This window comes from Micromonospora sp. NPDC050695, assembly GCF_040654415.1.
Taxonomy (GTDB): domain Bacteria; phylum Actinomycetota; class Actinomycetes; order Mycobacteriales; family Micromonosporaceae; genus Micromonospora.
Window position 1 is genome coordinate 181,968 of the sequence record NZ_JBFAHZ010000001.1, and the last position, 111,987, is coordinate 293,954.

General features: G+C 71.9%; 107 protein-coding genes, 4 tRNA genes and 3 pseudogenes (1 of these 114 cut by a window edge). 64 read left to right on the forward strand and 50 right to left on the reverse strand.

What is annotated here, in order from left to right; all coding sequences use genetic code 11:
• Positions 1-277 precede the first annotated feature (277 nt).
• From AB0H52_RS00920 to AB0H52_RS00935, 4 genes are read right to left on the reverse strand one after another with little or no spacing between them, the layout of a single operon-like run.
• Entirely contained in the window at positions 278-1,522 is a 1,245-nt protein-coding gene (locus AB0H52_RS00920) for an MFS transporter (protein ID WP_357944339.1), read from the reverse strand.
• A gap of 40 nt (positions 1,523-1,562) precedes the next feature.
• Positions 1,563-2,144: an isochorismatase family protein gene (locus AB0H52_RS00925; protein ID WP_357944342.1), complete on the reverse strand. Its 582-nt coding sequence runs from the start codon at positions 2,142-2,144 to the stop codon at positions 1,563-1,565.
• A 34-nt stretch (positions 2,145-2,178) separates the two neighbouring features.
• Positions 2,179-3,465, reverse strand: a complete 1,287-nt coding sequence (locus AB0H52_RS00930) for a nicotinate phosphoribosyltransferase (protein ID WP_278123958.1) — start codon at positions 3,463-3,465, stop codon at positions 2,179-2,181.
• Between the two features lie 16 nt (positions 3,466-3,481).
• Positions 3,482-6,160 carry a LuxR family transcriptional regulator gene (locus tag AB0H52_RS00935; protein ID WP_151487549.1) on the reverse strand — a complete coding sequence of 893 codons (2,679 nt, stop codon included), beginning with the start codon at positions 6,158-6,160 and terminating at the stop codon, positions 3,482-3,484.
• A gap of 198 nt (positions 6,161-6,358) precedes the next feature.
• On the opposite strand from AB0H52_RS00935, the gene AB0H52_RS00940 reads away from it, so the two are divergent.
• The 11 genes from AB0H52_RS00940 (at position 6,359) to rdgB (ending at position 15,564) form a co-directional block, all read left to right on the forward strand.
• Positions 6,359-7,909: a hypothetical protein gene (locus tag AB0H52_RS00940; protein WP_151487548.1), complete on the forward strand. Its 1,551-nt coding sequence runs from the start codon at positions 6,359-6,361 to the stop codon at positions 7,907-7,909.
• Between the two features lie 148 nt (positions 7,910-8,057).
• Positions 8,058-8,348, forward strand: a complete 291-nt coding sequence (clpS, locus tag AB0H52_RS00945) for an ATP-dependent Clp protease adapter ClpS (protein ID WP_151487547.1) — start codon at positions 8,058-8,060, stop codon at positions 8,346-8,348.
• Between the two features lie 2 nt (positions 8,349-8,350).
• Entirely contained in the window at positions 8,351-8,845 is a 495-nt protein-coding gene (locus AB0H52_RS00950) for a DUF2017 domain-containing protein (RefSeq protein ID WP_192580082.1), read from the forward strand.
• A 52-nt stretch (positions 8,846-8,897) separates the two neighbouring features.
• Positions 8,898-9,386, forward strand: coding sequence for a M67 family metallopeptidase (locus AB0H52_RS00955; RefSeq protein ID WP_151487545.1), 489 nt, complete (start codon positions 8,898-8,900; stop codon positions 9,384-9,386).
• A gap of 66 nt (positions 9,387-9,452) precedes the next feature.
• Positions 9,453-9,848, forward strand: a complete 396-nt coding sequence (locus AB0H52_RS00960) for a MoaD/ThiS family protein (protein ID WP_357944347.1) — start codon at positions 9,453-9,455, stop codon at positions 9,846-9,848.
• A gap of 11 nt (positions 9,849-9,859) precedes the next feature.
• Positions 9,860-10,825: a cysteine synthase gene (locus AB0H52_RS00965; RefSeq protein ID WP_278123953.1), complete on the forward strand. Its 966-nt coding sequence runs from the start codon at positions 9,860-9,862 to the stop codon at positions 10,823-10,825.
• A gap of 224 nt (positions 10,826-11,049) precedes the next feature.
• Entirely contained in the window at positions 11,050-11,793 is a 744-nt protein-coding gene (locus tag AB0H52_RS00970) for an MBL fold metallo-hydrolase (RefSeq protein WP_151487543.1), read from the forward strand.
• Between the two features lie 110 nt (positions 11,794-11,903).
• On the forward strand, positions 11,904-13,049 hold the full coding sequence (locus AB0H52_RS00975; RefSeq protein WP_151487542.1) for a glycosyltransferase family 1 protein: 1,146 nt from the start codon (positions 11,904-11,906) through the stop codon (positions 13,047-13,049).
• On the forward strand, positions 13,046-14,215 hold the full coding sequence (locus AB0H52_RS00980; protein WP_357944352.1) for a glycosyltransferase: 1,170 nt from the start codon (positions 13,046-13,048) through the stop codon (positions 14,213-14,215). The genes AB0H52_RS00975 and AB0H52_RS00980 overlap by 4 nt, the downstream gene beginning before the upstream one ends.
• Positions 14,216-14,224: 9 nt before the next feature.
• On the forward strand, positions 14,225-14,950 hold the full coding sequence (gene rph / locus AB0H52_RS00985; RefSeq protein WP_151487540.1) for a ribonuclease PH: 726 nt from the start codon (positions 14,225-14,227) through the stop codon (positions 14,948-14,950).
• The gene (gene rdgB, locus AB0H52_RS00990; protein WP_357944356.1) at positions 14,947-15,564 is read left to right on the forward strand and encodes an RdgB/HAM1 family non-canonical purine NTP pyrophosphatase; all 618 of its coding nucleotides are present in this window, start codon (positions 14,947-14,949) and stop codon (positions 15,562-15,564) included. The genes rph and rdgB overlap by 4 nt, the downstream gene beginning before the upstream one ends.
• A 62-nt stretch (positions 15,565-15,626) precedes the next feature.
• Here rdgB and hutH read toward each other — a convergent pair whose 3' ends face one another.
• From hutH to AB0H52_RS01020, 6 genes are read right to left on the reverse strand one after another with little or no spacing between them, the layout of a single operon-like run.
• Positions 15,627-17,165 (reverse strand): histidine ammonia-lyase, encoded by a 1,539-nt coding sequence (hutH, locus tag AB0H52_RS00995; protein WP_151487538.1) that lies wholly within the window; start codon positions 17,163-17,165, stop codon positions 15,627-15,629.
• On the reverse strand, positions 17,162-18,331 hold the full coding sequence (hutI, locus tag AB0H52_RS01000; RefSeq protein WP_151487537.1) for an imidazolonepropionase: 1,170 nt from the start codon (positions 18,329-18,331) through the stop codon (positions 17,162-17,164). Before hutI ends, hutH begins: the two co-directional genes overlap by 4 nt.
• Positions 18,328-19,695, reverse strand: coding sequence for a formimidoylglutamate deiminase (locus AB0H52_RS01005; RefSeq protein WP_357944360.1), 1,368 nt, complete (start codon positions 19,693-19,695; stop codon positions 18,328-18,330). The genes hutI and AB0H52_RS01005 overlap by 4 nt, the downstream gene beginning before the upstream one ends.
• Positions 19,686-20,888, reverse strand: coding sequence for an allantoate amidohydrolase (locus AB0H52_RS01010; protein WP_357944363.1), 1,203 nt, complete (start codon positions 20,886-20,888; stop codon positions 19,686-19,688). Before AB0H52_RS01010 ends, AB0H52_RS01005 begins: the two co-directional genes overlap by 10 nt.
• 55 nt (positions 20,889-20,943) lie before the next feature.
• Positions 20,944-22,599, reverse strand: a complete 1,656-nt coding sequence (gene hutU / locus AB0H52_RS01015) for a urocanate hydratase (RefSeq protein ID WP_357944366.1) — start codon at positions 22,597-22,599, stop codon at positions 20,944-20,946.
• 16 nt (positions 22,600-22,615) lie between these two features.
• Positions 22,616-23,464, reverse strand: coding sequence for a MurR/RpiR family transcriptional regulator (locus AB0H52_RS01020; protein WP_151487533.1), 849 nt, complete (start codon positions 23,462-23,464; stop codon positions 22,616-22,618).
• A gap of 186 nt (positions 23,465-23,650) precedes the next feature.
• On the opposite strand from AB0H52_RS01020, the gene AB0H52_RS01025 reads away from it, so the two are divergent.
• The 7 genes from AB0H52_RS01025 to AB0H52_RS01055 all read left to right on the forward strand — a co-directional run bounded on the left by AB0H52_RS01025 (position 23,651) and on the right by AB0H52_RS01055 (position 32,167).
• The gene (locus AB0H52_RS01025) at positions 23,651-24,976 is read left to right on the forward strand and encodes a hypothetical protein (protein WP_357944369.1); all 1,326 of its coding nucleotides are present in this window, start codon (positions 23,651-23,653) and stop codon (positions 24,974-24,976) included.
• 32 nt (positions 24,977-25,008) lie between these two features.
• Positions 25,009-26,127: a glycosyltransferase gene (locus AB0H52_RS01030; protein WP_357944372.1), complete on the forward strand. Its 1,119-nt coding sequence runs from the start codon at positions 25,009-25,011 to the stop codon at positions 26,125-26,127.
• Entirely contained in the window at positions 26,124-27,332 is a 1,209-nt protein-coding gene (locus AB0H52_RS01035) for a glycosyltransferase (protein WP_357944375.1), read from the forward strand. The genes AB0H52_RS01030 and AB0H52_RS01035 overlap by 4 nt, the downstream gene beginning before the upstream one ends.
• Positions 27,333-27,397: 65 nt before the next feature.
• The gene (locus tag AB0H52_RS01040; protein WP_357944378.1) at positions 27,398-28,552 is read left to right on the forward strand and encodes a glycosyltransferase; all 1,155 of its coding nucleotides are present in this window, start codon (positions 27,398-27,400) and stop codon (positions 28,550-28,552) included.
• The gene (locus AB0H52_RS01045; protein ID WP_357944381.1) at positions 28,549-29,613 is read left to right on the forward strand and encodes a glycosyltransferase; all 1,065 of its coding nucleotides are present in this window, start codon (positions 28,549-28,551) and stop codon (positions 29,611-29,613) included. Before AB0H52_RS01040 ends, AB0H52_RS01045 begins: the two co-directional genes overlap by 4 nt.
• Entirely contained in the window at positions 29,610-30,674 is a 1,065-nt protein-coding gene (locus AB0H52_RS01050) for a glycosyltransferase family 4 protein (protein ID WP_357944384.1), read from the forward strand. Before AB0H52_RS01045 ends, AB0H52_RS01050 begins: the two co-directional genes overlap by 4 nt.
• Positions 30,671-32,167 (forward strand): flippase, encoded by a 1,497-nt coding sequence (locus tag AB0H52_RS01055; protein ID WP_151487526.1) that lies wholly within the window; start codon positions 30,671-30,673, stop codon positions 32,165-32,167. Before AB0H52_RS01050 ends, AB0H52_RS01055 begins: the two co-directional genes overlap by 4 nt.
• A gap of 17 nt (positions 32,168-32,184) precedes the next feature.
• On the opposite strand, the gene AB0H52_RS01060 is transcribed toward AB0H52_RS01055, so the two are convergent.
• Positions 32,185-33,891, reverse strand: coding sequence for a hypothetical protein (locus tag AB0H52_RS01060; RefSeq protein WP_151487525.1), 1,707 nt, complete (start codon positions 33,889-33,891; stop codon positions 32,185-32,187).
• A gap of 506 nt (positions 33,892-34,397) precedes the next feature.
• Here AB0H52_RS01060 and AB0H52_RS01065 point away from each other — a divergent pair.
• Together AB0H52_RS01065 and AB0H52_RS01070 are read left to right on the forward strand one after the other, a co-directional pair.
• Positions 34,398-36,092, forward strand: coding sequence for a hypothetical protein (locus AB0H52_RS01065; RefSeq protein WP_357944387.1), 1,695 nt, complete (start codon positions 34,398-34,400; stop codon positions 36,090-36,092).
• Positions 36,085-37,557, forward strand: a complete 1,473-nt coding sequence (locus AB0H52_RS01070) for a glycosyltransferase (protein WP_151487523.1) — start codon at positions 36,085-36,087, stop codon at positions 37,555-37,557. Before AB0H52_RS01065 ends, AB0H52_RS01070 begins: the two co-directional genes overlap by 8 nt.
• A 71-nt stretch (positions 37,558-37,628) precedes the next feature.
• Here the strand turns inward: AB0H52_RS01070 and AB0H52_RS01075 are convergent, their stop codons facing one another.
• Both AB0H52_RS01075 and AB0H52_RS01080 read right to left on the reverse strand, forming a co-directional pair.
• A complete protein-coding gene (locus AB0H52_RS01075; protein ID WP_357944390.1) occupies positions 37,629-39,005 on the reverse strand; it encodes a sugar transferase in 1,377 nt (458 codons plus the stop codon).
• Positions 39,006-39,284: 279 nt separating this feature from the next.
• On the reverse strand, positions 39,285-40,373 hold the full coding sequence (locus tag AB0H52_RS01080; RefSeq protein ID WP_357944512.1) for an LCP family protein: 1,089 nt from the start codon (positions 40,371-40,373) through the stop codon (positions 39,285-39,287).
• Between the two features lie 93 nt (positions 40,374-40,466).
• Here AB0H52_RS01080 and AB0H52_RS01085 point away from each other — a divergent pair, with 93 nt between their 5' ends.
• From AB0H52_RS01085 to AB0H52_RS01095, 3 genes are all read left to right on the forward strand, one after another.
• Positions 40,467-40,748, forward strand: a complete 282-nt coding sequence (locus AB0H52_RS01085; RefSeq protein WP_357944519.1) for a hypothetical protein — start codon at positions 40,467-40,469, stop codon at positions 40,746-40,748.
• 4 nt (positions 40,749-40,752) lie between these two features.
• On the forward strand, positions 40,753-41,571 hold the full coding sequence (locus AB0H52_RS01090) for an MOSC N-terminal beta barrel domain-containing protein (protein WP_151487522.1): 819 nt from the start codon (positions 40,753-40,755) through the stop codon (positions 41,569-41,571).
• Positions 41,572-41,729: 158 nt separating this feature from the next.
• Positions 41,730-42,716 (forward strand): expansin EXLX1 family cellulose-binding protein, encoded by a 987-nt coding sequence (locus AB0H52_RS01095; RefSeq protein WP_151487521.1) that lies wholly within the window; start codon positions 41,730-41,732, stop codon positions 42,714-42,716.
• A 4-nt stretch (positions 42,717-42,720) separates the two neighbouring features.
• On the opposite strand, the gene AB0H52_RS01100 is transcribed toward AB0H52_RS01095, so the two are convergent.
• The 3 genes from AB0H52_RS01100 to bcp form a co-directional block, all read right to left on the reverse strand.
• A complete protein-coding gene (locus tag AB0H52_RS01100; RefSeq protein ID WP_192580064.1) occupies positions 42,721-43,269 on the reverse strand; it encodes a GNAT family N-acetyltransferase in 549 nt (182 codons plus the stop codon).
• Between the two features lie 92 nt (positions 43,270-43,361).
• Positions 43,362-43,444 (reverse strand) — tRNA-Leu (locus AB0H52_RS01105).
• Positions 43,445-43,509: 65 nt separating this feature from the next.
• Positions 43,510-43,986 (reverse strand): thioredoxin-dependent thiol peroxidase, encoded by a 477-nt coding sequence (bcp, locus tag AB0H52_RS01110; RefSeq protein WP_357944395.1) that lies wholly within the window; start codon positions 43,984-43,986, stop codon positions 43,510-43,512.
• A 190-nt stretch (positions 43,987-44,176) separates the two neighbouring features.
• On the opposite strand from bcp, the gene AB0H52_RS01115 reads away from it, so the two are divergent.
• Genes AB0H52_RS01115 through AB0H52_RS01130 form a run of 4 tightly spaced genes read left to right on the forward strand, consistent with a single transcriptional unit; the run spans position 44,177 to position 46,927 of the window.
• Positions 44,177-44,893 (forward strand): energy-coupling factor ABC transporter permease, encoded by a 717-nt coding sequence (locus AB0H52_RS01115; protein WP_151493294.1) that lies wholly within the window; start codon positions 44,177-44,179, stop codon positions 44,891-44,893.
• Positions 44,890-45,387 carry a PDGLE domain-containing protein gene (locus AB0H52_RS01120; RefSeq protein ID WP_357944398.1) on the forward strand — a complete coding sequence of 166 codons (498 nt, stop codon included), beginning with the start codon at positions 44,890-44,892 and terminating at the stop codon, positions 45,385-45,387. Before AB0H52_RS01115 ends, AB0H52_RS01120 begins: the two co-directional genes overlap by 4 nt.
• A gap of 14 nt (positions 45,388-45,401) precedes the next feature.
• The gene (cbiQ, locus tag AB0H52_RS01125) at positions 45,402-46,172 is read left to right on the forward strand and encodes a cobalt ECF transporter T component CbiQ (RefSeq protein WP_151493292.1); all 771 of its coding nucleotides are present in this window, start codon (positions 45,402-45,404) and stop codon (positions 46,170-46,172) included.
• A complete protein-coding gene (locus AB0H52_RS01130) occupies positions 46,169-46,927 on the forward strand; it encodes an ABC transporter ATP-binding protein (RefSeq protein WP_357944401.1) in 759 nt (252 codons plus the stop codon). The genes cbiQ and AB0H52_RS01130 overlap by 4 nt, the downstream gene beginning before the upstream one ends.
• Before the next feature lie 67 nt (positions 46,928-46,994).
• Here the strand turns inward: AB0H52_RS01130 and AB0H52_RS01135 are convergent, their stop codons facing one another.
• From AB0H52_RS01135 to AB0H52_RS01150, 4 genes are read right to left on the reverse strand one after another with little or no spacing between them, the layout of a single operon-like run.
• Complete coding sequence (locus AB0H52_RS01135) at positions 46,995-48,080, reverse strand: hypothetical protein (RefSeq protein ID WP_357944404.1); 1,086 nt, start codon at positions 48,078-48,080, stop codon at positions 46,995-46,997.
• Positions 48,077-48,793: a thioredoxin domain-containing protein gene (locus AB0H52_RS01140; protein ID WP_151489011.1), complete on the reverse strand. Its 717-nt coding sequence runs from the start codon at positions 48,791-48,793 to the stop codon at positions 48,077-48,079. Before AB0H52_RS01140 ends, AB0H52_RS01135 begins: the two co-directional genes overlap by 4 nt.
• Positions 48,786-49,310 carry a MauE/DoxX family redox-associated membrane protein gene (locus AB0H52_RS01145; protein WP_357944407.1) on the reverse strand — a complete coding sequence of 175 codons (525 nt, stop codon included), beginning with the start codon at positions 49,308-49,310 and terminating at the stop codon, positions 48,786-48,788. Before AB0H52_RS01145 ends, AB0H52_RS01140 begins: the two co-directional genes overlap by 8 nt.
• 32 nt (positions 49,311-49,342) lie before the next feature.
• Positions 49,343-49,933 carry a sigma-70 family RNA polymerase sigma factor gene (locus AB0H52_RS01150; protein WP_151489013.1) on the reverse strand — a complete coding sequence of 197 codons (591 nt, stop codon included), beginning with the start codon at positions 49,931-49,933 and terminating at the stop codon, positions 49,343-49,345.
• Between the two features lie 202 nt (positions 49,934-50,135).
• Between AB0H52_RS01150 and AB0H52_RS01155 the strand changes: the two genes are divergently transcribed.
• The 3 genes and pseudogenes from AB0H52_RS01155 to AB0H52_RS01165 form a co-directional block, all read left to right on the forward strand.
• Positions 50,136-51,806 (forward strand): copper resistance protein CopC, encoded by a 1,671-nt coding sequence (locus AB0H52_RS01155; protein ID WP_151489014.1) that lies wholly within the window; start codon positions 50,136-50,138, stop codon positions 51,804-51,806.
• Between the two features lie 17 nt (positions 51,807-51,823).
• Positions 51,824-52,549 (forward strand): YcnI family protein, encoded by a 726-nt coding sequence (locus AB0H52_RS01160; protein WP_151489015.1) that lies wholly within the window; start codon positions 51,824-51,826, stop codon positions 52,547-52,549.
• A 667-nt stretch (positions 52,550-53,216) separates the two neighbouring features.
• Positions 53,217-53,513 (forward strand): annotated as a pseudogene (locus AB0H52_RS01165) (hypothetical protein); the annotation flags it as partial.
• Positions 53,514-53,775: 262 nt separating this feature from the next.
• On the opposite strand, the gene AB0H52_RS01170 reads toward AB0H52_RS01165, so the two are convergent.
• Positions 53,776-55,044: a glycosyltransferase 87 family protein gene (locus AB0H52_RS01170; RefSeq protein WP_151489016.1), complete on the reverse strand. Its 1,269-nt coding sequence runs from the start codon at positions 55,042-55,044 to the stop codon at positions 53,776-53,778.
• 66 nt (positions 55,045-55,110) lie between these two features.
• On the opposite strand from AB0H52_RS01170, the gene orn reads away from it, so the two are divergent.
• Together orn and AB0H52_RS01180 are read left to right on the forward strand one after the other, a co-directional pair.
• Positions 55,111-55,707, forward strand: coding sequence for an oligoribonuclease (gene orn, locus AB0H52_RS01175; protein ID WP_151489017.1), 597 nt, complete (start codon positions 55,111-55,113; stop codon positions 55,705-55,707).
• Between the two features lie 105 nt (positions 55,708-55,812).
• A tRNA-His gene (locus tag AB0H52_RS01180) sits at positions 55,813-55,888 on the forward strand.
• A gap of 97 nt (positions 55,889-55,985) precedes the next feature.
• On the opposite strand, the gene AB0H52_RS01185 is transcribed toward AB0H52_RS01180, so the two are convergent.
• Positions 55,986-57,275, reverse strand: coding sequence for an Ig-like domain-containing protein (locus AB0H52_RS01185; protein ID WP_357944411.1), 1,290 nt, complete (start codon positions 57,273-57,275; stop codon positions 55,986-55,988).
• 252 nt (positions 57,276-57,527) lie between these two features.
• Entirely contained in the window at positions 57,528-58,796 is a 1,269-nt protein-coding gene (locus tag AB0H52_RS01190; RefSeq protein WP_357944414.1) for an Ig-like domain-containing protein, read from the reverse strand.
• A 187-nt stretch (positions 58,797-58,983) separates the two neighbouring features.
• Here AB0H52_RS01190 and AB0H52_RS01195 point away from each other — a divergent pair.
• A tRNA-Lys gene (locus AB0H52_RS01195) sits at positions 58,984-59,059 on the forward strand.
• A gap of 115 nt (positions 59,060-59,174) precedes the next feature.
• Here the strand turns inward: AB0H52_RS01195 and AB0H52_RS01200 are convergent.
• From AB0H52_RS01200 to AB0H52_RS01210, 3 genes are all read right to left on the reverse strand, one after another.
• Positions 59,175-62,297, reverse strand: a complete 3,123-nt coding sequence (locus AB0H52_RS01200) for a hypothetical protein (protein WP_357944417.1) — start codon at positions 62,295-62,297, stop codon at positions 59,175-59,177.
• Between the two features lie 119 nt (positions 62,298-62,416).
• Positions 62,417-64,081: a monocarboxylate uptake permease MctP gene (gene mctP, locus AB0H52_RS01205; RefSeq protein ID WP_151489049.1), complete on the reverse strand. Its 1,665-nt coding sequence runs from the start codon at positions 64,079-64,081 to the stop codon at positions 62,417-62,419.
• Entirely contained in the window at positions 64,081-64,338 is a 258-nt protein-coding gene (locus AB0H52_RS01210) for a DUF3311 domain-containing protein (RefSeq protein WP_151489021.1), read from the reverse strand. Before AB0H52_RS01210 ends, mctP begins: the two co-directional genes overlap by 1 nt.
• Positions 64,339-65,040: 702 nt before the next feature.
• Between AB0H52_RS01210 and AB0H52_RS01215 the strand changes: the two genes are divergently transcribed.
• Complete coding sequence (locus AB0H52_RS01215; protein WP_357944420.1) at positions 65,041-67,731, forward strand: ricin-type beta-trefoil lectin domain protein; 2,691 nt, start codon at positions 65,041-65,043, stop codon at positions 67,729-67,731.
• 45 nt (positions 67,732-67,776) lie between these two features.
• On the opposite strand, the gene AB0H52_RS01220 is transcribed toward AB0H52_RS01215, so the two are convergent.
• Entirely contained in the window at positions 67,777-68,964 is a 1,188-nt protein-coding gene (locus AB0H52_RS01220) for a DUF1996 domain-containing protein (RefSeq protein ID WP_357944423.1), read from the reverse strand.
• A 167-nt stretch (positions 68,965-69,131) separates the two neighbouring features.
• Between AB0H52_RS01220 and AB0H52_RS01225 the strand changes: the two genes are divergently transcribed.
• From AB0H52_RS01225 to AB0H52_RS01235, 3 genes are all read left to right on the forward strand, one after another.
• Positions 69,132-69,428 (forward strand): DUF6582 domain-containing protein, encoded by a 297-nt coding sequence (locus tag AB0H52_RS01225; RefSeq protein WP_151489024.1) that lies wholly within the window; start codon positions 69,132-69,134, stop codon positions 69,426-69,428.
• Positions 69,429-69,468: 40 nt separating this feature from the next.
• Positions 69,469-69,544 (forward strand) — tRNA-Lys (locus tag AB0H52_RS01230).
• Positions 69,545-69,711: 167 nt separating this feature from the next.
• Complete coding sequence (locus tag AB0H52_RS01235; RefSeq protein ID WP_192580191.1) at positions 69,712-70,008, forward strand: DUF4326 domain-containing protein; 297 nt, start codon at positions 69,712-69,714, stop codon at positions 70,006-70,008.
• Here AB0H52_RS01235 and AB0H52_RS01240 read toward each other — a convergent pair.
• A complete protein-coding gene (locus AB0H52_RS01240; RefSeq protein ID WP_151489026.1) occupies positions 69,998-70,882 on the reverse strand; it encodes a hypothetical protein in 885 nt (294 codons plus the stop codon). The two genes, AB0H52_RS01235 and AB0H52_RS01240, sit on opposite strands and share 11 nt — an antisense overlap.
• Positions 70,883-71,044: 162 nt before the next feature.
• On the opposite strand from AB0H52_RS01240, the gene AB0H52_RS01245 reads away from it, so the two are divergent.
• Positions 71,045-71,725 (forward strand): YdcF family protein, encoded by a 681-nt coding sequence (locus AB0H52_RS01245; RefSeq protein WP_192580192.1) that lies wholly within the window; start codon positions 71,045-71,047, stop codon positions 71,723-71,725.
• 6 nt (positions 71,726-71,731) lie between these two features.
• Here the strand turns inward: AB0H52_RS01245 and AB0H52_RS01250 are convergent, their stop codons facing one another.
• Positions 71,732-72,958: a helix-turn-helix transcriptional regulator gene (locus AB0H52_RS01250; protein WP_192580193.1), complete on the reverse strand. Its 1,227-nt coding sequence runs from the start codon at positions 72,956-72,958 to the stop codon at positions 71,732-71,734.
• Positions 72,959-73,328: 370 nt separating this feature from the next.
• On the opposite strand from AB0H52_RS01250, the gene amcA reads away from it, so the two are divergent.
• The 4 genes and pseudogenes from amcA to AB0H52_RS01270 all read left to right on the forward strand — a co-directional run.
• A complete protein-coding gene (gene amcA, locus AB0H52_RS01255) occupies positions 73,329-73,493 on the forward strand; it encodes a multiple cyclophane-containing RiPP AmcA (RefSeq protein WP_192580194.1) in 165 nt (54 codons plus the stop codon).
• Positions 73,490-73,837, forward strand: coding sequence for a hypothetical protein (locus AB0H52_RS01260; protein WP_357944429.1), 348 nt, complete (start codon positions 73,490-73,492; stop codon positions 73,835-73,837). Before amcA ends, AB0H52_RS01260 begins: the two co-directional genes overlap by 4 nt.
• A gap of 120 nt (positions 73,838-73,957) precedes the next feature.
• Positions 73,958-74,056 (forward strand): annotated as a pseudogene (locus AB0H52_RS01265) (pentapeptide repeat-containing protein); the annotation flags it as partial.
• 15 nt (positions 74,057-74,071) lie between these two features.
• Positions 74,072-74,230: pseudogene (locus AB0H52_RS01270) on the forward strand (kinase); the annotation flags it as partial.
• Between the two features lie 250 nt (positions 74,231-74,480).
• Here AB0H52_RS01270 and AB0H52_RS01275 read toward each other — a convergent pair.
• Positions 74,481-75,233 carry a hypothetical protein gene (locus AB0H52_RS01275; RefSeq protein ID WP_225854252.1) on the reverse strand — a complete coding sequence of 251 codons (753 nt, stop codon included), beginning with the start codon at positions 75,231-75,233 and terminating at the stop codon, positions 74,481-74,483.
• Positions 75,234-75,339: 106 nt separating this feature from the next.
• Between AB0H52_RS01275 and AB0H52_RS01280 the strand changes: the two genes are divergently transcribed.
• Together AB0H52_RS01280 and AB0H52_RS01285 are read left to right on the forward strand one after the other, a co-directional pair.
• On the forward strand, positions 75,340-75,726 hold the full coding sequence (locus AB0H52_RS01280) for a hypothetical protein (RefSeq protein WP_151489029.1): 387 nt from the start codon (positions 75,340-75,342) through the stop codon (positions 75,724-75,726).
• Positions 75,716-76,285, forward strand: coding sequence for a kinase (locus tag AB0H52_RS01285; RefSeq protein ID WP_357944432.1), 570 nt, complete (start codon positions 75,716-75,718; stop codon positions 76,283-76,285). Before AB0H52_RS01280 ends, AB0H52_RS01285 begins: the two co-directional genes overlap by 11 nt.
• A gap of 14 nt (positions 76,286-76,299) precedes the next feature.
• Here the strand turns inward: AB0H52_RS01285 and AB0H52_RS01290 are convergent, their stop codons facing one another.
• A complete protein-coding gene (locus AB0H52_RS01290) occupies positions 76,300-77,319 on the reverse strand; it encodes an aldo/keto reductase (protein WP_357944435.1) in 1,020 nt (339 codons plus the stop codon).
• 115 nt (positions 77,320-77,434) lie between these two features.
• On the opposite strand from AB0H52_RS01290, the gene AB0H52_RS01295 reads away from it, so the two are divergent.
• From AB0H52_RS01295 to AB0H52_RS01305, 3 genes are read left to right on the forward strand one after another with little or no spacing between them, the layout of a single operon-like run.
• On the forward strand, positions 77,435-77,884 hold the full coding sequence (locus AB0H52_RS01295) for a helix-turn-helix transcriptional regulator (protein WP_151489032.1): 450 nt from the start codon (positions 77,435-77,437) through the stop codon (positions 77,882-77,884).
• Positions 77,885-77,889: 5 nt separating this feature from the next.
• The gene (locus tag AB0H52_RS01300) at positions 77,890-78,300 is read left to right on the forward strand and encodes a VOC family protein (RefSeq protein WP_151489033.1); all 411 of its coding nucleotides are present in this window, start codon (positions 77,890-77,892) and stop codon (positions 78,298-78,300) included.
• A 35-nt stretch (positions 78,301-78,335) separates the two neighbouring features.
• A complete protein-coding gene (locus AB0H52_RS01305) occupies positions 78,336-80,693 on the forward strand; it encodes an excinuclease ABC subunit UvrA (protein ID WP_151489034.1) in 2,358 nt (785 codons plus the stop codon).
• A gap of 23 nt (positions 80,694-80,716) precedes the next feature.
• Here the strand turns inward: AB0H52_RS01305 and AB0H52_RS01310 are convergent, their stop codons facing one another.
• Entirely contained in the window at positions 80,717-81,142 is a 426-nt protein-coding gene (locus AB0H52_RS01310) for a VOC family protein (protein WP_151489035.1), read from the reverse strand.
• Between the two features lie 203 nt (positions 81,143-81,345).
• On the opposite strand from AB0H52_RS01310, the gene AB0H52_RS01315 reads away from it, so the two are divergent.
• Positions 81,346-83,178: a glycoside hydrolase family 15 protein gene (locus tag AB0H52_RS01315; protein ID WP_357944440.1), complete on the forward strand. Its 1,833-nt coding sequence runs from the start codon at positions 81,346-81,348 to the stop codon at positions 83,176-83,178.
• Here the strand turns inward: AB0H52_RS01315 and AB0H52_RS01320 are convergent.
• Complete coding sequence (locus AB0H52_RS01320) at positions 83,175-84,002, reverse strand: DUF72 domain-containing protein (RefSeq protein WP_225854257.1); 828 nt, start codon at positions 84,000-84,002, stop codon at positions 83,175-83,177. The genes AB0H52_RS01315 and AB0H52_RS01320 overlap by 4 nt on opposite strands.
• Positions 84,003-84,126: 124 nt before the next feature.
• Between AB0H52_RS01320 and AB0H52_RS01325 the strand changes: the two genes are divergently transcribed.
• Both AB0H52_RS01325 and AB0H52_RS01330 read left to right on the forward strand, forming a co-directional pair.
• Positions 84,127-85,137, forward strand: coding sequence for a glycosyltransferase (locus AB0H52_RS01325; protein ID WP_151489038.1), 1,011 nt, complete (start codon positions 84,127-84,129; stop codon positions 85,135-85,137).
• Positions 85,138-85,271: 134 nt separating this feature from the next.
• Positions 85,272-86,000, forward strand: a complete 729-nt coding sequence (locus AB0H52_RS01330; protein WP_278123861.1) for a Clp protease N-terminal domain-containing protein — start codon at positions 85,272-85,274, stop codon at positions 85,998-86,000.
• A gap of 9 nt (positions 86,001-86,009) precedes the next feature.
• Here AB0H52_RS01330 and AB0H52_RS01335 read toward each other — a convergent pair whose 3' ends face one another.
• Complete coding sequence (locus AB0H52_RS01335) at positions 86,010-86,528, reverse strand: hypothetical protein (RefSeq protein WP_357944444.1); 519 nt, start codon at positions 86,526-86,528, stop codon at positions 86,010-86,012.
• 699 nt (positions 86,529-87,227) lie between these two features.
• Here AB0H52_RS01335 and AB0H52_RS01340 point away from each other — a divergent pair.
• Complete coding sequence (locus tag AB0H52_RS01340; protein ID WP_357944447.1) at positions 87,228-87,890, forward strand: GNAT family N-acetyltransferase; 663 nt, start codon at positions 87,228-87,230, stop codon at positions 87,888-87,890.
• 224 nt (positions 87,891-88,114) lie between these two features.
• Here the strand turns inward: AB0H52_RS01340 and AB0H52_RS01345 are convergent, their stop codons facing one another.
• The 4 genes from AB0H52_RS01345 to AB0H52_RS01360 all read right to left on the reverse strand — a co-directional run bounded on the left by AB0H52_RS01345 (position 88,115) and on the right by AB0H52_RS01360 (position 91,299).
• On the reverse strand, positions 88,115-88,813 hold the full coding sequence (locus tag AB0H52_RS01345; RefSeq protein ID WP_151489041.1) for a TetR family transcriptional regulator: 699 nt from the start codon (positions 88,811-88,813) through the stop codon (positions 88,115-88,117).
• Positions 88,776-89,270 carry a DCC1-like thiol-disulfide oxidoreductase family protein gene (locus AB0H52_RS01350; RefSeq protein WP_151489043.1) on the reverse strand — a complete coding sequence of 165 codons (495 nt, stop codon included), beginning with the start codon at positions 89,268-89,270 and terminating at the stop codon, positions 88,776-88,778. The genes AB0H52_RS01345 and AB0H52_RS01350 overlap by 38 nt, the downstream gene beginning before the upstream one ends.
• Entirely contained in the window at positions 89,267-89,749 is a 483-nt protein-coding gene (locus tag AB0H52_RS01355) for a hypothetical protein (protein ID WP_357944451.1), read from the reverse strand. Before AB0H52_RS01355 ends, AB0H52_RS01350 begins: the two co-directional genes overlap by 4 nt.
• 95 nt (positions 89,750-89,844) lie before the next feature.
• Positions 89,845-91,299 (reverse strand): glycoside hydrolase family 3 N-terminal domain-containing protein, encoded by a 1,455-nt coding sequence (locus AB0H52_RS01360; protein WP_151490787.1) that lies wholly within the window; start codon positions 91,297-91,299, stop codon positions 89,845-89,847.
• Between the two features lie 168 nt (positions 91,300-91,467).
• On the opposite strand from AB0H52_RS01360, the gene AB0H52_RS01365 reads away from it, so the two are divergent.
• On the forward strand, positions 91,468-92,643 hold the full coding sequence (locus AB0H52_RS01365) for an ROK family transcriptional regulator (RefSeq protein ID WP_151490788.1): 1,176 nt from the start codon (positions 91,468-91,470) through the stop codon (positions 92,641-92,643).
• A 124-nt stretch (positions 92,644-92,767) separates the two neighbouring features.
• On the opposite strand, the gene AB0H52_RS01370 is transcribed toward AB0H52_RS01365, so the two are convergent.
• Together AB0H52_RS01370 and AB0H52_RS01375 are read right to left on the reverse strand one after the other, a co-directional pair.
• A complete protein-coding gene (locus AB0H52_RS01370; RefSeq protein ID WP_151490789.1) occupies positions 92,768-93,784 on the reverse strand; it encodes an ABC transporter permease subunit in 1,017 nt (338 codons plus the stop codon).
• Positions 93,781-94,788 (reverse strand): ATP-binding cassette domain-containing protein, encoded by a 1,008-nt coding sequence (locus AB0H52_RS01375; protein ID WP_357944455.1) that lies wholly within the window; start codon positions 94,786-94,788, stop codon positions 93,781-93,783. Before AB0H52_RS01375 ends, AB0H52_RS01370 begins: the two co-directional genes overlap by 4 nt.
• 131 nt (positions 94,789-94,919) lie before the next feature.
• Between AB0H52_RS01375 and AB0H52_RS01380 the strand changes: the two genes are divergently transcribed.
• Both AB0H52_RS01380 and AB0H52_RS01385 read left to right on the forward strand, forming a co-directional pair.
• Positions 94,920-95,762: an ABC transporter ATP-binding protein gene (locus AB0H52_RS01380; RefSeq protein WP_151490791.1), complete on the forward strand. Its 843-nt coding sequence runs from the start codon at positions 94,920-94,922 to the stop codon at positions 95,760-95,762.
• 19 nt (positions 95,763-95,781) lie between these two features.
• Positions 95,782-96,678, forward strand: a complete 897-nt coding sequence (locus AB0H52_RS01385; RefSeq protein ID WP_151490792.1) for a ribokinase — start codon at positions 95,782-95,784, stop codon at positions 96,676-96,678.
• 10 nt (positions 96,679-96,688) lie between these two features.
• Here the strand turns inward: AB0H52_RS01385 and ftrA are convergent, their stop codons facing one another.
• Positions 96,689-97,723 carry a transcriptional regulator FtrA gene (gene ftrA / locus AB0H52_RS01390; protein ID WP_151490793.1) on the reverse strand — a complete coding sequence of 345 codons (1,035 nt, stop codon included), beginning with the start codon at positions 97,721-97,723 and terminating at the stop codon, positions 96,689-96,691.
• A gap of 70 nt (positions 97,724-97,793) precedes the next feature.
• Here ftrA and AB0H52_RS01395 point away from each other — a divergent pair, with 70 nt between their 5' ends.
• The gene (locus AB0H52_RS01395) at positions 97,794-98,252 is read left to right on the forward strand and encodes a rhodanese-like domain-containing protein (protein WP_151490794.1); all 459 of its coding nucleotides are present in this window, start codon (positions 97,794-97,796) and stop codon (positions 98,250-98,252) included.
• Positions 98,253-98,289: 37 nt separating this feature from the next.
• Here AB0H52_RS01395 and AB0H52_RS01400 read toward each other — a convergent pair whose 3' ends face one another.
• A complete protein-coding gene (locus AB0H52_RS01400) occupies positions 98,290-98,871 on the reverse strand; it encodes a hypothetical protein (RefSeq protein WP_151490795.1) in 582 nt (193 codons plus the stop codon).
• A gap of 90 nt (positions 98,872-98,961) precedes the next feature.
• On the opposite strand from AB0H52_RS01400, the gene AB0H52_RS01405 reads away from it, so the two are divergent.
• Positions 98,962-100,479, forward strand: coding sequence for an alpha/beta fold hydrolase (locus AB0H52_RS01405; protein ID WP_151490796.1), 1,518 nt, complete (start codon positions 98,962-98,964; stop codon positions 100,477-100,479).
• A 3-nt stretch (positions 100,480-100,482) separates the two neighbouring features.
• Here AB0H52_RS01405 and AB0H52_RS01410 read toward each other — a convergent pair whose 3' ends face one another.
• The 3 genes from AB0H52_RS01410 to AB0H52_RS01420 form a co-directional block, all read right to left on the reverse strand.
• Entirely contained in the window at positions 100,483-100,854 is a 372-nt protein-coding gene (locus AB0H52_RS01410) for a hypothetical protein (protein WP_357944462.1), read from the reverse strand.
• Positions 100,851-101,333, reverse strand: a complete 483-nt coding sequence (locus tag AB0H52_RS01415; RefSeq protein WP_151490798.1) for a DUF6232 family protein — start codon at positions 101,331-101,333, stop codon at positions 100,851-100,853. Before AB0H52_RS01415 ends, AB0H52_RS01410 begins: the two co-directional genes overlap by 4 nt.
• Positions 101,334-101,611: 278 nt before the next feature.
• On the reverse strand, positions 101,612-102,091 hold the full coding sequence (locus AB0H52_RS01420) for a DUF6232 family protein (RefSeq protein ID WP_151490799.1): 480 nt from the start codon (positions 102,089-102,091) through the stop codon (positions 101,612-101,614).
• A 98-nt stretch (positions 102,092-102,189) separates the two neighbouring features.
• Here AB0H52_RS01420 and AB0H52_RS01425 point away from each other — a divergent pair, with 98 nt between their 5' ends.
• Positions 102,190-102,963 (forward strand): enoyl-CoA hydratase-related protein, encoded by a 774-nt coding sequence (locus AB0H52_RS01425; protein ID WP_151490800.1) that lies wholly within the window; start codon positions 102,190-102,192, stop codon positions 102,961-102,963.
• An 82-nt stretch (positions 102,964-103,045) separates the two neighbouring features.
• Positions 103,046-104,668: an acetolactate synthase gene (locus AB0H52_RS01430; protein ID WP_151490801.1), complete on the forward strand. Its 1,623-nt coding sequence runs from the start codon at positions 103,046-103,048 to the stop codon at positions 104,666-104,668.
• Between the two features lie 46 nt (positions 104,669-104,714).
• Here AB0H52_RS01430 and AB0H52_RS01435 read toward each other — a convergent pair whose 3' ends face one another.
• Genes AB0H52_RS01435 through AB0H52_RS01445 form a run of 3 tightly spaced genes read right to left on the reverse strand, consistent with a single transcriptional unit; the run spans position 104,715 to position 105,847 of the window.
• Positions 104,715-105,125, reverse strand: coding sequence for a PLD nuclease N-terminal domain-containing protein (locus AB0H52_RS01435; RefSeq protein WP_151490802.1), 411 nt, complete (start codon positions 105,123-105,125; stop codon positions 104,715-104,717).
• Between the two features lie 27 nt (positions 105,126-105,152).
• A complete protein-coding gene (locus AB0H52_RS01440) occupies positions 105,153-105,458 on the reverse strand; it encodes a DUF202 domain-containing protein (RefSeq protein ID WP_151490803.1) in 306 nt (101 codons plus the stop codon).
• Positions 105,455-105,847 (reverse strand): DUF202 domain-containing protein, encoded by a 393-nt coding sequence (locus AB0H52_RS01445; protein ID WP_151490804.1) that lies wholly within the window; start codon positions 105,845-105,847, stop codon positions 105,455-105,457. Before AB0H52_RS01445 ends, AB0H52_RS01440 begins: the two co-directional genes overlap by 4 nt.
• Positions 105,848-105,888: 41 nt before the next feature.
• Between AB0H52_RS01445 and AB0H52_RS01450 the strand changes: the two genes are divergently transcribed.
• The 4 genes from AB0H52_RS01450 to AB0H52_RS01465 all read left to right on the forward strand — a co-directional run bounded on the left by AB0H52_RS01450 (position 105,889) and on the right by AB0H52_RS01465 (position 109,037).
• Positions 105,889-106,686 carry a GNAT family N-acetyltransferase gene (locus AB0H52_RS01450; protein ID WP_151490805.1) on the forward strand — a complete coding sequence of 266 codons (798 nt, stop codon included), beginning with the start codon at positions 105,889-105,891 and terminating at the stop codon, positions 106,684-106,686.
• The gene (locus AB0H52_RS01455) at positions 106,683-107,096 is read left to right on the forward strand and encodes a hypothetical protein (protein ID WP_357944469.1); all 414 of its coding nucleotides are present in this window, start codon (positions 106,683-106,685) and stop codon (positions 107,094-107,096) included. Before AB0H52_RS01450 ends, AB0H52_RS01455 begins: the two co-directional genes overlap by 4 nt.
• 187 nt (positions 107,097-107,283) lie before the next feature.
• Complete coding sequence (locus AB0H52_RS01460; protein ID WP_151490807.1) at positions 107,284-108,063, forward strand: electron transfer flavoprotein subunit beta/FixA family protein; 780 nt, start codon at positions 107,284-107,286, stop codon at positions 108,061-108,063.
• A 14-nt stretch (positions 108,064-108,077) separates the two neighbouring features.
• Positions 108,078-109,037, forward strand: coding sequence for an electron transfer flavoprotein subunit alpha/FixB family protein (locus AB0H52_RS01465; RefSeq protein WP_151490808.1), 960 nt, complete (start codon positions 108,078-108,080; stop codon positions 109,035-109,037).
• Between the two features lie 96 nt (positions 109,038-109,133).
• Here the strand turns inward: AB0H52_RS01465 and AB0H52_RS01470 are convergent, their stop codons facing one another.
• Positions 109,134-109,952: an anti-sigma factor gene (locus tag AB0H52_RS01470; protein ID WP_357944473.1), complete on the reverse strand. Its 819-nt coding sequence runs from the start codon at positions 109,950-109,952 to the stop codon at positions 109,134-109,136.
• The gene (locus tag AB0H52_RS01475) at positions 109,906-110,508 is read right to left on the reverse strand and encodes a sigma-70 family RNA polymerase sigma factor (protein ID WP_278123833.1); all 603 of its coding nucleotides are present in this window, start codon (positions 110,506-110,508) and stop codon (positions 109,906-109,908) included. The genes AB0H52_RS01470 and AB0H52_RS01475 overlap by 47 nt, the downstream gene beginning before the upstream one ends.
• A gap of 230 nt (positions 110,509-110,738) precedes the next feature.
• On the opposite strand from AB0H52_RS01475, the gene AB0H52_RS01480 reads away from it, so the two are divergent.
• Positions 110,739-111,569, forward strand: coding sequence for a DUF4397 domain-containing protein (locus AB0H52_RS01480; protein ID WP_357944476.1), 831 nt, complete (start codon positions 110,739-110,741; stop codon positions 111,567-111,569).
• Positions 111,566-111,987, forward strand: the 5' portion of a protein-coding gene (locus AB0H52_RS01485) for a class F sortase (RefSeq protein ID WP_151490812.1). 232 nt of this gene lie beyond the right edge of the window; 422 of the gene's 654 nt are visible here — the first part of the coding sequence; its start codon is at positions 111,566-111,568; its stop codon lies beyond the right edge, outside the window. The genes AB0H52_RS01480 and AB0H52_RS01485 overlap by 4 nt, the downstream gene beginning before the upstream one ends.

Below are 111,987 nucleotides of genomic sequence, written 5' to 3' on the forward strand. Positions count from 1 at the left end.
TGCCGCTGCCGCTGCCGCTGCCGCTGCCGCTGCCGCTGCCGCTGCCGCTGCCGCTGCCGCTGCCGCTGCCGCTGCCGCTGCCGCTGCCGCTGCCGCCGCCGTCGCCGTCGCCGCCGCTGCCGCCGCCGTCGACGCCGACGCCGAGGTCGACGACGGTGCCGGTGCCGATCCGCACCTGGGCCGGCACTCCACCGCTGGGGCGGCGCCGCGTCGGTCGGTTCCCTGCGGTCGGGGCGCCAACGGCGTGCCGCATTCCGGTGTGCGGCTTACCGCACCCTCAGCGGGTTGCCGTGGCCAGGTCCGCCTCGACGGGCGCGGGCAGATCGGCGTCGTTGCGGCGGCGACGGAGCTCGATGGGCAGCACCACGAGGGTGACCAGCGCGCCGAGCGCACCGGTCACCACGAAACCCCACAGCGGCGCGCTGGCGTCGATCACCGCGCCGGCGAGTGGAGCGCCGACCGCGATGCCGACGGTGACCGCGGAGCCGTGTAGGCCCATCGCCTCACCGCGTACCTCGGCCGGGACGAGCCGGCTGACGGCGTCGGAGGAGGCCGCGATGGTCGGCGCGCAGAGCGCCCCGGCCGGGAGCAGAGCCAGGCAGAGCAGCCACCAGTGCGCGCCGCCCAGCCCGACCGGGATGGTGCACAGGGCGAGCGCCGCGGTCAGCGCCAGCGGGGAGAACGAGCGGTGCACAGCCCCGTAGGCGAAGCCGCCGACCAGCGACGCGACCGCCCAGATGGCCAGCACCGCGCCGGTCCAGCTGACCTCACCACTGGCCCGCAGTACGGCGACCACCGCGACGTCGGTGCCGCCGAGCACCAGGGTGGCGGCGGTGCTGAGCGCCAGCACGGCGAGCAGCCGGGGCGTCAGCCACTCGCGGCGGGGCACCCGACGCTGCGGCCCGGGGGTCTCGGCAGCCTCCCGGATCGGGGGATTGACCAGCCACAGCGCGATTCCGGCGGCGACGATGCCGCCGCCGACCAGATACATGGTGGTCTGAGCGGAGATCGCGGTGACCAGGGCCACGGCCAGCGCCGGGCCGATCATGAAGGACAGCTCGACCGACATCGAGTCCAACGCGTACGCCGGCCGTCGCTGGTCCTCCGGGACCAGCGCGGCGATCGATTGGCGGACCACCGAGAAGATCGGCAGGGCCAACGAGCCGGCCACGAAGGCGGCCGGCAGCAGCAGGGCGTACGGCAGTGCGGGCGCAGTGGACCAGAACACCGCCTCGGCGATCCCGGTGAGCACCAGGACCGGCCGCAGACCACGCCGGTCCACCAGGCGACCGAGCAGCGGACCACCGATCGCCGCGCCCACCGTGATGGCCGCGCCGACCAGACCCGCCGCGCCGTAGCCGCGGTCGAGGTCGAGCACCACGTGGAAGGTCAGCGTCACCCCGGTCGCGGTGAGCGGGATGCGGGCGAGGACGGCGACCAGCAGCAGCGACCGCAGGCCGGGCAGGGCGAGCGCTGTCCGGTAAGGCTTCATGTTCACGTCGGTCCGTACCTCCGGCGACATCTTCGACCGGCGACGGCCCGATGACCAACGAATTACCGCCTCATGCGGCCCTGATCACAGGATCCCCGTGCATCGTCACCCCCGCGCCCTCCATCGCCGGCAGGGCCACATCGGTGGTCTCCGGGGCGACGGCGGCGGTCAGCTCGAGCAGCACGGTGGTCGCGAAGCCCTCCCGGGCGGCGTCCAGCGCGGTCGCCCGGACGCAGTGGTCGGTCGCGATGCCGACCAGGTCGACCCGGTCCACGTCGTGGCGGCGCAGCCAGTCGGCCAGGCACTCGCCGTCGTCGGCGTGCCCCTCGAACCCGGAGTACGCCGCCGCGTGCTCGCCCTTGTGAAAGATCGCCTCGACCCGGCCCGTGTCCAGGTCGGGGTGGAACTCCGACCCGGTGGTGCCGACCACGCAGTGCCGGGGCCAGGACTCCACGAAGTCCGGCGGATCGCCGAAGTGCGCGCCCGGGTCGACGTGATAGTCCTTGGTGGCGACCACGTGCGCCCACCGGTCCGGCTCGGCGGCGAGCAGACGGGAGATGCCGGCGGCCACCCCGGCGCCGCCCGCGACGGCCAGTGAGCCGCCCTCGCAGAAGTCGTTCTGCACGTCCACGATGATCAGCGCGTTGGCCATCGGGTCTCCCTCTCAGGTCGGGCCGGCGGTCGGCTCAGCTGGCAGGTACGACGGTGACCGGCACGGCCGGGTCGCCGGCGGAGAGCTTCAACCCCTCCCACGGGATGGAGATCAGGCACTCCCGCAGGTGCTCCCGCGACTGGTCGAGGGTCGGCAGGGCCATCGGCTCGCCGTCGACCACGTACGAGCGCTGGAGCATCCGGTCGTTGGGCTGCCGGTCCGGCACGCCCTGCGGAACGATGATCTCGTCGGTGGCGGTGCCGGTCGGCTTGTGCCGGCGGACGGCCACCTTCCGGCCGCCGATGGTCGCCTTGTGTTCGGACCGCTTCACCACGGGCCGGCCGTCGACCTCGACGAGCTTGTAGACCAGCCCGGCTGTCGGTGCCCCGGAGCCGGTGACGACGGCCGTACCGGCGCCGTACATGTCGACCGGTTCGGCGGCCAGCGCGGCGATCGAGTACTCGTCGAGGTCACCCGAGACGATGATCTTGGTCTCGGTGGCTCCCAGCGAGTCCAGCAACTCCCGGGACTGCTGGGCGATGACCGCCAGGTCACCCGAGTCGATGCGGACCGCCCGCAGCTCCGGCCCGGCCACCGCGATCGCGTTGCGGATGCCCTGGCTGATGTCGTACGTGTCGACCAGCAGCGTGGTGTCCTTGCCCAGCGTGGCCACCTGCGACGCGAAGGCGGCCCGCTCGTCGTCGTGCAGCAGCGTGAACGCGTGCGCCGCCGTACCCGCCGTGGGGATGCCGTAGCGCGCGCCCGCGGCGAGGTTGGAGGTGAACCGGAACCCGGCCAGGTACGCGGCCCGCGCCGCGGCCACCGCGGACTCCTCGTGCGCCCGACGCGACCCCATCTCGATCAGCGCCCGACCACGCGCCGCGGTCACCATCCGGGCTGCCGCGGCCGCCACCGCGCTGTCGTGGTTGAGCACCGACAGCGCCAGCGTCTCCAGCACCACGCACTCGGCGAAGCCGCCGGAGACGGTGAGGATCGGCGAGCCGGGGAAGAACAGCTCACCCTCGGCGTACCCGTCGATGTCGCCGGTGAAGCGGTAGTCGGCGAGCCAGGCCGCCGCCGTCTCGTCGACCACCCCGGTCCGGCGCAGGAAGTCGATCTCCGCCTCGTCGAACCGGAAGTCACGGATCAGCTCGATCAGCCGGGCCGTGCCGGCGACCACGCCGTAGCGGCGGCCGGACGGCAGTCGACGGGTGAAGACCTCGAAGACGCAGCGGCGGTCGGCGGTGCCGTCCTTCAGTGCCGCGCTGACCATGGTCAGCTCGTAGTGGTCGGTCAGCAGCGCGGGGCGGAGGGTGCTCACCGGCCCAGCCTAAGGTTCAGCCCGCCGCGCCGCCCTCGTGGCCCGGGATCGACCGCAGCGCCGCCCACAGCTCGGCCCGGCCGGTCACGCCCAACTTGGTGTAGATCCGCTGGAGGTGGTTTTCCACCGTGCGTGCCGAGAGGTAGAGCCGCTCGGCGATGGCCCGGCTGGGTGCGCCGTGCGCGGCGAGGCGGGCCACCTCCCACTCCCGGTCGGTGAGCACCGGCACCCCGGCGTACAGCGCCGGCGTACGGACCAGGTCGCAGCGGCCGAGCAGACCCGCCAGGCGCTCCCGGGCGTCGTTCGCCGCGGTCGAGTGCTGCCGGCGCAGCCGCTGCACGGCCTGGGCGGTGGCCTCGGCGGCGTACACGGTCAACTCGAGTGCGGCGTAGTCGTCGGCGACCGCCAGCAGATCCGTGGCGGAGTCGGTCGCCGCGGCCCGGGCGTGCCGGGCCAGCAGTGGCGGCAGCACCCCGTCGACCCGTTCGGACAACTCGGCGAGCCGCTGCGCGACCGTACGCCGGCCGCCGTCGGAGCAGGTGGGTCCGACCGGCATGCTCGCCTGGTCGAGCCGCACCAGATCGTGCAGGACGTGCACCTCGTGCCCGGAGAAGTCGTCCGCGCGCAGCCGGTCCACCAGGTCGCCGAGGTGCTTGACCGCACCCGGCAGGTCGCCGGACGCGGCGAGCGTCGCGCCGCGGGCCTGCTCCAGCCACGGGTAGAGCACCGCCATGCCCGGCGCGTGGGTGCGGTCCGCCTCGGCCATCGCGGCGGCGGCCTGCGCCGCGTCGCCGCGCAGCGCCGCCGACTGGGCCCGCTCGGCCTGCGCCAGTCCGGCGTAGACCCGGCTGGTGGCCAGCACCGCGCAGGCGCCCAACGACGTCCGCATCGCCGCGTCGCTCTGCCCGCGCAGGCGGGCCGCGTACGCCTGGAGGATGGCCAGGTAGCCGGTGCCGAGCCGGAAGTCGCCGGCGCCCGCGAGGTCGGCGAACTCGTCGGCCACGATCGCGTCGATCCCGGCCAGGTCGCCGGTGAGCATGAGCCGGGTGCCCCGGGCCAGCTCCAGGGCCAGTTGCAGGTACGGCATGTCGGTGCGCCAACTGGCCGCGGCGGAGTGCACCTGGGCGATGGCGGCGCCGCTGCGGGTCAGTTGGCCCTGCGCGGCCTGGACGTACGCGATGGTGGAGCGGGCCAGCTCGCGGGCGGCCACGCCGGCCGCCGGCCGGTCCAGTACCCGCTGGCTGAGGCGTACGGCGGCAGTCGTGTCGAGCCGGTGCAGACGCATGATCGCTTCGAAGGCGTGCACCCGGGCCCGGTCGGCGGAGTCGTTGAGCTGCTTGGCGCGACTCGCGATGTCTTCCACCGTGGATTCCTGGCTCAGCCCCCAGTAGCTGACCATCCCCCGGACCGTCAGCCAGCGGCAGAGCCGCCGGTCGTCGCCCGGCTCCGGCGTCACCGCGTCGAGGACGTCGATGGCCTCCTCCGGACGGTCGGCGAACATCAGGATGGTGGCCAGCAGTTCGGCCGCGTCGGAGCCGCCGTCGGCGTTCAGCGCGGCGCGGGCCAGCCGGGTCGCCAGCGGCACGTCGTAGCGGGTGAACGCCTGCACCGCGGCGTCCACCAGCAGGGCCGGGTTCTGTGCGGTGCCCGAGTCCAGGCGCCAGACGGCCACCCGCAGGAGGTCGTCGCGGCGGCGCTTGCCGACCTGCTCCAGCAGCTCCGCGAGGCGGGCCTGGAGTCGGCGGGTGCGGCTGACCGGGCAGCGCCGCCGCAGCACCTCGCCGTAGAGCGGGTGGGCCAGCCGGACGTTGGTGCGCCGGTCGTGCTGCACCACGGTGATCAGGCCGCGTTCCTCGGCCATCTCCACGTCCGCCTGCTCGGCGGCCTGGTTGAGCAGGTGCAGGCCGAGCGGCTCGCCGAAGGCGACCAGTTCACCGACGGCGCGGACGCCGTCGGTGAGCTGCCCGACCCGGGTGTCGATCAGGTCGGTCAGGTTGGGTGCCAGCTCCAGCCGCCCGGTCCACTTCCAGATCCCGTACGTGCGCTTGAGCTCCTCGCTGCCGTTGGCGGCGTGCACCAGCTCGCGCAGCAGCAGCGGGTTGCCGGCCGAGAGGCGGCCGAGCCGGTCGGCGGAGCCGGCGTCGACCGGACCGCCCAGGATCTCCGCCAGCAGGCCGGCGGTCTCCGCCGGCGGCATCGGGGTCAGCTCGACGTGCTCGACCAGGTCGTCGGTCCACAGTGCACGGATTGGCAGGGGGATCTGCTCGCCGTCGCGCAGGGTGCCGACCACGGTGGCGTTCTCCGCGCGGGCGACCAGGTGCACCAGTGCCGCGGACGGCGGGTCGAGCAGGTGCGCGTCGTCGATGGCGAGGACGATCCGTCGGCCGGCGGCCTGCTGTTGCAGCACGTCCAGGGCCCACCGCAGGATGCCGGCGGGGGAGAGGCCCTGCGGCTGCTCGGCGGGGAGGACCTGCACCAGCCCGCCGAACGGCAGCGCGGCGGTGGTGGCACTCGCCGCGATGGACCAGATCGCGTACCGGTCGGTGGGCAGCGTGGCCACGCCCTCGCGCAGCAGCCGGCTCTTGCCGATGCCGGCGCTGCCGCTGAAGAAGAGCCCGCGCCCACCCTCGCCGGTCACCGCCGCCAACAGCCGGTTGAGTTCGTCGTTACGGCCAACGAACCGCCAGGGACTCATTCGCGCAGCATATCCATCGAGCCCTGTCCGCGCCCGCACCGTCACGCACAGAAGTTGAGTAATCTCGCAACTACCGGTGAGTATCCGAAGTGTTCCGCCCGGTGACCAGGGCACACGTACTCTTCCGGCATCCGGGTACCGTCACCGGAATTTCCACGCGACCGGGTTCCCCGGTCACCTGCCATGGGAGGCCACCCGATGAAGCAGGGCCCTCTCCCCTCGGTCGACTCGTCCGACGACATGACCGGCCACACCGACCTACCCAGCTGCGGCCCCCTGCCCACCCGCATCGGCGTGACCGGCCCCGCTCCCAGTGAGCCGCTCGGTGTGATCGCCGTCGGCCCGGCCGGCGCCGAGCGGCGTACCGTGCTCGCCTCCCTGCTCGGGCTCGACCCGCTGATGCTCACCGTCCCGGCGGGCAGTTGGTTGGTGGTCCGGCACGCCAAGGTGCCGACCCGGGCCGCGTTCGTGCCCGGCTACCGGCAGCCCTACTCGTACGGAGCGGACCGGGACGCCGCCGGCCCGGCGCTGGCCCGCCCGCCCCGACGGGTCGAGTTGAGCGTGTCGGAGCCCCTGTTGCGGCACTTCACGCTGATCGACACACCCGACACGGGTGCGCTCGGTGTCGCCGGCGCCCGGGTGCTGCTGGACGCGGTCGGCCGGGCCGGCGCGCTGCTCTTCGTGATCGCGGCGGACCAGGCGTTCACCGCCGCCGAGCTGAACCTGCTCGCCGAGGTCGCCCCGGCAGCGGTCGAGGTCACCTTCGCGGTCACTCCGGGCTCGGCGGGTTGGGGTCCCGCGGCCGACGGCGCGGCGACGACGGAGGACGCGGGGGCGTCCGTCCCGCCCGCCGGTGGACGGCCGGGCGAGGTGACCCCGGTCGAGGTGACCGTGGCGGCGCACCGGGCGGCGCTGCTGGCCGCCGTGCCGGCGTTGGCCGGCGCGCGCTGGTTCCCGGTCGAGGACGCCAACTCCGCGGCCGACCTGCGCCGGGCGCTGGTGGGCTGGTCGGCGGACGAAGGGTTGCACCGCGCGAGCGCCGATCCGCCGGTGCTGCCCGGCCAGCACGACCGGGTGGCTGTCGTGGCCGACCCGGGAGACTGGTCCGAGCGGCTCGACCGGCAGACCCGCTCCTGCTCGCAGCGGATCCGTCAGCACCTCGCACTGGAGTTGGCCAACATCCACCTGCGGGCGGTTCAGGAGATCGTCTTCGGGGTCGGCTGCGCCGGCCTGCCCGATCTCCTGGACCGGGAGATGGCCGCGCTGTCGCTGTTGGCCACCGCGCAGTGCGACCACGCGGTGCGGGGCATCGTGGCGGACGCGACGGCCCGGGTGCTCGGCGCGCCACCGGCCGAGGGCGTACGCCGCCGGATCGCCACCGCCATCCAGTACGGCCTCGCCGATCACCGCAACGGCCGCGATCTGGACCGGGTGCTCCTGATCACCAGCACGGCCGGGGTTGCCAACCTGACCGGCACGGACGCGATCGACGCGCTCGCCAGCTATCCGACGGCGTCCCGCGACGAGGTGCTCCCGCCGGTCGCGGTGGCGCTCTCCGGTGGCTGCTGGCAGCAGTGGCGTACGCCCGGCAACGACGACCACAACGCCGCGCGGGCCTGGTCGCAGCGGGCGTTGCGGGAGGTCGAGCTGGGGTTGTCCCGGGAGGTGTCCCGGCGGTTCGAGGTGATCCGCCTCTCGCTGGGCGCGGTGCTCTCCGATGCAGTCGACCACGGCATCCTGCTCGCCTGACGGCGTGGTCGCCTCCCTCTCCGGGCCCGCATCGCCCCTCGCGTCGGACGACGTCCGGGGCGGCTCGGGCGCGGCCGGAGTGGGCGATCCTCGCTCGCCCGGCGTTCCGGTTCCTCGGTTCCGGGAAACCGGTGGCACGATGGGGGGCATGGCGGCTCCACAGGTTGCACCGGTCGAGACGCCGGACACTGACGACGTGCCGGCGGCCGACCGGCAATGGGTGACGATCGTGTGGGACGACCCGGTCAACCTGATGACGTACGTGACCTGGGTCTTCCAGAAGCTCTTCGGCTACAGCCGGGAGAGGGCCGAGCAGCTCATGCTGGACGTGCACCACAAGGGCCGGGCCGTGGTCTCCACGGGTGCCCGGGAGCGGATGGAGCACGACGCGTCGCAGCTGCACGCGTACGGCCTGTGGGCGACGGTGGATCGCTCGTGAGCATGTTCCGTCGCCAGGCCGGCCGTTACGTCGCCACCTTCGCCGTCGACGAGGTGCGGGTGCTGCGCAAGGTGGCCAACGAGGTGGTCGGCCTGTTGACCGATGGCTTCGACCACACCGATCCGGTGGTCGGTCGGCTCTTTCCCGCCGTCTACCCGAAGGACGCGGCCGACTCCGCCGAGTTCCGCCGCTACACCGAGGGTGACCTGAAGACTGCCAAGATCGATCAGGCGGGTGCGATCCTGGCCGCGCTGCCCGACGACGCCGGTGGCGAGGTGCGGCTGGACGCGGAGGCGGCCGAGGCGTGGCTGCGGGCGTTGAACGACGCCCGGCTCGCGATGGGTGTCCGGCTGGAGATCAAGGACGGCACGGACCTCGGCGAGGAGTTGGACGACGCGGTCACCGAGGATCCGGGTTCCAGTCGGGTGTTCCAGCTGTCGGTCTACGCGTACCTCGGTTATCTGCAGGAGTCGCTGCTCAACGCCTTGATCGACTAGGCGTGACCGGCACCACTTCAGGCGCTGTCCGGCAGGCGTTAGGCTGGTGTACGTGCTGAGCATCGACCGGTCGATCATCGACGCGATCGTCGCCCACGCGCGCCGGGACCACCCCGACGAGGCGTGCGGCGTCGTCGCCGGTGCCGTCGGCAGCGACACCCCGACCCGGCACATCCCGATGGACAATGCCGCGCGGTCGATGACCTTCTACGAGTTCGACTCGATGGAGCAGTTGCGCGTCTGGCGGGACATGGACGACCGCGACGAGGAACCCGTGGTCATCTACCACTCGCACACCGCCACTGAGGCGTACCCGTCGCGGACCGACGTCTCCTTCGCCGGCGAGCCGGGCGCGCACTACCTGCTCGTCTCGACCCGCGAGCCGGACTCGGAGGAGATCCGGTCGTTCCGGATCGTCGACGGGGTGGTGACCGAGGAGCCGGTCCGGATCGTGGAGGCCGGCGTCGACCCGCACGCCGTCCAGTCGTACATGTTCGGGCAGAGCCCGGCGACGGTCGACTACGAGTGTTCCGGTCGCTGACCCGTCAGCGTCCGCACCCGTTTCGTCCCGTCACCGTAGGCACATCCGAGCGAGGAGCACGACATCATGGCCATTGAGGTTCGCATCCCCACCATCCTGCGCAGCTACACCGGCGGCGCCAAGGTCGTCGACGGCGCCGGCGACACCCTGGGCGACCTGCTCGTCGACCTGGACTCCCGGCACGCCGGGCTGCGTGGCCGGCTGGTCACCGAGGCCGGCGCGCTGCACCGCTTCGTCAACGTGTACGTCAACGACGAGGACGTCCGCTTCCTCGGCGCCCTGGACGCCAAGCTCTCCGACGGTGACAGTGTCACCATCCTGCCGGCGGTGGCCGGCGGCGCGTTCGGCTTCGCGGCGGCAGCCGCGATCAGCCAGCACAGCGCGGCGGCAGCCGCGACCAGCTCGCACGGCGCGGCGGCAGCCGCGGTCAGCCAGCGCAGCGCCGCAGCTGCGGCCCGCTGAGGGCGGCCGCCATGGCGCGGTACGACAGCCTGCTCGACGCGTGCGGCGGCACGCCGCTGGTCGGTCTGCCCCGGCTCTCGCCGACGGTGCCCGACGGCGCTCCACCGGTGCGGCTGTGGGCCAAGTTGGAGGATCGGAACCCGACCGGCAGCATCAAGGACCGGGCCGCGCTGTTCATGGTCCGCGCCGCCGAGGAGGCCGGTCGGCTCCGCACGGGTGACACCATCCTCGAGCCGACCAGCGGCAACACCGGCATCTCGCTGGCCATGGTGGCGAAGCTGCGCGGCTACCGGCTGGTCTGTGTGATGCCGGAGAACGTCTCGACCGAGCGGGTTCAGCTGCTCCGGATGTACGGTGCCGAGATCATTTTCTCGCCGGCGGCCGGGGGTTCCAACCAGGCTGTCGCCACCGCCAAGCAGATCTCCGCCGAGCATCCGGACTGGGTGATGCTCTACCAGTACGGCAACGAGGCCAACGCCCGGGCGCACTACGAGACGACCGGGCCGGAGCTGCTGCACGACCTGCCCACCATCACGCACTTCGTGGCCGGGCTGGGCACCACGGGCACCCTGATGGGCACCGGCCGTTACCTGCGGGAGAAGGTCGACGGCATCCAGGTCGTGGCCGCCGAGCCGCGCTACGGCGAGGTGGTCTACGGGCTGCGCAACATCGACGAGGGGTACGTGCCGGAGCTGTACGACGCGTCGGTGCTCTCCCGGCGTTTCTCGGTGGGCACCCGGGACGCGGTGCTGCGCACCCGGCAGCTCGTCGAGGTGGAGGGCATCTTCGCCGGGTTCTCCACCGGCGCGATCCTGCATGCCGCGCTCGCGGTGGCGCACGAGGCGGTCCGCGACGGCCGTCGCGCCGACGTGGCGTTCGTGGTCTGCGACGGCGGCTGGAAGTACCTGTCCACCGGCGCGTACGGCGGCACCCTCGCGGACGCCGAGGACGCCCTGGAGGGGCAGCTCTGGGCGTGACCGGAATGGTCGTTGGGTACGGGCCGTCGATGCGCGCGTCGACGGCCCGTAGGCTGCCCGGCGCGCCGTGAGCGGGTGTCACGTTCGTGACAACTTCCAGTGGATGATTCTTGCCGCCAGGCACCCGGGCGTAGGCTGCGCAGCGTGGCGTACGCGTCGGTAGAGATCACGGCTGGAACGATGGCCGACTCGGATGCTACTGACAGTGATGGCGAGACAACCCGATGCGACTGACCGTCCTGGGTTGCGCCGGCAGTTTTCCCGGCCCGGAGTCCCCGTGCTCGGCCTACCTCGTCGAGGCCGACGGCTTCCGGCTCCTGGTCGACTTCGGTTCGGGGTCGATGTCCAGCCTCCAGCGGTACGCGGGGCTGCACGCCCCGGACGCGATCCTGCTGACCCACCTGCACTGTGATCACATCCTCGACGCCGTGACGTACGTGGTGGTCCGCCGGTACGCCCCGCAAGGCCCCTATCCGGCGCTGCCGGTGTACGCGCCCTCCGGCGCACCGGACCGGCTCAGTGCCGCGTACCACGACGACGGCACCATCGACGACGTGTACCAGTTCTACGCGCTCGAGCCGGGCACCTTTCCGATCGGCCCGTTCACGGTCACCGTCGACCGGGTCAACCATCCCGTCGAGACGTACGGGGTGCGCCTGGAGCACAACGGCCGGTCGCTGTGCTACTCGTCGGACACCGCGCCCTGCGACGCGTTGCTGCGGCTGGCCCAGAACGCCGACGTCTTCCTGTGCGAGGCGAGCTTCCTCGACGGGGTGGACAATCCGCCGGATCTGCACCTGACGGGCCGGGAGGCCGGCGAGACGGCGACGAAGGCGATGGTGGGCCGGCTCCTGCTCACCCACCTGGTGGCCGCGTGGGGCAGTGAGGCGCACACGCTGGAGTCGGCCGCCGCCGCGTACACCGGCCCGCTCGAGGTGGTCCGGGCCGGCGCGAGCTACGACATCTGACCCGGGCGCGTCCCGGTCCGTCGTGCGGCCGGCGGTGTTGTGCCGAACTGTTCGCCGGCCGGTCAGCGGACCGTCGTCTGCCGCACCCATGGCACCCGCACGGTGTGGGCATGCGGATCGCCATCGTGACCGAGTCGTTCCCGCCGGATGTGAACGGCGTCGCGCACTCCGTGGTGCGTACGGCGGAGCATCTGCTCGCCCGGGGCCACGAGCCGGTCGTCATCGCACCCTCCCCGCCTGGGGCCGGACGGCAGGACATCGAGCGGATGCCGTACCCGGTGGTGCGCATCCCCAGCGTGCCGTTGCCGCGTTACCAGGGCTTCCGGCTGGGCGTGCCGACCACCACCCGGTTGTCCGGGGCGCTGCTGTCGGCCGCACCGGACGTCGTCCACCTGGCCAGCCCGTTCATCCTCGGTGCGCGGGCGGCCACGCTGGCCAGCCGGCACGGGCTGCCCACCGTGGCGGTGTACCAGACCGACGTCGCCGCGTACGCCCGGGCGTACCGGGTGAGCTGGGGTGAGGCGGCGGCGTGGCGACGGATCCGGGAGATCCACAATTCGGCGCACCGGACCCTCGCCCCGTCCACCCGGGCCGCCGCCGACCTGATCGCCAACGGGGTGCAGCGGATCTGGTTGTGGGGTCGGGGTGTGGACGCCGTCCGGTTCGATCCGGCGAAACGCTGCGCGGCGCTGCGGCAACGGCTGGCGCCCGGCGGTGAGCTGCTGGTCGGCTACGTCGGCCGGCTCGCTCCGGAGAAGCGGGTGGACCTGCTGGCGGCGACATCCCGGCTGCCGGGCGTGCGGGTGGTGGTGGCCGGTGACGGCCCGGCCCGCCGCCAGTTGGCCCGGACGCTGCCCGGGGTGAGCTTTCTGGGCGTGCAGCACGGCGAGGACCTGGCCCGGCTCTACGCCAGCCTGGACGTGTTCGTGCACACCGGGCCGCACGAGACGTTCGGCCAGACCCTCCAGGAGGCGCTGGCCTCCGGGGTGCCGGTGGTGGCGCCGGCCAGCGGCGGTCCGCTCGACCTGGTCGACGAGGGCGTCACCGGGCTGCTGGTGCCGCCGAACGACGGCGACGCGCTGGCCGCGGCGGTGGCCGACCTGGCCGGCGACGCCGGCCGGCGGCGGGCGTACGGCCTGGCCGCCCGGGCCGCGGTCAGCCGGCGCAGCTGGGCCGCCGTCGGCGACGAGCTGATCGGGCACTACCACGCGGTACGGGCCTCGACCGCCACCGTCGGCCTGCCGGCCGCCTCATGACCGGCACGGCCCGCGGACTGCGGATCGTGCGGCTCGCCAACTTCGTGACCGCCCGCTCCGGTGGTCTGCGCACGGCGTTGCGCCACCTCGGCGAGGGGTACCGGGCCGCCGGGCACGATCCGGTGCTGGTGGTGCCCGGCGAACGGGCCGCCGACGAGTCGTACCCGTGGGGGCGGGTGGTCACCTTGCCCGGTCCGGAACTGCCGGGCAGCGGCGGTTACCGGCTGTTGGCCGGCCGCCGCCGGTTGACCCGCCTGCTCGCCGAGCTGGCCCCGGACCGGCTGGAGGTCTCGGACCGGTCGTCGCTGCGCTGGACGGGACGGTGGGCGCGGGAGCACGGGGTGCCGTCGGTGATGGTGTCGCACGAGTCGCTGACCGGGCTGCTCGGCCAGTGGGGCGTTCCGGACGCGCTGCGCCGGGCGACCGCCGACCGGCTCAACCGGGCGACCAGCCATGCGTACGACCGGATCGTCTGCACGACCCGGTGGGCGGCCGAGGAGTTCGACCGGATCGGCGCCGGCAACGTGGACCTGGTGCCGCTCGGGGTGGACCTGGACACGTTCCACCCGGACCGGGCCGAGCCACGGCTGCGTGAACGCTACGCCGACACCACGGAGCTGCTGCTGGTGCACTGTGCCCGGCTGTCCCCGGAGAAGCGGCCGGAGCTGGCCGTGCAGGCCCTCGCCGAGCTGCGGCGCGCGGGCGTACCGGCGGTCCTGGTGATGGCCGGGGACGGCCCACTGCGCGCCGCGCTGGCCCGGCAGGCCGCCGGGCTGCCGGTCACGTTCACCGGCTTCCTGCCCGACCGCGCGGCGGTGGCCGCGCTGCTGGCGAGCGCCGACGTCGTGCTCGCCCCCGGCCCGGTGGAGACCTTCGGCCTGGCCGGGCTGGAGGCGTTGGCCTGCGGCACCCCGGTCGTGGTCAACGCGGCCAGCGCCCTGCCCGAGGTGGTCGGCGCCGCCGGGGTCGCCGCGTACGGCTCGGGGGCGGCGATGGCCGAGGCGGTGAGCCGCCTGGCGGCCCGGCCGCAGGCGCAGCGGCGGCGGGCCGCCCGGGCGCGGGCCGAGGAGTTCGGCTGGCCGGCGGCGGTCGCCGGGTTCCTCCGCGTGCACGACGCGGACGCTGGTCGGGACACCCGGGCGGAGGTGGATCACCGCACCGCATAGGGTGCAGGCATGGCGCGACCTGACGGGCGAGGGCCCTCTCAACTTCGACCGGTGACCCTGACGCGGGGCTGGAGCACCCACCCGGAGGGCTCGGTGCTCGTCGAGTTCGGCGGCACCCGGGTGCTCTGCACGGCGAGCGTCACCGAGGGGGTGCCCCGCTGGCGCAAGGGCTCCGGGCTCGGCTGGGTGACCGCCGAGTACGCGATGCTGCCCCGGGCCACCAACACCCGCTCCGATCGGGAGAGCGTCAAGGGCCGGGTCGGTGGCCGTACCCACGAGATCTCCCGCCTGATCGGCCGCAGCCTGCGGGCCGGCATCGACCTCAAGGCGCTCGGCGAGAACTCGGTGGTGCTCGACTGCGACGTGCTCCAGGCCGACGGCGGCACCCGCACGGCAGCGATCACCGGCGGGTACGTCGCGCTGCACGACGCGGTGGGCTGGCTGGCCGCCCGCAAGGCCCTCGCCGGCAAGCCGGAGAAGGTCATGCACCGGTCGGTGGCGGCGGTCAGCGTCGGCATCATCGCCGGCGAGGCCCGCCTCGACCTCTGCTACGAGGAGGACGTCGCCGCCGAGGTCGACATGAACGTGGTGTGCACCGGCGCGGGTGACTTCGTCGAGGTGCAGGGCACCGGTGAGGCGGGCGTGTTCGCCCGCGACCAGCTCGACAGCCTGCTCGACCTGGCCGTGGCCGGGTGCGCCGAGTTGGCCGAAGCCCAGCGGAAGGCTCTCTCGTGAACAAGGTCCTGCTGGCCACTCGCAACCGCAAGAAGTTGGTCGAACTCCAGCGGATCCTGGACGCCGCGCCCGGCGCGCACCGGATCGCCCTGCTCGGGCTGGACGACGTCGAGCAGTACGCGGAACTGCCGGAGACCGGCCTGACCTTCGGCGAGAACGCGCTGATCAAAGCGCGGGAGGGCTGCCGGCAGAGCGGGCTGCCCACCATCGCCGACGACTCCGGTCTCGCGGTGGACGCGCTCAACGGCATGCCCGGCGTGTTCAGCGCCCGCTGGTCCGGCAAGCACGGCGACGACCAGGCCAACCTCCAACTGGTGCTGGACCAGATCGCCGACGTGCCGGACGAGCAGCGGGCGGCCTCGTTCGTCTGCACGGTCGCTCTCGTGCTGCCCGGCGGCAAGGAACACCTCGTCGACGGCCGGCAGTCCGGGCGGGTGCTGCGCGCCCCGCGCGGTGACGGTGGGTTCGGCTACGACCCGATCTTCCTGGGCGACGGGCAGGACCGGACCAACGCCGAGCTGACCCCGGCCGAGAAGGACGCGATCAGCCACCGGGGCAAGGCGCTGCGCGAGCTGGCGAAGCTGGTCGCCAATGTGCTGCCGCCGGCCGCCTGACGGGCGTGCGGTGCTGCCGCCCGCCGCCTGACCCGCGGCGGGCGACAGCGATCGAGCGGAGGTCAGCCCAGCGGGCCGACCTCCCGTTCGATGGCGGCGCGCAGCTCCGGGCCGGCGAGCACCGCGCGGGCCGCCTCCATGACGGGCGCGAGGAACACGTCCGGGCCGGGCTCGCCGGCCGCGCCACCCAACGCGGCGACCGCGGCCCGACCGGCCGGCGACGGCACCAGCGGGGCACGCAGCTGGAGCCCGCGTACGCCGGCCAGCAGCTCCACCGCGAGCAGGCTGGTCAGATTGTCCAGTACGGTCCGCAGCTTCTTCGCCGCGGCCCAGCCCATCGAGACGTGGTCCTCCTGCATGCCGCTGGTGGGCAGCGAGTCCACCGACGCGGGGGCGGCCAGCCGCCGGTTCTCCGCGACGATCCCGGCGGCCGTGTACTGGGCGATCATCAGCCCGGAGTTCACCCCGGCGTCGGGGGAGAGGAACGCGGGCAGTTCCCGGGAACGGGTCACGTCGAGCAGCCGGTCCACCCGCCGCTCGGCGATCGCGCCGACCTCGGCGGCGGCGATGGCGAGGAAGTCAGCGGCGAAGCCGAGCGGCGCGCCGTGGAAGTTGCCGGTCGACTCGACCCGGCCGTCGGGCAGCACCACCGGGTTGTCCACCACCGAGACCAGCTCCCGGGCCGCGACCGTGCGGACGAAGTCGAGGGTGTCCCGGGCCGCGCCGGCCACCTGCGGGGCACAGCGCATCGAGTACGCGTCCTGCACGGCGTGCGCCAGGTCGTCGCGGTGCGAGTCCATCACGCGGGAGTCCTGCAACAGCCGGTGGATGTTCGCCGCCGAGGCCGCCTGCCCGGGGTGCGGCCGGATCGCGTGCAGCTCGGGCAGGAACGGCCGCTCCGAGCCGAGCATCGCCTCGATGGCGAGCGCGGCGGTCACGTCGGCCATCGCGAACAGGTGCTCCGCGTCGTGGATGGCCAGCAGCAGCATCCCGAGCATGCCGTCGGTGCCGTTGATCAGCGCCAGCCCCTCCTTGGCCGCCAGCTCGATCGGCTTGAGCCCGGCGGCGGCCAGCACGTCAGCCGCGTCGCGTCGCTCACCGGCCGGGCCGAGCCCCCAGCCCTCGCCGAGCAGCACCAGCGCGCAGTGCGCCAGCGGCGCCAGGTCACCGGAGGCACCCAGCGAGCCGTGCTCCGGCACCCACGGGGTGATGTCGTGGTTGAGCAGGTCGACCAGCGCCTCGGCGACGAGCGGGCGGACCCCGGAGCGGCCCAGCGCGAGGGACCGGACGCGCAGCAGCATCATGGCCCGGACGACCTCGCGGGGCATGGGCGCGCCGACCCCGGCGGCGTGCGAGCGGATCAGCGCGTGTTGCAGCTCGGCCCGCCGCTCCGGGGCGACGAAGGTGTTGGCCAGCGCCCCGAATCCGGTCGACACGCCGTACACGGGCCGCCCGGCGGCCTCGATGCCGTCCACGATGGCGCGGCTGGTCGCCATCGCCTCCCGGGTGGCCGGAGCGAGGAGCACCGTGGCGGTGCCGCGCGCCACCGCGAGCACGTCGTCGGCGGAGATTCCGGTGGGCTGGATGGTCACGGTCGTCATTGCGGAGCTCCGTTGCGTATTACCTGGCGGATCAGGGGGACACCGGGCCGGTAGGCCAGGTGCAGGTACGACGGCGCGTCCAGGACGACCAGGTCGGCCCGCGCGCCGGGGGTGAGGACACCGATGTCGTCGCGGCGCAGCGCCCGCGCGCCGCCGGCGGTCGCGGCCCAGACCGCCTCCGCCGGGGTCATCCGCATCTCGCGGACCGCGAGGGCCACGCAGAACGGCATCGACGAGGTGTACGACGAGCCGGGGTTGCAGTCGGTGGCAAGGGCCACGGTGACGCCGGCGTCGAGCAGCCGACGCGCGTCCGGGTAGGGCGAGCGGGTGGAGAACTCGGCGCCGGGCAGCAGGGTCGCGACGGTGGTGGTGTGCGCGCCCGCGAGCGCGTCCACGTCCGCGTCGGACAGGTGGGTGCAGTGGTCGACGCTCGCCGCGCCCAGTTCCACACCGAGCTGGACGCCCGCGCCGGGACCGAGCTGGTTGGCGTGCAGTCGGACGCCCAGCCCGGCAGCCTGCCCGCAGGCCAGGATCGCGCGGGCGTGGTCGACGTCGAAGGCGCCCCGCTCGCAGAACACGTCGATCCACGTCGCGTACGGCGCGGCGGCGGCCAGCATCGGGCCGCAGACCAGCCCGACGTAGTCGTCGGGGCGGTCGGCGTACTCGCTCGGCACCACGTGCGCGCCCAGGAACGTGGTCTCGGTGCTGGTCTCGGCGGCGATCCGCAGTGAGCGGGCCTCGTCGGCGACGGTCAGGCCGTACCCACTCTTGATCTCCATGGTCGTGGTGCCCTGGCGCAGCGCCTCCCCGCGCAGCCGGCGCACGGTGGCCCGCAGCTCGTCGTCGGTGGCGGCCCGGGTCGCGCCGACCGTGGTGCGGATGCCGCCGCCGGTGTAGGGCTGCCCGGCCATTCGCGCGGCGAACTCGGCGGCCCGGTCACCGGCGAAGACCAGGTGAGCGTGGCTGTCCACGAAGCCGGGCAGCACGGCGGCCCCGCCGGCGTCGATCCGCCGGTCCGCGGCCGGCGCGTACGCGGCCGCACCGACCCAGGCCACCCGGCCGTCCTCGACCAGTACGGCCGCGTCCCGGCGGATGCCCAGCGGATCCTCGCCGGGGCCGTTGGTGACCAGCTCCCCGATGTTGTCCACCAGCAGGCTGCCGCTCACGAGGGCGTCACCGCCTCGATGGCCGCCGCCAGCTCGGCCGGCACGTCGACGCTCAGGTGCCGGCCCTCGGCCACCACCATCCGGCCGTCCACCACGACCTGCTCGACGTCCGCGGCGGAGGCCGCGAAGAACGCGCCGACCGGTGGCACCCCGGCGGTACGGGCGCTGTCCAGCCGTACCGTCACCAGGTCGGCGCGGGCACCGACGGCGATCCGCCCGGCGTCGGCCCACCCCAGCGCGGCGTGCCCGGTGGCGGTTGCCGCGGTCAGCAGGTCGACCGGGGTGAAGTGGCCGCGGCGGCGGGTGCGCAGCCGCTCGTCCAACTCCACCGCCCGGGCCTCCTCGAACAGGTCGATCACCGCGTGACTGTCGCTGCCCAGGCTCAGCCGGATCCCCGCGTCGGCCATCCGGCGGGCCGGCCCGATTCCGTCGGCGAGGTCCCGTTCGGTGGTCGGGCAGAGGCACACCCCGGTCCGGCTGTCGGCGAGCAGCGTCACGTCGCCGCTGGTCGGGTGCGTGGCGTGTACGGCTGTGGTGTCCGGACCGAGCACGCCGTGCTCGGCCAGCAGCGCGGTGGGCGTGCGGCCGTGCACGGCCCGGCACTCGTCGTTCTCGGCGGGCTGTTCGGAGAGGTGCACGTGCAGGGGCGCCTGCCGGTCGCGGGCCCAGTCGGCGACCGTGCCGAGCTGGTCGGCGGGCACCGCGCGTACCGAGTGCACGGCCGCGCCGACCCGCACGTGGGCGTCGGTCGGCTGCAACGCCGACACCCGTTGCGCCCACCGGGCCGCGTCGCCGTCGCCGAAGCGCCGCTGCGGTCCGGCGAGGGGCCGGCCGTCCACTCCGGCGCTCAGGTAGCAGGCGTCGAGCAGGGTGAGCCGGATCCCGGCGTGCGCAGCGGCCTCCACCAGCGCGGCGCCCATCGCGTTCGGGTCGTCGTACGCGCCGCCGTCGGGTCGACGGTGCAGGTAGTGGAACTCGCCGACGCAGGTGATGCCCACGAGCGCCATCTCGGCGTAGACGGCGCGCGCCAGGGCCAGGTAGGTGTCCGGGTCCAGCCGGTCCGCGACGGCGTACATCCGGTCCCGCCAGCTGAAGAAGTCACCCCGACCGCCGTGGGTACGCCCGCGCAGCGCCCGGTGGAAGGCGTGCGAGTGCACATTGGACAGGCCGGGCAGGGTGAGGCCGGGCAGCGGCACGGCGTCGGCGTACACGTCCACGCCGGCGCTCGGCCGCCCGGGGGCCGCCAACGCGGTCACACCGGTGATCCGTCCCCCGTCGGTCTCGATCAGTACGTCCGGGGTCGGTTGGGCGAGATCGGGCAACCAGGCGTACTCGGCCAGCCAGCGGGTCGGCGTCACCGGCATGTCAGCTCCTCCAGCACCCGGGCCAACGCGCGTACCCCGGCCGCGCAGTCGGCGTCGCGCGCCGCCTCGGCGGGGGAGTGCGACACCCCGGTCGGGTTGCGCACGAAGAGCATGGCCGTGGGCAGGTGCGCGGCGAGCACCCCGGCGTCGTGTCCCGCACCGGTGGGCAGCACCGGCGCGTCGAGCAACGTGGCCAACCGCTTGGCCAGCCCGCCGTCGAAGGCGACCAGCGGGGTCACCGACTCCTCGGTGACCGTCACCTCCGTACCGTCGCGGCGGGCCCGCTCGGCCAGCTTGCCGCGCACGGCGTCGACCAGCCCGCTCAGCGTCTCCGGGTCGGCCGCGCGGGCGTCCAGCCAGCCGGTCACCTTCGACGGAATGGCGTTGGTGGCGTTGGGTTCGACGGAGACCCGGCCCACCGTGGCGTGCGCGCCGCGCAGCCGGGCCTCCTTGTTGGCCGCCAGCACCGTGAACGCGTAGGTGAGCATCGGGTCGCGGCGATCGGCCATCCGGGTGGTGCCCGCGTGGTTGCCCTCGCCCACGACGTCGAAGCGCCAGCGGCCGTGCGGCCAGATCGCGCTGGCCACCCCGACCGGCGCGTCCGCGTCGACCAGTGCGCGGCCCTGCTCGACGTGCAGCTCCACGAACGCGCCGAACCGGCCCAGCAGGTCCGGACGGGCACCCGCCGGCGGCCCGCCCAACGCCTCGGCGAAGCTCACCCCGGCCGCGTCGCGCAGCCCGGCCGCGCGGTCGGCCGCCAGCGCGCCGGTGAGCAGCCGCGACCCCAGGCAGGGTACGCCGAAGCGCGCCCCCTCCTCCTCCACGAACGCGGCCAGCACCAGCGGCCGGTCCGGGGCCACACCGGCGGCACGCAACTCGTCCACGGCCAGGAACGCGCTCACGATGCCGAGCGGCCCGTCGTACGCCCCGCCGTGCGGCACCGAGTCGAAGTGACTGCCGGTCAGCACCGCGTCGGAGCCCTCGGGCTCACCCCAGTGGGCGAAGAGGTTGCCGTTGCCGTCCTCGGTGACCGGCAGGCCCCGCCGCTGCGCCTGCGACCGGAACCAGGCCCGCAGCTCCCGCTCGGGCTCGGTCAGCGCGTAGCGCAGATAACCACCGCTGCCGGCGTCCCGCCCGACCGGCGCGATCTCGTCCCACAGCGCCCGGAAACGGCTCGCCAGGTCGCCGCTCACGCGGCACCTCCTATGTTCGCGACTGCGGGGCTCCGCTGCGCTGCACTCCTCGCGCTCACGCGGCCCCCTCGGCCATCGGGATGCGGACGCCGGTGCGCTCGGCGACCTCGCGGGCGCTGTCGTAGCCGGCGTCGACGTGCCGGATGACGCCCATCGCCGGGTCGTTGGTGAGCACCCGCTCGATCTTCTGCCCGGCCAGGACGGTGCCGTCGGCCACGCAGACCTGCCCGGCGTGGATCGACCGTCCGATGCCGACACCTCCGCCGTGGTGAATGGACACCCAGGAGGCGCCGCTGGCCGTGTTGACCAGCGCGTTGAGCAGCGGCCAGTCGGCGATGGCGTCGGAGCCGTCGGCCATCCCCTCGGTCTCCCGGTACGGGCTGGCCACGCTGCCGGTGTCCAGGTGGTCCCGACCGATGACGACCGGGGCGGAGAGCTCGCCGGAGGCGACCATGTCGTTGAACCGCACGCCCGCCCGGTCCCGCTCGCCCTGGCCGAGCCAGCAGATCCGGGCCGGCAGGCCCTGGAAGGCGACCCGCTCGCCGGCCAGCTTGATCCATCGGGCCAGCGACTCGTTCTCCGGAAACAACTCCAGGATGGCCCGGTCGGTGGCGGCGATGTCCGCCGGGTCGCCGGAGAGCGCGGCCCACCGGAACGGCCCCCTGCCCTCGCAGAACAACGGCCGGATGTACGCCGGCACGAAGCCGGGGAAGTCGAAGGCGCGCTGGTAGCCGCCGAGCTGCGCCTCGCCGCGGATCGAGTTGCCGTAGTCGAAGACCTCGGCGCCGGCATCGAGGAAACCGACCATCGCCTCGACGTGCCGCGCCATCGACGCCCGCGCCCGGTCGGTGAACTCGGCCGGCTTGGCCTTCGCGTAGTCGCGGGCGTCGGCCAGCTCCACCCCCACCGGCAGGTACGCCAGCGGGTCGTGGGCACTGGTCTGGTCGGTCACGATGTCGATCTCGACGCCACGGCTGAGCAGCTCGGGGAAGACCTCGGCGGCGTTGCCGACCACGCCGACGGAGAGCGCGAGCCGGTCCCGCTTGGCGGCGCGGACCCGCTCCACCGCGTCGTCCAACGAGTCGGCGACCTCGTCCAGGTAGCGGTCGTGCACCCGGCGGTCCAGCCGGGTGCGGTCCACGTCGACGATCAGGCAGACGCCACCGTTCATGGTCACCGCGAGTGGCTGCGCGCCGCCCATCCCGCCACAGCCGGCGGTCAGCGTGAGCGTGCCGGCCAGCGTTGCCTGGAACCGCTTCGCGGCGACCGCCGCGAACGTCTCGTAGGTGCCCTGGAGGATGCCCTGCGTGCCGATGTAGATCCAGGAGCCGGCGGTCATCTGCCCGTACATGGTCAGGCCGAGCTGTTCGAGGCGCCGGAACTCCGGCCAGGTCGCCCAGTCACCGACCAGGTTGGAGTTGGCCAGCAGCACCCGGGGCGCCCACTCGTGCGTCCGCAGCACGCCGACCGGCCGGCCCGACTGGACCAGCATCGTCTCGTCCTCGCGCAGATCGGTCAGCGTGCGGACCAACGCGTGGTACGACGGCCAGTCCCGGGCGGCCTTGCCGGTGCCCCCGTAGACGACCAGGTCGTCGGGGCGTTCGGCCACCTCGGGGTCGAGGTTGTTCATGAGCATTCGCAGGGCGGCCTCCTGCGGCCACCCCCGGGCGGTGAGCTGGCTGCCCCGTGCGGCACGGACGGGCTGGGTCATCTCTGGTCTCCTCCGGTCAACCGAGGAACAACTGTCGGCGGGCCGCGGAGGCTTCGAACGCCTCCAGTCGGCGCTGGGTGTCGGCCGGCGCGGCGTCGCAGATCGCCTGCAACAGCACCATGGCCAGGGTCATCGGTGCGGTGTGCAGGTCGAAGACGAGCTGGGCGCCGACCGCGGCGGGCAGCACCACATCGGCGTGCTCGGTGGCCGGGCTCACCGGCGAATCGGTGATCGCCACCACGGTCAGCCCGGCGGCGCGTGCCTCGCGCAGCGCGTCCAGGGTCTCCCGGGGGTAGCGGGGCAGCACGAAGGCGAGCACGGCGGACGCGCCGGCCTCGGCGGCCTGCTCCAGGCGGTCGGTCAGCATGGTGCCGCCGTCGTCGAGGACCCGCACGTCCGGGTGCACCTTGGCGGCGAAGTAGGCGAAGTACGCGGCCAGCGGCGCGGCGGCGCGCAGGCCGAGCACCGGTAGCGGGCGGCTGGCGGCGAGCAGCCGGCCGGTGCTGGCGATCCGGTCCCGGTCGGCGAGCTGGCCGGCCAGTCGGTCCAGGTTGCCCATCTCGGCGCGTACCGCCTGCTGAAGTTCGTTGCCGGCGTCCGTCGGCCGGCCGGCGGCGGCGGTCAGGTCGCGCAGTCGACGGCGCAGCGCCGGGTAGCCGTTGTGGCCGAGCGCGACGGCGAACCGGGTGACCGACGGCTGGCTGACCCCGGCCAGTTCGGCGACCTCGGCCGCCGACAGGTACGCCACGGCCGGGGCGTGCTGCACGAGGCAGTGCGCGATCCGCCGCTGGGTGGGGGTGAGCCGCACTCCGTCGAACAGGTCGAGCACCTGATCGACCGGCGCTCCGGCAGCTCCTTCATTCACACCGCGACTCTATGCATGAAAACTTTCAGAGGCAATGGTCGGACGATCGGACACATCACCGACGATCGGCGATGTGAGATCTACCGATTCGATGATTGTTGCCCTGATTGGTGGCCCCAGCGGTGACGCACCGCGCTGGAGCGGTGATTGTAGGATCCGCACGGCGGTTGGACAGAGGAGTCGCGCATGCAGCCGGAAGGCCCCTACCGGTTCACCCACCCGCTGGGTGGATCTCCGGTCGGCACGGCGTGGGCTGCCATCGACGAACACGGCCGGCTCGTGACCGTCGCGGTGCTGGACGCCACCGTCGCCGGCACCGCCGGTTGGCGCGAAGCCTTCGCCGGCACCGCGAACACCCTCGCCCAGGGCTCCGACGCGATGTCGTTCGCGTACGCCGACTTCTCGGCCACCGCGCCCTGGGTCGCGTATCCCGCCGAAGCGGGTCCCGGCGCCGAGAAACTGTTCCGGGCCCTCGGCGTGGAATACACAGCCGCACCGGCCCTGCCGGTCTCCGCGCCGCCGGTCTCCGCCTCCCCGGTGTCGAGTACGCCGGTCTCCAGCCCGCCGCCGGTGTCCGGCGCGCCCCGATCGGCGGCCGACATGCCGCACGCCCCCTGGGCCGTGCACGCGAACCCGGTGTCCAGTCAGCCGGTGTCCGCGTCCCCGCAGCCGGTCTCGGGCGCGCCCACATCACCGTCCGCCGCGGACACGATGGCGGGCACACCCGTCGACGTTCCCGGGCCACCGATCGCGCAGACCCGTCCGGTGGTGCCGCTGGCCGATCCGTTCGCCGCTCCCGTCCGTCGCATCAAGCTCTCCGAACCCCGCCCGCGGCGTACCGGGCTCTGGGCGGGAGCGGCGGCGCTGGTCCTGGTGGTGCTCGCCGGAGTCGGCGGCGTGGTGATCTGGGGCGGCGGGTCGGACGACCCGGGCAAGCCGCAGACCGCGCCCACCACGAGCATCCTGTCGCCGGCGATCCCGACGACACCACCGCAGTCGCCCGGCATCGAACCGCCCAAGCCGGGCGCGTGGCCGACGCAGTGGCCGCGGTTCAACGAGCGGGACACCGTCCGTACCCTGACTGATCTCGATGGCCTGGGCTTCCCGGTGAAGGTCCCGACGACCTGGCAGTGCACGCTCGCCGCCCGTGCCGAGGGGATCGTCAAGTACCAGTGCGGCACCGCCGCGACGGGCAACCAGGCGATCGGCGGCGAAGTGATCGTGCGTGAGTGCCCGCAGCCGTGCACCGACCAGTGGCAGAATGCCATGCGCTCGGTCGAGGAGGCGTGGGGTGCGCAGTGGATCCGCAGCGGCCTGTACGCGAGCTACGCCGAGCAGATCATCGAGGTCGACGGCACGCAGCGACACGGCCTCGTCGTGGTCGCCTACTTCCGCAGCGGGGAAGAAGGAGCCATCAACCGTCAGCTCGTGATCCGGATGACCTCGCCGGTGCCCGAGGCGTACCAGTTGCGACGCTTCGCCAGCTACATCCGCGACGTGGTCGTCTTTTGACCGGGTCGAGCGGAGTGGCGCCGACGAGCCTCGTGCCGTCCACACCGTACGCCGGTCTTCGACCCCTCGCCGACCAGTCGGTTGCGCTGATCCATGAGTGGTTCGGCGCCACCGGCGGGTCCGAGCAGGTGTTCCTCCAGATGGCCGAGCTTGTGCCGCACGCCGATCGCTTCGTTCTCTGGAAGGACCACGACGCCACGGTGGACCGGGAGATTCGCGAATCCTGGCTGGCGAAGACCCCGTTGCGGCACAGCAAGGCGCTCGCGCTCCCGCTCATGCCGCTCACCTGGCGGACGCTGACCCGCAGGAAGTACGACGTGGTCCTCTCGTCGAGCCACGCGTTCGCGCACACCGTGAAGATCGGCGACCCGGAGCGCACCCGCCACCTGAGCTACGTCCACTCGCCCGCACGCTACGTCTGGAGCCCGGCCCTCGACCAGCGCGGAGCCAACCCGGCGCTCGCGCCGGTGCGCGCCGCCCTGCAGGCCGGTGAAAAGCGGCTGAGCCGGCACGTGCACGGCTACGCGGCGAACTCGTTGGAGGTGCGGGAGCGCATCCGCCGCTACTGGGGGCGGGACGCCACGGTGATCAACCCGCCGGTGGAGGTGGACTACTTCGCGGCGGCCCCGCCGGCCGTACGCGACCAGGAACGCTCCTACCTGCTCGGCGTCGGCCGCTGGATCCCGTACAAGAACTTCGACCTGATGATCGAGATCGCGGCGGCGGCCCGGTTGCCGTTGGTGATCGCCGGCGGAGGCCCCGAGGAGGAGAATCTGCGCCGACTCGCCGCCCGCGTCGACGTGTCTGTCGAGTTCGAGGTCAAACCGACCACGGAGCGGCTCCGCGAGCTGTACTGGGGCGCGGCCGTGCTGCTCTACCCCGCTCTGGAGGACTTCGGCATGATCCCGGTCGAAGCGCAGGCCTGCGGGACGCCCGTGGTGGGTTGGGCGCGTGGCGGGCTGCTCGAAACCGTGGTGACCGGCGAGACCGGCTTCCTCCTCGACTCGGGCGACCCGGGCGCGTACGTGGACCCGATCCGTCGGGCGTCGCACCTGCCCGCGCAGGCGGCAATGACCAACGCCCAACGGTTCACACGACAGGCATTTCAGGCGAACTTGGCCCGGTGGCTGTCCGAGCAGGCGTCATCGTGACCGCCTCCGTGCCGGATCGTCCCCGAGCGGGCGACGCACCCGTGGCGAACGTGCTGATGCTGGGCACCGCCGAATGGGACTCTCCGATCGCGACGAACCAGCACTACGTCGCGCGAGAGTTAGCCCGGACCGCGAACGTCACGTTCGTCGAGTCACTGGGCCTGCGCCGGCCCACGCTCCGCCGTGACGACGTGGTCCGGATGGCGTCGCGGCTCCGCCGCGCGCTGGGCGGCCGGGAGGTCCCGGCGCAGCGGCCCCGCCCGGCGGGCACACAGATCGTGTCGCCGCTCGTGCTGCCGGTGCACCGCAGGCCCACCTACCCGGTCAACCGTGCCCTGCTCCGCCGTGCCACCGCCGACTGGCTCCGGAGCGCACGCCCCCGCGTGCTCTGGACGTTCACGCCGGTCACCTACGGCCTGGAAGAGGCCGCCGACCTCGTCATCTACCACTGCGTCGACCTGCTGGCGACGTTTCCCGGCGTGGACGCCGTCGCGGTCGCCCGCGGCGAGCGCTCGCTGTCGCCGCGCACCGCCGTCGCCGTCGCCACCAGCACGGCCGTCCAGGAGCATCTCGCCGCCGTCGGCTTCCCCCGCATCGAGCTCCTGCCCAACGTCGCGGACGTGTCGGTGTTCACGGCGGCGAGTAAGCCAGCCGCGCACCGCCGACCCGACGTCCTCTTCTCCGGCAACCTCACCGTCCACAAACTCGACCTGCGGCTCCTCGAGGCGATCGCCACCGCCGTACGCGGCCGGGGCGAGCTGCTGCTGGCCGGGCCGCTTGCCGCCGGTGGGGGCAGCTTCGATGCGGAGCTGCGGCAGTTGGAGGCCCTCGGTGCCCGCCACCTTGGCGTCCTCACCCCGGACCAGCTCGCCGAGGCGGCCGGCACGTGTGCCGTGGGCGTCATCCCGTACGCGATCAACGACTACACCCGGGGTGTCAGCCCGCTCAAGTGCTTCGAGTATCTGTCCTCCGGGCTTGCGGTGCTGAGCAGCCCGCTGCCCGCGGTGGCCGAACTCGCGCGGACCAATCCCCACGTGACGGTGGCCGAGGCGGACGACCTGCCCGCTCACCTGCCCGGCCTGCTGCGACCGGTCACCGACGCCGTCGTCGGCGCCCGGATGGCGAGCGCCGCCGAACACGGGTGGGAGGGGCGCGGGGTACTGCTGCGCGACCTGTTGCTTACCGAATTGACCCACGGGCGGTAGCCGGCCATGCGAATCATCGAGCGTGGGCCGCAGCGCGGTCGCACCCCGCGTCGGGCGGTTGCGGCATGACCCGCGTGCTTGTCGTCACCGTCGAGCCGCCCTGGCCGGCACAGCACGGTGGCCGGATCCGCACCGCCCGGGTCGCCGAGGCGCTGAGCCGCGACGCCGAGGTGCTTGTCACCTTTCCCGACCACGGCGATCGGCAGCCGGACGCCCCGGTCACGACCCGTCCGCTGCCCTGGTCGCCACCACCGGCCGTCCGCACCCGGGCGTCGGGCCGGCCCCACCTGGGTGGGCACTACCTGGCGCCGGTCGCCGACTCCCTCACGGCGCTGTGCGACGAGTTCCGGCCCGACGCCGTGTACTGGTCGCACTCCTACCTGGCCGCGTGGGCGCCACCGGCGGCACGGCAAGTGCCGCAGGTCGTCGAATTCGCCAACATCGAGAGCCGCCGGCTCGCGACGATGGTGGGGGCGGCCCACGGGTGGCAGCGCGTCGCTCGCCGCGCCGAGGCCGCCAAGGCCGCCTTCTGGGAGCCCCGGGTGGCCGCGCGTGCTGCCCTCTGCGTGGCGCTGTCCCCGCCGGACCGGAACGTGCTGCGCGGGTGGACCAGCGACGTCGTCCTTGCCCCGAACGGTGTGGACGTGTGGCCGTACCAGCCCTCGCCACCCGACGGGTACGTCCTCGCGTTGGCGTCCTACGACTATGAACCCAACGTGCGGGCCCTGCGGACCTTCGTGCGGGACGGGTGGCCACTCGTCCGCGCCGCACTCCCCGTCGCCCGGCTCGTGGTGGCGGGCCGGCGCAGCGAGGCGTTGGCGCGGGAGTTCGCCGACGTACCCGGGGTTTCGGTCCTCGGCACGCTCGACGATGTGGCCGACGCGTACGCCGGGGCTGCCCTGACCGTCGCTCCCGCCACAACCGGCGGCGGCGCCCAGCTCAAGCTGACCGAGTCGATGTCGCGGGGCCGGTGTGTCGTCATGAGCTCGTTCGCGGCGCAGGGCCTCCCGGCCGCGATACGCGGCGTGGACTCGCACCGGGTGGCCGACAATCCGCACTCCTTCGCCGGCTCGGTGGTCGACGCACTGCGGGACTCGTCCACGCGCCACGTCCGGGAGCTGGCGGGCTGGCGACGGTGCGCGACGCTCGGCTGGCCCGAGACCGTTCGCGAGCTGGTCGACGCCATCTCCATGCTCGTCAGCCGGACGGCCACACCGTGATCCGCCGCGTCCACCTCGTCGAGTCCGGCGGCCGGGGCGGGGTCTTCAACCACTCCGTCGAGGTCGCCGCCGGCCTGGGCGGACTCGGCGTCGACGTGGTCGTGCACACCGCCGACGACTGCGACGCAGCACCGGCTCCGGTGACCCTCTGCCGATGCGTCACCTGGCACCGCACCTCACCCAACCGTCGGGTCCGGCAGGCCCGGACGTCGACGCGCTACCTGCTTCGCACATTGCCGCACCTGCACCAGGTGATCGGCCCGCAGGACGTCGTGCACATCCAGGGCCTGTTCGCGCTAACCCCAGAACTGATCTCCATCGCCCGGCTGCGTCACGCGACGGTCGTCGCGAGCCCGCACAACACCTTCGTCCGTTCGAACGCCCCCGGTGGCGGGCGGGCGCTGCGCAGTGCGCTGCGGGACGCCGACCGGGTCCTCGTCTACTCGGACGCCGACCGGCGACGCCTTCTCGACCGGGGGGTGGCGAACGTCGACCAGGTGCCCCTGACGCAGTGGACGCCGCCCCCGAAACCGGCGCTCGTCGACAGGTGGCGCACCGAGCTGAACCCGAACGGTGGCAAACTCGCCCTGCTGCCCGGCCAGGTCCGGGCCGACAAGAACCCCGAGCTGTTCGTCCGGGCCGTCGCGCAGTTGCCCGACTGGCGGGGCGCGGTGGTCGGGGAGGATCTCGGGCCGGGCCTGCGAGTCGACGCGCTAATCGACCAGACCGGGTCGGCGGTGACGACCGCGTACCGCTACCTGGGCGTCGACGAGTTCACCGCGCTGGTCGCGGCGGCCGACGTCGTCGTCGCGCCGTACGAGGTGGCCAGCCAGTCCGGTGTCCTCGCCGTGGCGGCCCGACTGGGTGTGCCGACCGCGGTTGCACCCTGCGGCGGTCTGAGCGAGCTGGCCACCGCCGTCGCCCGGGACACCAGCGTCGCGGCGATCTCGGAGGCCATCGCCCTCGCCGACGAACGCGGCGCGAAGCCTGTCGACACGACGGACGCCGCGGGCCGGGTCCTCGCCGCGTACGCCGCAGCCCGGCGGAGCCAGACGCCATGATCGTCACGGTGGTCTCGGTGTCGGACACCGCCGGTGGTGCCGAGGCGCACACCGTCGCGCTCGGTCGAGGGCTGCGCGACCGTGGCCACGACGTCGCCCTGTACGGCCGGTGCCCAGGGTGGGCGGAGCACGGTCTCGACCGCAGCGACATCGACCTCGGGCCGAAGTGGTCCCGCCGGACGATGACCGCCGGGCTGCTGCGGGTGCCCGTCGAGCGGCACCGGACCCAGGCCATCGCCGAATCCTCCATCTACTACATGCAGTTCAAGCGGGAACAGATCGCGCTGACCGCGCCGCTGGCGCGTCGAGCGCCCGTCGTGTGGACGGAACACGGACGGTGGATGGGCGGCCTGGTCGGTCGTCTGCTCCTCGCCGGTTACGCGCGCGCCGCCGAGCACGTCTCCCGGGTGGTCTGCGTCAGCGAAGCCGTCGCCGCCGACCTCGAACCAGTGGTCGGCCGGGACAAGCTGGTCGTGGTGCCGAACGCGATCGACACCCGCCGGTACGCGGCGCCGCCGGCCCGGGCGCGGGCGGCCCTGCGCCAACGGTTGCTCCCGAGCCGTTTCCACGATCGCCGGGTCGCCGTCCTCGCGGCGCGACTGCACGGCGCGAAACGACACGACCGCGCCGTCGCGGCGGCACTGGCCAGCGGAAGCGCCCTGGTCGTCGTCGGTGACGGTCCGGACCGTGAGCGGCTGAAACGGATCGCCGCCGGAAACCCCGACGTGCACTTCACGGGCCACCGCGACGATGTGCCCCACCTCCTAGCGGCCAGCGACTTCTACATCTACTGCGGCGCGGAGACCGACGGCACGCCGACCTGCGTCCTCGAGGCCGCCGCCGGCGGTCTGCCGATCGTGGCGTTCCGCGGCGATCCGGGTACGGAGCTGATTCCGCACTGCGGGGGCATGGTCATCGGGGAGCCGGCCGACCTGACGGCCGACGCGGTGTCGGCGCTGCTGGAGCAGCGGGGAGCCGGTGTCGCCTACGTCGAGCAGCGGCACGGGCGCGACAGGTGGCTCGACGCGTACGAACGGACCTTCGGGGAGTGCCTCCGATGACCTCATCGGGACAGACGACGACCGAGCCGGCCGACCGGGGCTCCGATGCGACGGCTCCCGCACCGGCCGGCTCGGCGGACGCCACCCGGTCGGCGCGCGGGCTCAGCACCGCCACCGCCGTGTCCCTCGGGCTCCGCCTGCTCGGCATGGTCGTGGGCATGGCGACCACCTCCGTGCTCGCTCGGCACCTGAACCCCAGCGGCTACGGCGTCTTCGCCCTCGCGCTCACCCTCGGTACGGCGGCGGCACAGGTCGCCGACATGGGCACCACGATCACGGTGAGTTCCCGGATCGCGCGGGAGAAGGCGGCGGCCGGCGGCATCCTGACGACCGGCCTGCTCATCCGTACGTCGGTGGCGCTGCTCGCGACCGTCGCCCTGCTCGCCGCCGCCGCCGGCGGGCTGTTCGGGGAGTCGAGCGCTGTCGTGAGCGTCATCGCCATCGCGACGCCGTTGTCCGCGGCGTCCGTTCTCACCGCGGGGGCCACCGCCCGGTTCCGTCCCGAGGTGTCGGCGGTCCTCGCCCTCGTCCAGGGCGTCCTATGGCTGGTGGCGGTCGCCTTCGTCGCCCGGACCGGCGGTGACGTCGTTCTGCTCGCGTGGTTCTTCGTCGCCGTCGTGGCGATCCAGACCGGCATCGGGGTCGCGATCAACCGGAGGTTGGTGCCGCTGGGTCGACCGTCCTGGGCGGAGGCGGGCCGGATCTTCGCGCTGAGCTGGCCACTCGCGATCAGCTCGTTGGCGGTCATGGCCTACTACCGACTGGGCTCGGTGATCCTCTTTCACCTGAAGGGGGCGGCGGAGGTGGGCTACTACTCGGCGGCCTACAAGTTCCTCGACGTCGCCCAGCTCGGGCCGGCGATGCTGGTGGCCCCGCTGCTGCCGGTTGTGGCGACGAGTCTGAACATGGACGCACACCGCCGGAACCTGATCTTCAGCTTGGCGACCCGCACCGGCGTCGTGATCGGTGCGGGTACGGCGGTGCTGCTGATCGCGTTGGCACCCGCCCTCGTCACCTACCTCTACGGTGACGACTTCGGCCCGGCGGTCACGCCCCTGCTCCTGCTGGCGGTGGCCTTCGTCGGCGTTACCCTCGGCTACGTCGGCACGACGATCTGCTCCGCGCTGGGCCTGGTACGACCGATCGCGGTGTTGACCGTCTCGGTGGCGGTGGTCAACCTCGCGGCGCAGTTCTGGGCCTGTGCCCGATGGGGCGCCACCGGCGCGGCGGCCGTCGCCGCGGCGACCGAGTTCGTCATCGGCGCCACCACGTGCCTGCTGGCCGCACGCGCGATGACGTCACGGCTGCCCGTCCGGGAGATGGCGAGCGTCCTCGCCGTGGGCGCCGCCACGGTTCTCGTGCTGTGGCTGGTCCGGCTGCCGTGGCAGGTCGAGGGAGCGCTGGCCGCCGGCATGTTCGGTGTGTCGGTGCTGGGCACCCGGGCGATCACCCTGGCGGACCTCAGGCGGGTCCTGTCCCGCAAAGCCCTCTGAGGCCCTGCTCGCGCCCGTCACCAGGTCTTCCCGGTCCGGAGGTGCTGCCAGGTCAGCCCGGTGCACTCGACCGGCCCGGTGCCGCAGGACAGCGCGGCGTTCGTGTTGGTCGCCCGGCTGCCGTCCACCCGCACCAGTTCGCTGACGTCGACGGCCAGCTCCAGCGCGTACGAGACAAGCGATCCTCCGGCGGCGACCGCCGCTCCCCGTGCGCCCTGCGCGGATCGCAGCCCGTCGCCGCGGAGCACTGCCGCACCCGAGTTGCGCACCCGTGCCACCCCACCCGTCGTGTCGTCGATTGTCACGTTCGACACCGTCAGCTCCGTGGTGGTGTTGAGGTCGACCAGCCAGGGCGTCCCCTCCGTCCGCGTCTGGGTGACGGCCAGCCGCGGCAGGACGTGAGTGGCCGCCGGGGCGGTGAGCAGGGCCCCGCCCCGGCCGGCGATCTGCACGCCAGACACGCTTGCCCGTCGTACCGCCGCGTGGGTCGCCCATCCGGGCATCTCCACCAGGTAACTGTCGCCGCTCGCGGTCAGGCTGACCGCGCGTACGGTCAGCTCGTCCACCACTCCTGCGATCTGGGCGACGGCGGTGCCGGCGGACGTGCCCGCGACGGTCACCCCGCTCACCAGCAGCTGACCGATCGTCGCCGTCTGGGCCACCAGCAGCAGAGGCGCGGCGTCGAGCTGTTCGGCGACCACGTCCTCGACGGTGAGACCGCCGAAGGTGGCCGGCCGGAAGGGTGCGACCCGCACCAGCGGCTCATTCCCGCGGCGCCCCTGGACCCGCAACCCACGTAGCTGTACGCGGCCCACCGCCGAGCCGTTGATGTGCACCATGCCGCCCCGACCGGGCAGCGTGCCGGCCGCGACCTGCTCGACGATCAGATCGTCGACGCGGCCGCCGGTGGTACGCCAGTCGGCGGTGTCGTCACCGATCCAGATGACGTTGTTGCCGGCGAGGCCCGTGACGCCCCGGATGGTCGTGCGCAACGCGGCGGTCTCCGGCGACCCCCCGAGCACCTTGACCAGGGCCGCGAGCGAGGCCACGCTGACGTCCTCGATGACCGTGTCGGTCACCGGTCCGGACACGTCGTCGTACGCCTGCCAGTCGCGGGGGGTGATGGCGACGGTGTCGTCACCCGTCGAGCCGCGGATACCCGAGATCCTGGTCCGCGCGGCGGGCCCCTGGATGTGTACGCCGTCGGAGTGCACCGCGAAACTGATCTCCGTGACGGTGGCGTCGATGACGTCGCCCAGGGAGATTGCGTACTTGTCGCTGGCGGTCCGTACCGTCAGCCTCTTGAGCGTCAGGCCGTCAACCCGGCGCCACCGCAGGGTGTGCAGATCGGGGCCCGTGCCCCCGACCCCGCTCGCGCGGGCCCAGGTTCCGCCGATGACGGTGATGTCCCGGTCCCGGCCGCCCTCAATCACCGCCGCGTTGATGAGCAGGTTGCAGGCGCTGCCGGCCGCCAGGGTGACCGTGCAACCGGACATGATCAGCGTCGTGCCGGTGGGCACCACGAGGGGCGCGCTGACCCGGTAGTGCGCGTTGTCGGCACCGCGTACCAGGCCGCCCGCCCCGCTGCGGAGGGCGGCGTTGAGCACGTCGGTGTCATCGCTCCCGGACGGGGGCGGCAGCAGCACGATGCCCTTCGAGGGCGGGGCGTCACCGGCGAGGACCATGCCGCTGGCGGCGGCGAGGAAGATGCGGCGGGTGATCATCTGCGGCTCCGGGGGTGATCCCGGATGACCATACCGGGTGGCGACCGCCGACTACGCGTACGCCATGTCAACCGTGCGACCGAAACGATAAGCATCGTACTGATGGCCCGGCAATCGGCCGACCGGCGATCCCCGTTCACCCCGCTGGCCGGGGTTGTCGGGGCGAGCTTCCGGCGACGCTCGTGCGCGCCCCTGCTGATACTGTGAGCCGCGTCGGCCGATGTGCCGTGCTGCTCGACCCGCCACATTGTACGGTCGCTCTGGTCACCGGGCTGGCCCTGGCTTTGGTCGCCGGCAGCCGGTTCGGCGTTGTTGTCAGCAGGGTTCGATGTCAGCGAAGGCCGGCCGGACCCGATCTCGGGGCAAAGGCAGCGATGGGTTCCAGAGGAACTGTGACTGATTCCGACACGGACGACGCGGGCATCCGTCCTCCCGAACAGTCCCCCGAACGGGGCACGACCGACAATCCCGATTCCGGGATCCACCTGACGCGTGTCCTGAACTGGGTGCTCGATCCCCGCCCGCCCGTCACCGCCGGCGCCCGCCTGATCTGGTGGGCGTCCTGGGCGTTCGCTGCGTTGTCGGCCTTCTACATCGCCTGGACCGTGCCGTCGTTCCTCGGCGTCGTCTTCGCGGTCGCGCTTCCGCTGCTCGTGCACCGGCTCCCCGTGACCGGGATCGTGCTCGTCGCGGTGCTCGCTCAGGAGATCAAGCCGAACGGGCGCTTCGGCGAGCTGACCACGCTGGGCTACCCGGCGTTCATCAGCCCTGGCAAGGCCCCGATCATCCTGCCACTCGCGGTGACGGCGGTTCTCGCGGCCGCCGCGCGGTGGTGGCCGCAGGCCCGCCCACCGCTCCGGTCGGTCGGCGTCGCGCTGCTCGGGCCGGCCGTTGGCCTCGTCGTGCTGGCTGTCGGCAGCGGCCTGTTCCACGGGCAGTCGGTCTTCTCCGCCGTCAATCAGAACGCCCGCCCGTTCGTTCTGCTGGTGTTGGGCCTCCTCATCGGCATGAGCCTGCGGTGGCTGCGGGCCGACCAGCGATTTGGCAGAGCGACGGTCTGGGCCGCGCTGATCGGCCTGCTGGTCGCGGCGGCCGTCGCCATTCCGCTCGGTGAGGCCGCCGACGACCGGCTCAGCGCCTACTTCATCTACTACGACTCGGCGCTGCCGGCGATCGCGGCGGCGGTGTTCATCGGCGTACTCGGGGACAACGGATGGCGCTGGGACTGGCGGCACATGCTCCTGGCGGCCGGCATGCCACTGCTGATCCTGATCAGCTTCCGCCGGAGTGTCTGGGTCGCGGCGCTGGTCGCACTCGTCGTCGTTCTTGTCCTCACCTGGCAGCGGTGGCAGCGGGTGTTCCGTCAGTTCGGGTTCGCTGCCCTGGTCGTGGCGGTTGTCGTGCTGGCCGCGCCAGGTTTCGCCGCGGATCTCGGCCTGCGCAGCGCGGGCAGCTTCGACCTCGCCAGCGGTGGGCCGAGCGCCAGTGCCAGGCCGAGCCCGAGCGGCCAGCCGAGCCCGAGTGCCAGACCGACCGTGACCGGGACCTCGGGCGCGAGCGTCGTGCAGGGCGGCGTGCCAACCGCGACCGGCAAGCCAACCGCGACCGGCAAGCCAACCGCGACCGGCAAGCCGCGTCCGGCCGGCGGTGCGGGTGACAGCCCACGCCCGAACGGTGGTGCGAGCGCGAGTGGCAGTCCGAGCCGGTCCGCCTCCGTGGCACCGGGCCGGCCGGTGCGGACCCCGCCGGCTCAGGAGAGCGCGAAGCACCAGGCCGAGTCCACGAGTGGGCACCTCAACGACCTCCGCCTCGGGTGGGACTACGTCCGGGCGAACGTCTGGACCGGCGTCGGCCCTCTCGCACCCCAGCTTCCGGGTCTGGCCGCCAACAACTCCGAGCGGGTGTACGTCCACAACGAGCTGCTGCAGGACTGGCTCCGGTACGGTCCGCTGGCGCCGCTGCTCGTCATCCTTTTCCTCGCGGCCGCGGCGCTGGCGGCGTTGAAGGCCGTCCGCGATCCCGAGAGCGACGTGGTCGTCCGGTCGGCGGCAGCGCTCTGCCTGATCGCGCCGCTGTGCCTGATGACCGCGCCGTTCCTGTCGGAGACGAGTCGGTGGCCGCTGGTGCTGGGCATCGCGGCGGGCATCGTCGTCCCGGTCTTCCTCGGCCGGGGGCGGCGCGAGGGGCAACCGGGTGAGTGACACCTCGCCCCGCGCGCTGCGGTTCGCCCTGTGGGCCCAGCGTCAGGCCCACGTCGTGCCAGCGCCGCTGCGCCGATTGGGTGGACGCACCCTGCGCCGGTTCGCCAACCCGGGCGAGCAGACGTCGCGCCCCGGCGAGGACTGGTCGGTGCCGCTCGTGCCGGGCAGAGGCGCGGGCGACCTGGAGGCAATCCTGCCGATGGCCGCCCAACCGCCTCCGTCGGTCCCGCCGCGCGCCGTCGAGATCGGCGGTGCCCGGCGGGTACGATGCGCCATCGCCACCGGGGTGCTCGACGTCGGCGGCGCGGAGGAGGTGGCCGCGTTCCTGGCCCGGCGGCTCCCGGCGCACAGTGTCGACACCGCGGTTATCTACACCGGCACGCGGCTGCCCGGGCAGGACGGTGCGGGCGGCCGGCTGGCCCGTGCCCTCGCCGACGAGGGTGTCGCGACCCACCTGGTGACGCCCGGCGACGCCGCCGGTTGGATACGCTCCTGGCGCCCCGACGTGATCAGCGGGCACAACGCGGACGACTGGCTGCTCGACGTGGCCACCGAGGTCGGCGTCCCGTGGGTGGAGACGCTGCACGACATGCACCGCTTCTACCACCCCGATTCGTGGGCGCCGGAGGGCCGGCGGGCGCAGCGGATCGCCGTGCAGGTCGCGGTGAGCGACCTTGTCCGTCAGCAGTACCTCGTGCGCAACCCGGGCTACCCCGGAGACCGCCTGATCACCGTGCCGAACGGCGTCGACGGCTCCCGCGTCCTGCGGGTGGACCGGGCGCGAGCCCGCGCCGCGCTGGGGCTGACCGACGAGTTCCTCTTCGTCTCGCTGGCCCGATACTGCTTGCAGAAGAACACGTTCGGCCTGGTGACGGCCTTCGCCGACGTGGCCGCCAAGCATCCGAAAGCCCACCTGCTGGTGGCCGGCCGGGCCAACGACGACCTGCTGTACTACGAGCAGACCCGGCAGGCCGCCGCGTCGGTGCCGAGCGCCGACCGTATCCACCTGCGGGGGCACTGCGCGAACCCGTTGGCGCTGCTGGCGGCGGCGGACGCCTTCGTCCTCGACTCCTTCTTCGAGGGCTGGTCACTGGCGTCGATGGAGGCGCTGGCGGCCGGGGTGCCCGTGGTGCTGACCGACGTCGGTGGTGCCCGGGAGCAGTTGGCGAACGGCCGACGCGGGCACCTGGTCGCCAACCCGGCCGGGAACGCCGAACTCGTCGACTGGCAGGTGATCAACGATCTGCGGTACCGGCCGCAGGGCAATCGCGCCGACCTGGTCGCCGCGATGTCGTCGATGATTCGCGAACGCGCGGCGTGGGCCGCCGGCCGTGAGCGACTGCGGGAGGAGGCGATCGGCCTGTTCTCCCCGGACGAGTCGTTGGCCGGGCACGCGCGGGTGCTGCGTGCCGTGGCGCTCGGCGGGCAGTTGCCCACCGAGGGCCGGCGGGCCGACGACTCCTGAGACCACCTGGCGGCCGACGTGTGACGGCACGGACGGCCGGCCCAGGTGGGGCTACCCTCGGTGGTCGCTGGTCATCGGCCACCGCCGCGAAGGACCTCGGCGACGGTACGCAGCACGACCTTGATGTCGAGCCAAAGCGACCAGTTCTCGATGTAGTAGTTGTCGAACCTCGCCCGGTCCGAGATAGGGGTGTCGCCGCGCAGGCCACTGACCTGTGCGAGCCCGGTGAGGCCGACGGGCACCCGGTGGCGCATCGCGTAGGTGGGGTACTCGATCGAAAACTTCTCCACGAAGTGTGGCCGTTCCGGCCGGGGGCCGACCACGCTCATCTCGCCGCGCAGAATGTTCCAGAGCTGGGGCAGTTCGTCGAGCGACGTGCGGCGCATGAACCGGCCGACCGGACCGACCCGCTGGTCGTGCGCGATTGACCAGGTCGTCTGCGACTCGCTCTCGTCGGCCGGCCGCATCGAACGGAACTTGATGACCTTGAATGGCGTGCCGTATCGGCCGATCCGCTCCTGGTGGAAGAAGATGCCCCGCCCGCCGTCGAGGAACGTCGCAATCGCGCAGAGCAGCAGCACCGGGCTGAGGACAAGTAACGCCACCGCCGCGAAGACCACATCGGATGCTCGTTTGACGGCCCATCGTGGACCGGAGAGTCTGGTGTCGCCGATCTTCACGATCGGTATCGCGCCGATGTGATCGGGATATCCGCCCAGGGACCGGGAGCCCCACAGACGCGGCACCGCCCAGAGGTCGGAGCGGGAATTGACCGCCCGCAACAGGATGTCCATCAGTGCCGACTCGGAACAGTCCGGGTCGGCGATGACCAGGACGTCGCATTCCAGCATCTCGGTGAGCTTTTCGAGATCGTCGAGAGTGCCGATCAACGGAACCGACCCGACGCCCTCGTCCGTGGAGACGTCGACACAACCGACGAACCGCAGACCGTACTGCGGGTAGCGCCGCAGCAGCCGGGCGAGCTCCAGCCCCACCGGGCCGCTGCCGATGATGATGGTGTTGTGCTCCACCCACCGGCGCTTGCGGGCGACGATGGTGGACGCCCTGCTGAAGGCCCGGCCGACAATGACCAGGCCGGCGGAGAGCGCGACGCCGCGCATGAACCCGCCCACGTAGTGCACCGAATCGTGGCGCTCGGCCGCGATGATGGCGACCACCGCGGCGGAGGCCAACAACCGTCCGCAGATGCTCGGCAGCTCGTCCAGGATGCCGACGTGCCGCCGGGCCCGGTAGAGCCCGCCCGAGGCGAAGATGGCCACGGTGAGCGCCGCGTTGGCCAGCGTCCCCCGCCAGTAGTTCTGGCTCAGCAGCAGGGGAACGAGCAGCGCGACGACGTCGATGGGCGCCGTCAACATCCAGGCCCGCAGCCAGCGCGTCCGCTTCGAGGCGCGGGACCCGGCGTACGGCAGGACCGCTGTCGTGTCCATACCGGGGCGGACGGTCGCTGTCGCCGACACCCTCTTGGGGGCGACGACAGGGCTCGCCGTAGCTGCCCTCTCGTCGCCGTCCGCGGCCTGCTGCGCACCCGCCTGCGGTGGCGGCTCGCCGAACTCCGTCCGTATCGCACCCGGATAACTCATGACCGGTTGGCTCGACATGGTGATCCTCCCCCGTGAGCCCCTCCGGCGTAATTCATAGCCAGGGGGCGATCGCAGGTTACGACCGCGTCAGTTGCACCACCAGAGCCGGCACGGCATTCCTGTCTCCTACTTTGCGGCGGATGCGATGTCGGCCACCGAATCGCGGCGAACCGCGTCGAAGACGCGCTGCGCCTTGCCCTTGTCCGCGATCACGACGCTTTCACTGCCGATTTGGCCCGTCCCCTTGGTGGGGCAGGTGTAGAACGCGAGGTTGCCGCCCCGGAGATGACGAAGCTCCATCGAAAGGTCGACAAGGGACAGTGAACGGTCGACGGCCACCGAGTCAGCCGTGGCCTTGACGAACGAGTTCAGCTTGGCGGGATTCGCGAGCACGCCACCGGAGGCGGCCTTGTCCAGAATGGCCTTGATGACCTGCTGCTGATGCTTGATCCGGGTGAAGTCGCCGTTGGCGAAGGCGTAGCGCTCACGGGCAAAGTCCAAGGCGGCCGCCCCGTCCATCGTCTGCCGGCCCTTGGTGAACTCGCGGCGGCCGTTGGGGTTGAGCGAGTGGGTCGAGGTAAAGCTTTGCTCCACGTCGATGTCCACACCACCCAGCGCGTCGACGATCTCCTTGAAGCCGGAGAAGTCGACCATCGCCACGTGGTCGACGCGGACGTTTGTGAACTCCTCCACCGTCTGGACCATCAGCGGGACGCCACCCCACGCGTACGCCGCATTGATCTTGGCGTCGGTGCCGCCGCGCCCCTCCTTCGACCTGGGCACGTGCACCCAGGTGTCGCGGGGGATCGAGATCAGCTGAGCGCTCGACCGGTCCTTCGGAAGGTGGGCCAGGATAATGGTGTCCGATCGGGAGCCCGAGGCGTTCTGCGTGTCGCGGGAGTCGCTGCCGAGGATCATGATGTTCATGGCGCCGGTCACCACGGGCTGGGGGCGCGACTCCTCGGGAACGCCGCCGAACGCGTCCACCCGCTCGATGTCGGAGTTGATGGAGCGGAAGTAGAGGCCGCTCGCGACCACGCCGCCGCCGGCGAGCACCGCCAGCACCACGAGGGTGATCAGGACGATCCGTTTCCACCGGCGCCGGGGCCGGGGTGATGGTGAGGTGATCTGCTCGCCACCAGCTGGCTGCCCAGGGTCGACCGGCCCGGTGTTCGTCGGAGGGTTGAGTTCTGCGGTCTGGTCTGCACGCGCCATGACGGCGATGCTACTGATTCGCGTTCCGGCTCGCGCACCCTCGTCCGGCCAGGATCGCCCGCCGATGGTGGGAGGACCGTCGGCCGGCGATCGGTGACATTCCGCGGGTGGCTCGACGAGATCGAGTCCGACCAGGAGTTGCGCCGGCACATCGAGCGGGCTACCGCAGGCGCCGTACGGCGTGGGCTGGCCGACGGGCAGTCCACTACGCCCGACGGATCCGTTGGTCCGCGGAGGTCCGTGATGGTCCGCGCCACCCGCCCGGCGCACGCCGTGGAACCGAAGCTCGCGCCCGGTGCGATCCTTCTCGCCGACAACGTCACCACCACCAAAGTGCTCGCGGAGCACGCCGAGCGCATCGGCGTGGCATGGTAGCCGGGTGCGGCTGACCTCGATCCACACGTACCCGGTCAAGGGTTGTCACCGGCTCGACCACGACGGCGCGTTCGTGCAGCCGTGGGGCCTGGCCGGCGACCGACGCTGGATGGTGGTGGACGCCGACGGCGTCGGCGTCACCCAGCGGGAGACGACCCGGCTGGTCGGCCTGCGCGCCACCGTGCGCCCGGGGGCCCTGACGCTGCGCGCCGACGGGCGGCCCGACCTCGACGTGCCCGAACCGGTCGGCGGCGACCCGGTCCTGGTGCGCACCTTCCGCAGCCGCAAGCTGCCGGTCCCCGCCGTGGCGGCGGGTGCGGCGGCCGACGCCTGGCTCGGCGCGTTGCTCGGCCGGCCGGTCCGGCTGGTCTGGCTGGCCCGGCCGACCCGCCACCTGGCCGCCGAGGGCCGCGAGTACGACACCGGCGACCAGGTCAGCTTCGCCGACGCCTACCCACTGCTGCTGACGAACGCCGCCTCCCTCGACGCGCTCAACGGCTGGCTGGCCGAGGCGGGGGAGGAACCGGTGCCGATGACCCGGTTCCGGCCCAACCTGGTCGTCGACGGCGCGCCGGCCTGGGCCGAGGACGGCTGGGCCGGCCGGTCGCTGCGCGTCGGTGACCTGCGGATGCGCGCCGCCGGGCCGTGCGACCGCTGCGTGGTGACCACCACCGACCAGGAGACCGGGGTACGCGCCAGGGAGCCGCTGCGCACCCTGGGGCGCTACCGCAACATCCGGCAGAGCCTCCTCTTCGGACTGAACGTGGTCCCGATCGACAGTGGACCGGTGACGGTCGGCGACCAGGTCGTCATCGAGCCCTGACCGGCCGGGTCCGGTCGCCGCCATCGCGAGTCGCGCGGTCCGGCCACACCGGCCGCCGGTCCGCTGCGGGAACGCTCCGGTCACCGTCCGTCGATGCTGTCTTAGCTTTGGCTTAGCCCGCTTGTCCGGGCACTTGCGGGTCCGGCACCATCGCCGTCGTGACGGACGGAAGCGCTCCCGCGGTCGTCGACATCGACATCGACCTGGACCGGGCTCCCGACGACCCGCCCGCGTCCTCGTCCGGCCCGCTGCCCTGGCTGGTCGCCACCGGCGTCACCGTCCTCGCGGCGGCACTCGGGCTCACCCTGGCGCTGCGCTCCGGCTCCACCCCGGCCTGCGCCGCCGGTCGTACGCTCGCCGCGCCACCCACCGGCACCACCACGCACAGCGGCAAGGCAACCTTCTACGACTCCAACGGCGCCGGCGGCAACTGCTCGAACCCCGCCGCACCCGCCAACCGGCTCTATGTCGCGCTCGGCCCGACCGAGTACGCGGCCGGCGCCGCCTGCGGCGGATTCCTCGACGTGACCGGACCGAAGGGCACCGTCCGAGTCCTCATCATGGACCAGTGCCCGGAGTGCGCGCCCGGGCATCTCGACCTGTCCCGGGAGGCGTTCGCCCGGATCGCCAACCCGGTGCAGGGCCTCGTCCCGGTCACCTACCGCGCGGTGGTCAACCCGCCGCTGCCCGGCCCCCTCACCTTCCGGATCAAGGAGGGCGCGTCGCAGTGGTGGTTCGCCGTCCGGATCGGCAACCACGGCAACCCGTTGCGGACCGTGGAGGTCCGCCAGGGTGACAGCGGTCCGTGGCGTTCGACCGCCCGGCAGGACTACAACTACTGGCTGATCCCCTCCGGCGCCGGGGCCGGCCCGTTCCGCGTCCGGGTCACTGACGTGTACGGAAACCAGGTCACCGTCGCCGGCATCCGGATGGCCCCCGGCCAGATCCAGACCAGCGCGGTCCGGATGTACGGGTCGGGCGCGTCGACCAGTTCGCGGAAGTCCCCCTCGGCCCGGCCGTCCGCCACCCGGCCGGGCGGTACGCCGACACCGGCCCGCCCGGTCGAGGTCGCGAGGGCGAGCGCGCCGCCCGCCGAAACGCCGTCGACCCGTCCGGCCGGGGCCACCGCCCGCTGGTGCGGCTGACCGCTCAGCGGGCTGTCTGGCCGGTCAGCCCGTCGGCCGTCAGGTCGAGCCACATCAGGATCTCGTCCCGGTCGTCACCGGGCGCCACCCGCAGCGCGCCCGGGAGTCGGCCGATCTCCCGGTACCCGAGGCGGCGGTAGAACCCGTCCAGCCCCAGCCCGTCGCGCACCGTCACGTGCAACGCCTCGTGGCCCATCTCCGCACCCAGCCGGGCGGCCTCGCGCATCAACGCCGCGCCGTACCCGGTGCCCTGGGTGTCCGGGTGGACCATCACCCGCTTCAGCACACACCAGTGCGCCTTCAGCGGGAAACGGTTGTCGGAGAAGATCAGCACGGCGACCAGCCGGTCGCCCACGTACCCGACCAGCAGCCGGTCCGGCCCCTCGGCGATGCCCGCGAAGGTCGGGTCGGCGATCGTGCGGACGTCGGCGGCGGTGACCGGCGGCACGAAACCCACCGCCCCGCCAGCATTGCTGACGTCCGTCCAGAGGTCGACGATCGCGCCGCGCAGGTGGGGCGTCAGGTCGGGGTCGAGGACGAAGCGCAGACTCACGGCGCCCATCCTGACCCGGTGACCGGGCTCCCGACCTCAGATCGTGACGTGCCTGACAACCGCCGATCGGGCGCGTGGTGCTCGTTGATGTGTGCGGGAGAGGGGATTCGAACCCCTACGCCCTTTCGGACAATAGGACCTAAACCTATCGCGGCTGCCGTTACGCCACTCCCGCCAACTCGCTGAGTCTAGAGCGTCCGGCCCCGACGGTGTCGAGCCCGGCCTCCGTCAGCTCGACGGTCAGTCCAGGCCGAGGTCGCGGCGGAGCTTGGCGACGTGCCCGGTGGCCTTGACGTTGTAGAGCGCCCGTTCGATCTTGCCGTCGGCGTCGATGACGAAGGTCGAGCGGATCACGCCGGTCACGGTCTTGCCGTAGAGCTGCTTCTCGCCGTACGCGCCGTACGCGGTGAGCACCGACCGGTCCACGTCCGACACCAGCGGGAAGGTGATCGCGTCGCGGTCGCGGAACTTCGCCAGCTTCTCCGGCTTGTCCGGGGAGATGCCGACGATCTCGTACCCGGCCGCCTGGAGGGAGGCGAGCGAGTCGCGGAAGTCGCAGGCCTGCTTGGTGCAGCCGGGGGTCATCGCGGCGGGGTAGGCGTACAGGACGACCTTGCGGCCACGCAGGTCGGCGAGGGCGAGCTGGTCGCCGGTGTCGGTGGGCAGGGTCCACTCGGGGGCGGGGTCGCCGGGGGAGAGGCGGTCGGGCGCGGTCATGGCCCGACCCTACCGCCGGGCCGGCCGGTGCTGCCGGTGCCGGCGCGCCGCAGCCCGGAACGCGCCCAGCGGGGCCGACCGGGGGTGATCAAGGCCATCCGTTGTTGCCAGGATCTGGCAACAACGAGGCATGGGAAATAGGCTGACCCACGCCGGCCCCGGACGGGTCCGCTGACGCGTGGGAGGTCGCGTGGACACACTGGCGATGCACATCTCGAACGGGATCATCAATGGTCCCGTGGCGGCGGTCTTCGCAGCACTCGCGCTCGCCGTGCTCACCGGCTGCGTCCTGCGCGGCCGACGTGACCTGGACGACCGGCTGGCACCGATGGCCGGCCTGGTGGCCGCGTTCATCTTCGCCGTCCAGATGCTCAACTTTCCGATCTTCACGGCCGGGGTCAGTGGTCACCTGCTCGGTGGCGCGCTCGCCGCGATGCTGGTCGGCCCCTGGGTCGGCGCGCTCTGCGTGGCCGTCGTCCTCGTCGTGCAGGCGCTGATCTTCGGCGACGGCGGCGTGGCGATGCTCGGTCTCAACATCACGAACATGGCGCTGCTCGGCACCGCCGCGGCGTACCTGCTGATCGCCGTGCTGCTGCGGGTGCTGCCCCGTACGCCCGCCGGCCTGGCGGTGACCGCCTTCGTCGCCGCGATGGTCAGCGTGGTCGTCGCGTCGCAGGGCTTCGTCCTGCAGTACTGGCTCGGCGGCACCACCGACCTGGGCGGCAACCTTGCCGGCCTGGCCGGAACGATGGCCGGCGTCCACCTGCTCATCGGCATCGGCGAGGGCCTGATCACCGCGACCACGGTGCTCACCGTCGCGAAGGTGCGCCCCGACCTGGTGTACGCGCTGCGTTCGCTGCGCAAGCCCGCCGCTCCCGCCGTCCCGGTCGCCGGAGGTGTCCGATGAAGAACCGCACCTGGGCCTTCCTGGCCGGCGGCCTGCTGGTCGCCCTGCTGCTCGCCGGCGTGGTGAGCAACTACGCCTCGTCCCACCCGGACGGGCTGGACTCGTCGCTGCTCAAGGGCTGCACGGTCGACGCCGACGACACCATCGTCGCCGGTAGCTGCCCGGCCCAGCAGGCGAAGGACCACGAGCTGGCCGGCAGCCCGCTCGCCGACTACGGCGTCCGCGGCGTGCGGAACGGCTTCGTCTCCACCGGCCTGTCCGGGGTGCTCGGGGTGCTGGTGACCTTCGCGATCGGCGCCGGCGGCTTCTGGCTGCTGCGCCGCCGAGGCACCGCGCCGACCGCCGGCGACGCGCCGACCGCCGGCGACGCGCCGACCGCCGGCGACGCGCCGACCGCCGGCGACGCGCCGACCGCCGGCGACGCGCCGACGTCCGCCGAGGGCGACGCCGTGGAGTCCACCGACGAGCGGCGCCACGCCGGCGCCAACGGCTGAGCAGGGGTACGCGGATGGGTGCCGGTCACGGGCACGTGCTGTACCGCGAGTCGGACTCGCCGGTGCATCGGCTCCCGCCCGAGGTCAAGATCGCGGCGATGGTGGTCTTCACCATCGCCGTGGTGGCCACCCCGCGCGAGGCGTTCTGGGCCTTCGGCGCGTACGCCCTGCTGGTGGCCGTGGTGGCGGCGCTGGCCCGGGTGGGGCCGCGGTGGCTGCTCAGCCGGGCGTTGATCGAGCTGCCGTTCGTGCTGTTCGCCGTCGCGCTGCCGTTCCTGGGCGCCGGCGAGCGGGTCGACGTGCTGGGTCTGCGGTTGTCCGAGGACGGGCTGCACGGCGCGTGGAACATCCTGGCCAAGGGCACCCTGGGCGTCCTCGCCTCGCTGCTGCTCGCCGCGACCACCACCACCCGGGACCTGATCGTGGGGTTGGACCGGCTGCACTGCCCGCAGGTGCTGACCCAGATCGCCACGTTCATGCTGCGCTACCTGGACGTGCTGGTCGGCGAGGCGCGGCGGATGCGGGTGGCCCGGATCTCCCGGGGTGACGACCCGCGCTTCCTGTGGCAGGTGCGTGGCTTCGCCGCCGGGATCGGGGCGTTGTTCCTGCGCGCCTTCGAGCGGGGTGAGCGGGTCTACCTGGCGATGCTGTCGCGGGGTTACACCGGGCGGATGCCCGCCGTGTGGCAGGGCGACGGCGCGGCGACCGCCGGCCAGTGGCTGATCGCGGCGACCGTACCGGTGGTGGCGGCCTCCATCGCCGCCACCGCCGTCGTGCTGACATGATCGGTGCCGTGCAGACCGCTGTCTCGCTGGACGTTCGTGGCGTCCGCTACGCGTACCCGGATGGGCACGTCGCCCTGCACGGTGTGGACCTGACGGTGCCGCGCGGCGAGCGGGTGGCGCTGCTCGGGCCCAACGGCGCGGGCAAGACCACGCTGGTGCTGCACCTCAACGGCATCCTCACCCCGACCGAGGGCAGCGTGAGCGTCGGCGGGCTGACCGTCACACCGGACCGGGCCACCCTGTCCGAGGTGCGCCGCCGCGTGGGCATCGTCTTCCAGGACCCGGACGACCAGCTGTTCCTGCCCACGGTGGCGGAGGATGTGGCGTTCGGGCCGGCCAACCTGGGCCTGCGTGGGGCGGAGCTGTCGGCCCGGGTCGACGAGGCCCTGGCGGCGGTGGGGATGGGTGAGCACCGGGACCGGGCGCCGCAGCATCTGTCGTTCGGGCAGCGCCGCCGGGTGGCGGTGGCCACCGTCCTCGCCATGCATCCGGAGATCCTGGTGCTGGACGAGCCGTCGTCGAACCTGGATCCGGCGGCCCGACGCGAGCTGGCCGAGATCCTGCGCGGCCTGCCGGTGACGCTGCTGATGGTCACCCACGACCTGCCGTACGCGGCGGAGCTGTGCGAACGTTCGGTGATCCTGGACAACGGCCGGATCGTGGCTGACGCCCCCACCCCGACGTTGCTGGCCGACGAGACCCTGCTAGCCCGCCACCGCCTGGAACTCCCCCACGGCTTCACCCCCCCGGCCTAGCCCCCCGGGTCCCCGCTTTGCCGCGAAAGCCACAAGAGTGCACCACAAACTGCAAGATCGCGGATGGTCAGCGAGGCTGGGTCAGGGCTGCCGCGGCGGCGCGGGAGGTGGCATGCAGGCGGAGGATGCCGGCTGCGGTCGCACCCGCGCCCGTGATCAGCAGCGCCGCCACCATGACCCGGGCGGCCTCGGGGGGCCAGGGCACCGGGGCGATGGAGCGGGCGAAGACCGCGGCGTTGCCGGTTCCGGCGAGCAGCGCCAGGCAGGCTCCGCCCAGCGCGACCACGAAGTCGGCACCCGGGCGGCGGGCCAGCGCGTAGCAACCGGCGGCGATCGCGCCGAGGCCGGTGAGCAACGACCAGACCTGCCCGGACAGCAACCCGATCAGCACACCCCCCACGCCCCGCGCGCCGGCGTCCACCTCCCGCCCGACCGGGTACACCACGGCGATCGCACCGCCGACGATCAGCAGCGCCCCGAGCGCGGACAGCGCCCGGGACCCGGCGGGGGAGGCGGCGGCGAGCAGGCCGAGCGCCCCCACGGCGAGCAGCCCCACGATGGTCACCGCCCACCAGGTGTACGTGTCCGGCGGCGGCACCCAGTCCAACGTGCCGTCGATCCGCGCCGGGTCGGCGCCGTCGCGCAGCGGGACCGTCCAGTCCCGGACCCGGTGCTCGCGATCCGGTGCGGCGCGTACCGCGTCCGGCGGCGCCGACTCCTGCCACAGGGCGCGCTGGTCGTGCCAGCGCACCGTGCTGCCGTCGGCGATCCGCCGCCACGACGGAGCCGCCGCCGGGTCGGCGTCGGCGGGTAGCGCGGTGTCACCGGCGAGGGTGCGGTTCAGGTATGTGGCGGGGGAGCGGCTGTTCTCGAAGACGCCGTCGGGGCCGATCCGCAGGTACGGCTCGCCGGAGTAGCCGATCACCTCGATCGGCCGGCCGGTGTGGTTGGTCAGCTCCAGGCGGGCGCCGGCCTCGACGACGCGTACCTCCAGGCCGGGCCGGGCCGGGGTGACGCCGGTGGCCCGGGTGCGGTAGTCGGTGCCGTCCGGGGCGTCCGCGCCGTGCGCGGCGGCGGGCGCCGCGGTGAGCAGGGTCGCCGCGCAGGCGGCGGTGGCGACCAGCCCGGCACGGGCCAGCAGGGTACGGATCACTTGCCGGCCGCCGCCACGGCTGCGCTGAGGCCCTGCGGGGTGCGGTCGGCGAGCGGCTGACCGTTGATCAGGATGGTCGGCGTGCCGGTGACGTCGCTGCGGCTGGCCTCGTCGGTGACGTGCGCGGTCCACGTCCGGTACGTGCCGTCGGAGACGCAGCCGCCGAACGAGCCCCGGTCCAGCCCCACCCCGGCACCGATGTCGATCAGCTCGTCGTTGCTGAGCCCGGCGCTGCCCTCCGGCGGCTGCTTCGCGAAGAGCGCCTTCGCGTACTCCCGGAACTTGCCGCCGGCCGCGGCGCAGCCGGAGGCGGCCGAGGAGCGGGTCGAGTACTCGGTGGTGGAGAAGCGGTTGAGGTACGCCACCGGGTGGTAGACGACCGTCGCCTTGTTCCCGGCCGCCAACTGCTCCAGGGTCGCCCCGCTGGTCTGCTCGAACTGGTTGCACGCCGGGCAGAGGAAGTCCTCGTAGACGTCGACGGTGACCGGCCCGCCGCCGGTGACGATGCCGGTGCCGTCGGCGTTCGCGCCGGGCGGGGTGGTGACGGTGTCCGACTTCTGGCTGGACCAGACGCTCCAACCGATCACGCCGGCGATGACCAGGACGGCGACGGCGGCGGCGGAGACCCAGATCGTGCGGCGGCGACGCCGTTCCCGGGCGAGTTGCTCGCGGACCACCCGGGCCGCGTCCCGCTGCCCCTTGCGACTACTCATCCTCGTCCTCCACAGCGGGTTCGCCGGACAGCCATCCGTCCACCGACACGGGCGTACGCGGCCAGATCAGCAGAAATCCGGCCAGCATCAAGAATCCCAGGTCCCGCAGGATCTCCGGGAGGTAACTGGGTGCCTGCCCCTGCGCCAGCTGCCCGCCACTGCCGAAACAGCCGCAGTCGATGGACAGCCCACGCGCCCAGGCCGAGGCGATCCCCGCGATGAAGACCACCAGCAGTACGGCGGACACCCCCGCGCCGAGCCGGGTGGCCAATCCGAGCAGCAGCAGTACGCCCAGCGCCAGCTCGACGAAGGGCAGCGCGGCGCCGACGACGGTCGCCACGTCGTACGGCAGCACCTGGTAGGCGTTGACGGCCCGACCGGACGCGGCCAGGTCGCCGACCTTCGACGCGCCGGCGATCAGCCAGACGGCGGCGAGGCCGAGCCGGGCCGCGACGCCGAGCCACGGCCGGACGCCGGGCCAGCGGCCGGCCCGGGTGGGGGGTGCAGTCACGCTCATTTGTCGTCCCGTCCGCGCCGGAAGTTCCGCGCTCAGCCGGTCAGGGCGTCACCGACCGCCTCGACCAACTCGTCGCGGGCCCGGGCGACCCGGGATCGGATGGTGCCCACCGGCACCCCCTCGACGGCGGCGGCCTCGGCGTACGACAGGCCGAGCAGTTGGGTGAGCACGAACGCGGCGCGCCGCTCGGCGCTCAACCGGCGAACCAGGTCGGCGGCGCCGAACTGCCCGGCCGGGTCGGGGTGCGGCCGGTCGGTGTACGCGTTCGCCGCCAACCGCTCGTCGAGACGGCGACGGCGGACCACGGTGCGCAGGTGGTCGGCGCAGGCCCGCCGGGCGATGCCAAGCAGCCAGGTGCGGGCGGTGGAGCGACCCTCGAACGCCGGCAGCGCCCGGAACGCCCGCAGGTAGGTCTCCTGGGTCAGATCGTCGGCGCTGTCGGTGTCGACCAGGGCCGCGGCGAAACGCCAGACCTCGGCCTGGGTCAGCCGGACGAACGCGGCCTGGGCGGCGGGGTCACCGTCGCGGGCGGTCAGCGCCCACTCGGTCGCCGGGTCCCGGACGGCGTCACCGGTCGGCTGGGCCGGACCGGAGGCGCCGGTGTCACGCGGGACGGGGATCACGAAAAACCAGGTTACGCGGCGCCCGGCGCAGCGTCAGGGTCCTTCGGCCCTTGGATGGTCTGCGCCACGTCGGGAACTTTTCGCCGCGCCCGGCCGACTACCTGCTCATGACACGCGACCAGGTACGCGCGGCACTGGTGGCTGGGTGCAGGTGAGCCGTTCACCCGCCTCGGGTCGCCGAGATCCAGGTCGGTCGGCGACCATGGCCGGCATGACTGTCGCCCCCCGCCGTTGGATCGCCCGGCTGGCCGCAGCCGCCGGCCTCCTGGTCACCCTCGTCGCCCTGTTGATCGCGCCGGGCACCCCCGCCAGCGCCCACGCGGTGCTGTCGAGCAGCAGCCCCGCCGCCTCGGCGGTGGTGCCGAGCGGGCCGTCCGCGGTGGTTCTCACCTTCACCGAGTCGGTCCGCAAGGTCCCCGACAAGGTCCGGGTGATCGCGCCGGACGGCTCCCGGGCCGACCGGGGTGAGCCGTCGTTCGAGGGTGCCGTGGTGACCATCCCGGTGGACCCGGCCGGCGGTCGGGGCACCTACCTGGTCAGCTTCCGGGTGATCTCCGCCGACAGCCACCCCGTCTCCGGCGCGTTCACCTACTCGGTGGGCGCACCGTCGACCCCACCGGTCGACTCCGGCAGCGACAGCCGCGCGAACCCGGTGGTGGAGAACGCGGTGAAGGTGGCCCGTTTCCTCGGCTACGCCGGCCTGGTGCTGCTGGTCGGGCCGGTGCTGGTGCTCGCCGCGCTGTGGCCGCGGCGGCTCTCCCGCCGGGGGCCGAGCCGGTTGGCCTGGACCGGCCTCGGCCTGGTGGCCGTCGCCACCCTCGCCGACCTGTGGCTGCAGGTGCCGTACACCGCCGGTGGTGGCCTCTTCGAGGTGACCGGCGAGGGGTTCGGCAGCGTGTTCGGCAGCGCCTTCGGCACCGCCCACCTGGTCCGGCTCGGCCTGCTGGCGGCCTCGGCGTTCCTGCTGCGGCCGATGCTGGCCCGCCCGTCCCGGCGCACCGACGCGATCATCCTGGGCGTGCTCGGCGGGGCCGCGCTGCTGACCTGGCCACTGGCCGGGCACCCGGCGGCGTCTCCGGCGCCGGCGGTGTCGGTGGTCGTCGACGCGGTCCACCTCGGCAGCATGGCGGTCTGGCTGGGCGGTCTGCTGATGCTCGGCGCCTTCCTGCTGCGTCGGGCCGACGAGCGGGAGCTGGGCGCGATCCTGCCGATCTGGTCCCGCTGGGCGGCGCTCGCCGTCTCGGCACTGCTGCTGGCCGGCACCGTCCAGGCGTTGATCGAGGTGGCCACCCCCGACGCCCTGTTCAGCACCACCTACGGACGGCTCCTGCTGGCCAAGATCGGCCTGTTCGCGATCGTGATCGCCGTGGCCGCGTACTCCCGGCAGTTGGTGCGTCGACGCACCGCCGCGCAGCGCCCGGTGCCGGTGCGCCGAGCGGTCCTGGTGGAGCTGGCCGTCACCGCGGTGGTGCTGGGGCTGTCCGCGACGTTGGTGCAGACCACACCCGCGCGGACCGCGGTGGCGGAGCCCTCGGGCACCCAGGCCGGCCTGTTCAGCACCACCCTGTCCAGCCCGCTCTACTCCCTGCGGGTCGAGCTGGACCCGGCCCAGCGGGGCAACAACTCGGTGCACCTGTACGCGTACGCCCCGGGCGGCCAGTCGCAGCCGCTGCCGGTGGAGGAGTGGAAGGCCACCGTGGCGCTGCCCTCGGCCGGGATCGAGCCGATCGACGTCCCGTTGCTGCCACTGGTGGACAACCACGCGTACGGCGACGTCAGCCTGCCGGCCGCCGGCGACTGGCAACTGAAGATCACCGTCCGTACGACCGACATCGACCAGGCCACGGTGACCGCCACCGTGCCCATCCGTTAGAGAGGTTCGCGAAACCCATGACCCGACTCCGGCGTACCGCAACCGCCGCTGCCGCCCTGGCGTTCACCGCCGTCGCCGTCCTCGGCTTTGCCGGGCCGGCCTCCGCCCACGTCACGGTGAACCCGAAGGAGGCGACCCAGGGTGGCTACGCCCGGGTGGCGTTCCGGGTGCCCAACGAGAGCGACACCGCGTCGACCACCAAGCTGGAGGTGGTCATGCCGGAGAACGCCCCGGTCGGTTCGGTGTCGACCATCCCGGTGCCCGGCTGGACGGTGGCGGTGGAGAAGCGCAAGGTGGACCCGCCGATCGAGGTGCACGGCAGCCAGATCACCGAGGCGGTCGCCAAGATCACCTGGACGGCCGCCGGCGACGCCGCGGTGAAGCCCGGTCAGTTCCAGGAGTTCGGAGTCTCGATGGGGCCGCTGCCGAAGGTCGAGTCGATGGTCTTCAAGACCCTCCAGACGTACTCGGACGGCAACGTGTCGCGCTGGATCGACGAGCCGCAGCCGGGCGGCGAGGAGCCGGAGAAGCCGGCGCCGGTGCTCACCCTCACCGCCGCGGCACCGTCGGCGTCGGCCACGCCGGCCGCCGCCGTGGCGTCGACCGACGACGACGATGACGACGAGGGCGACGGCCTCGCGGTCGGCCTCGGCGTGGCCGGTCTCGCCGCCGGCCTGGCCGGCCTGGCACTGGGCGGTCTGGCGTTCGCCCGGACCCGTCGGGAGCCGGTCGCCAAGTCCTGACCCCCCGCACATCCGCTGGCCCGCCGGACCACCCGGCGGGCCAGCGTGCTTTCCGGGGACGGGAGCCGCCCGTGCTGTGGATATCCCCTGATCAGACGGCGTACGTCGGTAAGGTCGGCCGGGTATCTGGCTACGGAGGGGGACGGTGCGAATGCGGTTCGTGCGGGCGATCGCCGGAATGCTGCTGTTGGTCATCGGGATTCCGGCGCTGTTCGCCGGCGGGGCGCTCTGGCTGGTGACCCGGCACGCCGACCCCGGTGGGGCCTTCGCCGCCCGGTTCGAGACGGTCCGCACACCGGGGCACGCCGTCGTGGTCGGCGACCTCGACCGGCTGCTGCGGGAGGAGGCGCCGTTCGCGCGTACCCCGCAGACCCGGCTGCGGGTGGACGCCCGCACGCCCGACGGCCCGGCGTTCGTGGGCTTGGCGCCCACCGCCGAGGTGCGTCGCTGGCTGGAGCCGGTGCCGCACGCCACGGTCCGCCGGGTCGCGCTGGCCCGGGGTCCGCTGCCGGTCCGGCTGGACCCGGCCGGCCCGGCCGTCGCCGCCGACGCGGCCAGCCCGCTGGGCCGCCCGTTCTGGGTACGCGAGGGCATCGGCTCGCTGGAGTGGAGCGCCGACGACGTGGCCGGCGAACCGATGAGTCTGGTGGTGATGCGTCCGGACGGCGGCGGCGACCTGGCCCTGGATCTGCGCGCCGAGTTGCAGGCCGCCTGGACCGGCCCGGCCACCTGGGGCCTGCTGACCGTTGGGGTCCTGTTGGTGGTGGGCGCGGTGCTGCTGCTGCTGCGACCGCAGCGCCCGCGCGAGGTGGTCTTCGTGGTCGAACCGGACCAGGTGCCGGTGCTCGCCGGCCGGCTGGGGGTCACCTCGCTCAGTGGCCTGGGCGTCCGGGATCCCGCGGCGGCCCCGCCGATGACCACGGTGCGGCAGCTCGCCCCGGTCGGCTCGGGTGAGCGACCCCGCTCGGCGATCGGTGCCGAGCCGGCCCGGCCGGCCACCCTCGCCGACCTGGACGCGCCAGCCGGGCAGCCCGGCCCGCCCGAGGTGACGTTGAGCCTGGCCTGGCCTCCCGTGGCGGCGGAGGCGACGGCCCGGCCGGTGACGGTGGAGGACAAACGATGAGCGGCCCTCCGCGCTGCCGACGCGGAGGGCCGCCCTCACCGGGGGATCGGTGCTACCCGAGCGAAGCTTGAGGTAGATGAGACCAGATTAACCCCGATCGACGCTACTGGGGAAGTCTGTCCATTTGATACGACTTTTCCTCGACCTGGTCCGAGCGGACCGGCAGGGCCGCCAGCAGCAGCAGGCTCAGCAGCACGTACCCGTTGCGCAGCACGAAGTCCACCGGATCGTCGGTGCGGACCGGTGCCACACCCCAGTCGTGAAACGACACGACGCCGTAGATGATCAGGGCACCGGTGGCCACCGCGAGCGCGGCCAGCCACCGCCGCCAGCGGACCTCGTCCGGCCGGTCGGCGCGCAACGCCGCGTCGGCGAGCAGCACCACCGCCGGCACGAACCAGTAGATGTGGTGGGTCCAGGTGATCGGGCTGACCAGGGCGCCGACCAGGCCGGTCAGGGTCAGGCCGGTCAACGGATCCCCGGCCCGCGCGGCGCGGACCGCCCGCCACAGCCCGTAGCCGGCCACCACGGCGACCACCAGCAGCCAGAGCAGCCGGTCCGGCTTCTCCGGCGCGGTGAAGCGGCTGAGCAGCCCGAACAACGACTGGTTGCCGGTGTAGTCGGTCCGGCCCACCCGCTCGGTGGCCCACAGCTCGTGCGTCCAGAACCGCCACGAGTCCCGCGGAGCGACCGCCGCCGCGAGCAGGGTCGCCGCCGCGGCGGTCACACTCGCCACCGCCGCGGCCCGCCACCGCCGGGTGGCCAGCAGGTAGACGATGAAGATGCCGGGGAAGAGCTTGAGCGCCGTCGCCAGCCCCACACCGACGCCGGCCCAGCGCCGCGCCTGCGGTACGGCGAACAGCAGGTCGGCCAGGATCAGCACGACCAGCAGCATGTTGATCTGCCCGAAGGTGATCGTCTCCCGGGTGCTCTCCACCGCCAGCACCAGCAGCACGGCGACGGTGAGCGTGAACGCCCTCGGCAGGTCGTGCCGGGCGATCACCGGCGTCACCAGCCAGCGGGTCGTCAGCACCACGGCCAGCACGGTGAGCACCGTGAAGATCGTCACGGTGGCGCCGAGCCTCAGCAGCCCGAACGGCCACAGCAGCAGCGCGCTGAACGGCGGATAGGTGAAGTACAGCTCGCCCTGCACCCGGTCCGGCTGGACGTAGTCGTAGAGCGGGTTGCCGGCCGTCCACCAGTCCATCGCGGACATGTAGATCTTCAGGTCGAAGAAGTTGTGCACCAGCCCTGGTAGGTAGAGCGCCGGCAGCACGGCGATCAGGGCCACCACCGTGACCAACCGACGGACCGTACGGCCGCCGGGGTCGTCCTCGGTGACGGCGGGCGGTGCGACGGGTTCTGCTGGCACTCCGAAACCCTAGCGGTCCGCTCCGCCGACAGCGCGCAGCCGCGGGGCGTGGGCTGCGCGTAGGCTGTGCCGGTGGCTGAACTCCTCGTCTGGATCGACTGTGAGATGACCGGTTTGGACCTCGGCAGAGACAAACTGATCGAGGTCGCGGCACTCGTCACCGACCCCAACCTCAACGTGCTCGGCGACGGGGTCGACGTGGTGATCCACGCCGACGAGGCCGCGCTGGAGGCAATGCCGGAGGTCGTCCAGACGATGCACGCCAGGTCCGGCCTCACCGAGGAGGTCCGCCGCTCGGCGGTGACCCTGGCCGAGGCCGAGGACCTGGTGCTGGATTACGTGCGCACCTTCGTCAAGGATCCGCGTACGGCTCCGCTGTGCGGCAACTCGATCGCGACCGACCGGGGCTTCATCGCCCGGGACATGCCCCGCCTCGACGCGCACCTGCACTACCGCATGATCGACGTCTCCTCGATCAAGGAGCTGTGCCGCCGCTGGTACCCCCGGGTGTACTTCGGGCAGCCGCAGAAGGGCCTCGCGCACCGGGCGCTCGCCGACATCCGGGAGAGCATCCGCGAGTTGGAGTACTACCGGCGCACCATCTTCGTCCCGCTGCCGGGCCCCGACGTCGAGACCGCCAAGGGCATCGCCGCCGAACTCTGACCCCCCGTCCGCTGAGCCGGGAACCCGCTGGACGGCCCCGGCGGCGGTGTGGCTATTATTGGTCCGCACCCCGCCCGGGGCGATCGACCGGGTGACGGCGGCATGGTGGCTGTAGCTCAGTTGGCAGAGCACCGGGTTGTGGTCCCGGTTGTCGTGGGTTCAATTCCCATCAGTCACCCCAGCAAGACTCAGGCCCCCTCACGCGAGGGGGCCTGAGTCGTTTGCGGGGCTCACGCGAAAGCCCCCTCCGTGGAGGGGGCTTTCGTCGTCCGCGTTGCTCAGGCGGTCGGCGTCGGAGAGGGCGTGTCCGCCCCGTCCGGGGTCGGCGAGGCGTCCGGGTCGGCCGGCGGCTCGTACGGCAGGGCGCTGCCCTTGACGTACTCGTCCCAGCTCATGTTCCAGTCGGTCCAGCCGTTGCCGTTCTGGAGCCTGCGCTCGGTGCCCTTGACCATGATCGGGTCGCCGACCAGGGTGTTGTTGAACAACCACTCGCCGTTCGCCATCGACACGTTGACGCAGCCGTGGGAGGTGTTGACGCTGCCCTGTTGGCCATCGGACCAGGGCGCCGCATGGATGAACTCGCCGCCCCAGGTGAGGCGCTGCGCGAAGTCAATCTTGGTGCGGTAACCCTCCTCGGGGCCCATTTCCGCGTACGTGTCGAAGACCGTCTTGCGCAGCTTCTCGATCACGACCATCGTGCCGCTGGACGAGGGGGTGCTCTTCTTGCCCAGGCTGACCGGGATGGTCTTGATCGCCTTGCCGTCGCGGGTCACCGTCATCCGCTTGGTCTTGTTGTCCACCGTCATGATCAGCGATGGGCCGATCTTGATGTCCACCGCGAGGTCCGCGCGGCCGTAGTAGCCGTTGCCCATCGGTAGGCCACCGGTCTGCACGCGGTAGCGGACCGTGCTGTTCGCCTTCCAGAACTCCTTGGGCCGGTACCGGACCTCGGTCGGGCTGACCCAGTGCCAGATGCCCTCCTGGGCCGGCGTCGAGGTCACCGTCATCCGGCGTTGCACGTCGTCGCGGTAGTCCTGCGGAACGTCCCGGTCGAACTTCACGATCAGCGGCATCCCGACGCCGACGACCTGCTCGTCACCGAGGAAGCTGCTCACCCGGATCTGCTTGGCCGGCTTGGCCATGGTGGTGAAGGTGCTCGTCGCGGTGGCCGGGCGGCCGTCGTCCCCGGTAGCGGTCACGGTGGCGGTGTAGCTAGTGCCGTACGCCAACGCCCCGGCCGGGAGCCACGTCTTGCCGTCCTTGGCGAGGGTGCCCTCGACCGCCTTGCCGGCCGCGTCCTTGAGCTCGACCGAGGTCTCCTCGGCGTCCTTCGTGGTGAAGGTGATTCCGGTGGAGGCCGGCACGTCCTTGGCGTCGGCCGCCGGTTCGCTGATGGTCGCCGCCGCCTTGGGCGGCGGGCTCTCACCGCCGCCCTGCCACGAGGACGGCTTGCCGCCGTTGCCGTCGGTGCAGGCGGAGGTCACGGCCAGCGCCACGGCGAGAAGCCCCGCCGCGAGCACGCGGCGTCGCCCACGGGGTCGGATCAGCTGGTCCTGGCTAGCTCGCATGATGTCCTCACAGTCGTGGTCCCTGACCCATCGTCCCCTACTGACGCGCCGGAGCGGGCCCCGGTTGCCGAGGGTGAACCGGAACACGCCGACCAGGATGCCGGAATTTTGCTACTATCCGGCGTTTCGTGATTGGGGCTCGTCTTCGTGCCGAGGACTGAGGGGTCGCCGCCGCCGTCGTCGCGTCGCGGGCAGTGCAAGGGTACGCGCCGGCCCCCGCATTCGCGGGGGCCGGCGCGAGGACGCCGACGCTCAGAGCGCCGGGCCGGACCCACCCTTGGGCACCGGCAGCGCGCTGCCCTTCACGAACTCCGACCAGCTCAGACTCCACGCCGTCCAGCCGTTGCCGGCGGCGATCCTGCGCTCGGTGCCCTTGATCGTGATCGGGTCACCGATCCGCGTCTTGTCGAACAGCCACTCGGCGTTCGCCATCGACATGTTGACGCAGCCGTGCGACACGTTCTGCCGCCCCTGCACGTGGTCCGACCAGGGCGCGGCGTGGATGTACTCGCCGCCCCAGGTGAGCCGCTGGGCGAACTGGATGTCGGTGACGTAGCGGTTGGCTGGATTCGGATCGCTGCGGGTGTCGAAGACAGTGGCTTCCTTCTTGTCCATCACGATCAACGTGCCGCTCGACGACGGCGTGCTCTTCTTGCCCAGGCTCACCGGGATGCTGCGGACCAACGCGCCGTTCTCGTACACCGACATCTTCTTGGTGGCGTTGTCCACCTTCATCTCGAGCGAGCGGCCGATCTTCGCGGTGGCCTTGCGGTCGACGTCGCCGTACTTGCCGTTGCTCAGCGGTACCCCCGCCAGCGCGATCCGCACCGTGATGGTCGTACCGGGCTTCCAGTACTCCGGTGCCCGGTAGTACGCCTGCGTGCCGTTGTCCACCCAGTGCCAGGCGCCCGGCTGCGGCGGGTCGGTCTTGACGAACATCCGCTTCTGCACCGCCGCCCGGTCCTTCTTCGGGATGCCCGGGTGGAACTCGGTGACCACCGGCATGGCCACGCCATAGCTCTTGTCGTCGAACAGGTACAGGCCGGACCCGATGGTCGACTTCGGCTTGGCCATCGTGGTGAAGCTGCTGGTGCCCTGACTGCTGGTGCCGTCGGACGCGCTCGCCGTCAGGGTGGCCGTGTACTTCGTCCCGTACTTCAACGGAGCGGACGGCACCCAGGAGGAACCGTCGGTGCGCAGCTTGCCCTCCACCGCGCCCCCGCCGTCGGCCGTCAGCGTCACCGCGGACACCTTCGTGCCGTCCGGGAGCTTGGCGCTGATCTCCGTACTCACCGGCTTGTTCTTCGTGCCGTCGGCCGGGCTCAACGTGAGCGCCGGCCCGCTCGGCGTCGCCGACGTCGAGGGTGCCGCCGAGCCGGGCTCGGCGCCCGCGCTCGCGTCGGACGACGTGCCACCCACGAATTCCGGCTTCTTCTGCTCGTCGCCGCACCCGGTCAGTGCCAGCGACGCCGCCAGGGTCAGAGCGCCCACCACCGCCCCGGCTCGCCTGAACCGTGCCATCCCCACCTCTGTTCTCGCGTACCTGGCGGACATCGTGCCGTATCGGCGCCCAGACCCACGCTCCCGTCTTCCGCATCCTGGACGGTTTGTGGCTGTATGCCCGGTAAGCTCGACCGAAGGGGGGAGTCGGGTAACCGAATTGGAGCCCGGCTCAGCCGGGTGCTAATGTTCTCTCCGTTGCCGACGAGCGCCGCTAGCTCAACTGGCAGAGCAGCGGACTCTTAATCCGCGGGTTCGGGGTTCGAGTCCCTGGCGGCGCACCAACGAGCAAGGCCCTGACCTGGTGGTTCACACCGGCCGGGGCCTTTTTCGTGTACCCGGGCCCAGGGCGGTCGGCACGAGCGGTGCCGGCGCCCGGAGGCGCCGGCACCACGGGTGTCAGCTGGCGTGGGTCAGACGCGTGGTGATGCGCAGACCCATGAGGGTGTCGTTCATCCACGGCACCCGCTCGTGGTGCAGACCGGCGGTCATCTGGTCCGCCCAGACCTCGTACCGCTGCGTCAGCGCGGTGGCGCGGGACCGCGCGCTGGTGATCAGACAGTCGCCGAGGGGGTCACCGGGCAGGTTGGACGAGTCGACGGCGGGCTCGCAGGGCAGCTTGAGGCTGACCTGGTCGCGTAGCGGGCGGCTGGGGTCGGGTGCACACGGGGGCGGCCCGCAGAGCGTGTAGTTCCCACTCGCCCTGGCGTAGGCGTTGCCGATCTTGGCATCGGTCGGCATGTTCACCGGAATCTGGTACTGCCCGAACAGGTTCGCGGACAGCACGTCGTCCGAGTCGAGGGCGTTGGGCAGACCCAACCGGGTGTACGCCTGGAGCAGCCGCGCCGCCGTGTTCAGCTTCTTCAGCGCGGCGGGCACCGGCCCGCTCACCTGTGTGCTCAGGTCCCGGACCCGGTCGTACATGGACTTCTGCCGGGCCTGCAGGAAACCGCGCAGGGTCGGTGTCAGCGAGGCGTTGAGCGCCGTGTTGTCCACGGCGGTCGCGGCGCTCGCGAAGGTCCACCGCCCGGACGGCCACTTCTGGGTCAGCGCCTGCTCGGGCGGGGTCTCGCTGTCACAGTTGAACAGCTCGCAGTCGACCTGGTAGACCTGCTCGTCGGGCCAGGTGTAGTCGGCTGTCCGCGAGTTCTGCCAGGTCCCGGTCGAGTTCAGCCGGAACCGGCTGTGGATCTGCAACCGCAGCTTGCCGTAGTGGCGGATCACTCCGGTGCCGTAGCCCGTCGTACGCGTGTAGACCCAGCTCGGCGTGTAGCAGTACCCCACCTCCGGCAATTCCCGTACGCCCGCCGGCGGCTCGTCGAGGCGCGGCGTGTACGCGTAGTGGAGCGTCCGTACCACGTTCGACATCAGGTCGTAGCGGACGTTGCTGGGCCGGTCGATCTGCCTGGTGCCGCTGCACGACGGCACCATCGCCTCGTCGGCCTTCGCCGGTGCCGGAGCGAGCGGCTTGTCCTCGTCCCAGAACAGGTCGTAGTTCTTCGGCGTCCTCACCTGCACGCCGTTGGCGTCCGGCTCCCAGCGGACCTGGACCTCGTTGGTCCGGAAGGCGGCCAACGCGGTCGACAGCTCGTTGGTGGCGCCGACGTACTCGTCGACCAGCCCCGTGATCAGGCCGTTGGCGTTGCCGTTGACGGGTCGACCGAAGCTGGCCGCGAGGTCGGCGATGCGGGTGCCCTCCGCCTCGATCTGCGCCGCGCGGCCGGCGCTGACCTGGGCGGCGTACGTCGGGTTCTGCAGCATCACCATCGCGTACGCCTGCGCGCCGAGGTTCCACACCGTCGGGTTGCCGACCGGCGTGGACGGTTCGACCATCGACGGGTCACGGCCGCTGGCGATCCGGCCCAGGTAGTTGATCGACCGGGCCTCGCCGAAGCTGTTGAGCACGGTGGTCGGGTCGATCGCCGGGTTGTCGGCGTCGGTTTTGGGCACCACGAAGGCGGCGCCGCTGGCCAGCTGCGTGGCGGTCAGATGGAATTCGTTCTCCGGGCCGACGAACTCGTTGTACGTCGGGATCGGCTGACCGAAGTTCTCCAGGTAGCCGACGTACTTGTTGATGTCGGCGCGGGCGTCGTGCAGGGTGGCGTCGCCGATCGCGGCGAGAACGGTCGCGGCGATGTCCTCTAGCCGCAGACCGAGCTGGGCGACCTGCTGCTGGACGAGGGTGATCTGCGCGGTGTTGCCGGCGATGGCGGCGTTCAGCTTGTCGAACTGGGCCATCATGTTCGCGTACACCGTGTTGATCTGGGCCTCGACCCGCGCGAAGCTGGCGCGCATCTCGTCGCCGAGCGCCCGCACCTCGTCGCGCAGGGCCTTGACCTGGGCGAGGATCTGCGCGTCCAGCGACGGCGCGCTGCTGCCGAAGAGGCCGACGACGGACATCACGGCACCGAAGATGTTGCCGGTCATCGCCAACGTCGCGGTGCTGAAGATCGAGCCCGCCAGGCCACGGCCGGCGATCGCCGCCGCGTACGTGGAGATCGCGCTGATCGTGCTGAGGACCGCCTCCCCGATCACCTTGGACTTCTTGCCGGCGTCCGGGTCGGCGAACCCGATGATGGTGGACACCATGCCGACCCCGGCCTTGATGTCGGAGATGGTCTGCTGCCGGTCCTTGTTCCGATCCTCGGCGGCCTTCTTGGCCGCCGCGGTGCACTCGGCGCTCGGCGGACCCTCTGGCGGGCACTTGCGGTTGTTCTCGCCGATCTCGAGGCGGATCTCCAGGCTCAGGCCGAGCAGTTGCGCGTGCAGCGAGGCCAACTGCTGCTTCGCCGCCGCGACGTACGCCACCGAGTCGCCCTGCAACGCCAGGATCGCGTCGAGGTCCACGTGCGACAGCCCGGGATCCTGCTCAAGTTCCTCGTAGGTGCTGGTGACGTCCACCCCGAACGGCGCACCGAGTACGGCGTTCCAGGCGGTGGCGACCGGCGCGCTGGCTGCTCCCGCCTGTCGGAGGGCCGTCCACACCGCGGCGAGAGAGTCGTCGCGGCCGCGCAGCCACTGGGCGGTGCGCAGCGCTCCGGATGCGAGTTCCTCGCGGGTGTCCCACGGTTCGACCGTCCTGCCGATCACGGACCCGACCAGGCCGGTGATCTCCGGTGCGGTCCGGGTGTCGCCGCCGGGGGTGCCGAGCAGGATGTCGACGGACCTGAGCAGCAGATCCTGTTCGGGTGCCAGGAGGTCGAACGCGGTCAGCGAGCTGTCGAGCAGCTGCTTGCGTGCGGTGAGCTGGGTCTGTGCCTGTTCGGCCGTGGCGTTCGGGTGCAGCCGGTGCCACTGGACGAACTCGGCCGACAGCGCGACGGCCTTGATCCGATCGGGTCCCTGGATGTGGATCTCGGCGACCTGACCGAAGGCCCGGTCGGTGAGCGCCGCCTGGGGGACGGGGACACCGACGGGGTCGGCCCACGCGGGTCCGCCGACCAGCACGCCTGCCGCCGTGACCGCGATCATCGCGACCACCGCGGTCCCGCGCCTCGCGCGCGGGGAGTGCATGATTGTCATGCCGCGAACGTATTGAGCGGCCTGAAAGCGTGCTGAAACCGCGCTGACGCGCAGGTCGACGCCCCCTGGCCGGGGCGATGGGGCACCCGTGCGGACGCCACGGGCACCCCATCGGTGGTTCAGACCTGGGGAGCAGGCTCGACCGTCACCTCGTCGCTGTCCTGGCGCGGTGCCGGGACGAGCTTCTCGTCGCCCTCGTCGGCGAAGTAGTCGCTGCGGCTGGTGCCGTCCGTGCCGTCGGGCACCCGGCCCGCCTTCAGCGCGAGCGTCGCCAGTGCGGCGACCGCCAGGTTGACCAGTACGGCGACGATGCCGACGTAGATCGTCTTCGGGGTGTCGAAGCCGAACTTCTCCAGCGGGAACGCCGACCCGCCGAAGTGCGCGCGCTTCGTCGCCGCGTTCGGGATCTGGTAGAGCATCCAGACGCCCAGGCCCATGCCGGCCACCCAGCCGGCGATGAGCGCGCCGCGGTGGAACCAGCGGGTGTAGAGGCCCAGCGCCACGGCCGGCAGCGTCTGCAGGATGATGACGCCGCCGATGAGCTGGAGGTCGATGGAGAACTGGGGGTCGAGGAAGACGATGCAGGCGACCGCGCCGACCTTCACCACCAGCGAGGCGACCTTGGAGACCTTCGCCTCCTGGGCCGCCGAGGCGTCCTTCTTCAGGTACTCCTTGTAGATGTTGCGGGTGAACAGGTTCGCCGCCGCGATCGACATGATCGCCGCCGGGACCAGCGCGCCGATGCCGATCGCCGCGTACGCCACGCCGGCGAACCAGTCCGGGAAGGTGTGGTCGAACAGCAGCGGTACGACGGTGTTGCTGTCGACCGTGCCCTCCTTGGCCCCGGGCAGCGGCTTCACCCCGGCCGCGATGGCCATGTAGCCGAGCAGCGCGATGAGCCCGAGCAGCAGGGTGTACGCGGGCAGCGCCGACATGTTCCGCTTGATCACGGCACGGCTGCGGCTGGCCAGGACGCCGGTCTGGGTGTGCGGGTAGAGAAACAGCGCGAGTGCCGAGCCCAGCGCCAGCGTCACGTACTGCAGTTGGTTGTTCTGGTTCAGCAGGATGCCGTCACCCGGCGCGGGCGTCGCCGCGAACTTGGCGTCCGCCGCGTCGAAGATCTTGCCCCAGCCGCCCAGCTTGTACGGCAGGTAGATCACCGCCACGAGGATGACGATGTAGATCAGGCTGTCCTTGACGAACGCGATCAACGCGGGCGCGCGCAGCCCCGACTGGTAGGTGTACGCGGCGAGGATGGCGAACGCGACGATGATCGGCAGGTGCCGGGCGACCGTGCTGTCGCCGGTGACGCCCATCGTCTTGAGCACCGCCTCGATGCCGACCAGCTGCAACGCGATGTACGGCATGGTCGCGGCGATACCGGTGATCGCGATGATCAGCGCCAGGGTCGGCGAGCCGAACCGGGTCCGGACGAAGTCGGCCGGCGTGACGAACCCGTGCCGGTGCGACACCGACCAGAGCCGGAGCAGCACCAGGAAGACCAACGGGTAGACGATGATCGTGTACGGCACGGCGAAGAACCCCGCCGCACCGGCACCGAACAGCAGTGCCGGCACCGCCACGAAGGTGTACGCCGTGTAGACGTCGCCGCCGACCAGGAACCAGGTGATCCAGCCGCCGAAGGTGCGCCCACCCAGACCCCACTCGTCGAGATGGGCCATGTCCTTCGGGGCCCGCCACCGCGCCGCCAGGAAGCCCATCCCGCTGACCAGCAGGAAGAGCACCGTGAAGACGATGATCTCGGTGAGGTGATCCCGCCACATCACGACGTCACCGCCCGCACCCTGGTCATCCGGTAGACAACGCTCGTGGTGGCCACACCGAGCACGATGAAGGCCAACTGGAGCCAGTAGTAGGCGGGAAAGCCGAACAGGCGGGGCGAGTCCATGTTGAACAGTGCGGGGACCAGCGGCACCACGATCGGGAGGAAGAGCAGCCAGTTCCAGGGGCTGCGGTCGGTCGCCTCGCGCGACGGCGGCGCGGCGCCGGGTGGCTCCGGTGTCACGGGCGGTTCACTCATGATGGCATCTCGTTTCGTCGAAGCGTGGTGACGGGATTCGTCACGCAACAATGGGGAAATGTGCACCGGCCGAACGTCGAGTCCCAGCCCGGAGAGAGATTTTAAACAGGCGGCCGGCGGTGTCACCGGCATTGCGACGACGGTCACGAGAAGTCTATTCGGGAGGACTCCGGCGCTGGTCAGGTGGCCTGTGCTCGGCACTGGACGGACACTTTAATGCAGTACCTGTCAACACCTCGGTAAGAAATGAAGCGGCAATTCAGTAATCCGGACAGGCGTCGCCGAGGTGGCCCGGGCGGCCGGCACCCACGACGTGTACCTGGTGCTCGACTCCCCGCTGCGACTGGCGACCTTCACCGTCCGATGAGGAGGGCCGGGCCGGGGCGGGGGTCGCGCCCCGGCCCGGTGTCGTGCCCGGCGTCAGCACATTCATCCGACGACCGATCGGCCGGGCACCGCCGCGATGGGTGATTCACGCAATACGTCCACATAAATACATAGACGTCCTACGATCGATGGTTGCATTCATCACACGTGTGACCTACGCTTCGGGAAGATTTCGAGGCGATTAACAAGAGAGTGCGGTTGGGCGACGACAAGCCCCGCCGACCGAGATGGTGTCGCTGTTTCCGTACTCATCGCTCGATACGCACGGGATCCCCTGTCGACGGCACCTGAGAGGAACAGTCCGTGAGGTCAATCGTGTCGACCGCTCGAACGGCACTGCTGGCGGTGGCGGCTCTCGTCGCCGCCACGGTGCCGGCCGTGCTGGCCAATCAGCTGCCGGCCTCGGCAGCGGTGCAGGCGACCTACTACGTCGCCCCCGACGGTAATGACACCAACGCCGGCACGCTGGCGTCCCCGTTCCGGACGATCCAACGCGCGCGCGACGTCGTTCGCACGATGAACGCGAGCATGACCGGCGACATCAACGTGTATCTGCGCGGCGGCACCTACCCGGTCGGCAGCACCATCGAGTTCGGTGCCAGCGACTCCGGCTACAACGGCTTCCGGGTCAGCTACGCCGCCTACAACGGTGAGACGCCGGTCCTCGACGGCGGTGTGCAGGTCACCGGATGGACCCAGCACAGCGGCAACATCTGGAAGGCCCCGCTGGACCGCGCCAACAAGCTGCGGGCGCTCTACGTCAATGACAAGCGCGCGTACATGGCGTCGAAGACGGTCAGCTCGGCGGGCTGTTACGGGACGTACACCATCACCGCCAGTCAGGCCTCGTGGGCGTGGGAGTCGGGGTCGCAGTGTGACGGCGCCAAATACAACCTGAACGACTTTCCCGCCATCGCCCGCAACCACGACGACATCGAGATCGAGACGGGCACCACCTGGACCACGGCGATAGTGGGCGTCCGGCAGGTGACCACGAGTTCCGACGGCGCGAACCGGGTCGCCCTGTTCCAGCAGCCGGGCGCGGCCATCGCCCAGGGCGCGTTCAACGGCAACGCCCAGGTCGGCGGCACCCACAAGCTGATGAACGCCTACGAGTTCCTGGACACCCCCGGTGAGTTCTACTTCGACAAGAGCAGCCGGACGGTCTACTACTACAAGGCCAGCAGCGAGAACATGGCGACCGCGACGGTCTACGCGCCGAACAACGTGACCACCGTGCTGCGCGTCGCCGGCACCTCGACGAGCAACCACGCCCGCAACATCACGTTCTCCGGCCTGACGGTGCGGCACTCCGACTGGAACCTGTTCACCGTCGCCGGCTCGTCCTTCAAGCAGGCGCAGCAGGGCAACCTCGGCGCCCAGGTGTACGCCAAGGGCAACTTCCACGTCTACTTCTACCGCAACGTCGACGTCACTCCCGGCATCGTCCAGCTGCAGAACGCCGACGGGATCCTCCTGCACCGCAACCGGATCCAGCACACCGGCGCGGACGGGATCAACATGGTCAACGACGTGCAGGGCTCGCAGTTGATCGGCAACCACACCAGTGACATCGCCGGGTCCGCCATCACCGTGGGGCATCCCCAGCACGTCTTCATCGGAGACGGCACGTCGACAAACAACGAGAAGTACTCCGCCCAGGTCGAGGGGCTGCCGAAGAACATCGACATCAGGAACAACTACCTCTACGACAGCGCGGTGCTGTTCAACGGGCACAGCCCGATCTCGGCGTACTTCGCCGACACCCTCACCATCCAGCGCAACCGGATCGAGAAGGCCCCGTGGTCGGGCATCACCCTCGGCTGGGGCTGGTGGAACTTCGACGGGTCGTCGGGTTCGATCACACCGAACCGGCCGACCACCACGGCCCGGAACAACACCATCAGCTACAACCACATCATCGACACGGTGCAGCGCCTGAGCGACACGGCACCGATCTACACCCTCGGCGCTCAGCCCGGTACGACGATCACCAACAACTACCTCCAGGGCGTGCCCTCCGGTCACAAGTACGGGCTGCACCCGGATGAGGGATCGGCGTTCATGACGTTCCGGGACAACGTCCTGAGCATCGACAAGAACGTCACCTGGATGATCAATTCCGACGACTTCGGCCGGAAGCACGATCTGACCATCACGCAGATCTACGGCCCGATCAACAAGGTCTCGAACAAGAACCTGCCGAACAGCACGATCGGCGACATCCTGGTCTCCTCCGACTACGTCTGGCCGGCGACGGCGTACGGCATCGCGGTGAACTCCGGCCTGGAGGACGCCTACCGGGACATCATCCCGGCGAGCACCTTCTCCGCGCCGAACTACGTCCTGCCGGCCAGCACGTTCGTCGCCAGCGCCACGGCATCGATCCCGATCCGGAGCACCGGCGATGCCACCAGGTCGGTGTGGCTGGCGCCCTCCGGCACCACCACCTTCACCGCCGGGCCGACGATGACCAGGGCGGGTGGCACCGCCACGTCCATCGCCGTGCCGACCAACCAGGGGGAGTACCGGCTGTTCGTCGTCGACGCCCAGGGCAACCGGTCGGCGGAGTCGACCTCGATCGTCCGGCAGCAGCAGGGCGGCGGCAGCGGTACCGGGAGCGGGCAGCTCGTCGGCGGCCAGTCCGGCCGCTGTGCGGACGTGCCCAACTCCACCACCACCAACGGCACCCAGGTGCAGCTCTACGACTGCTCCGGTGGCACGAACCAGCGGTGGACCCACACCAGCAGCAGGCAGCTGACCGTGTACGGCAACAAGTGCCTGGACGCCTCCGGGGCGGGTACGGCAAACGGCACCGCGGTCATCATCTGGGACTGCCACGGCGGTCTGAACCAGCAGTGGAACGTCAACGCCAACGGCACCCTGACGAACGCCCAGTCCGGGCTCTGCCTCGACGCCAACGGCGCCGCCACCGCCAACGGCACGAAGCTCATCCTGTGGAGCTGCAACGGAGGCACCAACCAGCAGTGGACGTTGCGTAGCTGAGCACCACCGGAACGCGGGGCCAGGCCGACACGGGCCTGGCCCCGGCTATTTCTGGTAGCCGTAGTTGTCGCAGGTCCGGCGTCCCAGGACACAGTTCTTGGTGCGCTTGTTCATGGTGTTGACGTCCCACATGACGAAGGCGTCGCCGTGCATCGACGAGGCGCTCTTGCCCTCCTTGTCGGAGGAGAGGTAGTAGCCCGCCGGGGTGCCCTTGGCCGGGTACTGGATGTCGAAGGTGATCGCCGGGATCCGCACCGGGTGGCTGGTCGGGCAGGAGTTGCCGCTGCCGTACGCCACATGGTCCTTGTGGTTGGGGCTGTCCAGGTGCGTGCCGTCCCAGCAGTCGGGGAACTGCAGCATGAAGTGCAGCGTCGCGTCGCCCCCGCAGATCGGCCAGTTGCCGTTGGTGCTGCGGGCGACGCCGTCGAGGTCGCCGGGGCCGTAGAAGGCGCAGTAGAACTGGCCGGTCGCGCCACGCGGTGTCGGCTTCTTCTTCTTGGCGTCACCGGAGATCATGCGCAGGCCGTTGGGCATCGGCATCTGGCCGGTCGAGTTCTTCGCGAGCGAGCGGTAGTAGACCCGGAAACCCGTGGTCTCGACCGGCTTCCCGGTCGCGTTGTCGTAGAGGGTGGGCACCCAGTAGGCGGAGTGATCCTGGACCGGCTTGCAGGACGTGGCCGTGAACGTGGTCAGGTCCCCGGCGACGGTGTTCGCGTCGACGGCCCTGTTGCCGACGAACGAGTGCATGTGTGAGGCGCCCGGGAGGCCGGGAGCGACGATCGGGTCGTCCGGCAGCCGGTGGCTGTACTGGCAGTCCGCCCGGAACTCCGGGAGGTTGCCGACGCCGGCCGGGGCGGGGTCGATCTTCAACGCCCGGTACGCGTCGGCCTGCGCCTTCCAGGCCGTACTGTCGACGGGAACCCAGCCGGTCCTGGGGGTTGTCGGTGTGGCAGCGGTCGGCGTCGCGCCGGTCGATGGTGTCGTGGAGACCGACGGTGTCGCGGCGGCCGACACCGCCGCTCCGGGCGACTGAGCCTGCCCGGCCGACGGCGATGGGTATTCGAGGGCGCTGGCCGCGTTCGACGGCTCGGGCTGCGCCGCGCCGTTGCCCAGGTACACGGCCCCGGCCGCGACGACGAGCACGACAGCCGCGCCCGCGGCCACGCTCAGCTTCTTGCGGGCGAGCCACCCCGGGGAACGATGACGTGACGGCGGCGGGCCTTCGTACGACACGGGTCACTCCCACAGAGCAGACGACAGGCTGACCCGAACGGTCACGGCCGCCGTATGGTAGACGCTCGCCGCCCGCGCGAGACAGGTCTTTAAACCTCCCTTAAAGAACCCGGCCCGACCTCGGGGTCCGGTGGTGCGACCGGACGACAAGTGGGTAATGGTGGACGATGAAGTCAACCTGGAAGCCCCACGAGAAGCACGGCGGCCTGACCGACAAGGACAAGCGCGAGCTGCCGGAGACCGTCTTCGCGTTTCCCGGTAAACGCAAGGAGCCGATGACCGACGCGGGCCACGTCCGCAACGCCATCGCCCGCTTCGACCAGGTGCAGGGCGTCACCGACAAGGACCGCGACCTGGCCTTCCAGAACATCCTCGCCGCCGCGGCGCACTACGGCGTCGAGGTCGCGGAGACGAACTGGCACCAACTCGGTCGACTGCCGCACACGCCGAACCCCGCGCACTGAGCGATCCGAGGCGTGTTAGCGTGCTCGTCGTTGTCAGCGAGCGCCGCTAGCTCAACTGGCAGAGCAGCGGACTCTTAATCCGCGGGTTCGGGGTTCGAGTCCCTGGCGGCGCACCAACGATCAAGGCCCTGACCTGGTGGTTCACACCCGGGTGGGGGCCTTTTTCGCGTACGCCGGGTGGGTCGCTCGGCGCGAGTTCGGAAGCGGTTGGACCGGGCTGGCGTTGCTGGGGCATCCGCTGCGCTTCGTCGAGCATTCAGTCGTTGGTGATTACGCTGGTGGCGTGGGGGGACAGCTGCGGGTTCGCGTGCAGGGGGACCTCTATCACCCGGTGGTGCCGCCCGGTGCCGTGTATGTGGGGCGGCAGGGCTTCGGGTTGCGGCGTTCTCCCTGGGCCAATCCGTTCAGCCTGCGAAAGCATGATCGGGCGGAGGCGTTACGCCTCTATCGGCAGTGGCTTGTGGGGCAGCCGGCCCTGGTTGACCGGGCGCGTCGAGAGCTCACGGGGAAGCAGTTGGCGTGCTGGTGCCGCGTCGAGGATGCGTGTCATGCCGACGTGCTGGCCGACATCATCGGTTGAGGTGCAGTCGGCGTCCAGCAACTGGGCGCCTCGGTGCGTAGACACCGCCGATGCTGAAGGACTGGGGTCTTGCCGCTTGGTTGCCTACAAAGAAGGCAACGTCGCGGTCAGCGGCGCTGAGCTGGTTGAGGAACTTGTTTCTCAGATGCTCAGCAGCCTCCGCGTCGCTGAGCTGGTTCAGACGGCGTTGTAGGGCGACGAACTCCCAGTCCCAGAGTGTCTGCCGGTGACCGCGGCAATGACGGTCTGCGCATCGGTAGCGGTAGGCGCCGGTGAAGCGTGGTGCTTGAAGTGGGCCGCGCTTGGCCGGTTCCAGCAGGTCGAGCTGGTTGAAATACGCGGCGATCTTCTTGCGATCCTCCGCCGACCAGCCGGGATGCCGCCTGACCTGAAGCGCCGAGATGTCGACCACGCGAATCAGCGCGATCGATCGTGCGCTCCGGTCGTCGCGGGCCTGTTTGTTGAGCCGGCACATGGAGTCTTCGACGAGCGGATCGAGGAGGTTTCGACGCGCCTGCCGACTGGCAAGGTGCCGCTCGGTGGTGATGGTGTCCACGATCGGTTTCCAGCTCTCGCGCCGCTGGTCTTGCCTGGCTGGCAGTGCCTCGACGTGGATGATGTCGTACTTGTGGAACGTGCCGTCGTCGTCGAGGTCTCGGTAGTGGAACGGGTAGAGGCGGATCCAACCGGTCCAGGGCGGGTCCATGCCCAGTGCCCCCACGCAGACCGTCTCCCCGTACCGCGCGGAGAGGTTGGGTGCCGCCTTCACTGTGATCAGGAGGCGGAGTTTTGCTGGTCGTGCCAGGACCGGCTTCGGTCTCGGATCTTCGTCGGTGCTCAGTCCCCACAACGGAAGCTGTTCCAACGGCACCACCCACGTCGCAGAGTGCGGCTACCAGGACACACTTAGTTACATAGACAGTTTCACATCTGAGGGGATTGGGCGCTAGCCGGTAGGGCGAGGGTCCACCTCTCAGCCTCCGCCGTTGCCCTACGCTGGCGCCATGAGGGAACCCAGCGCGGACCGGACTGGTAGGTGCTGATGAACCGGCGTGCGGCGGCACCTGCCGAGGTGATCCCTGACGCGATCCGGGCGGACGTGGAGAGGCTGTGGCGCTACCACGACCTGCACCACGAGTTGCGCCCGTGCACCGTGGGAATCGGGCTGGGAAGTCATGACCTCGGCGTCGCGGTCATCGCGACGCGACTGTTCCGCGAGGGCCTGTTCCCAAGGATCGTGTTCACCGGCGCGAACGCCCCGACGACCGTCGAACGGTTTCCTAGGGGAGAAGCGGTGCACTACCGCGAGTACGCGATCGAGCAGGGCGTACCCGCGGAAGCAATTCTCGTGGAGCCGCGTGCCACGAACACCGCTCAAAACCTGGAGTACTCGCGTCAGATCCTGACTGAACACCGGATCCCGGTGCAGTCGGTGCTGATCATGTCGCGGCCCTACCAGCAGCGTCGGGCCTACGCCACGTGCAGGCTGATGTGGCCGGAGGTTGATGTGGTGTGCGCGTCGAACCCCCTCGAACTAAACGACTACGTGCGCAGCATCGGCGACCCGCGGCGGGTGGTGGACATGCTGGTCGGCGACACGCAGCGGATCGAGGTGTACGCCGAGCGCGGCTTCGCGATCCCGCAGGAGATGCCGGACGAGGTACGGGCGGCGTTTGAGCGCCTGGTGGCGGCTGGCTACACGAGCCGGCTGATCTGAGTTCAGTTACCAGCGCGGCCCTCCCGACCGGACGCCCATCCGGTCGCTGAGTTCGACGGCCAGTCGGGGCGGCCGAGGGCGGGTGAGGATATCCCGAACGAGGTCGCGGGAGAGCTGGTGGTAGCGCACCTGGTCAGCGCCGATGATCTCTGCGTTCAGGAGCGCGGCGAGCGCGTCGTCGATGCGGTTCCACCGGGCAAGGGCTCGGGCGGTTTCGATGGCGTGTCGAACCTGCCGCTCGACGGGCACGGTGCTGGTGTCGAGTGGGGCGCCGATGGCGATGGCGCGTTGCACGTCGCCGAGTTCCATCGCCACGGTCGTCTTGTGGATCGACACGTTGGTCGGCCCGAACGCGGTCCACACGTGGTTGCCGTCGGCACCGAGTCTCTGTGCGGCGGCGTCGGCCTCGGCGATGTGGGTGTCGGCGGAGGCGCGGTCGTCGTCTCGGGCTGCGGCCAGCGCGCAGACGAGGTGCAGGCTGCCGTAGACCGACAGCAGCTGCGGAGTGGGTTTGGCGAGCCGTGGTTCCAGGAACTGCGCCGCCGTGGCGGCGAGGCCACGAGCCTGCGCATATTCGCCAATGGACGCCAGCGAGTGCGCGGCGGAGCGGCTGAGCGAGCCGATGACGACGTGGTCGTGGCTGGCGTTGGCGGCGGCCAGTCCACGGCTGGCGGCGGTCCACGCGAGGTCACCTTCGCCGAGCTTGGTGAGGAACAACGCGGCGAGCTGGTGGGCGTAGGCGGTCATCGCGTGCGCTCGCTGGCCATCGTCTCCGTCGTACGCCTCGGTGGCGGTGAGGCAGTCGTGGATGAGGTAGGGCAGCCGGCGGGCGAGGGTGCCGTATCGCGAGTGTTGGTAGGCGGTCCAGATCTCGGCGACGTCGTTCTCGATCTCGCGCAGGGCGGGGGCCTCGACGTCCCCCGTGCTGGCCAGCGTCGGCGCGAGGTGACGATAGTCGTGAAGCGCGGCCCGCAAGGCCGGGATGGTCTCGCGCCCTGATTCGTCCGACCACTCGAACAGGCTCGGTGCACCGATCAGGTCGCCGAGGGACACGTCGAGGGCTTTGGCGATCGCGCGTATGACCGACAGCCGATCGAGGTCTGCCCGGTTCGTCTCGACCTTGCGTAACCACTCCTGGGTCTTGCCAACCAGACCGGCCAGCACCTCCTGGGAGAGGCCTCGTCGACGTCGGTAGAAGGCGACGCGCTGGCCGATGGTCATGTCGTCCGTCATCCCTCGCACACCATCACCCTGCCCGCTGAAGGCCGCCGGACCCGGTACGGATTTTCCCGGTCCTCCGTACGGACCGCCCCTACGTTCAGTTCACCCCAGATCACCGGCGCGCGTCGATGCCGGTGTCAGGGATGACTAACAGGGAGCTGCAGATGGAGGGATCGATGAGCGGCGCACCACACCACGGATTGGGCCGCAGGCTCGGCCCGTCCTGGAACGAACTGTCTCGGTGTTCTCCCCGCCTGCGTACCGCCATGAGGGCTGCGTGGGTGGGTGATCGGCGGCCTGCTCCCAGCCGCCGTGATGCGGCGGCGGGCTCGCCCTTCCCCCGGCGAGCCCGCCGCCCATCGTTCCTGGTGGGGGTGGAGGCATGACGGTGTACGTCTCGCGTAACGCAATGGCCAGCCAGTCCCGGCGCCCCGAGCCCAGGTGGACGTCCTCACTGGGGCAGGTGCGGCGCGCTGATCCTCCGCTGCTCACCTTCGTGTGGCGTCGGCTGTTCGCGCAGCAGGCCCGCGAGGGTGGTCGCCGGTGACCGGGCAGCAGCGCCGTCTCGCGGCGAACCGGCTCGCGCCAGCCGAGGTGGAGCATCTGTCGATGCGCCCGCTGTGGCTGTGCCGCCGGTGCGGGCAGCCGTGGCCCTGCGGCGCGGCGAAGCTCGCGCTCCTGGCCGAGTACCGAGAAGTGCCGGTGAGTCTGTTCCTCTACTTGGCCGGCTGCCTGCACGACGCCATCGACGACCTGCACCGGCTGAACCCGAGCGTGACGGGCAGCGCCGCCGACATGTTCGACCGGTTCCTCGGCTGGCCCGCCCGCCACACCCACGCCTACCGCGTCAGTACCACCACGGCCGCCAGCATCGAAGAGGCCTCCTCGTGAACGGCATCGGCCTCATCAACGTCACCGGCCAGCCGGCGGTCGCACCTGGTGGCGTGCCCACCCCGCGCCCAGACTGGTTGAAGTCACATGCGCACCATCACGATCGGCGACGTGAAGGTCCTGGACAACTTGCGCGGCGTCACCCTCAGCGAGGACCAACTTTATGACCTCACCCAGTTGGCCGTCGCTGCGCTGGATCTCACCGTCCGCAACAGTTGAAGCCGAGGAGGCATCGTGCTTGCTGAACCCACTGGCAGCCCGGACACGATGCTCGTCTGCATCCGGGGCAACTCCGGCTTCGGCAAGAGCAGCATCGCCCGCAAACTACGACGCCGGCACGGCCGGGGCTACGCCCTGGTCGAGCAGGACTACCTGCGCCGCATTCTGCTGCGCGGCGCAGGGGCGGACATGGCCCAAGAGGCTAACCCTCACCCCGTCAACGGCTACCTTCGCTCTCGGTGAGAACGGGCACCGCACCGATCTCCCCAAGGCCACTCGTCTCGCTGCTGGTCCGTGCGGGCAGGCGTGCGCCACCGACGGCGACCACGGCAGGGGCGGCGCCGGGGGACATCTCGCCGGAACCTTTCCGCTCCGGCGGCGCCGGTGACTCGACCACGTGAGCGAGGGGCAGGTCGGGCCAGCTCTAGCGTGGCGGTGAGACGTACAGCCCGACCCGGCATCCCGTCTCGCCCGGCTCCAACCACCCGAGGTTGTACTCGGGTGACTCGATCGTTCCGGCGGGAGTCCGGACCAACAGGAGGCATTCCCGCTCGGCGGGTACGCCCACCGCGGCGACGAGCACGCCCTCGTGGGTGGCCGTGTCGACGGTGACGTACTGCGCGGGAAAGGCGGCCCGCACCGCGCCCGCGAGCGTGTCCGGTGTGGCGGTGCGCAGCGCCGCGCTGAGCCGGTCACGCGCGTCCGTGGGCAGCGCCGGGAACGGTGCCGCGCTGGGCACCGGCGGAGCGGCCCCCGACGGGCAGTCGATCTCCTGGTACGGCAGGTAGTGATGGAGTTCGAGCCGGTAGCGGTAGCACCGCGTGGCCTGGCCGGCGGAGTTGCCCAGGTCGCCGAAGGTAGCCCCGTCGGCTTGCGCCACCGTCACCGTGATCCGTACGTCGATGACGGCCTGCTCGTTGATGCCGGTTCGCCCCGACCTGGCGAATGCTTCGCGGCGGATGGTTGAGCTGTCGCCCTCCACCGCCTTGGGGACGTGGGTCGCGACGAGCCACTCGGCGTCCCGGACCCGGTCGCGAGTGAGATCATCATCGAGGCGCTTCGCCTCGGCCGCCGCGTGGTTTTCCGCCAGCGTGTCGCCGTCGCGCTGCTGCGCGCACCCGCTCAGCAGCAGACAGACCACCAACGGCAGCACGCTGATCCGGCGGGAGAGAGCCATGGCGTCGAGCATGCCGGCCAGCCAACACGGCGGGATGAGTGCTCGTACTCAATCTGGCACCTCCTGTGGCAGCATCGACGGTGCTGGCCTTTCTGCGGGAGGACGCATGGCGTTGGGACCTGTGCTGGTGGTCGGTCTCGATCCCGAGAGGATCCCGGGTTGGGATCCGGAGCCGGTCGTGGCCGCCATCGCGCGTGGTCAGGCCCGGTTCGGGGAGCACGGCATCGAGGCCGACCTGTGCCTGGTGGTGCCCGACGAGACCGCCGAGGCGGCCATCGTCGAGGCACTCACCAGGAAGGAGTACGCCTGCGTGGTGGTCGGCGGCGGCATCCGCAAGCACGAGCCGCTGCTCCCGCTCTTCGAGACCGTGGTCAACCTCGTCCGGCAGCATGCCCCCGGCGCGGCCATCGCCTTCAACAGCAGCCCGGAGGACACCGCCGACGCGGCACTACGATGGCTGCCGCAGGACGGAACGCGGCATCGTGACCGTTGACGCCGCCCCGACCGGCAGCCCGGACACGATTCTGGTCTGTGTCCGGGGCAACTCGGGCTCGGGCAAGAGCAGCATCGCTCGGGAGCTGCGGCTGCGGCATGGCCGGGGGTGTGCGCTGGTCGAGCAGGACTACCTGCGCCGCATCCTCCTGCGCGAGCGGGACCGGCCCGGCGGTGTGGCGCCGGCGCTGATCGGGCAGACCGTCCGGTTCGCGCTGGACCACGGCTACCACGTGGTGCTGGAGGGCATCCTGCACTCCAGCCGCTACCGGCCGATGCTGACGGCTCTGCGGGACGGCCACCGTGGACGGTCGCTGTTCTGCTACCTCGACGTGTCCCTGCCCGAAACCCTGCGCCGGCACCTCACCCGCCCGCAGGTCACCGAGTTCACCGCCGAATTCATGAGTGGGATCTATGCCGCCCACGACGTCCTGGGCTGGCCCGACGAACTCGTCCTACCGGAGAGCACCACCTTGGAGGGGGCCGTCGAGACCATCGCCACGACGGCGGGGTTACCGCAGACCGGACGGGTGGACGACGTGATCCCGATCCTCCCCTGAGCGCAGGGGGCGCCTCAGCGACGTCGTCGCGCCGCGTCGAGCAGGGCGGGCGGGGTGTCGAACTTCTCGTGGGCGGCGAGGTCGACGCCGGGGGCGACGATCGTGTCGATCGCGTCGAGCACGTCGGCGGAGAGTGTGGTGTCCGCGGCGTCGAGTTGGGAGCGCAGATGCTCCATGGTGCGGGGGCCGATGATCGCGCTGGTCACGGCGGGGTGCGTGGTGACGAAGCCGAGCGCGAGTTGGATCATGGTGAGGCCGGCCTCGTCGGCGACCGTGGCCAACCGTTCGACGGCGTCGAGCCGGGCCTGGTTCGCCGGGATGGTGGTGTCGAAGCGTTGCGGAAGGATCGCCGAGCGGCTGGTGGTGATCTCCCGGCCCGCCCGGATCGCGCCCGACAGCCAGCCGGAGGCCAGCGGGCTCCACGCCAGCACGCCGAGCCCGTACTGCTCGGTGACGGGCAGGACGTGTGCCTCGACGCCGCGTTGCAGGATCGAATAGCTGGGCTGCTCGGTGACGTACCGGCCCAGGTGGTGTTCCCGGGCGGCCCACTCGGCCTGCACGATGCGGTACGCGGGGAACGTCGACGAGCCGAAGTAGCGGATCTTCCCGGCGCGTTGCAGGTCGGTCAGCGCCGACAGTGTCTCCTCGTCGCTGGTGCGCGGATCCCACCGGTGGATCTGGTAGAGGTCGACGTGGTCGACGCCGAGGCGGTGCAGGCTGTGGTCCAGTTCGGTGACCAGCCAGCGCCGTGAGCTGCCCTGGTGGTTGCGCTCGTCGCCCATGGGCATGCCGGCCTTCGTGGCCAGCACGAGGTCGTCGCGGCGACCGACGATGGCCTTGCCGACCATCTCCTCCGACTCGCCCTGGCTGTACATGTCGGCGGTGTCGATGAGGTTGATCCCGGCGTCCAGGGCGGCACCGACCAGAGTGGTGACCTCGTCCTGGGTGGTACGCCCCAGGCTGCCGAAGTTCATCGCGCCGAGCGCGAGTGTGCTGACCTGGACGCCGGTGCGACCCAAGGTGCGGTACTGCATGACTGCCCTCCACGAGCGGGTAGATTCGGATAAGCGGAGCGCTGTTCCGCTAGGAACTATACGGAACATTGTTCCGCTTGCCAAACCGCCCTCGCTATGTGGCACGATTTGGCCTGTGACCAGCACACCTGCCGAGGAGCAGCGCCTGCGCGACCTGGCGCGGCTGCGCCGCGTCCGGGACCGGATCGACCGGGAGTACGCGCGGCCGCTGGACGTCGAGGCGCTCGCCCGGGGCGTCCACATGTCGACCGGGCACCTCAGCCGCGAGTTCCGGCAGGCGTACGGCGAGTCGCCGTACAGCTACCTGATGACGCGGCGCATCGAGCGTGCGATGGCGTTGCTGCGCCGGGGTGACCTCAGCGTCACCGATGTCTGTTTCGCGGTCGGCTGCTCGTCGCTGGGCACCTTCAGCACCCGATTCACCGAGCTGGTGGGTGTCCCGCCGAGCGTCTATCGACGAGAGGCGGTACGCGCGACGGCGGGGATGCCCTCCTGCGTGGCGAAGCAGGTGACCAGACCGATCAGGAATCGAGAAGCGGCGCACCTCGAGCCGCACCTAGCCTGACTGTCATGGACATCAGCATTCACAGCAGCTTCCTGCCGCACACCGACCCGGACGCCTCCCTGGCCTTCTACCGCGACGTCCTCGGCTTCGAGGTCCGCAACGACGTCGGCTACCAGGGGATGCGCTGGATCACGGTCGGTCCCGTCGATCAGCCCGACACGGCGATCGTCCTGCACCCGCCGACCGCCACCCCCGGGCTCACCGACGACGAGCGCCGCGTCATCGCGGAGATGATGGCCAAGGGCAGCTACTTCGGCGTCAACCTGGCCGCCTCCGACCTCGACGACACGTTCGGCAAGCTGGCCGGCAGTGGCGCGGAGGTCGTGCAGGAGCCGACCGACCAGCCGTACGGCGTTCGGGACTGCGCCTTCCGCGACCCGGCTGGCAACATGGTCAGGATTCAGGAGAAGCGCTGAGCGGTCGGCCGGGCCGGGCGACAGATGGAGACACGATGACGCACGCAGCCGACAGTCACGACCTGATCCGTGTGCAGGGTGCGCGCGTCAACAACCTCAGAGACGTCAGCGTCGAGATCCCGAAGCGCCGGCTGACGGTGTTCACTGGCGTCTCCGGCTCCGGCAAGAGTTCGCTGGTGTTCGGCACCATCGCCGCCGAGTCGCAGCGGATGATCAACGAGACGTACAGCTCGTTCGTGCAGGGCTTCATGCCGACGCTGGCGCGCCCGGACGTCGACCTGCTGGACGGCCTGACCACGGCGATCATCGTGGACCAGGAGCGGATGGGCGCGAACTCCCGTTCCACGGTGGGCACCGCCACCGACGCGAACGCGATGCTGCGCATCCTGTTCAGCCGGCTCGGGCAGCCGCAGATCGGCTCGCCCAACGCGTACTCCTTCAATGTCCCCTCGGTGCGGGCCAGCGGCGCGATCACCGTGGAGCGCGGCGCGGGCAGGACGAAGACCGAGAAGGCGACCTTCACCCGCCTCGGCGGCATGTGTCCGCGCTGCGAGGGCATGGGGTCGATCAACGACATCGACCTGACCGCGCTGTACGACGACACCCTGTCGCTCAACGAGGGCGCGATCACGATCCCCGGCTACAGCATGGAGGGCTGGTACGGCCGGATCTTCCGCGGCTGCGGCTACTTCGATCCGGACAAGCCGATCGCCAAGTACACCAAGCGGGAGCTCGACGACCTGCTCCACCGGGAGCCGACCAAGATAAAGATCGACGGGATCAACCTGACGTACGCCGGTCTGATCCCGTCGATCCAGAAGTCGTTCCTGACCAAGGACGTCGACGCGTTGCAGCCGCACATCCGCGCCTTCGTGCAGCGGGCGGTCACGTTCACGACCTGCCCCGACTGTGGCGGCACGCGGCTCAGCCGGGAAGCACTCTCGTCGAAGATCAAGGGCAGCAACATCGCCGATGTCTGCGCGATGCAGATCAGCGACCTGGCCGCCTGGGTCCGAGGTCTCGACGAGCCGTCGGTGGCCCCGCTCCTCAAAGGGTTGCAACACCTCCTCGACTCGTTCGAGGAGATCGGCCTGGGCTATCTCTCGCTCGACCGGCCCTCCGGCACCCTGTCCGGTGGTGAGGCGCAGCGCACCAAGATGATCCGCCACCTCGGTTCGTCGCTCACCGACGTCACCTACGTCTTCGACGAGCCGACCATCGGCTTGCACCCGCACGACATCCAACGGATGAACGAGCTGCTGTTGCAGTTGCGCGACAAGGGCAACACCGTGCTGGTCGTGGAGCACAAGCCGGAGGCGATCGCGATCGCCGACCACATCGTCGATCTCGGTCCCGGCGCCGGCACGGGTGGTGGCACCGTCTGCTACGAGGGCACCGTGGAGGGTCTGCGCGGCAGCGGCACCATCACCGGTCGCCACCTCGACGACCGGGCGTCGCTCAAGCCGGCGGTACGTACCCCGACCGGGGCACTGGAGATCCGCGGCGCCACCGCCCACAACCTCCGCGACGTGGACGTCGACGTTCCGCTGGGGGTGCTCTGCGTCGTCACCGGCGTCGCCGGATCCGGCAAGAGTTCACTGATCCACGGCTCGATCCCGGCCGGCGCGGGCGTGGTGTCGATCGACCAGGGTGCGATCCGCGGTTCACGGCGGAGCAACCCGGCCACGTACACCGGTCTGCTCGATCCGATCCGCAAGGCGTTCGCGAAGGCCAACGGCGTGAAGCCGGCGCTGTTCAGCGCCAACTCCGAGGGCGCCTGCCCGACCTGCAACGGCGCCGGCGTCATCTACACCGACCTGGCGATGATGGCCGGCGTCGCCACCACCTGCGAGGACTGTGAGGGCAAGCGGTTCCAGGCGTCGGTGCTGGAATACCACCTCGGCGGTCGGGACATCAGCGAGGTGCTCGCGATGTCGGTGTCGGAGGCCGAGAAGTTCTTCGGCGCCGGCGACGCGCGGACGCCGGCCGCGCACGCCATCCTCGACCGGCTCGCCGACGTCGGGCTGGGGTATCTCAGCCTCGGCCAGCCGCTCACCACGCTGTCCGGTGGCGAGCGGCAGCGGCTCAAGCTGGCCACCCACATGGCCGAGAAGGGCGGCGTCTACGTCCTCGACGAGCCGACCACCGGCCTGCACCTGGCCGACGTCGAGCAACTGCTCGGTCTGCTCGACCGGCTCGTCGACTCGGGCAAGTCGGTCATCGTCGTCGAGCACCACCAGGCGGTCATGGCGCACGCCGACTGGATCATCGACCTCGGTCCCGGTGCCGGGCACGACGGCGGCCGGATCGTCTTCGAGGGCACACCCGCCGACCTGGTCGCCGCCCGCTCCACCCTCACCGGCGAGCACCTGGCGGCGTACGTCGGCACCTGATCGCGCCCCCCGCCACGACCCCGTCAGGCGCTCGTTCGGGACGCGAGGATGTCCAGGTAGTGCGGGTTGGTCATGACACCCAGCAGGTTGCCGAACGGGTCGACCACCGAGGCCGTGACGAAGCCTTCGTCGCCGTGCGCGGTGATCGGCTGGTGCTGTGTGGCGCCCAGCGCCAGCAGCCGCTGCACGGTGGCGTCGAGGTCGTCGACGTGCCAGTGCATGATCGTGCCGCCGGGCGCGTCGGCCGTGCCGGGTGGCGCGTACCTGCGGTCGATGATGCCCAACTCGGCCTCGTAGTCGCCGACGCGGAACTCGGTGTACGCCAGGCGTCCGTCCGGGCCCGAGCGCCGGAAGTACGCCTCCTGGCCCAGGAACTCCGCGTACCAGGCGGTGGCGGCGGCGACGTCGTCCGCCCAGATGTTGAGGGTCGCGAATCCCCGCAGGCTCATGGTGTTCCTCTCGTCGGTGTGTGGCTTCCCCCGTGCACGCTAGCGAGCATTGCGGAGGGAGCGGTTCCGCAATGCTCGCCACCTCGACGTCAGCGGACCGGGGTGCGGCACTCAGCGGGTGGCGCCCAAGGCTCCCGTACCCGGTGTGTGAGACGCCGCTCGCCGGGTAGCCACCGCCGTCGGACCGAGTGGCGGGAGTTCGTGTGAAGCCCTACCCCGCGGTGGAGGAGCACGGCCTGATCGGCGATCTGCAGACCGCGGCCCTGATCAGCGCCGACGACACGGTCGACTGGTTCTGCGCGCCCCGCTTCGACTCGCCGAGCGTCTTCGGCGCCCTGCTGGATGCCCGCAAGGGCGGCCACTTCCAGCTCGCCCCGGACGGGGTCGATTACACGAGCAAGCAGCTCTACCTCCCCGGCACGCCGATCCTGATCACCCGCTTCCACGGCGCGGACGGCGTGGGGGAGCTGTTGGACTTCATGCCCGTCACCGGTGCGCAGGCCACCGACCGGCACCGGTTGATCCGGCTGGTCCGGATGGTCCGGGGCAGCATGCGGTTCCGCGTCGACTGCCAACCCCGGTTCAACTACGCCCGCGACCCGTACGAGCTTGAGGCCCACCCCGAGGGTGACGTCTTTCGCAGTTCGACCATGAGCCTCACCCTCACCCCGTTCCGGGACACCAAACGGCTCATCGACGCGCAGGACATCCGCCGCGACGCGGAGGGCCTGTCGTCGCGGTTCACGCTGCAGGCGAACGACATCGGCGGGGTCGTCCTGGAGACGGCCTGCCCGAACGCGCCCCGCGCGATCAGCACCGAGCAGGCGGGCGCACTGCTCGCCGAGACCCGCGACTTCTGGCGGCGGTGGCTGGACCGGTCCCACTACACCGGCCGCTGGAGGGAGATGGTCGAGCGGTCCGCGATGACTCTCAAACTGATGACGTACGCCCCGACCGGCGCCCTCGTGGCCGCGCCCACCGCGGGGCTGCCGGAGCAGGTCGGCGGGCAGCGGAACTGGGACTACCGTTACACCTGGATCCGCGACGCCTCCTTCTCGGTGCACGCGTTGCTGCGACTGGGCTTCACCGACGAGGCCGCGAAGTATCTGTGCTGGCTCGACGCGCGTATCCGGGACGCCCGCGACGGCGACCTTCCCCTGCAGATCATGTATCGGGTCGACGGCTCATCGGACCTTCCCGAGGAGGTGCTGGGCCACCTGGAGGGCTACCGCGGCTCGGCACCCGTACGGATCGGCAACGGCGCGGCGGGCCAACTGCAACTCGACATCTACGGTGAGGCGCTCAACTCACTGGAACTCGCCGACCGGCACGGGCTGATCGCCCCGTACGAGGGGTGGCGCAAGACGGCGGGGCTGATGGACTGGCTCTGCGATCACTGGGATCAACCCGAGGACGGCATCTGGGAGACCCGGTCGGGTCGGCAGGACTACACCTACGGACGGATGATGTCCTGGGTGGCGCTGGACCGGGCCATCCGCCTCGCCCAGCGCCGTGCGCGACCCGGCGACACCACCCGCTGGACGACCGAACGCAACGCCATCTACGAGCAGATCATGGCTCGTGGCTTCCACCCGAAGCGTCAGGCGTTCGTGCAGCACTACCAGACCGACATCCTGGACGCCTCGCTCCTCGCGATGTCCGAGCTCGGCCTCATCGCGCCGACCGACCCGATGTGGGAGTCGACGCTGCGGGCGGTGGACGCCGATCTGGTCTCCGACAGCCTCGTCTACCGCTACGACCCCCGGGCCTCCCCGGACGGCCTGGCCGGCACCGAGGGCACCTTCAGCATGTGCACCTTCTGGTACGTCCAGGCCCTCGCCCAGTCCGGCCGGATCGACGACGCCCGGCTGACCTTCGAGAAGATGCTCACCTACAGCAACCCGCTCGGCCTCTACTCCGAGGAGATCGCCCCCACCGGCGAGCAGATCGGCAACTTCCCGCAGGCGTTCAGCCACCTCTCGCTGATCAGCACCGCGACCCACCTCGACGAACTGCTCGACGAGCGCCGCCCCTAGAAGAGGGTCAACGGCTCGACCGGTACCGGCTCGGGCAGCGGGTCGAGGCCGGGCACCCGGGCCCGTACCTCGTCGTGGAAACGGCGGGCGAGCACCGGCGCGTCGGCGTTGTCCGGGGTGTGCACGAACACCGTCGGCGAGCGCCCCTCCCGCAGCCAGTCGGCGGTGACGTCGACCCAGCGCTGCCACCCCTCGACCGTCCGGGTGGTGTCGTCGCGGCCGAGGTAGCGGACGATCGGCCGGTCGGTCAGCGCCACCGACCGCTGCGGCACACGCGGCTTCTTCATCCAGGCGTCCCGTTCCGCGTCGCTGGTCGGAGGGGTGGTGAAGAACGCGGTGGTGTCGAACGGGATCCACCCGGCGTCCGCCTCGCCGAGGGTCTGTTCGAGGAGCCGGATCGCGCGGGAATCGGTGAAGAACGCCGGGTGGCGGACCTCCACGGCGTACCGGTGGGATCGGGGGAGTTGGCCGAGGAAGCGGCTCAGGGTCGGGACGTCGGCGGGAGAGAACGAGCCGGGCAACTGGACCCAGAGGGCATGGGTACGCGGACCGAGCGGCTCGATGGCGTCCAGGAACGCGCGCAGCGGCTCGTCGGTGCCGGTGAGCCGGCGCTCATGCGTGACGACCCTGGGAAGTTTGAGGACGAAGCGGAAACCCGGATCGGTCTGCGCGGCCCACGAGGCGACGGTTTCCCGGGTCGGTGTGGCGTAGAACGTGGTGTTTCCCTCCACCGCGTCGCACCAGCCCGCGTAGTGCCGCAGTCGCTCCTGTGGTGCGAGCGGATGCGCCAGCAGCCGGCCCTGCCACGCCCGGTGGGTCCACATCGCGCATCCCACGGCTAGCCGCACGACCGCCCTCCCTCCGCCGCACCGGGCCCCGGCCGGAGCCCACGGTATACGCGCGCCGGCAACGACGGCAGCGGCGGTGTGGCAGGTAGGGTCGCACGCCATGCGCCTGCTGTTCGCGAGCCTCGCGTCCGTCGGTCACACGTATCCGTTGATCCCGCTGGCGGTCGCCGCTCGGGACGCCGGTCACGAGGTGCACTTCGCCGCCGGTCCGGCGGTGCACGCGCCGCTGGCCGCGAACGGCCTGCGGCCGTTCCGACCCGGCGACGCCTTCTACGAGGTGTACGCCGAGGATCTGGAACCCGAACTGGCCCGGCTGCGCCCGGATCTGGTGGTGCACGAGTGGGGGCTGCCGGGGGCGGCCATTGCGGCTCGGCGGGCCGGCATACCCGGCATCTGGCACGGGTTCGGCCGGCTGTTCCCCGACGACATCGGCCTCGAACCGCCCACGAAAAACCCCGAGGTCGCCGGTCGAGCGCACCTCGACATCTGCCCTCCCTCGTTGCAGGACAAGGGCTTCGTCGCCACGCAACGGCGCATCGAGCTGCGACCCGTCCCGTTCTCGCCGTCGGGTCCGCTGCCCCCGTCCGCCGCTCGTGACGGCTCCCGACCGCTGGTCTATCTGACGCTCGGTACGGCGTTCGGCACGTCGGAGCTGCTGACCACGGTCATCGCCGGACTGGCGGCGCTGGGCGCCCAGGTGGTGGTCGCCGCTGGTCGGGTGGCGCCGGAGGAGCTTGGCGAGATTCCCGACCACGTGACGGTGCATCGATGGCTGCCGCAGGCGGAGTTGTTGTCGCAGGTGGACCTCGTCGTGCACCACGGCGGTAGCGGCACGACCCTCAGCGCGCTCGCGGTGGGCGTACCGCAGCTGATGCTGCCGCAGGGCACCGACCAGTTCGCCAACGCCGACGCGGTGACCGCCGCGGGCGCCGCCCTGCGGCTGCTGCCTGCCGAGGTGCGTCCGGGTGCCGTGGCCGAGCAGGCGCGCAGGCTGCTGCCGCGTGACGGCGAGCACCGCGACGCCGCCCGCGCGCTCGCCGAGGAGATCGCCGCCATGCCCTCCCCGGCGACGGTCGCGCACCACCTGCCGGAGTACGCCGCGGCCGCCTGAACCCCAGTCGTGATCACGTCATGCTCAGCAGTCCCCTCGGGCCGTCCCCCGCTGCTGAGCGTCAAGTGATCATCGCGGGATCGATCGTCAACTTACGGTTGACGTAAGCGCACGCGTCAACTTATGGTTGACGCATGACGGAACCCATCCAGATCGGCAACACGATCAAGCTCGACGACCTCATCCAGGCCATCAAGAAGGCGCACACCGACGCCCTCGACCAGCTCACCGACGCGGTCCTCGCCGCCGATCACCTCGGCGAGGTCGCCGACCACCTGATCGGGCACTTCGTCGACCAGGCGCGGCGCTCGGGTGCCTCCTGGACCGACATCGGCCGCAGCATGGGAGTCACCAAGCAGGCCGCCCAGAAGCGCTTCGTGCCGAAGGCGACCGACGCGGCGGCGCTCGACCCGAACGCCGGCTTCGGCCGCTTCACCCCCCGGGCCCGCAACGTGGTGATGGCCTCGCAGGAGGAGGCCCGGGCCGCCGGGCAGGCCGAGATCGGCCCGGAGCACCTGGTGCTGGGCCTGCTGGCCGAGCCGGAAGGGCTGGCCGCCAGGGTGATGACCGATCGCGGCGCCACCCCGGAGGCGGTACGGGAGGCGGTGGGCGCGGCCCTCCCGCCGCCGGCCGACCAGGTCCCGGACCTCATCCCGTACGACGCGCGCGGCAAGAAGGCCCTGGAGCTGACCTTCCGGGAGGCGCTGCGCCTCGGGCACAACTACATCGGCACCGAGCACATCCTGCTCGCCCTGCTGGAGCAGGAGGACGGCACGGGTGTGCTCACCGACCTCGGCCTGAGCAAGGAGACCGTCGAGGCCGACCTGTCCGCCGCCCTCGCCGCCGCAGTCGGGCAGAAGTGACCCGTCGGGTCAGGAGACCCCGGGGAAGCCGTAACGCAGGGCGTGCTCCGGATCGGCCGGGTCGATCTGGCGCACGCCCGCGTCGGCGAGCCGCTTGTTGACCTCGTCGAGCTGGTCGCGCACCAGCCGGGCCTCCTCCTCGGTGACCCGGCCCCGGTGCGGCTTGCCGGCGTGCTCCAGCGTGCCGTAGTCGATTTTCTCTGCGCTCTTGCGGGCCTTGGGCGGGCGGACCCGCTCGGCCGTCTTCAGCAACTGCGCCATGGGCACGTCGGTGGCCATCGCGTCGAACTCGCTGGCGGTCAACACCACCCGACGCGGCTCGCCACCACCGTGGCGGTCGTAGATCTCGACCACGGCCACGTCCAGGGCCGCGTCGTCGATGTTCTCCACCTCGGCGGGGGTGGCGTCCAACTGCACAGGCCCGGCGACCAGGTCCGGGTGCTCCAGGACGACGACCCGCACCGCCTCGTCGTCCTGCTGCAGAACGGTGCCGGTGAAGTCGGAGACGTGGATCGTCTTCTTGCCCATGCGCGGAGCTTCTCCTGTCGTAGGCCGGATGCCGGACCACAAGAAATTACCCGACAGGTGTGCGAATGCCGCCGCTGGACCTCCGCCGGTGTGTCGTCCGGCGCGAACTCAGAGACTGCCCGTCGGCGCCACCCACTCGGTGGGCTGGCCGGTGACGGCGCTGATCCGGTCGTAGTCGGCGTCGTAGTGCAGCACGGTTGCGCCGTGCTCCTCCGCGGTCGCTGCGATGTAGGACGTTGGTGCGTCAGCGCGTGTTCAGGCCGTGCCTGCCGGAGCTGCCGACGGGCAGCCTGTTCACCGTGGCCCACGACATGCCGTCACCCGTCTCGCGAGGTCCCCGGTGGCGCGGTTGGGCCGGGAGGCGGTCGGCTGACTCCGTGGCTGACCAGAGTCGCGCGGGGTCCTGGTGGCAGCGGTCGTTCGGCTGAATCGGCATGCGATAACCGTCCCAAAGAAAGGTGTCCATGTATGGAAATGCGTATGACGGTCGATGGGTCCACCCGGTTCCCACGGTGAACCGCGCCCTGATCGTCCGCGGGAGGGGGCACGCGGTCGTGCACCAGCACCACCACGGCGGCCAGCACCCCACCGCCCCGACGGCGTCCTGACCCCGGCCCTCCGGCCCCGGGGATCGTCCGCCCACCCGGCCCGCCCGGCGTACGGTGATCCACGACGGGCCGGGGCGACGGGGAGGTTTGCATGCTCGACCGACGGCTCCAGCTGCACCTGGCCGCCTGGCTCGGGCAGTGGCCGGCCGGGCCGGGCCTGCACGTGGTCGGCTCACACCGCCGGGCCAGGCCGGCCTGGGACGGTCGACTGCGCCCGGCGCTCGCCGTGGACACCGGACGCAGCGGGGTGCTCTCCGTGGCGCCGGACCGGGTGGCCGCGATCCGCGCACTGGCGCACGACGCACCGGACCGGTTGCTCGCCGCGCTGCCGGAGGCCGTCGGGCGGCCCGAGTTCTGCCTGCACGACGGGCCGTTCCGGTGGAGTGTGGCACCCGCGCCGCTGCCCGACGTGGGGGAGTGGACCGCGTCCACCGCCCCCGGACTGCCACCCTGGCTGCGACTGTTCGACCGGCCGGTGCTGGTGGTGCGCGACGCGGACGGCACCTACCTGGCCGGGGCCGGCATCAAGCGGCACGACGCGTACGGGCACGAGCTGGCCATCGGCACCGTGCCGGCCGCGCGGGGTCGTGGCCTCGCCCGCCGGTTGGTGGCGCAGGCGGCGCGGCGGGTGCTCGACGAGGGCGCGGTGCCCACCTACCTGCACGAGTGGGACAACGTGGCCTCGGCCCGGGTCGCCGAGGCGGCGGGTTTCCCGGACCGGGGTTGGCGCACGTACGGGGTCTATCCGCGCTGACGCCCGACCCTCGTCGGCGCGGACCGTGGATCCCGGGCCGGATCCACGGTCCGCAACCTCCCCCCAGGTCCCGGTTTCGGGCGACCGTCCACGCACGGGGCGGGCCGGTTCGTGCCGATCACGCTACGTATCGAGCAAGCGCGGTGCAAGGTGCGAGCTGTCGGTTCGGAGTGTCTAATAGTGGACTTGACCTGCGGCTGAGCTGGCAGAGGATGCCGGTCGGGTCAGTGACGTAGCGTGCGGATCAGGTCGAGGACCTGCCGGGTCACCGGGCGCAGGAGCCGGAGCCGGGACAGCGCCACGAGTCGGTCGATCAGGGGAACGGCGCCGTCGATCAACTGCCGGGTCTTGGTCTGCCCGGGCGACCGGTCGTGCACCCAGTACAGGATCACCCCCATGTACGCGAGCCAGAGCAGCTCGGGCAACTGCGGGCGCAGATCGGCGTCGACCTTGGCGGTCGAGCCCGTCAGCACCTCGGCGAAGAGGTCGATGGCGGCCTGCCGGGGGCCGGACGACTCCGCGGAGAACGGGCTGAGCGGGGATGTCGGCTCCGCCGCCGTCTTGAAGAAGGTCGCCGCGAACTCGTGCGACGGCGTGAGCACGTCGATCCCCGCGTGCAGCACCCCGGCCAGCCGGGCGCCGAACGCCTCCTCCCGGTCGAGCACGGGTTGCGCGGCGGCCCGGTGCTCGACCTGGGACTGGGCGTAGAACTCCTGGATCAGGTGGTCCTTGGAGCCGAAGTAGTAGTAGGCGTTGCCGACCGCCACGCCGGCCTCCTGCGCGATCGCCCGCATGGTGGTCTGGGCGTAACCGCGCTCGCGGAACAGCCGCATCGCGGTGTCCCTGATCAGCTGCCGGGTCTGCTCGCCTCGGGCGGTGGCAGGGTCACCCGCAGTGGTCGTCGGCGCAGGTTGGTCGGTCATCGGGGCCACCGTATCCCGCCAGTTCGTCCGTCGGCTCGGCCCACGGGTCGCGAACCCGTTCCCGGATCGCCGAGGCGGCCGCCACCACCTGCCGGGCGAGCGGCATCAGGTGGGGGCGGGCCAACCGCTCGGCCGCGGCGCGGTGGTCGGCCAGCGCCCAGAGGCAGGCGAACCAGGCGCCGTCGCCCGCGTACACCTCGCCGGTGTCGGCGATGACGGTGAGGTCGCGCAGCGTCGCGTCGTGGTCCAGGCCGGGGAAGCGCCGCCGCGCTTCGGCCGACCCGGCCGGCACGAACTCCAGGGGTACGAGCTGGGCGCGCGACGCCAGCCATCGGCGGGCGGCCCGACAGAGCGGGCAGCTCGCGTCGAACAGGACCGTGAACCCCCGGATCCCACCGCCCCCGTGAGCGGTGGGATCCGGGAGCCGGCCGACGCCGTCGGTCGGTGGCACGGTCATCGGGTCGGTGCTGGACCGGTCGGCCCGGTGCCCGGCTGGGGGCCGGTCGGGGGCGGGGCGGCGGGATAGGAACCATGCGGCGCAGGCTGCATGGGGAGCCGGCCGATCGGGGCGACGGGCGGGTGGGTGGCGAACTGGCGGAGCCGGTTGCGGCGGTAGCGGCCCAGCGCGAAGACGTTGAAGAAGTGCAGCGCGCCGAGCACCAGCAGCACCAGGCCGATCTTGAGGGACAGTTCCTCCATCGCCTGGCTGGTCGAGAGCACCGGCTCGGGGTGCTTCATGGCCACCGTGACGTAGCCGAGGTTGAGCAGGTAGAAGCCGACCACCAGGAGGCTGTTCACCGCGCGGGCCAGTCGTTCGTCGGCGAACACCTCCTCCAGGAAGACCTGCCCGTTGCGCGACAGCGCCCGGGCCACCCAGATGGTCAGGCCGACGCTGACCGCGAGGTAGATCACGTACATCCAGACCTTGATGTCCATGCGGACGCCTTTCTTGAACGCGTTCAACTACCGATGGCGTCAGCGTAGGACAGCTCTTGAACATGTTCAAGAGTGGGGTGCGTGTGACGGACGGCTCAGCCGGCGAGACCCAGCGCCTCGGCCGCCGCCCGGCCGTTGGCGTGGCTCGCGCCGTACGTGGTGACGAACGCGCGGACGCCGTCCGGACGCCACTGTGCCGGCCAGCCCATCTCCACCACGGTCACCGGATGCTCGGCGGCCAGGCCGGAGATCAGCTCCGGCCCGCCGGGCAGCCGGTGCAGGTGCCGTCCGACCAGCACGATCGGCCGGTCGCCGGCGAGTCCGCGCAACGTCGCACGATCGGTCTCGGTGGCGACCACCCGGATCTCCTGGATCCCGTCCAGGTGCGGACCGAGACCCCACGGCACCCGCCCCTCGGCGATGGTGGACTCGGTGTGCAGTTGCACCACCAGCGGTTGGTCCAGGTCGGCGAGCACGCCGTCCACCCGGACCGCCCGGCGCGCCGCCGCGTACCCCAGCTCGGTGTCGGCGGTGACCGGCGTCGTGCCGGCGCTCCGGGTCCAGGCGGCGAGTGCGGCGGCGCGGCCGGCCGCCTCCTCGACCCGGGCGGTCGCCAACCGGCCGTCACCCAGCGCCTCGACGATCTCGGCGGCCACCCGCTCGACCAGGTCGGCGTCGACCTTCGCGCCGATGCACAGCAGGTCGGCGCCCGCGGCCAGGGCCCGGACCGCGGCCGGCCCGACCCCGCCGGCCGCCACGGCCGCGCCCTTCATCTCCAGCGCGTCGGTGATGATGGCGCCGGTGAAGCCGTACTCGGTGCGGAGCAGATCCACCAGGACCGCCCGGCTGAAGGTGGCCGGCCCGTCGCCGGTCAGCGCCGGCACGCGGATGTGCGCGGTCATCACGGCGCGCGCGCCGGCGGCGACGATCGCGGCGAACGGCGGCAGGTCGCGCTGACGCAGAAGGCCCAGCGGGACGTCCACGGTGGGCAGTTCGTGGTGGGAGTCGGTGACGGTGGCCCCGTGGCCGGGGAAGTGCTTGGCGCACGCGGCGACCCCGGCGGCCTGGAGGCCGGTCACGGCGGCGGCCGAGTGGGCGGCCACCCGCACCGGGTCCGCGCCGAACGAGCGGGTGCCGATCACCGGGTTGTCGTCGGCGGTGTTCACGTCCACCGTCGGGGCGAGGTTCACGGTGACGCCCAGCGCGGCCAACTCGGCGCCGATCGCCTGGTAGACGCGGCGGGTCAGCGCCACGTCGCCGATCGCGCCGAGGGCGGCGTTGCCGGGGTACGGGCTGCCGGTGGCGTGCGCCAGCCGGGTCACGTCCCCGCCCTCCTCGTCGATGGCGATCAGCACGTCCTCCCGGCCGGCGCGCAGGGCGGCAGTGCTCGCCGCCACCTGGGCCGGATCGTGCACGTTGGTGCCGAACAGGGTGTGCCCGGCCAGCCCGTCGGCCACCAGGTCGACCGCCCAGTCCGGCGGGACCGGTCCCGGGTACGCGGCGAGCAGCGTGCCCAGCGCGAGCCGACGTAGTCCTGGATCCAGCCCCACGTGATCGTCCTCCTTCGGTGCCCGGCGGGTTCGAACCTCGTACCGGCGGTGGTCTACGCCCTGCCGGGTCGGCCGAGCGCTCCGCCTGCGGGTGGCCGTTACGCTACGGCTACCCGTTCGCAGGTCGGTTTACAGTTAGCAAAGTTTACTAAAACTAGAGGACGTGGCATGAGTGCGACCCGGCTGCCCGGTACCCCCCGCCTGTTGCGGGCGCTCAACGACCGTGCGGCACTGGAACTGCTCCTGGAACGGGGGCCGCTGACCCGCGCCCGGCTCGGCGAGCTGACCGGGCTGTCCAAGGTCACCGCCTCCCAACTGGTCGAGCGGCTGGAGGAGCGCGGTCTGGTCAGCCGGGTCGGTGAACAGGCCGGCGGGCGAGGGCCGAACGCCCAGCTCTACGCCGTCCGCCCGGCCAGCGCGCACGTGGTCGGGGTGGACGTCGGCCCGGACCGGGTGGTGGCCGCGTGCGCCGACATCACCGGTGCCGTGATCGGCCGGGTGGAGCAGTCCACCCGGGACACCGACGACCCGGTGGGCGTGGTGCACAACGCGGTGGTGCAGGCGGCGAGCAGCGCCCAGGCGCAGCTGAGCAGCGTACGGCGGATCGTGCTCGGCACGCCGGGCCTGGTCGACCCCGGCACCGGCGACATCACCTTCGCCTTCAACCTGCCGCGGTGGCACAGCGGCCTGCTCGCCGCGCTGCGCGAGGACCTGCACACCCCGGTGGTCTTCGAGAACGACGTCAACCTGGCCGCCGTGGCGGAGGCGCAGTCCGGGGCCGCGCAGGGGCTGTCGGACTTCGTGCTGGTCTGGGTGGGTGCCGGCGTCGGTCTCGCGATCATGCTGGGTGGGCGGCTGCACCACGGCAGCAGTGGCGCGGCCGGTGAGATCGGCTACCTGCCGGTGCCCGGCGCGCCCATCCCGCGCGACGTCTCCCGCCGCGCCAAGCCGGCCTTCCAGCAGCTGATCGGTGGGGATTCGGTCCGGGCGGTGGCCCGCGAGCACGGATACCCGGACGGCGACGCCGCCGAGGCCGTCCGTGCCGCCGTCGCCGCCGGCGCCGACGGTGCCCCGATGCTCGACGAGTTGGCCCGCCGGCTCGCGCTCGGCGTGGCCAGCACCTGCGTGGTGCTCGATCCGCCGCTGGTGGTGCTCGCGGGCGAGGTCGGCCAGGCCGGCGGGGCGGCGCTCGCCGAGCGGGTGCAGCGGGAGGTCGCGGCGATCACCCTGGTGCGGCCACGGGTGGTGCCCACCGGGCTGACCGAGGAGCCGATCCTGCACGGCGCACTGCGCACCGCGCTGAACGCCGTCCGTGACGAGGTGTTCGGCTCCACCGTCGGCTGAGCCCGCAGGGGCGGTCATGTGAAGGAATATTTCACCGCCGACAGTCGAGCTGCAAGCTGTTGCCGTGCTGGTTCCGGCCGCCGGGCCGCCCGCCCCGCTTCGTGGGCGGCCCGGCGACCGCGACTCAGATCAGGTCCCGGCGACGGAACACGGCGAACGCCGCCGCCGCCAGCCCACCGGTGATCATGAGCAGCACCAGCAGCGCGGGCACCCAGGTCAGGCTGTAGAAGCCCTCGCAGTAGACGCCCGGCCGGCTGTTCGCGCAGAGCTGGGGATCCCAGAACCGGGCCTCGCCGGTCAGCCACGCCCCGATGTGACTGGAGAGCATCAGCTGATCCGGCCGCCGGGCGTCGACGATCTCCAGCACCAGCCGGCCACCCAGTTCCCACACCACCACGTACGCGGCAACCGCGCCGAGCGCCGCCGAGGTGTGCCGGCCCAGCGTCGCGATGGCGAAGCCGAGGGCGGTGGCCAACAGCACCAGCACCAGACCACGGCCGTGCACCGCGGCCAGCGAAGACCAGAAGTCATCGCTGAACCGCCCCGCCAACCCGGCGGTCTGCCCGATCACCCAGAACGTCGCGAGGTAGAACACCGAGGCCAGCAACGACACCACCAGCACCGCGCCGAGCAGGGTGGCCAGCTTGGTGCCGAGCACCGTCAGCCGTCGTGGACGCCACAGCAGCAGGTTCACCACGCCGCCCGAGTTCAGGTCCGCGCCGATGTAGGAGGCGCCGATCAGGAACCCGAACAACACCAGGAACGCGATCAGGAAGTACAGCAGCGGGCGGGCCTGCTCGGCGAAGCTGAACACGCCGACCAGGAAGTCGGCCGCGATCGGGAGCCGATCGCCCCGGATCGGATCGATCTCCGAGCAGTCCCTGGGGTAGTAGCCCTCCGTGTCCCCCCGCGGGGGCGTCTCGTTCTGCCGGGCCAGGCATTCCTGGAAGGCGACCTCCATGCCCTGCCGCGCCTCGTTGGCCTTCGCCCGCGCCACGGAGAGTTCCTCGGCGCTCGGCTTGTGGGAGCCGGCCAGCGTGGTCGCCGCCGTGACACCGAACGCCAGCACCAGCAGAACGACCATGAGCTGCACGAAACGGCGGGCGGACAGCCGCTCCACCTCGGCACGGACCAGGTTCACGCGTCCACCCCCCGTACGTCGAGATCGATCGGCTCGCCCTCCGCGCCGGACGGCGGCCCCGCCTGGTCGACCTGGCGCGGCACCGACGGATGCTCACCGGCACCGGTCAGCTCCAGGAAGACGCTCTCCAGATCCGGCCGCAGCGGCGTCAGCTCGCCCACCCACAGCCCCTGCTCGCCGAGCACCTGGCTGATGACCGTCGAATCGGTCACCCCACCCACCACCAGCGCACCCGAGTCCACCATCGCCGTCAGCTCGGCCGCCTGCAACAGCTCGACGGCGCGTTCCGGCTCGGCCACCCGGACCCGGAACTCGTGCCGGTCGTAGCCGGCCAGCACCTCGTCCACCCGGCCGGCCGCCACCCGCCGCCCCCGCGAGATGATCGTGACGTGGTCGCAGATCAGCTGGATCTCGCCCAGGATGTGGCTGGACACCAGCACGGTCACCCCGGACGCCGCCAGCGACCGCATCAGGTCCCGCATCTCCCGGATGCCGGCCGGGTCCAGCCCGTTCGCCGGCTCGTCCAGGATCAGCAGCCGCGGATCCTTCAACAACGCCGACGCCACCGCCAGGCGTTGCTTCATGCCCAGCGAGTACGCCTTCACCCGCTCGTCACCCCGGTCGCGCAGGCCCACCAGTTCCAGCGCCTCGTCCACCCGCGACACCGGCACCCCGCCGGCGCGGGCCAGCAGTCGCAACGTGCGGTGGCCGCTGAAGTTGCCGAAGAACTGCGGGCTCTCCACGATGGCACCCACCTGGCCGGCCACCCGGGGCAGCAACTCCGGCGAGGGCTCACCCAGCACGGCCATCCGCCCGCCGTCGGCTCGCACCAGCCCGAGCAGGGCGCGCAGGGTGGTGGTCTTGCCCGAGCCGTTCGGCCCCAGGAAGCCGTGGATCTGACCCGCCTCGACCACCAGGTCGAACCCGTCGACCGCCACCCGTCTGCCCTTGCGCACGCTGTGGAAGGTCTTGCGCAGACCTTCGATCTCGATGACCGCGCTCATCCGCGCGGCTCCGTACCCCGATCGAGCATGGGCCGTCCTCCGAGTGTGGTGATCAACGACACGGTGCCCCACCCTATGGCCGGGGCGCCGCCCGTGGGGGGCGCCTCGGCGTTGCGTGGTTGGATGGAGTGGTGACTGGTGACCTGATCCCCGGCGCTGCCGACGCCACCTCCTCCGCCACGTCCGTGGACCCGGATCTGGTGGTCAGCCTCGACGGCGTCGGCGTACGCCGGTCCGGCACCGCGCTGCTGCAGGACCTGACGTGGCGGGTCGAGCTGGACGAGCGCTGGGTCGTGCTCGGGCCCAACGGGGCCGGCAAGACGACGCTGCTCAACCTCGCCTCCGGGCGGCTGCACCCCACCACCGGTGTCGCCCACGTGCTCGGTGAGCGGATCGGCCGCACCGACGTCAACGAGCTGCGCACCCGCATCGGGCTCTCCACCGCCGCGCTCGCCGAGCGGGTGCCCGCCGATGAGCAGGTCAGCGACGTCGTGGTGACGGCCGCCTGGTCGGTGGTCGGCCGCTGGCGGGAGAGCTACGACCGCGGCGACGAGGCGCGGGCGCGGGCCCTGCTCAGTCAACTCGGCGTCGGCGGCCTCGCCGAACGCCGCTACGGCACCCTCTCCGAGGGCGAACGCAAGCGGGTGCAGATCGCCCGTGCCCTGATGACCGACCCGGAGCTGCTGCTGCTCGACGAGCCGACCGCCGGTCTCGACCTGGGCGGCCGCGAGGACCTGGTGGCCCGGCTGGCCGAGCTGGCGTACGACCCGGACGCGCCCGCCATGGTGCTGGTCACCCACCATGTGGAGGAGATCCCGCCCGGGTTCACCCACGCACTGCTGCTGCGCGAGGGCGCGGTGGTCGCCCAGGGTCTGCTCGCCGAGACGCTGACCGGTGACAACCTCTCCAAGACCTTCGGCCTGCCGCTGGTGGTCGAGCGGTCGGGCGGCCGCTACACCGCGCGCGCCGCCTGAGCGACCAGGGAGGGTGACCGTGTCCCAGACCCGCGTGGCCGTGGTGGGCAGCGCCAACATGGACCTGGTCGCGATGGCGCCCTCGCTGCCGCGGCTCGGCGAGACCATGCTCGGCACCGACTTCGTGATGGTGCCCGGCGGCAAGGGCGCCAACCAGGCCGTCGCGGCCGCCCGGGCCGGTGCCTCCTGCGCGTTCCTCGGCGCGATCGGCTCCGACGCGTTCGGCGTCACGCTCAGGGCCCGGATCACCGCCGCCGGCGTGGACACCGACCAGCTGCGGGTGGTCTACGGCACCTCCGGGGTCGCCCTGGTCATGGTCAACGCTCAGGGCGAGAACGCCATCGTGGTCACCCCCGGCGCGAACGACGCGCTGGTCGGCCTCACCGACGAAGAGCTGGCTACGGTACGCGGGGCCGACGTCCTGGTCGCCCAGTTGGAGATCCCGGTGCAGACCGTGGCCGCCGCCGCGGTGGCCGCCCGCGCCGCCGGCACGCGGGTCATCCTGAACGCCGCCCCGGCGAGGGACCTCCCGCCGGAGCTGCTCGCGTCGGTGGACCTGCTGGTCGTCAACGAGGGCGAGGCGCAGGCCCTCACCGGCCGAGGTCGGGAGGAGCCCCGGGCGCTGCTCGACCTGGTGCCCCGCGCCGTGCTCACCCACGGCGGTGCCGGCGCCTGGTACGTCGACCGGGACGGCACCGAGGCGCACGTGCCCGCGTTCCAGGTGGACGTGGTCGACTCCACGGCGGCGGGTGACGCGTTCACCGCCGCGCTGGCCGTCGGCTGGGGTGAGGGGCGCGACATCGTCGACGCGGTGCGCTGGGCGTCCGCTGCCGGCGCGGCCTGCGTACGCAGACTCGGCGCCTCGGTGGCGCTGCCGCAGCGGGCCGAGATCGACGAGCTGTACGCGCGGGGCTGACCCACCCGCGTCAGGCCGGCTGGCCGGTCGCCGTCGCGGTGCGAAAGGCCCGACGGTACGCCGACGGCGAGGTCAGCATGACCCGACCGAAGTGGTGGCGGTAGGTGACCGGGGTGTCGAAGCCGACCGCGCCCGCGATCTGCTCGACCGGGGCGTCGGTCTCCTCCAGCAGCGCCAGACTGGCCCGCACCCGCTGGTCGATGACCCACCGGATCGGGCTGGTCCCGGTGGCGCGGGCGAAGTGCCGCAGGTAGGTGCGGGGCGACATGTGTGCCTGCCCGGCGAGCTGGGCCACGCTCAGCGGCTCGGTGAGGTGCGTGAGCGCCCAGTCGATGCTGCCGGCGATGCGGTCGTCGGCCGGATCGGTGGTCACCGGCGCCTCGACGAACTGGGCCTGCCCACCGTCACGATGCGGGGGGATCACCAACCGGCGGGCGACCGCGTTGGCGATCGCGGCACCGTGGTCCCGCCGCACCACGTGCACACAGAGATCGAGCCCGGCCGCGCTGCCGGCGCTGGTGAACAGCTCGCCGTCGTCGAGGTAGAGCACGTCCGGGTCCACCGCGATCAGCGGATACCGCCGCGCCAGCAGCTCCGCGTACCGCCAGTGGGTGGTGGCCCGCCGTCCGTCCAACAGTCCGGCGCCGGCCAGCGCGAACGCGCCGGAGCAGATCGACATGATCCGGGCACCACGCCGGTGCGCCCGCCGCAGGGCGTCCACCAACTCGGGCGACGGTTCGGCGGTCACGTCGGGTACGCCGGGCACGATGACGGTCTGCGCGGTCGCCAACTCCTCCAGGCCGTACGGGGTGTGCAGGCTGGCGCCGCCCACGACCGGCACCCGACCGGGCCGCTCGGCGCAGACGACCAGGTCGTACCAGTCGACGTCGAACTCGGGCCGGGGCAGTCCGAACACCTCGGTGACGATGCCGGTCTCGAACATCGACATCCCCGGGTAGGCGAGCACGGCGACGCGGTGCCGTGCCGCCGGCCGACGCGCCGCCGGCACTGGCAACGGGTGGGCGGCCTGGGCGTGGGGCGGCATGGCGGGATGTTAGCGCAGAACGTCTTTCCCGCCACTCGTCCGGCGCGGGGCCGGCCGCCAGGATCGGTGCATGACCTTCACCTTTGCCGTCCCGGCGGCCGATCCGACCACCGCCGCCGCCCACTTCCTCGCCCGGCTCAGCGTCGAGACCGACGTCAGCGACGTGCATGCCGACCTGTCCGCCGGTATCCCCGGGCTGGTGGTCGTCGACAGCCGGGGGCCAGCCGCCTGGGCGCAGGGACACCTGCCGGGAGCGGTGCACCTGCCCACCGCCGAGATCGCCACCGGTGCGGCCGGTCTGATCCCGGCCGGCGCGGCGGTCGTCACCTACTGCTGGGGGCCGGGCTGCAACGGCGCGACCCGGGCCGCGCTGGAGTTCGCCCGGCTCGGTCACCCGGTGAAGGAGATGCTCGGCGGGTTCGAGTACTGGGTGCGGGAGGGCCTGCCGGTCGTCACGGACACGGGGCTGACGCGCCGCCCGGTCGACGACCTGACCGCGCCCCGCTCGACGATCACCTGCGACTGCTGACCCGGCGGTGGGCAGGGCCTCGCTGGCGGGCGAGCGCTCAGAGGGCCGGGTCGTCGACCAGCTTCTCGCCGCGCCGGCGCAGCATGCCCAGCCCCGGGATGCCGGCCACGGCCAGCTTGAGGTCGCGGGTGACGTCGAGCAGATCGTGCAGGTCGGGCCCGACCCGGTCGAGGGTGGCCAGGATCGGCAGGATGTCCGCCGTCAGGTGCTCCTTGAGCTTGGGCAGCTCGTCGACCAGGTGGATCGCGGCGGTTATCTCCTCGTGGCTGAGCTGCTCGACGAACCGTTCGGCCATCGGTGCGGCCCGCCGCAGCGCCGGCTCGTACGCCGCCAGCAGCTCGGCCGCCGTGCCGGCCGCCTCCGCCGCGGTCCCCACGGTGACGGCGGCCCGGTCGGCCACCGCATCGGCCTTCGCGACCACCTGGTCGGTCCGGTCCAGGGTCGTCTCGATCCGGTCCACCACACCGTTGATCCGGGCGAGCAGCGCCTCCACCCCGTCCAGCACCGCGAACGCGCGGGCGGGCACGGCGGCGAACGAGGCGGCCGAGCCGAGGGCCTGATCGAGAGCGGATCGGGTCAGACCGACCATCGCGGCCGGTGTGGGGAGGGGGATCGCCATGGGATCCAGTGTGCGTCGCCCGCACCACAACCGCTCGTCCGCCGCGGCCGGTGGGGCCTCGGCCGGCCCGCCCGACGGTAGGGTGCCGGCATGTCGGCCCCCTCGCCGCACCAACCGTCGAGCACCCGTACCGCCGTGCTTCTCGCCGTCGTCGCGGCGGTCGCCGCCGCACTCGGCGCGCAGGTGCTGGGCCGGGCGGACGCCGGCCTCACCGCCCGGCAGGTGACCGTCGGCGGCGTGCCGATGACCGAGGTACGTGCCGACCCGCCGATGTCCGACGTGCGGCGTCCCGGCGTCGTGATCGCGCACGGCTTCGCCGGCTCGGCCCGACTGATGCGACCGATCGCCGACACCGTCGCCCGTCGTGGAGCGGTCGCCCTGCTGTTCGACTTCGCCGGGCACGGTGCCAACCCGGCCCGGCTCGCAGGCGACACCTCGAACGACACGCTCGCCGCCGACCTCGACCACGCCGTCGGCTACCTGCGCTCGCTCCCGGACGTGGATCCGGCCCAGATCATGCTGGTCGGGCACTCGATGGGTGCCGGCGCCGTGACCCGGTACGCGGCCGGGCATGCCGAGATCGCCCGGACCGTGGCGATCTCGCTGCCCGACGCCGGCGAGCTGCCCCCGGGTCGACCGGCGGAGCTGCTGCTCATCGTCGGTGGCGCGGAGTTCCCGGGGTTCCGGCACGCGGCCGACGACGCCGTCGGACGGGGTGCGGCGGTGGGCCGGCGGCCGGCCGTGGTGGTGCCGGGCGTGGAGCACATCTCGGTGCTGTTCGCCCCGCGTACCCACGAGGAGATCGCCGACTGGCTGCCCAGCGTCGACGGTGACGCCGCGCCCCCACCGCTGGTCCGGCTCGCCGGGGCGGCGCTGCTGCTGCTCGCGTTCGGCGTCGGCGTGGTCCCGCTGGCGGCCCTGCTCCTGACCCGACGTTCCAACGGCGGCCGGTCGACCGACCGGGTGCCGATCGGTGGTCTGGCGCTGCTCGGGCTGGCGGTCGTGGCGGCCGGCCTCGGCGCGGCCGTCGCCGCGGTGCTGCCGACGACCCGCCTCCCGCTCGCCGTCGGCGGCTATGTCACCGGCTTCCTGCTGGTCACCGGCGTGCTGGTGCTCGCCGGTCACCGTTGGCTGCCCGGCGCGACGTCACCGCCGGTCCCGGCCGTCGGCGAGACGTCACCGCCAGCCCCGGCCCGGACGATCGTCGCGGCGGTGGCACTGACCGGGTACGCGGTCCTCGCCGTCGCGCTGCCGATCCACCTGGGCCTGACCTCGGCACTGCCGGTGGGTGCCCGCTGGTGGCTGCTCCCGCTGGTGCTGGCCGCCTGCCTGGTGTTCCTGTTGGGCGTGGAGTCGGTCGCCGCCGGCCGGACCGGTCGGCACCTGCTGGTCGTCGCGGTCACCGTGCTGGTGCTGACCGCGTCGGCGCTGGTCGGCCTCGCACCCGGGTTCGTGCTGTTGGTGGTCCCGCTGTTCGCGTTCCTGCTCGGCTGGCACGTCGTCTGGGCGGCCGTGCTGCGCCGGTACGCGGCCCCGCGCTGGTTGCTGGCCGTGCCCGGCGCCGTGCTGGTGGGCTGGCCGATCGCCACCACCCTGCCGTTGAGCTGACCCCTAACGGCCGGCGCGGGCGACCCGCAACGCCCACCAGATCAGCGGTACCTGCATCGGCACCCGACCGTAGGCGATGGCCCGCTTCGTCGGGCGGCGGTGCCGCCAGTCCACCGCCATCTTCACGTTCGCCGGCAGCGCGGCGACGAACAGGGCGGCAGCCGCCCGACCACCGGTAGCGCGGGTGGCCGGATGCGCCACCGCCGCCGCCACGGCCAACTCGGCGACTCCACTGGCGTACGTCCAGAAGCGGGCTGGGCCGGGCAGAGCGCGCGGCACGATCGGGTCGTAGACGCCGGGGCGTACCAGATGGGTGACGCCGGCCGCGGCGAGCAGGCCGGCGAGGGCGACGGCCTCGCCGCGGCGGGTGGTCATCGATGGTCTCCCTGCTGTTCGACGGCGCGCTGCACGGCCCGGTAGATCTGCCCGAACCGTAGCGCGTCCGGTGTGCGCACCAGCAGATCCTCCCGGCCGTGGTGCTGCACCCACAGCTCGTGCACGTGGCTGCCGCGCTCGTAGGAGCGATCGAGCCAGCCGAGCGGGATCTCCAGGAACGGGATCAACGCCAACGCGCCCACCGCGAACGCGGCGAGGACGATCAGCGTCACCTTCCAGTTGCCCCGATCCTGCGCCGACCAGGCCAGCGAGACGACGCAGACCAGCGCGACCAGCGGCGGCAGCGAGAGCAGCAGCACCAGAACACCGCGACCGAGCACCCGGCCGCGCACCGCGAGCGTCTTCGGACCTCGCGCGTGCCAGACGTACGTCACGTCGGAGAGGGCGACCACGTGACCACCCGAACGAATCGACTCGGAGGTCACCTGCACCGCGTCGTCCCGGTAATAGAGGGTCATCACTAAGCCTAACCACCACCAGGCAAACCGGCCCCGGCCCGGCGAGCCCCCTTGGGGGGTGCGGGTGGTGTGGCCGTCCTTGGGAGGTGATGTCGTCAACGACATCACGGGCTTGCGACATCGAGGGCTTCTTTCCCCGATGCATTGACGACAGCAACTCCAAGGGCTCTGCGGAGAGTATGGCCGACCCCCTGCCGGCCGGGCTCACGTCGGCCGGGTCCACGCCGGCCGGGTCCACGCCGGCCGAGCCCGCGCCGGGAGGGCTAGCGGCGGGAGGGCTAGCGGCGGGTGACGGGGTGGGCCGGTTGGCTGTGCTCCATGGCGCGCTGCACCGCCCGGTAGATCTGACCGAAACGCAGCGCGTCGCCGGTGCGCAGCAGCTGCACCGGCTGGCCACGCCAGCGGGCCCAGATCTCCAGCTGCCGGCTGCCCCGGGCGTACGAGCGGTCCAGGTGTTCGAAGAGGAAGTCGGCGACCGGCCCGATGGCGAGCCCGACGAGCACCGACGCGCCGACGATGGCGATCGTCACCGTGGGCGATCGGTGCAGCCAGACGGCCACGCCGATGCCGAGCACGGCCGCGATCAGCGGGCCGGCCAGTGCGGCGCCGATCGCGCCCCGCCCCACGAGCACCCGCCAGGAACGCGTGCCTCGGCGGTGCCACACCAGGGTGATCTCGGCCAGCGGATAGGCCCGGCCGTCCACCCGGACGGCGGTGGAGGTGACCTGCACCGACCTGTCGTCGTAATACGTGATCATGGCTGGACTCCCGCCCGCGGGGCTGACACCACACTACTTACCCAAACGAGCCGGGTCGTAAGGTTGGCACGCGACTTCGACGAGGAAGTGAGGGCAGCGTGGGCGAGTTCGTTCGGCTGGAGACCAGGGACGGCATCGGCACCATCCGGCTGGAGCGGCCGCCGATGAACGCGCTCAACACCCAGGTGCAGGAGGAGTTGCGCGCCGCCGCGACGGCGGCCACCGCCGACCCCGAGGTCCGCGCCGTCATCGTGTACGGCGGGGAGAAGGTCTTCGCCGCCGGCGCGGACATCAAGCAGATGGCCGAGATGTCCTATGTGGACATGGCCGACCGGGCCGCGAACCTGTCCAGCGCGCTCGGCGCGATCGCCCGGATCCCCAAGCCGGTGGTCGCCGCGATCACCGGCTACGCCCTCGGTGGCGGCTGCGAGCTGGCGCTGGCCTGCGACTGGCGGGTCGTGGCCGAGGACGCCAAGCTCGGGCAGCCGGAGATCAAGCTGGGCATCATCCCCGGTGCGGGCGGCACCCAACGGCTGGCCCGGCTGGTCGGCCCGGCCCGCGCCAAGGATCTGATCATGTCGGGGCGGATGGTGGACGCCCAGGAGGCGCTGCGCATCGGCCTGGCCGACCGGGTCGTCCCGGCCGCCGAGGTGTACGACGCGGCGGTCGCGCTCATCACGCCGTACCTGAACGGGCCGGTGCAGGCGCTGCGCGCCGCGAAGCTCGCGGTCGACGGCGGCCTGGACATGGACCTGAACTCGGGCCTGGCCTGGGAGAGTCAGCTCTTCGCGGCGCTGTTCGCCACCGACGACCGGCGCGAGGGCATGGCGGCCTTCGTGGAGAAACGCAAGCCGGACTTCACCGGCCGCTGACTATTAGCCGAGAACGGTTCACATTGTTCCTACCGGCCAGTAGCGTGGGGCCTCGGTCATGCGGGACGAAGGGGAGCAGCGAATGACGGAGCGGATCGAGGGCCACGGCGGAGAGTTGGCGCTGGCGGCGCTCCGCGCGCACGGCGTACGGGAGATGTTCACGCTGTCCGGCGGGCACGTCTTCCCGCTCTACGACGCCGCGCACAAGACCGACTTCCCGATCTACGACGTCCGGCACGAGCAGTCCGCGGTCTTCGCCGCCGAGGCGGTCGCCAAGCTGCAGCGCCGCCCCGGCCTCGCCGTGCTCACCGCCGGGCCGGGCGTCACCAACGGCATCTCCGGCATGACCAGCGCCTCCTTCAACGCCTCACCGGTGCTGGTGCTGGGCGGCCGGGCGCCCGCGTTCCGCTGGGGGTCGGGCAGCCTCCAGGAGATGGACCACCTGCCGCTGGTCGCACCGGTCACCAAGCACGCCGAGACGGTGTTCAGCACCGACGACATCCCGCGCGCGGTGGGTGCCGCGCTCACCGCCGCGCTCACCCCGCACCGCGGGCCGGCGTTCCTCGACTTCCCGCTGGAGACGGTCTTCTCGGTCGCCGAGGCCGAACTGCCCACCGTGGAGGGCATCGACCCGGTCGTACCCGACCCGGAGGAGGTCGGCCGCGCCGCGCTGCTGATCGCCGCCGCGCAGCGCCCGGTCATCATCGCCGGCTCCGACGTGTACGCCGGCGACGCGGTCGCCGCCCTGCGGGAGGCGGCCGAGGCGTTGCAGGTGCCGGTGTTCACCAACGGGATGGGGCGCGGCTCGCTCCCGCCGGAGCACCCGCTCTCCTTCGCCAAGGCCCGCCGGGCGGCGCTCTCCGGCGCCGACGTGGTCGTGGTCGTCGGCACCCCGCTGGACTTCCGGCTCAGCTTCGGTGACTTCGGCGACGCCAAGGTGGTGCACATCGTCGACGCGCCCAGCCAGCGCGCCGGGCACGTGCAGCCGGCCGCCGCACCCGCCGGCGACCTGCGCCTGATCCTCTCCGCGCTGGCCGATCACGCCGGTGACCGGGCCGACCACAGCGACTGGATCGCCGACCTGCGCGCCGCCGAGGACGCGGCCAAGGCGCGCGACGCGCAGGAGATGGCCGCCGAGACCGACCCGATCCGGCCGGCCCGGATCTACGGCGAGCTGCGCCGGGTGCTCGCCCCCGACGCCATCACGATCGGCGACGGCGGCGACTTCGTCTCGTACGCCGGCCGCTACCTGGAGCCGGCGCAGCCCGGCACCTGGCTGGACCCGGGCCCGTACGGCTGCCTGGGCACCGGCATGGGCTACGCGATGGGCGCCCGGGTCAGCCACCCGGACCGGCAGATCTGTGTGCTGATGGGCGACGGTGCCGCCGGCTTCTCGCTGATGGACGTCGAGTCGCTGGTCCGCCAGAAGCTGCCCGTGGTGATCGTGGTCGGCAACAACGGCATCTGGGGCCTGGAGAAGCATCCGATGAAGGCCATGTACGGCTACGACGTGGCCGCCGACCTGCAACCGGAGTTGCGCTACGACACGGTGGTCAGCGCGCTGGGCGGCGCGGGCGAGACGGTCGCGAAGGCCGCCGACCTGGGCCCGGCGTTGCAGCGGGCGTTCGACGCCGGCGTGCCGTACCTGGTCAACGTGCTCACCGACCCGACCGACGCGTACCCCCGCTCGTCGAACCTGGCCTGAGGCGCGCCCGCAGCCGCCGTCGCCCCGCAACGGGCGGCGGCTCGTGTCAGACCTCCGGCCGGTCACCCTCGCGCGGCGGGTCACCGTCGCGGTGGCGAAGGTCGTCCTCGCGGCGGCGCAGGTCCTCCTCCCAGCGGCGGAACAGCTCCTGGTCCTCTTGCTGGGAGCGTTCCTGCACCGAGCGGAGGAACTCGGGGTCGTCGTCGGGCGCGAGCGGGCGCCGCCGCCGGTCGGCGGCCCCGCCCGTCGGCCAGGGCTTGCGGGCACCGGAGCTGGGCTCCCGGCCGGCGACGAACCAGGCGATCGACCCGACCAGCGGGAAGAACAGGATGATCAGCACCCAGGCGATCCGGGGCAGGGCGCGGATCTGACCCTCCTCGGCGGAGAGGCAACTGATCAGCGCGCAGACGGCGAGGACGATCTGCGCCAGGAAGAGGAGTACGTACAGCCGGGCCATCCACCCATCATGGCGCACCGCGTCCCGTCACCACAGTCCGCTCATCACCAGCAGCGCACCGAGCAGCGCGAGCCCGACGGTGCCGAACGCGACCAGGGGCAGTGTGCGGCCACCGGTGCGCGCCGGCCCGGTGCCGGTGCCCCGCGACCAGCACAGCACCAGCGCGGCGCCCCAGAGCAGCACGGCGACGCCGGAGGCCAGCGTGCCGACGGGGCCGCCGGTCGACCCCAGCCGGACGGCGAGCACGGTCACCACGGTCAACGCCAGCAGGGTGCGCCGCCACGCCAGCCGGGTCCGCTCCGGCTGCAACCCGGGATCGCGTCCGGCACTCACCCTGCGCCGACCGCCCGGACCAGCACGGCGACCACCAGCAGCAGCGCGCCGGCGCCGACGGTGAGGGCCAGGACGGCGGGGAACCGGGACGCGGGTAGCTCCGCGCCGAGCCGGATGGCCCGTTCGGTACGTGCCCAGTGGTCCACGGCGCGCACGGCGACGATGCCGCCGAGCAGCAGCAGCGCGATCGCGATCACCTCGCGCAGGTGGCCCATCGGCAGGGGCGGCAGGAACTGCGCGGCGGCCAGCCCGCCGCCGACCAGCGCCAGGGCGGTGCGCAGCCAGGCCAGGAAGGTCCGCTCGTTGGCCAGCGAGAACCGGTAGTCCGGTGTCTCGCCGACCGCGCGCGCCTCCGCCGGGTCGAACCATCGCTTGATCGCCTCCCACACGCTGTCGATTATTCGCTTCCGTCCCGGCTTAGCCTGGGCCGGTGACCGATCTTGATGTGCTGACGCTGCGCAACGCCTACGACAACCAGCTCCGCCCGGAGATCCCCGACCCGGTTCCGGCCGGGGTGACGGTGGAGCGGGATGGGCCGCTGGTCCGGATCATCGGGCTCGACGCGGGAGGGTTCCTCACGTACCGCGACCTGGGCGGGCTGACCGGCGCGGCGCTGGACGAGCTGATCGCCCGGCAGGTGGAGCTGTTCCGCGAGCGCGGCCAGTCGGTCGAGTGGAAGCTCAACGGGCACGACGAGCCGGCGGACCTGGCGGACCGCCTGCGCGCCGCCGGCTTCGTGCCGGAGGACCGGGAGACCGTCGTGGTCGGGCCGGTCGCGCCGCTGGCCGCCGCGCTGCCGGTCGCCCCCGAGGGGGTACGCCTGCGCGAGGTGACCTCCCGGGAAGACCTGGAGCGGATCGCCGCCATGGAGGAGGAGGTCTGGCAGGAGGACCGCTCGCACCTCGTGTGGGGGCTGGCCAAGGAGATCGACGCCGACCCGCACTCGATCACCGTCGTGGTGGCCGAGGCGAACGACACGGTGGTGAGTGCGGGCTGGGTGCGGTTCCCGGCGAACACCGGTTTCGCCACCCTGTGGGGCGGCTCGACCCTGCCGCAGTGGCGGCACCGGGGCATCTACCGGGCGCTGGTCACCTACCGGGCGCGGCTGGCCGAGCAGCGGGGTCGGACGCTGTTGCAGGTCGACTGCTCCGAGGACAGCCGGCCCATCCTGGAACGGCTCGGCCTCATCCCGGTCACCACCACCACGCCGTACGTCTACACTCCGTGATCATGGAGCAGCGGTTGACGGATGAGGAGCGGTTGACCCTCAAGACCGGTGCCTTCGGTGCCGTCCTCCTGGTCTCCAACGCCGACCCCGGGATGCTGGGGGTGTACCGGGAGAGCTTCGCCGCCTCCGGGGCGTTGGCCGACGCCAGCGGCGTGGTCAAGGAGGCGCTGACCACCGGCCCGCTGCCCTGGTTGCCCCGCGATTCCGAGCTGGAGATCGAGTCGGTGGTGCTGCCGGCGCTCACCGGCGCGGTGCGGATCCTGCGGGAAAAGGCGCCGACGGACGTCGAGACGTACCGGTCGGTGGTGTTGACGGCGGCGGACCGTGCGGCCCGGGCGCACAACGGGGTGGCGCCGGCGGAGGCGGCGGTCATCGACCGGATCCGGGGTGCGCTGGCCGAACCGGCCTGACCGCGCCACTGCCGGTGACCTGTGTCACTCTGTGTGCCCGGGAGCCGCAACCTACTGGCAGGTAACATTGCGCCGTGGGCAACTGCACAACAGCCCGCGGTTGACCGGGCGTCGACCGACGCGCGAGGCTGCGCCCCAGACCGGGCGAGCGAATCGCATCACCACACAGGAGGGTCGTCGAAGCGCGATGAATATCGTCGTACTCGTCAAGCAGGTGCCTGATTCGGGCGCGGACCGCAACCTGCGCAATGACGACAACACCGTCGACCGCGGTTCGGCGAACAACGTGATCAACGAGATGGACGAGTACGCCATCGAGGAGGCGCTGAAGATCAAGGAGGCGCACGGCGGCGAGGTCACCATCCTGACCATGGGTCCGGACCGGGCGACCGAGTCGATCCGCAAGGCGCTCTCCATGGGCCCGGACAAGGCCGTGCACGTGCTGGACGACGCCCTGCACGGGTCCTGCGCCGTGGCCACCTCGAAGGTGCTCGCCGCCGCGCTCGGTCAGCTGAACGCCGACCTGGTGATCTGCGGCGCCGAGTCCACCGACGGCCGCGTCCAGGTCATGCCGCACATGATCGCCGAGCGGCTCGGTGTCGCGGCGCTCACCGGTGCCCGCAAGCTCACCGTCGACGGCGCGACGCTGACCGTCGAGCGGCAGACCGAGGAGGGCTACGAGGTCGTCACCGCCTCCACCCCGGCCGTGGTCTCCGTCTGGGACACCATCAACGAGCCGCGGTACCCCTCGTTCAAGGGCATCATGGCCGCCAAGAAGAAGCCGGTGCAGACGTTCTCGCTGGCCGACCTCGGCGTCGCACCGACCGAGGTGGGCTTCGACGGCGCGACCAGCGCCGTGGTCGAGCACAGCAAGCGTCCGCCGCGCTCCGGCGGCGCCAAGATCACCGATGAGGGCGAGGGCGGCGTCAAGCTGGTCGAGTTCCTCGCCACCGAAAAGTTCGTGTGAGAGCGGGTCTGGACATGTCTGAGGTTCTCGTCGTCGTCGAAGCCACCAAGGAATTCGGCGTCAAGAAGGTCACCCTGGAGATGCTCACCCTCGCCCGCGAGCTGGGCACCCCGAGCGCGGTGGTGCTCGGCGGCACCGGCGCCGCGGAGGCGCTGAGCGCCAAGCTGGGCGAGTACGGCGCGGAGAAGATCTACGCCGCCGAGGGTGACGACATCGACGGCTACCTGGTGGCCCCCAAGGCGACCGTGCTGGCCGAACTGGTCAAGCGGGTGCAGCCGGCCGCCGTCCTGCTGGCGTCGGCCCAGGAGGGCAAGGAGATCGCCGCCCGGTTGGCCGTCAAGCTGGACAACGGCATCCTGACCGACGTGGTCGGCCTGGCCGCCGACGGCACCGCCACCCAGGTCGCGTTCGCCGGCTCCACCATCGTCAAGTCCAAGGTCACCAAGGGCCTGCCGCTGGTCACCGTGCGACCCAACTCGGTCACCCCGGCCCCGGCCGCCGCCACCCCGGCGATCGAGCAGCTCACCGTCTCGGTCACCGACACCGACAAGCTGGCCACGGTCGTCGAGCGGGTCGCCGAGCAGAAGGGCTCCCGGCCCGAGCTGACCGAGGCCGGCGTGGTCGTCTCCGGCGGCCGTGGCGTCGGCAACGCCGACAACTTCAAGCTGGTCGAGGAACTGGCCGACCTGCTCGGCGGCGCCGTCGGCGCGTCCCGCGCGGCGGTCGACTCCGGCTTCTACCCGCACCAGTTCCAGGTGGGTCAGACCGGCAAGACGGTCTCCCCGCAGCTGTATGTCGCGCTCGGCATCTCCGGTGCCATCCAGCACCGGGCCGGCATGCAGACCTCGAAGACCATCGTCGCGGTCAACAAGGACGGCGAGGCGCCGATCTTCGAGCTGGCCGACTTCGGCGTGGTGGGCGACCTGTTCAAGATCGTCCCGCAGGCCGCCGAGGAGATCCGCAAGCGCAAGTGAGCGTCTGACACAGAGAAAAGTGGCCGCCCGTTGCCGGGCGGCCACTTTCTCGTGGGGAGCTGATCGGCGGGCCGGGGAGCTGAGCCGGCCCGCCGATCAGCCCGTCAGGGTGCCCCTCAGCAGGCTGTCACCGGAGTGCGCGGGCTTGTTGTCGTACTGCTCGGCGGAAACGTCGACCACCGAGTAGCTCTTGAGGTCGACATTCGGGGGCAGGGGCAGCAGAGCGTCCGCGTCGCCACCGAGGGTGCCGACCGAGAACATCTGCATCGTCGTCGGGTTGATGAGCCAGACCTCGTAGTACCCCGGCACGCGCGGGAGATTCGCCACATGCAGATGTAGTTGGCCGTTCTGCAGAATCCGTGCGTCGCCCTGGGCCGCCTTTGGCGTCGAGCCGAAGGCCGCGAGCGGCGCACTCGCCAGCACCGCGGGCGTCGGAGCGGGCCCCGGATCGTCCGGGCGCAGCACCGAGACCGTACCCACCACGCCGATCGCCGCCGCCGCCACGGCGGCCACCGTGCTGGCCGCCCAACGCGACCAACCGCCGCGCCGCCGCGCTCGTGACCTGCCGCCCGACTCCGCGCCGGAAGCACCCGGCGTGTGCGGCTTGGCCGCAGAGCCGTTCGACCGCTGCACGATCGTCACCGGCTCGGTGGCCTGCTGCCGGCGGGCCTCGGTCAGCGACGGCACGGCCTCGGCCGCCCGGACCTCGGCCACGATGCCCTGCCAGATGTGCTCCGGCGGGTCGGGCAGGTCGGCCAGACCCTGCGTCTCCACGCCGAGGCCGGCCACCTGCCGCAACGCCTGCAGCTCCACCCGACAGTGCGCGCAGTTGTCGAGGTGGGTGCTCTCCCCGTTGTCCGCCTCGCTCTCACCGAGCGCCAGAAAGACCAGCCGGTCGTGGTCCAGGTGCTGCACCGTCCACCTCCCATCTGCGTTTCAAGCTCGCCATGCCGCGCCGGATGTGACTCTTCACGGTGCCCAGCGGCACCCCGGTCACCGTGGCTATCTGCTGGTGTGTCAGGTCGTCGTAGAAGGCCAGCTCCAGCATGCGTCGCTGGTCGTCCGGCAGGCGGGCCAGCTCGTCGGCGATCACCAACCGATCCACCACCCGGTCCGGGTCCGGACCGGTCGGCGCCGGCTCGGCCAGCTGCCGGACCGTCTCCACCACCCGGGTCTCCCGGGCCGAGGCGCGCATCCGGTCGATCACCTTGCGCCGGCCGATGCCGAGCAACCAACCGATCAGCGACCCCTTGGCCGGGTCGAACGTGTCGCGGCCCAGCCAGGCGGCGACGAACGTCGCCTGGGTCACGTCCTCGGCGTCGCTGCGGTTGGCCAGCATCGACGTGGCCAGGTGCAGGACGGCGCGGCCGTACCGGTCGTACGCCTCGCGCAGCGCTGCCTCGTCACCGGCGCAGAACCGCGGAGCGAGGTCGTCCACCGGGGGGTCCGGTTCCTGTCGTGGCGCCGTCATCGGGCGGCTCGCCTTCGATGGGGCATGCCCGACTGTAGCTGCCACAGTCTCCGCCCCACTTCCCCGGTCGATGTCATCTCACCAGCTCTTCGTCGCCCGCACCCGATCCGGATGCGGATGCGGCCGAAAAAGAAAAAGGCGTCCGGTGCGCATCCACCCGTCGGAGAGCCGGCGTAACCCGTTCTGCAAGCCAGGCCTGACGAATCAGCACCAATCACCAGGAGGCAGACATGCAGCTCTCGTACTTCCGTCGGGTCGCCGCAGGCGGCGCGGTCGCCGCGCTGGCCTTCGCCGGCGTCGCCGCGTTCACCGCCACCCCCGCGTACGCCGCCACGTCGAAGGTCTCCGTCGTGCACGGCATCCCGGACACCCCGGTCGACGTCTACGTCAACGGCAAGAAGACGCTGGACAACTTCAAGCCCGGCGACGTGGCCGGCCCGCTGAACCTGGAGGAGGGCGACTACGACATCGCGCTCACCAAGCCCGGCGAGCCGATCGGCAGCGCGATCCTCAAGGTCGACAACGCGGCCGTACCGGGCGGGGCGAACATCAGCATCGCCGCGCACCTCGACGCCGCCGGCAAGCCGAAGATCACGCCGTTCGTCAACGACGTCTCCAAGGTCGACGCCGGCAAGGCCCGGCTGATCGTCCGGCACACCGCCGCCGCCCCCGAGGTGGACGTCCGCGCCGGTGGCACCCCGGTCTTCAAGGGCCTCACCAACCCGAACGAGGCCAAGGGCGACGTCGACGCGGGCACCGTGAAGGCGGACGTGGTGCTGGCCGGCACCGACACCGTGGCCATCGGCCCGGCCGACCTGAACCTCAAGGAGGGCACCGCCACGATCGTCTACGCGATCGGCTCCGCCGAGGGCAAGACCCTCGACGTGGTCGCGCAGACCATCACCGGGCTGCACTCCGCCCCGGGCGGCGTGCCCAGCGGCGACGGTGGTCAGGCCGGCACGGGCGTGAACACCTGGTGGTACGTGCTCACCGGCGCCGGCGTACTCCTGCTGCTCGGCGGCGGGGTGCGGATGGCGACCGCACGGACCGGTCGTCAGTGACGGTGCGCAACCGCGGCGCGCTGGCGGCCATGGCCGCCGGCGTCGCCGCGCTCACCGTCGCCGCCCTGGTGGCGTGCGGCTCCCAGCCGACGGAGAGTGTGGGCGCCGAGGAGGCGAGCACGCTGGCCAGCACCCCACCGGCCGCCGCCAGCGCCCCGTCGGTCCCGGTGACCGCCGGTGAGCTGCCCGCCGACGCGGAGACCATCCCGCCGGTACGGCTGGTGATCCCCGAGATCAACGTCACCGCCACGGTCAACGCGGTCGGCGTCAACGAGCGCACCAACGAGTTCGAGGTGCCGCCGGGCGTCAACCAGATCGGCTGGTACCGGTACGGCCCCGGCCTGGAGACGGCCGCCGGCTCGGTGGTCATCGCCGGCCACGTGGACAGCGCCAAGCAGGGCAAGGGTGCGTTCTTCCG

Excerpts from the sequence above, each read along its gene's own strand:
- mctP (WP_151489049.1), bottom strand. The coding sequence starts at position 64,081 with ATGTGGCGGGATCACCTCACCGAGATCATCGTCTTCACGGTGCTCTTC.
- AB0H52_RS01420 (WP_151490799.1), bottom strand. The coding sequence starts at position 102,091 with ATGATCACGTATTACGACGACAGGTCGGTGCAGGTCACCTCCACCGCC.
- AB0H52_RS01340 (WP_357944447.1), top strand. The coding sequence starts at position 87,228 with ATGCTCGACCGACGGCTCCAGCTGCACCTGGCCGCCTGGCTCGGGCAG.
- AB0H52_RS01415 (WP_151490798.1), bottom strand. The coding sequence starts at position 101,333 with ATGACCCTCTATTACCGGGACGACGCGGTGCAGGTGACCTCCGAGTCG.
- AB0H52_RS00920 (WP_357944339.1), bottom strand. The coding sequence starts at position 1,522 with ATGTCGCCGGAGGTACGGACCGACGTGAACATGAAGCCTTACCGGACA.
- AB0H52_RS00950 (WP_192580082.1), top strand. The coding sequence starts at position 8,351 with ATGTTCCGTCGCCAGGCCGGCCGTTACGTCGCCACCTTCGCCGTCGAC.
- AB0H52_RS01250 (WP_192580193.1), bottom strand. The coding sequence starts at position 72,958 with ATGACGGACGACATGACCATCGGCCAGCGCGTCGCCTTCTACCGACGT.
- AB0H52_RS01025 (WP_357944369.1), top strand. The coding sequence starts at position 23,651 with ATGCAGCCGGAAGGCCCCTACCGGTTCACCCACCCGCTGGGTGGATCT.
- AB0H52_RS01475 (WP_278123833.1), bottom strand. The coding sequence starts at position 110,508 with ATGACGGCGCCACGACAGGAACCGGACCCCCCGGTGGACGACCTCGCT.
- AB0H52_RS01335 (WP_357944444.1), bottom strand. The coding sequence starts at position 86,528 with ATGGGCAAGAAGACGATCCACGTCTCCGACTTCACCGGCACCGTTCTG.
- amcA (WP_192580194.1), top strand. The coding sequence starts at position 73,329 with ATGACGGTGTACGTCTCGCGTAACGCAATGGCCAGCCAGTCCCGGCGC.
- AB0H52_RS01330 (WP_278123861.1), top strand. The coding sequence starts at position 85,272 with ATGACGGAACCCATCCAGATCGGCAACACGATCAAGCTCGACGACCTC.
- AB0H52_RS01145 (WP_357944407.1), bottom strand. The coding sequence starts at position 49,310 with ATGAGCGTGACTGCACCCCCCACCCGGGCCGGCCGCTGGCCCGGCGTC.
- AB0H52_RS00980 (WP_357944352.1), top strand. The coding sequence starts at position 13,046 with ATGACCGGCACGGCCCGCGGACTGCGGATCGTGCGGCTCGCCAACTTC.
- AB0H52_RS01185 (WP_357944411.1), bottom strand. The coding sequence starts at position 57,275 with ATGCGAGCTAGCCAGGACCAGCTGATCCGACCCCGTGGGCGACGCCGC.
- AB0H52_RS01480 (WP_357944476.1), top strand. The coding sequence starts at position 110,739 with ATGCAGCTCTCGTACTTCCGTCGGGTCGCCGCAGGCGGCGCGGTCGCC.
- AB0H52_RS01280 (WP_151489029.1), top strand. The coding sequence starts at position 75,340 with ATGGCGTTGGGACCTGTGCTGGTGGTCGGTCTCGATCCCGAGAGGATC.
- AB0H52_RS01060 (WP_151487525.1), bottom strand. The coding sequence starts at position 33,891 with ATGATCACCCGCCGCATCTTCCTCGCCGCCGCCAGCGGCATGGTCCTC.
- bcp (WP_357944395.1), bottom strand. The coding sequence starts at position 43,986 with ATGACCGCGCCCGACCGCCTCTCCCCCGGCGACCCCGCCCCCGAGTGG.
- AB0H52_RS01430 (WP_151490801.1), top strand. The coding sequence starts at position 103,046 with ATGACGGAGCGGATCGAGGGCCACGGCGGAGAGTTGGCGCTGGCGGCG.
- AB0H52_RS01290 (WP_357944435.1), bottom strand. The coding sequence starts at position 77,319 with ATGCAGTACCGCACCTTGGGTCGCACCGGCGTCCAGGTCAGCACACTC.
- AB0H52_RS01465 (WP_151490808.1), top strand. The coding sequence starts at position 108,078 with ATGTCTGAGGTTCTCGTCGTCGTCGAAGCCACCAAGGAATTCGGCGTC.
- ftrA (WP_151490793.1), bottom strand. The coding sequence starts at position 97,723 with ATGCCGCCCCACGCCCAGGCCGCCCACCCGTTGCCAGTGCCGGCGGCG.
- AB0H52_RS00940 (WP_151487548.1), top strand. The coding sequence starts at position 6,359 with ATGAAGCAGGGCCCTCTCCCCTCGGTCGACTCGTCCGACGACATGACC.
- AB0H52_RS01375 (WP_357944455.1), bottom strand. The coding sequence starts at position 94,788 with ATGAGCGCGGTCATCGAGATCGAAGGTCTGCGCAAGACCTTCCACAGC.
- AB0H52_RS01305 (WP_151489034.1), top strand. The coding sequence starts at position 78,336 with ATGACGCACGCAGCCGACAGTCACGACCTGATCCGTGTGCAGGGTGCG.
- AB0H52_RS01040 (WP_357944378.1), top strand. The coding sequence starts at position 27,398 with ATGACCCGCGTGCTTGTCGTCACCGTCGAGCCGCCCTGGCCGGCACAG.
- AB0H52_RS00960 (WP_357944347.1), top strand. The coding sequence starts at position 9,453 with ATGGCCATTGAGGTTCGCATCCCCACCATCCTGCGCAGCTACACCGGC.
- AB0H52_RS01050 (WP_357944384.1), top strand. The coding sequence starts at position 29,610 with ATGATCGTCACGGTGGTCTCGGTGTCGGACACCGCCGGTGGTGCCGAG.
- AB0H52_RS00935 (WP_151487549.1), bottom strand. The coding sequence starts at position 6,160 with ATGAGTCCCTGGCGGTTCGTTGGCCGTAACGACGAACTCAACCGGCTG.
- AB0H52_RS01410 (WP_357944462.1), bottom strand. The coding sequence starts at position 100,854 with ATGACCACCCGCCGCGGCGAGGCCGTCGCCCTCGCCGGCCTGCTCGCC.
- AB0H52_RS01435 (WP_151490802.1), bottom strand. The coding sequence starts at position 105,125 with ATGGCCCGGCTGTACGTACTCCTCTTCCTGGCGCAGATCGTCCTCGCC.
- AB0H52_RS01055 (WP_151487526.1), top strand. The coding sequence starts at position 30,671 with ATGACCTCATCGGGACAGACGACGACCGAGCCGGCCGACCGGGGCTCC.
- AB0H52_RS01350 (WP_151489043.1), bottom strand. The coding sequence starts at position 89,270 with ATGACCGTGCCACCGACCGACGGCGTCGGCCGGCTCCCGGATCCCACC.
- AB0H52_RS01080 (WP_357944512.1), bottom strand. The coding sequence starts at position 40,373 with ATGGCGCGTGCAGACCAGACCGCAGAACTCAACCCTCCGACGAACACC.
- AB0H52_RS00965 (WP_278123953.1), top strand. The coding sequence starts at position 9,860 with ATGGCGCGGTACGACAGCCTGCTCGACGCGTGCGGCGGCACGCCGCTG.
- AB0H52_RS01365 (WP_151490788.1), top strand. The coding sequence starts at position 91,468 with ATGAGTGCGACCCGGCTGCCCGGTACCCCCCGCCTGTTGCGGGCGCTC.
- AB0H52_RS00975 (WP_151487542.1), top strand. The coding sequence starts at position 11,904 with ATGCGGATCGCCATCGTGACCGAGTCGTTCCCGCCGGATGTGAACGGC.
- AB0H52_RS01200 (WP_357944417.1), bottom strand. The coding sequence starts at position 62,297 with ATGACAATCATGCACTCCCCGCGCGCGAGGCGCGGGACCGCGGTGGTC.
- clpS (WP_151487547.1), top strand. The coding sequence starts at position 8,058 with ATGGCGGCTCCACAGGTTGCACCGGTCGAGACGCCGGACACTGACGAC.
- AB0H52_RS01275 (WP_225854252.1), bottom strand. The coding sequence starts at position 75,233 with ATGGCTCTCTCCCGCCGGATCAGCGTGCTGCCGTTGGTGGTCTGTCTG.
- AB0H52_RS01300 (WP_151489033.1), top strand. The coding sequence starts at position 77,890 with ATGGACATCAGCATTCACAGCAGCTTCCTGCCGCACACCGACCCGGAC.
- AB0H52_RS01405 (WP_151490796.1), top strand. The coding sequence starts at position 98,962 with ATGTCGGCCCCCTCGCCGCACCAACCGTCGAGCACCCGTACCGCCGTG.
- AB0H52_RS01075 (WP_357944390.1), bottom strand. The coding sequence starts at position 39,005 with ATGGACACGACAGCGGTCCTGCCGTACGCCGGGTCCCGCGCCTCGAAG.
- AB0H52_RS01395 (WP_151490794.1), top strand. The coding sequence starts at position 97,794 with ATGACCTTCACCTTTGCCGTCCCGGCGGCCGATCCGACCACCGCCGCC.
- cbiQ (WP_151493292.1), top strand. The coding sequence starts at position 45,402 with ATGGGTGCCGGTCACGGGCACGTGCTGTACCGCGAGTCGGACTCGCCG.
- AB0H52_RS01355 (WP_357944451.1), bottom strand. The coding sequence starts at position 89,749 with ATGGACATCAAGGTCTGGATGTACGTGATCTACCTCGCGGTCAGCGTC.
- AB0H52_RS01400 (WP_151490795.1), bottom strand. The coding sequence starts at position 98,871 with ATGGCGATCCCCCTCCCCACACCGGCCGCGATGGTCGGTCTGACCCGA.
- AB0H52_RS01210 (WP_151489021.1), bottom strand. The coding sequence starts at position 64,338 with ATGAGTGAACCGCCCGTGACACCGGAGCCACCCGGCGCCGCGCCGCCG.
- AB0H52_RS00970 (WP_151487543.1), top strand. The coding sequence starts at position 11,050 with ATGCGACTGACCGTCCTGGGTTGCGCCGGCAGTTTTCCCGGCCCGGAG.
- AB0H52_RS01120 (WP_357944398.1), top strand. The coding sequence starts at position 44,890 with ATGAAGAACCGCACCTGGGCCTTCCTGGCCGGCGGCCTGCTGGTCGCC.
- hutU (WP_357944366.1), bottom strand. The coding sequence starts at position 22,599 with ATGACCCAGCCCGTCCGTGCCGCACGGGGCAGCCAGCTCACCGCCCGG.
- AB0H52_RS00925 (WP_357944342.1), bottom strand. The coding sequence starts at position 2,144 with ATGGCCAACGCGCTGATCATCGTGGACGTGCAGAACGACTTCTGCGAG.
- AB0H52_RS01005 (WP_357944360.1), bottom strand. The coding sequence starts at position 19,695 with ATGCCGGTGACGCCGACCCGCTGGCTGGCCGAGTACGCCTGGTTGCCC.
- AB0H52_RS01320 (WP_225854257.1), bottom strand. The coding sequence starts at position 84,002 with ATGTGGACCCACCGGGCGTGGCAGGGCCGGCTGCTGGCGCATCCGCTC.
- AB0H52_RS01190 (WP_357944414.1), bottom strand. The coding sequence starts at position 58,796 with ATGGCACGGTTCAGGCGAGCCGGGGCGGTGGTGGGCGCTCTGACCCTG.
- AB0H52_RS01225 (WP_151489024.1), top strand. The coding sequence starts at position 69,132 with ATGAAGTCAACCTGGAAGCCCCACGAGAAGCACGGCGGCCTGACCGAC.
- AB0H52_RS01130 (WP_357944401.1), top strand. The coding sequence starts at position 46,169 with ATGATCGGTGCCGTGCAGACCGCTGTCTCGCTGGACGTTCGTGGCGTC.
- AB0H52_RS01345 (WP_151489041.1), bottom strand. The coding sequence starts at position 88,813 with ATGACCGACCAACCTGCGCCGACGACCACTGCGGGTGACCCTGCCACC.
- AB0H52_RS01140 (WP_151489011.1), bottom strand. The coding sequence starts at position 48,793 with ATGAGTAGTCGCAAGGGGCAGCGGGACGCGGCCCGGGTGGTCCGCGAG.
- AB0H52_RS01160 (WP_151489015.1), top strand. The coding sequence starts at position 51,824 with ATGACCCGACTCCGGCGTACCGCAACCGCCGCTGCCGCCCTGGCGTTC.
- AB0H52_RS01325 (WP_151489038.1), top strand. The coding sequence starts at position 84,127 with ATGCGCCTGCTGTTCGCGAGCCTCGCGTCCGTCGGTCACACGTATCCG.
- hutH (WP_151487538.1), bottom strand. The coding sequence starts at position 17,165 with ATGACGACCGTGACCATCCAGCCCACCGGAATCTCCGCCGACGACGTG.
- AB0H52_RS01155 (WP_151489014.1), top strand. The coding sequence starts at position 50,136 with ATGGCCGGCATGACTGTCGCCCCCCGCCGTTGGATCGCCCGGCTGGCC.
- AB0H52_RS01310 (WP_151489035.1), bottom strand. The coding sequence starts at position 81,142 with ATGAGCCTGCGGGGATTCGCGACCCTCAACATCTGGGCGGACGACGTC.
- rph (WP_151487540.1), top strand. The coding sequence starts at position 14,225 with ATGGCGCGACCTGACGGGCGAGGGCCCTCTCAACTTCGACCGGTGACC.
- AB0H52_RS01460 (WP_151490807.1), top strand. The coding sequence starts at position 107,284 with ATGAATATCGTCGTACTCGTCAAGCAGGTGCCTGATTCGGGCGCGGAC.